Genomic DNA, 114,751 nt, shown 5'->3' with positions numbered 1-114,751 from the left:
ATCGTCAGCTGGACGACGCTCACCGACGCCACCAGCGCGAGCCTGCTGCCGTGGGCGCCGCGGCCGGTGCAGGACCTCGACGTGGGTGTCGTCGCCATGGTCGCCAACATTCTCGTACTCGCCGTCGTCAGCGCCGCCACCCGGCACCGCGCCGGACACCCGGAGGACGACGCCCGCCCGGCCACCACTGCCACCGTCCCGGAAGGAGCCGCCCTGTGACCACCACAGCCACCACAGCTACCACGGTTATCGAACCCCTCGTCCTCGGCGACCGGCCGCTCACCCTCGACGATCTCGTCGCCGTCGCCCGCCACCACCGCCCCGTCGCACTCGGCGCGGCGGCCGAGAAGGCCATGGCCCCGAGCGCCGCCTGGATCGCCCGGCTCACCGACGACATGGCCGAGGGCGAGGCCGCCCGCCCCGTCTACAGCGTCAACACCGGATTCGGCTCGCTCGCCGGACGGCAGGCCTTCGAGGCCCCCGAGGACGCCGTCGAACTGTCCCGCCGGCTCATCGTCTCCAACGCCTGCGGCGTCGGCCGGCACTGCGCCGAGGACGTCGTCCGCGCCACCATGCTCATCCGCGCCTCCAGCCTGGCGCGCGGCTACTCAGGCGTTCGCCCGGACGTCGTGCACACCCTGCTCGCCATGCTCAACTCCGGTGTCCACCCGGCGATCCCCGAGTACGGCTCCCTCGGCGCCAGCGGCGACCTCATCCCGCTCGCCCACCTCGCCCTCGCCCTCAGCCGCCCCGCCACTGGCACTGACCCGGACGAGGACAGCGGACTCGCCCACCACGACGGCGAGTTGGTGAGCGGTTGCGCCGCCATGGCCGCCGCGGGCATCGACCGGCTCGCCCTCGGCGCCAAGGAAGGCCTCGCCCTCACCAACGGCACCTCGTACTCCACCGCCATGTGCGCCCTCGCCCTCGCCGACGCGGAGAACCTCCTCGCCACCGCCGAGGTGACCGCCGCGATGAGCATCGAGGCACTGCTCGGCTTCGGCGACGCCTTCCTGCCGCAACTGCACGAGGCCCGCGGCCACCCCGGGCAGATCGCCACGGCGGCCCGGCTGCGCGAACTCCTCGACGGCAGCGCCTTCGTCGACGGCGCCGCCGACACCGATCCCGTACGCCAGCCACCCCAGGACGCGTACTCGCTGCGGTGTGTGCCCCAGGTGCTCGGACCGGTCCGCGACACCCTGGGCTTCGTCCACGGCATCGTCGAGACGGAACTCAATGCCGCCACCGACAACCCGCTCGTCGTGCCCGGCCTGCCGCGCGACCTCAAGGCCGTCTCCGGCGGCAACTTCCATGCCCAGTACCTGGCGTTCGCCTCGGACTTCCTGTCCATCGCGGTCACCGAGATCGGGTCGATCGCCGAGCGCCGCCTGTTCCGGCTCAACGACGGCACACTCAACCGCGGGCTGCCCGACATGCTCGTCGACGGCGAGAAGGTCGGCATGGACTGCGGCTACATGCTGCCGCAGTACCTGGCCGCCGCCCTGGTCTCGGACTGCAAGACCCTCGCGCACCCCGACAGCGTCGACTCCATCCCCACCTGCTCCAACCAGGAGGACCATGTCTCGATGGCGTCCAACGCGGGCCGCCACGCCCGCCAGGTCGTCGCCAACATCGAGGCGGTCGTCGCCACTGAGCTGCTGATGGCCGGGCAAGCGCTGGAGCTGCGCCTCGCCGAGCAGGGGCGGGAGGCGGAGGCCCTCGCCCCGGCCACCCGCGGCGCGCTCGACCGGCTCCGCGCCACGCCGGCCACCGACGGTCGGCCGATCGACCATCTGACCCGTGACGTCGTGATGTACCCGAGGGTGCACGCGGCGCTCGCCCTCGTCCGGTCCGGGGCGGTCGTGGAAGCGGCGGACGGGGCGCGGCAAGTGGTGTGATGCGCAAGGGAGTTTGTCATGCGCAAGGGAGTTGCAGGGCAGTTGCAGGGCTGCGCGACGAACCCGGGCAACTCCCGTCCCGCACTCACACGTCGAGCACCAGGCGGTCGCCCCGGCAGCGCGACACGCAGATCATCATGACGTCGCCCGCGGCCCGCTCCTCCTCGCTCAGGAGCTGGTCGCGGTGGTCGGGGGTGCCGCCGAGCACCGGTGTCTCGCACGTTCCGCACACCCCCTCCCGGCACGAGGTGAGCGTACGCACCCCGGCCTGTGTCAGGGCGTCGACGATGGACTGACCGGCGCCCACCTCGACCTCCTGCCCGTCGGCGGTCTCCACCGTGAACGGCCGCTCGTCGCCCTGCTGTTGGGCCTCCGGGTCGGCGGCGAAGCGTTCGAGTGTCAGGCGCGACCGCGGGTGTGCGGCGGCGTACTCCTGGACCGCCGCGAGCAGCCCGGCGGGGCCGCACGCGTACACATGGGATCGCGCCGCGCCCATGCGGTCGAGCTCTGCGGCGAGGTCCGCGACCCCCTCGCTGTCATCGCGGTGCAGGCGAACCCGGTCGCCGTACCGGGCGAGTTCCCCGGTGAACGCCATGCTCTCCGCGCCGCGCCCGAGGTACAGCAATTGCCAGTCCGCGCCCGCCTCTTCGGCCGCTGCGAGCATCGGCAGGATCGGCGTGATGCCGATGCCGCCGGCGACGAACACCGGCCGTGATGTCTCCAGATCCAGCGCGAAGTTGTTCCGGGGCGCGCTCACCAGCAGGGTGTCCCCCGCCTCGACCCGGTCGTGCAGATACGCCGAGCCGCCCCGGCCCTCGGGCTCGCGCAGCACGGCGATGCGCCAGCCGGCCCGCTCGTCGCACCCGGACGACAGCGAGTACTGCCGCACCAGGTCCCGGGACAGGACGACATCGATATGGGCTCCGGGCGTCCACGCCGGAAGCGACCCGCCTTCACGCGCGGTCAGCACCAGGGAGCGCACCCCCACGGCCTCGGAGCGCGTCTCCTTCACGGTCACGGTCAGGTGGTCCTGCGCAGGCATGCTTCCTCCATGTCGTCCTCCAACTCGCCTCAGCCGCATCGTCAAAAACCCGGCCGCACGCGGCAACAGCGGTTCTCAGCAGGTGATAACGCCCGTGTCCCGGCCACGGCCCGCCGGTCTACGGTGCGTGCCACCACCGAGTCGCATCAGGAGGCCAGATGTCCGCCCCGGCCGACACCCCCGTCGCACACCTCGCCGACGACCCCTACGACGACGCCCACCTCACCGACCCGTACCCGCTCTTCACACGGATGCGTGACGCGGGGCCCGCGGTGTGGCTGGAGCGCTACGGGGTGCACGCCTTCACGCGGTACGAGCAGTGCCGGGAGATCCTCACCGACCACGGGACGTTCCTCTCGGGCGCCGGGGTCGGGCCGCGCAACTACCACCAGGAACCCCCGTGGAAGGCGCCCGGCATCCTGGACTCCGACCCGCCCATGCACACGCCGCTGCGCAGTGCCATGTCCGGTGTCATCTCCCCGCGCAACGTGCGCGCACTGCGCCCCGCGTTCCGTGCCTACGCCGAGCGGCTCGTCGACGAACTCCTCGACAAGCGCGAGTTCGACGCGGTGACCGAGATGGCGGAGCTGTTCCCCATCGAGGTCTTCGGCAACGCCGTCGGCATCCCCCGCGAGGGCCGCGCCGAGAACCTGCTCCCGCACGGAGCCATGAACTTCTCCGCCTTCGGCCCCGAAGACGCCCGCTACGCCGCGTACTTCGCCGCCGGCGAGCACACCGTCGACTGGGTCATGGAGAACTGCGCCCGCGAGAACCTGACGCCCGACGGGCTCGGCGCGAAGATCTGGGAGTACGCCGAGCAAGGTGTCATCACCGGCGACGAGGCCACCCGCCTGGTACGCGCCCTGCTGTCGGCGGGCCTTGACACCACGGTGCTCACCCTCGGCAACACCATGAGGTGCCTGTCCGCCAACCCCGACCAGTGGGCACTGCTGCACGCCGACCCGAAGCTGACCCGGTTCGCGGTGGACGAGGCGCTGCGCCACGAGTCACCGTTCCAGTCCTTCTTCCGTACGACCGCGCGCGAGGTCGACTTCCACGGTGTCCGCATCCCCGAGGACACCAAGGTCGCCCTGTTCACCGGGGCCGCCAACCGCGACCCGCGCCGCTTCGGCGACGACGCGCACACCTACCGGATCGAGCGGGACGCCTCCGGGCACCTGGCATTCGGCTTCGGCATCCACCAGTGCGTGGGCCAGCCCATCTCGCGCCTGGAAGCGGAGGTCCTGATCGGCGAACTGGCCCGCCGGGTACGGACGGTGGAACCCGCCGGTGACCCGGTGCCGTTCCTGCACAACACGCTGCGCGGCTGGAAGCAGCTGCCGGTGCGGATCACTCCGGCGTGAGGGCGCCCGCCCCGTGCTCCAGGATCTGCGCGAGGCGCGCGCCCGCCGCTCTGAGCTGGGCGCGGGCCTGACGCCGCCAGGTCGGCCCGCACCGCGGTTCGGGCCCCGCCACGGTCAGCGCGCACACCACCTCGCCCATCGCGGTCACCGGCACCGCGACGGCGACGGCTCCCTCGTTCAGCTCGCCCTGCGAGATCAGGAACCCGCTCGTCCGGATGGTCTCCATCTCCCGTGCCAGACGGGCCCGGTCGGGCGTACGGTCCGTGATCGTACGCATCGGCCGGCCCAGCACCCGGCCGATCACCGGTGGCGGCGCGTGAGCCAGCAGGATCCGCTGCCCCGCCCCCGCGTACAGCGGCAGCAACTGATTGATCCGGAACGCCATCCGGATCGCGTGCGGCGACTGGGTCTGGCGCAGACACATCGCCTGCGACCCGACCCGCACGGTCAGCACGGCCGTCTCCCCGGTCGCGTCCGTCAGCTCCTGCAACAGCGGGTGCCCGAGCTCCACGAGCCTGGTGTGCGTCAGATGCTGCCCCGACAGCTCCAGCAGCCGCCAGCCGGGCGCGTACGTACCCGAACGCTCCTCCACCAGGTCCAACTCCCGCAGCGTGCGCAGGTACCGGTACACCGTGCTCACCGGGATCCCCGCGTCCGCCGCGATCTGCTCGACGCGGGTCTCCCCGGACTCGGCGACGCTGATCAGCACGCTCAGCCCACGCTGGAACGACACACCCGCGCCGGACACCGCGGGGCGCGCGGCGTCCGGCGGCGGCTCGTCGGAGTCGTGCGGGTGCGGGTGCGGGACGGCGCTGGACAATGTCTTCTCTTCTCGGACCGGTCTGCTGATCGGTGGGTCCGGTCGGCGGCGCGGCCAGAGTAGAACAGCGGACGCGGTTGTACGAGACCCGTCCGGAGCGAGAGACGGCGCGTGGCAGAGCCAACGGGTGCGACGCGGCCGTGCTGTCACGGCTCCAGGATCGGGTCCTTGACTCGGCGCGCTGCCGACCTTCGAGCACGCCGCGGTGGTCGGCGCCGTCGGTGGACGGAGAGGTGGAGCGGTTCGCCGAGACCATCGGCCACGTACGGGAGATCGCCTTCGACCGCATCCACGATGTACGGCACGACCTACCGCACCCTCGGCACACTGATCGACAGCGACCGCTTCAAGCGCGTCTTCAAGACCGACGACGGCGACCTGCTGACCGTGCACGGCCACCGCGTCCTGCACGGCCGGCTGCCCTTCGACCCCGAAAGCGGCGCCCGGCACCTCCAGGATGTGTACATGGAGTGGGACGATCTGATGGCCCACCGGCGCGTGCTGCGCGGCGAACACCTGCCCCTGCCCGCCACCGCCCCCGAGCTGGAGGCCACTTCATGACACCGACGGAGACAGTCCGCTTCACCCGCATGTCCGACGGCACGGCGGAGGAGTACGCCTTCCTCGGCCGCATCGAATCCGCCGAGCTGGAACGCTTCCCCGACCGCGTACTGGACTGGCTGCGTCAGATGGACGTGCCCAGTGGCTACCAGGTGACCCGGCTCGGCCACTGCCTCCAGGCCGCCACCCGCGCACACCGCGCGGGCGAGGACGAGGAGACCGTGGTGTGCGTGCTGCTGCACGACATCGGCGACATCCTCGCCCCCGCCAACCACTCCGAGGTCGCGGCCGCCCTGCTGCGCCCGTACGTCTCCGAACGCAACTACTGGATCGTCAAACACCACGGCGTCTTCCAGGGCGCCTACTACTTCCACCACATCGGCCAGGACCCCGCCGAACGCGAACAGTTCCGCGACCACCCCCTGTACCAGGCCACCGTGGACTTCTGCGCCCACTACGACCAGAACTCCTTCGACCCGAACTACCCCAGCGAACCACTGGAGTTCTTCGCCCCGATGGTCCGCCGCATCCTGTCCCCGACACGACTTCCCGAGCCGGGGGCGCGGCCGGTGGGGGAGGGGTAGCGGAGCACGGCAACCGGTCGAGTGACCGCCGCGCCCTGCCCCCTCAGACCAGCGCCTCGTACGACCACGGACGCGCCGACTCCACCGCCTTGCCGATGCGGAAGACCGTCGGGTCGTCGTAGGTGTGGCCGACGATCTGGATGCCGGTCGGGACGCCCCAGCTCGACATGCCCGAGGGGACGTTGAGGACGGGGCAGCGGTTGTTGATGTTGAAGGGGTTGGTCATGGCGCACCAGAGGGACTCGACGGTCTCCTCGCCGTCCACGACGACCTTCTCGTCCGCGAGGTCGTCGCCCGCGTGCCAGCCGGGGATCGCCGTCGTCGGGCACAGCAGGGCGTCGAACGGGGCCATGGCGGCGGCGAGTTGCTGCTGCAGGCGGTGCTCGGCGTCCAGGCTGTCGAGGTAGCTGACGCGTTCGCGGGCGCGTGCCATCGCGGCGACGAAATTGCGGGCGTACGGCGTCAGGTCGTCGGCCCGGGTCCGGGCGATCTCCGTGACCTGGGCGCCGAAGATCGTGGAGAAGTGGCCGGCGACCGAGGTCAGCAGGTCGGCACGGGTCCACGGGAGTTCGATCTCCTCGACGTGGGCGCCGGCCTCGGTGAGGGCCGCCGCGGTGGCCCGCAGGTTCGCCTCCACCTCGGGGTGCACGTCGTACTCGCCGAGGCGTACGCACAGCGCGATCCGCATCCCCGCCACGTCGTCGTACACCGCCGGCAGCGTCAACTTGGGGCGGATGGTGGCATGGTCGCGCGGGTCCGGGCCGCACAGCACGTTCTGGAAGGCGATGACGTCGTCGACGGTGCGCGCCATCGGGCCGTCGCCGCGATAGTGGTCGGCCGCCATCGGGCCGTACCCCGGATTGCGGCCGAACGGCGCCTTGAAGCCGACGGTGCCGGTGAACGCCGCCGGGATGCGGGTCGAGCCGCCGATGTCGGACGCGGACGCGAGCAGGGACGTACCCGCCGCGAGGGACGCACCCGAGCCGCCGGACGAACCGCCCGGCGTGAACTCGGTGTTCCACGGATTGCGGGTGACACCCCACAGGCGGGTGTGCGTGAACGTCGCGATGGAGAACTCGGGGGTCGCGGTCCGGGCGTGGATGATGCCGCCCGCGCCGAGGATCCGGTCGACGAACGGGTGGTTCTCGGTGGCGAGTTCGTCCTTGCGGGTCAGCGAGCCCTGAGTGAGGGAACGCCCGCGGATCCCGTGCTTCTCCTTGGCGGCCACCGGGATGCCCTCCAGCGGGCGCGGTTCGCGGCCGTTCCTGCCGAGGTACGTCTCCTCGGCCTGCCGCGCCTGCTCCAGGGCCTCGTCGAAGAGGTGCTCCGTGAAGGCGTTGATCTTCGGCTCGACCAGCTCGGTGCGGGCGATGACGGCGCGCATCAGCTCGACGGGGGACAGCTCCCGGGAGGCGAACAGGCGGCGGGCCTCGGTGGCGCTGAGGTAGGTGAGTTCGGTGGAAGTCATGCGGGTCACCTTCGGCGATGTGCCGCGGACGGGCGCGGGATTGCACGGATCCGCCAGATCTCCGGGGTGGCTGAGCCGAATTCGCCTACGTGACGCACGAGCCTACGTCGCGGACACCGGCTGCCACACATCCATCGGCACGCAGCCCACGCTCCGCCCCTCCCCGTCGAGCAGCCGCCCCATCCGCTTGATCCAGCGGAGCGTCACCGCCCGGTTCAGCACCCGCAGCGCCGGGAACTTCGCCCCCACCCGCGCCTCGTAGCGCGACAGGTCGTCCATGCCGTGCATCCACACCACGCCCACCAGATTGGCCTCCGAGGCCACGGACGCCGACAGCCGGGTGTCGCGCAGCTGTGTCAACTCCTCGGCCGCCGCCTCCAGTTCGGTCGGCGGCGCCGCCATCCACAGCGTCGCCGTGGTGCGCCACCCCGCGTGCAGGTGGGCCGCCTCGCAGCGCAGCACCGCCTTGCCGCCCCCGAGCACCCCGGCGAGCAGCCGCCGCACCGTCGACTCGGGCCGCCCGAGCAGTGCGGCGAGCGTCGCGACGGGGCGGCGGCCGTCCTCGGCGAGGGCCAGCATCAGGGCGCGTTCGTCGGGGGTGACGATGCGGTCGGCGCTGCCGGTGGTGTCGTGTTCGAGGCCCCGCTGCTGCTCCCGGCTGAGCGCGTCCAGGCGCCACTGGCTGCCCTCCTGGTGGAGCCGCTGCACCAGATGCGTGCGGGTGCCGGTGATGTCCGGGTCGCGCGCCAGCGACAGGACGTACTCGCTCATCATGCGGGTCGAGGCGGCGGCGACGGTCAGCAGCAGATCGCACGAACCCGCCACGAGTTCCACGCTCACCGCGTGCGGGTGCCCGGCCAGCCGGGCGGCGAGGCGTTCGCGGGCCTGCGGGGCGCAGTTCACCTCGACGAAGGCGAGCGAGCCGAACACCACCTGGCCGGCCGCCGAGTAGCAGGTCACCCAGGCGGCACCGCTGTCCCGCAGCCGTGACCAGCGGCGCGACAGGGTGGCGGCGTCGACGCCGAGCGGTCCCGCGAGCTGGGACCAAGGGGCGCGGGGTGCCAGTTGCAGGGCGTTGACGAGCGCCAGGTCGAGTTCATCGAGTGTTGTCGCGCCCTGGGTGGCACCGAGGGGCCTGTCGGCCTCCGGGCCGGGGTGTGCTGCGGTTTCGTGCATGAGATCCGCCTCCGGCTGCGGATTCTTGCAATTTCCCGGTGGGGCCGGAAGGGGGCGGTTCTGTAGCCCGCGTCACACTGCGTTCCGGCCAGACACCACTTGCCCTCGCCAGTCACCCTCAGCCAGCCAGTCCCTGGGAGTTCGACATGCACCGTACGCGGTTTCTGAGCGGCGCCATCGCGGTCGCCGCCACATCCCTGCTCGCCTCCGCGTGTACCACCAGCGGCTCGGACTCGTCCGGCTCGACGGGTGCGGGCGGTGCCGCGTCCGGCGGCACGGTCAAGGTCGGGGTCACCTCCGACGTGACGTCGTTCGACCCGGCGCGGGGGACGGCGGCCAGCGACTACATGGTCACGGGCCTCCTCTACCAGCCGCTGATCGGCCAGGACGACGGCGGAAAGTTCGTGCCCGGTCTCGCCGCCAAGTGGGAGCAGACCCCGACCAGCACCACCTTCACGCTGAAGGACGGCCTGACCTGCTCGGACGGCAAGGACCTCACGCCGGCCCAGGTCGCCGCCTCCCTGGAGCGCTACCGGGCCACGTCCGCGTCCGCCACCCTCACCTTCGGCGCCGCGAACACCGGCAAGAAGACGACGATCACCGGCGACGACAAGGCCGGCACCGTCACCATCAAGACCGCGACCCCGTGGGGCGAGGTCCTCAACGGCCTGTCCGGCACCGCCGCGGGCATCGTGTGCGAGCCCGGCATCAAGGCGGGCGACAAGAAGCTCGCCACCGGGGCGGTCAAGGGCGCGGCCACGGGTGCGTACGAGATGGTGAAGGCGGCGCGCGGCTCCTCGTACGAGCTGAAGCTGCGCAAGGGCTACGACGCGTTCGCGCAGTACGGCTCCCTGTCCACCACCGGCAGGCCCGCCGACGTGCTGAAGCTCCAGGTCGTCAAGAACGAGTCGACCATCGCCAACCAACTCTCCACCGGCGCCCTCGACTTCGCCTCCTTCACAGGACCGGACGCGGCGCGCTTCGCGAAGAACGACAAGTACGCGCTCACGCAGGCGCCGTTCATCCGCAACTTCATCGCCTTCAACCAGCGGTCCGGCCACCCGGGCGCCGACGCGAAGGTCCGCAAGGCGGTGGCGCAGGCGGTGGACGCGAAGGCGTTCAACAAGGTCTTCGGCGGCGCGGGCCAGGAGATGACCTCCTACGTCGACGCCAAGTCGGCCTGCGTGTCGACGGATGCCTCGCTGCTGACGAAGACCGACAAGGCGGCGGCCGCCAAGACCCTCAAGGGTGTGAAGATCAAGCTCGAAGGGTCGAACGCGGTCGCCCAGGGCGCCGGAAACACCTATGTGCAGGAGGCGTTGCGGGCGGCGGGCGCCGACGTGAAGCTGTCCAACGCCGACAACGCGACCTGGGGCACGGACATCCTCGGCAACCAGGGCGACTGGGACGTCACCGTCTTCCCGCTGATCTCCGGTTCGCTGGCGCGCGGCGGCACCTATTTCGTCGGTGACTCCCCGGCCAAGGGCCTCAACTTCGGCGGCGCGGACAACAAGAAGTTCCTCGCCTCGTACGTCGCCGCCACCACGGCCACCGACCAGAACACCAAGTGCTCGGCGTGGCAGAAGGCCCAGGAGGCGATCCTGAAGGCGAACGACGTGGTGCCGCTGGCGACGGTGAACCTCAACTACGTGGCGCGCAAGGGGATCGCGGTGACCGCCCCGGCGGGCGCCCTGTCGCTCTCCTCGCTCCGGGTGACGGGCTGATCCGCCGATGTTCCGGTTCTTCCTGCGCCGTCTGGCGGGCGTCGTCGCGGTCGCGGCGACGCTGGTCGCGGCGACGTTCCTGATGGTCCAGCTGATCCCCGGAGACCCGGCGCGGGTCGTCGCGGGCACGGACGCCTCGGCCGTCGACATCGAGCGGGTCCGCCGTGAACTCGGCCTGGACGGCAGCCTGTTGGCACAGTTCTGGAGTTACGTGTCCGGGCTCCTGCACGGCGACCTCGGCACCTCCTTCCAGACCAAGGAGCCGGTCGCGGACATCGTGGTGACACGGCTGCCGTTCACCGCGGAGATCGCGTTCCCCGCGGTGCTCGTGGTGCTGCTCCTCGCCGTCCCGATCGGCCTCGCGGTGGCGGCGCGCGGCAGCCGCCGCACCGACGGCGCGTTCACGTTCGGCACGGGCCTGGTCGGAGCGACACCCGAATACGTCATAGGCACACTGCTGGTGCTGATCTTCGCGATCAACCTGGGCTGGTTCCCGGCGGCGGGCGCGGAGACACTCCCGTCGCTCGTGCTGCCCATCGCCGCGATCGCGATCCCCGGCACCTGCGTGATGGCACGCATCGTGCGGCGCGAGGCGGCGGGCGTCCTCGCCCAGGACTACATGCGCACCGCGCGCGGCCGACGCCTTCCATGGCTGCGCCTGTACGCCCGGCACGCCCTGCCGAACCTGCTCACCGCCACCCTCACCCTCGGCGGACTGATCCTCGCGTCGCTGCTCGGCGGCACGGTGATCGTGGAATCCGTGTTCGCGTGGCCCGGCATGGGCCAGCGGGTGGTGGAGGCGATCCTCGTCCGCGACTACCCGGTGATCCAGGGGTGTGTGCTCGTCCTGGGGCTGCTCGCGGCGCTGCTCAATCTGATGGTGGACGTGGTGCTGGGGCTGCTCGACCCGCGTGCCCCGGCCGGAAAGGTGGCCCACTGATGCGCACCCGTATCCGCTGGAACCCGGCCCTGGTCGCGGCCCTCACCGGCCTCGCCCTGATCGCCGTACTGGGCATCCTGGCCCCGCTGTTGTGGAACACCCAGGCCACCGAACTCACCGGCACCGCCCGCGAGGGCATGAGCGGGTCGCACCTGCTGGGCACGGACGCCCTGGGCCGCGACGTCCTCGCCCGCACCCTGGTGGCGACCCGCCTCACCCTGGTCATGACGCTCGCCGCCACCGCGCTCGCGGCGCTCGTCGGAATCGTCCTCGGCACGGCGATCTGGGTCTCGGGCCCCCGGGTGCGCGAGCTCGGACTCCGCCTGATCGACGTGCTGGTCTCCTACCCGGCGCTGATCCTCGCCCTGGTCATCGCGGCCGTGGTCGGCGCGGGCCCCACCGCATCCGTGGTCGCGATCGGCCTCGGCGGCTGCCCGTCCTTCGCCCGCCTCACCGCGAACATGGCCGCGTCGGTGGCGCAGCGCGACTTCGTGACGACGGCGCGCCTGATGGGCGTACCGCCCCACCGGGTCCTCTCCCGCCATCTGCTGCCCAACATTTCGGGCCCCCTCCTGGTCCTGCTCTCGGTGGCGTTCGCGAACGTGCTGGTCGCGCTCTCCGGACTGTCCTTCCTGGGCCTGGGCGTCCAGTCCCCGCAGTACGACTGGGGCGCGCTGCTCAACTCCGGTCTGGAGGCGCTCTACACGAACCCCGCCGAGGCGATCGGCCCCGCCGTCGCCATCACCGTCACCGGCATCCTGGCGGGCTTCGTCGGCGACGGTCTGGCCGCGGCGCTCGACCCGCGCGACACACCGACGAAGCCGAAGCCGGTACGGGAGGGTACGCATCGCCGACCGACCGGAGCCACGGCGCCCACCGACGCCCTGGTGGCGGTGGACGGCCTGACGGTCGAACTCCCCGACGGCACCCGCCTGGTGGACCACGTCTCCTTCCACATCAGGCCCGGCGAGATCATCGGCCTGGTCGGCGAATCGGGCTCCGGCAAGTCGCTCACGGCGATGGCGGTGGCGCACCTGCTGCCGCAGGGACTGACCGCACACGCCGCCGAACTCCGCGTGGGCGAACTGGACCTGACGCGACCTCACACCCTGGACGCCGCCCGCCTGGCCACCGACATCGGCATCGTCTACCAGGACCCGTCCGCCTCCCTCAACCCGGCGCTGCGCCTGGGCGGCCAGCTCACGGAGACGCTCCGCGTGCACCAGGGAGTCGGCCGCACCGAGGCGAGGGAGCGTGCGCTCAAGGCCCTCGACCAGGTCCACATCAAGGACCCGGAACGGGTGGTGCGCCAGTACCCGCACGAACTCTCCGGCGGCATGCGCCAGCGCGCGATGATCGCCGCGGCCGTCCTGCCGGGCCCGAGACTCCTGGTCGCCGACGAACCCACCACGGCGCTCGACGTCACCGTCCAGGCCGAGGTCCTCCGCCTCCTCGCCGAGGTCAACGAGGCGAACGGCACCGGCATGCTGTTCATCTCGCACGACATCGGCGTCGTCGGCACCCTCTGCCACCGCGTCCTGGTGATGTACGCGGGCCGGATCGTGGAGGAGCTCGACGCCGCCGACCTGCGCGCGGGCCGGGCCCACCACCCGTACACCCAGGCCCTGTTGGCGGCGAGCCCGCGCCTGGAGGACGCCCAGGAGGTGAGTGGCCGTCCCCTCGCCACGATCCCGGGCCGCCCGCCCACACCGCGGGACCGCCCGGCCGGCTGCGCCTTCGCGGCCCGCTGCCATCTCGCGGCCGAGATCTGCGCCACCCGACTCCCGCCGCTCGTCGACAAAGTGGCCTGCCACGTGGTGAACGGGACCCCGGCCACCGCCGCACCGAAGGAGACGGCGACATGACGCCCATGAAACTCGCGGTCGAGAACCTCACCGTCGCCTTCGGGCGTGGCCGCCGCGCCCGCACCGTCCTGCACGGTGTCTCGCTCGGCGTGGCCCCGGGCCGCACCCTGGGCCTGGTCGGCGAGTCCGGCTCCGGGAAGTCCACCCTCGCCAAGGCGGTGGTCGGCATCAACCCGGTCGCGGCCGGACGCGTCACGCTCGACGGCCGGGACCTGGCCGGCCTCACCGGCCGCGCCCTGACCGCCGTACGCCGTCGGATCCAGCTCATCCCGCAGGATCCGTACGCCTCGCTCGATCCGCGCATGACGGTCGGCCGCACCATCGCCGAGGCCGTCGACCCCGCGGGCGCGGACGCGAAGGCGCACGCCGAGGAGGTGACGCACTGGCTGGAGACGGTCGCCCTGGACGGCTCCGCCGCCGACCGCTACCCGCACGAGTTCTCCGGCGGCCAACGCCAGCGCATCGCCGTGGCGCGGGCGCTCGCCGTGCGGCCCGAGGTGATCGTCGCCGACGAGATCACCTCGGCGCTCGACGCGTCGGTACAGGCCGAAGTCCTCAACCTGCTCGCCGAGTTGAGACGCGACCTCGACCTCACGATGGTCTTCATCTCGCACGACCTGGCGGTGGTACGACACGTCAGCGACGAGGTGGCGGTCCTCCGCCACGGCGAACTGGTGGAGCGGGGGCCGGTGGGGGAGGTCTACGGAGCGCCCCAACGTTCGTACACGCGGAAGCTGTTGGCGGCGGCGGGGTGAGTATCAGGAGACGGGCGTGGCGAACCGCGTCTCCGTGGACGGAGTACTGCTCCGACCACAGTCGGAAGTGTGGACGGACGACAGTGGACAGGTGTCACTTGCTGCTGAAACTGATAACTGTCGACACTGGAAGTGTCGTGGCGTCCCCCGCCACCGCCCCGCACCGCTGACCGTCGAAGGACACTCATGACCGCCGCAGCTCCCAGCAAGTCCACGCCCGTGTCCCCGGTTTCGCGGCCGGAGTGGCCCGTGCTCGCCGAGGTGTGGCGTGGTGACTTCGTCGAGTCCGTGCATCACGGATCGGTCGTGGTGCTCGACGCGGACGGCGCCGCCGTGCTCGCGGTCGGTCCTGTCGACAGCCCCATGTACCCGCGGTCCTCCAACAAGCCGCTCCAGGCCGTCGGCATGCTCCGCGCAGGACTCGACCTCGACGGTGAACTGCTCGCCCTCGCCTGCGCCAGCCACTCGGGCGAGGGCTTCCACCTCGACGGGGTGCGCCGGATCCTCGCGGGTGCGGGGCTCACCGAGGACGCGCTGCGGTGCACCGAGGCCCTGCCCATCGGGGCCGAGGCGCAGCCCGCGCACCTCGCCGCCGGTCTCGGCCCCAGCCGGATCACGATGAACTGCTCGGGCAAGCACGCGGCGATGCTCGCCACCTGCGTGGCGGCGGGATGGTCCGTCGACGACTACCTCGACCCCGGCCATCCCCTGCAGCTCGCCCTGCGCGACACGTTGGAGGACCTCGCGGGGGAGAAGTCGACGGCGGTCGGCGTCGACGGCTGCGGAGCCCCGCTGTTCGCGCTCACCCTCACCGGCCTGGCGCGCGCCTTCGCGAAGATCGCGACCGCGGCCGAAGGCACCCACGAGAAGCGGGTGGCCACCGCGATGAACACCCACCCCGAATACGTGGGCGGCACCGGCCGCGACGTCACCACCCTCATGCGGGCGCTCCCCGGCGTCGTGGCCAAGGACGGCGCGGAAGGCGTCTACGCCCTGGCCCGCCCGGACGGCTCCGCCGTCGCCCTCAAGATCGCCGACGGTGCGCAGCGGCCCCGCCCCGTGGTGATGACCGCCGCACTGCGCCACCTCGGCGTCGACGTCGATTCCGACCCGCGACTGGCGGCGCTGACCGAGGCCTCCGTCCTCGGGCACGGTGAACCGGTCGGGGCGGTGCGCCCGTCCGCGGCACTCGCCACGGAGGGGCGCCGGCCGGAGGCGGGGGTGTGAACGCCGGTCGGATCAGCGACCTCTGACCGCGCCGCGCGCCGGGCCCTGGAGGTGTCGCACCGACTCCACTCGTGGGCGGGCGCCGGTGTCGCACGCGGCCCGGCGTGTCACGCGACCTGTGCGTGCCAGTCGCTCCGTGCGCCGATGGCCGCGCGCCAGCGGCGCAGTGCCTTGGGCGGCATGCCGATGGCCAGCGCCCCGGTCAGGGCCGGACCGGTGCGGTAGGCGACGAGGAAGCGTCCCTCGGCGAGGGAGCCCTCGACGACGCGCGCCTCGTCGTGGCCCCGCAGATACCCGTACGCCTGGATCTTGAGTCCGTGCTGGTCCGACCAGAAGTAGGGGACCGGTGCGAACGGCCTCGGCTGCTCCGGGCGGAGCAGGTTGCGGGCGGCGGCCATGCCCTGTTCGGCGGCGTTGGTGCGGTGCTCGATGCGCATGCTCGTGCCGAACAGCGGGTTGTGCCAGCGGGCGACGTCGCCCGCCGCGTACACGCCGGGTGCGGCGGCCGTGTACTGGTCGCACACCACCCCGTCCGCCAGGCGCAGTCCGCTGTCGGCGAGCCATTCGGTGTTGGGTTCGGAGCCGATGGCCACGAGGACGTCGTCGGCCGGGACCAGCGTTCCGTCGGACAGGCGCACCCCGGTGACCCGGGCCGCTTCCGTCACGAACTCGTCGACCTTGGTGCCGGTGCGCAGGTTCACGCCGTGCTCGCGGTGCACCTGTGCCAGGTGGGCGCCGACGTCGTGGCCGACCGCATGGGCCAGGGGGAGCGGGGCGGGCTCGACGAGGGTGACCCGCGCGCCCAACGCGCGCGCGGACGAGGCCACTTCCGCGCCGAGGAACCCGGCGCCCACCACGACCAGGCGCCGTCCCGCGGCGAGCCGCTCCCGCAGGGCGACGGCGTCCTCCAGGTCGCGCAACACGTGCACGCCGGGCAGTGCGCACTGGGGCAGCTTCCGGGGACGTACGCCGGTGGCGATGACGAGGCCGTCGTAGTCGAGGGTGGCGCCGTCGGAGAGGGTGACGGTGCGGGCCTCGGTGGACAGTGCGGCGGCCGAAGTACCCAGCCGCAGATCCAGGTCGAGGGCGGCCAGGTCGGCGGCGGGTCGCAGCGTGGTCCGTTCGGCGTCCCAGTCGCCGGAGAGGACCTGCTTGGACAACGGCGGCCGGTCGTAGGGCTGGTGGGGCTCGCGTCCGACGAGGCCGATCGAGCCGTCGTAACCCTCGCGGCGCAGGGTCTCGGCGGCGGCGAGGCCGGCCGCCGAGGCTCCCGCGATCACGATCCGGCGCAGGGGTCGACCGGTTGTCACTTGTCCGCCAGGTGGATGGCCGCGGCCGGACAGACGGCGGCCGACTCCTTGACGTCGTCGTGGTGTGCGGCGTCAGGGGTGTCGGTGAGCAGCTCGACTATGCCGTCGTCGTCCTGGTCGAAGACGTCGGGGGCGAGCATGACGCACTGGCCGGAGGCGACGCATTTGGGCTGGTCCACGGTGACGCGCATGGTGGCTCTCGTTTCTCTGAGTGGGGGGGGCGGGTGCAGGAGGGGGCGTATGCAGGAGGCGGCGAGGCGCTACCAGGTGACCGGGAGTTCGTAGACGCCGTACACCAAGCCGTCGTGCTTGAACTCCAGTTGGTCGATTCCGGTGGCCAGGGCCAGGGTGGGGATGCGCCGGTAGAGGGTGCTGTAGACGACCTGGAGTTCCATGCGCGCCAGCGGCTGGCCCAGGCACTGGTGCACGCCGTAGCCGAAGGCGACGTGCCGGCGGGAGTCGCGGGTGATGTCGAGCTCGTCCGGGTCGCCGGCGAAGGCCCGCGGGTCCCGGTTGGCGACCTCGTTGGCGAAGACGATTCCCTCGCCCGCTCGAATGACCTGGCCGTCGATCTCGATGTCCTCCAAGGCCACGCGGCGGCGGCCCGAGTGTGTGATGTTGAGGTACCGGAGCAGTTCCTCGACCGCCGCGGAGACCGCCTTGGGGTCCTGCGTCTCGCGCAGCGCGGCCAGTTGGTCGGGGTGCTGAAGCAGGGCGAGGGTGCCCAGGGCGATCATGTTGGCGGTGGTCTCGTGTCCGGCGCCCAGCAGCAGGACACCCATGTGCGCCGCCTCGCGACGCGTCATCTCGCCGGTGGCCACCCGCTTGGTGGCCAGTTCGGACAGCAGGTCGTCCTCGGGGTGCGCCTCCTTGGCCGCCAGCAGTTCCTCCAGGTAGTCCGCGAGGGCCGTGGTGGCGGCGACGGTCTCCTCGGGTGTGGAGTCGCGTTTGACGATGACCCTGGTGTTGCGCTGGAACAGGTCGTGGTCCTCGTAGGGCACGCCGAGCAGTTCGCAGATGACGAGGCTCGGGACCGGCAGGGCGAACGCCTGGACCAGATCGACGGGGGCCGGCCCGGCGAGCATGTCGTCGATCAGGCCGTCGACGATCTTCTGGACCGGGGGTCGCATCGCCTCCATCTTCTTGATGGTGAAGGGCGCGGTCACCATGCGCCGTATCCGCGCGTGCTCGGGGTCGTCCATGGTCAGGAACGTTTGGCGGGCCTGGGCTCCGGCCCGCCGGCCCGCCGAAGTGTGCGGATATCCGGGCGCGTTGACGTCCGCGCTCACGCGCGGGTCGCCGAGCAGGGTGCGCAGCTGGTCGTAGCGGGTGACCAGCCACGGGCTGCTGCCGTCCCAGATCCGCACCCGGGACAGCGACGGTTCGGACTGCAGGGCGTGCAGGGCCGGCGGCGGGTCGAAGGGGCAGCCGGTCGCACGCGGGCTCGGGTGCTGGGGAAGGCCGACCGCCGTGTCGGTGGGGGTCTGGGTCATGGGGTGCCTCCGTGGGGAGAGGAGTTGCTTCCCCCACATGCCTAACAGTGTTAGGTGCCTTGGGCAACCATGTGATCAGGTGTGCCCGGTCGAAACGTCGTTATCCGGCCGACTCTCACCCAGCACGTTCTGGCGGCAGGGACTTCACGCCGCGTCGGGAAGCAGCCCGAGCAGGTCGTCCACCCTCGACAGCACCGACCGCCGGTCGGTGGGGAAGGGCAGCGCCACGGCCATGGACACGATGCCGTGCAGGGAAGCCCACAGCAGGACGGCCAACTGCTCGTCGCCCGGGGCCCCTTGACCGCGCCGCAGCGGCGACACCGCGTCGAGCCACACCTGGAGCACCTCGCGCATCGGACTCGGATCCGCTTCGTCCCGGGGCACCTCGATCCGCTCGATGCCGAACATCAGGTGGTACACGCGCGGGTTGTCCAGGGCGTAACAGCAGTAGTGACGCGCCATCGCCCGCAGCGCGGGATGTGGCTCCTTTTCCGCGGCGGCGTCCCTGGCCGAACGCAGCTCCACGGCCAGCCTCCGGTAGGCGCGCTGCGTGAGCGTGGCCACCAGCTCCGCCCGGTTCTTGAAGTGCAGATAGATACTGGGCGCAGAGATGCCGACCTCACGGGCCACCGCCCGCAGCGACAGGTCCCCTTCTCGGCCCGACTCCATCAGCATCCGCGCCGCGGTCCTCAGGATCTCGTCCTTGAGCGCCGCCCCCTCGCCCCGCTGGCTCTGCTCACGCCGCCTGAACCCCTCGCCCATCCCGCGCCCCCTCCACCGGTGGCGCCGACCGGACGGATCCCGTCGACGCCACCGCCTGCTGCCTGTCCCGACGCCTACGCGACGGTACGGATGAGCTTCTTGTTCACGAACTCCTCGATGCCGGGCCGGCCCAGCTCACGGCCGAAGCCGGAGCGCTTGACGCCGCCGAAGGAGAGCTCGGCCCCCTCGGCGCCGACGCCGTTGATGAAGACCATGCCGGCCTCGATGCGGCCCGCGACCCGCTGCGCCTGCGCGGCGTCGGTGGTGAAGACGTACGAACCGAGGCCGTACGGGGTGTCGTTGGCGATCCGCAGGGCGTCGTCCTCGTCGGCGGCCTTGAAGACCATGGCGACGGGGCCGAACAGCTCCTGGCGGGCCGTGGCGTGCTCGGTGGTCAGGCCGGTGAGGACGCCGGCCGGGTAGTGGGCGCCGTCGCGCTTGCCCTCGGAGTGCAGCGTGGCGCCCTCGGCGACGGCCGCCGCCACCTGGCGCTCCAGCGTGTCGGCCGCGGCCACGGAGGACAGCGGGGCACCGGACTGGCCCGCGAGGAGCTGGGCGGCGAACTTCTCCACGAACGCGTCGTACAGGTCGGAGACGACGACGAAGCGCTTGGCGGCGTTGCAGGCCTGGCCGGTGTTGTCGAGGCGGGCGGCGACCGCGGACTCCACGACCGCGTCGAGGTCGTCGGTGGACAGCACGACGAACGGGTCGGAGCCGCCCAGTTCGAGGACGACCTTCTTCAGGTTCCGTCCGGCGATCTCGGCGACCGCGGCCCCTGCCCGCTCCGAACCCGTGAGCGAGACACCCTGGACCCGCGGGTCGGCGATGACGTCGGCGATCTGCTCGTTGGTGGCGTAGACATTGACGTACGCGCCCGCGGGGAAGCCCGCCTCGCCGCACAGCTTCTCCAGGAGCGCCGCCGTGGCGGGACACTGCGGGGCGTGCTTGAGCACGATGGTGTTGCCGAGGGCGAGGTTCGGGGCGGCGAACCGGGCGACCTGGTAGGCCGGGAAGTTCCACGGCATGATGCCGAGGAGGACGCCCACCGGGCTGCGGCGGACGACCGCGCGGCCGGGTCCTGAGGTGACGTTCACCGCCTCGTCGGCGAGATACTCCTCGGCGTGGTCGGCGTAGTAGTGGTAGATGTCCACGCAGAAGTCGACCTCGCCCTCCGCCTCCTCGCGCGGCTTGCCCATCTCCCGCACGATGCTGTCCGTCAGCTCGGTGCGGTGCTCGGCGTGCAGGTCGCCGAGGCGGCGCATCAGCGCGGCGCGGTCGGCCACGGTGCTGGTGCGCCCCCACGCCGTGGCCTGGTGCGCGGCGTCCACGGCCGCGGCCACCTCGGCGTCGGTGGCGGTGGAGTAGGTCTCGACGATCTCGCCGGTGGCCGGGTCGGTGACTGCGTACATCGAATCTCCAGAAGTGTGCGAGGGAACAAGCAACGAGGTCGGCGTGCGGTCCTCACGTGCCGCGAGGCCGACTGGGAAGAACCCTACGGCTCCAGGACGGTGCGGACACCGGCGGCCGACCGGAGGTCCTCGCGGGCCACCGCCCGCAATCCGTCGATTCGGTTCCGGTCAGCGGTGCTGTGCAGGACACTGGCAGTCACGCGACAGGTCGGCCCGGCTGACGGGGACTCGGGGTAGAGGGGGGCTGCGGGATGGCGCAGTGGGAGCGGGACGAGTTACTCGCGCGGGCGTTCCTGGAGCTGACCGACACCCTCCGGGACGGCTTCCACCTGGTGGACTTCCTGCACGTACTGACCGACCACATGCGCGAGTTGCTGGATGTGACAGCGATCGGGGTCGTCATGGTCGACGCCCAGGACCGGCTGGTGGACGTGACCGCGTCCACGCACACCGCCCACCAGCTCGAAGAGGTACAGGTCGAGTTCGACGAGGGCCCGTGCAGGGACTGCTGCCTGGGCCGCGAGCAGATCGGCCCCGTGGACCTGACGCTGCCCGCCATCGCCGAGCGCTGGCCACGCTTCACCAAGGCCGCCCGCACGGCCGGATTCGAGACCGCGGCCGCGCTTCCGCTGCGGCTGCGCGAGGAAGTGATCGGCGCGGTCAACATGTTCCACGACCGTCCCGGCGCCCTCCACCCGGCGTCCCTGCGCCTGGGGCAGTCGCTGGCGGACGCGGCGACCATCGGCATCCTGCACCACCGCCTCTCCGAGGACCAGGCCGAACGGGTCGGGCAGTTGCAGACCGCGCTCAACAGCCGGATCGCCATCGAACAGGCCAAAGGCGCCCTCGGCGCACGCCTGAACATCACCCCCGACACCGCCTTCGAGTGTCTGCGGGCCTACGCCCGCGCCCAGCGGACCTCGCTCACCCAGCTGTGCCGGCGCGTCGTCGAGGGGCAGGTCCCGGCCGAGGAGTTGGCACCGCCCTCGGACAGAAAGCAGCGCCTCTGAGCGTCCCCGCCGTCAACGTCCTGCGGCTCAAGCCACCGGCGTCCCATCGTCCCCAGTCAAGGAGTGCCCACCCGGTGTCCGCAGACTGTTCCGACATCCCCGCCCTCCTGGCCGCGGCCACCAGCTCCGGTCACGGCCTGAGCGCGCTCGCGCCCGCCTCCTGCGCGCACGCGCTCGGCCTGGACAGCATCACGCTGTGCCTGCTCAACAAATCCGGCCTCGAACTGGTCTGGTACGACCCGTCCCACACGACGGCGGTCGCCTTCGAGGACCTGGAGTTCACCCTCGGCGAAGGACCCACCCAGGACGCCGTGCGCACCGGTGAGCCCGTGCTCGTCCCCGACCTGCACGCCGTACCCGAGGAGCGCTGGCCGGCCCTGCTGGCCGCCGCCCGCCCCGGGCCCCCGCGCGCCGTCCACGCCGTACCGCTGCATCTGGGGGCCACCCAGCTCGGCGCCCTCACCGGCCACCGTGCCACCCCCGGCCCGCTCACCCGCCCCCAGATGAGCCAGCTCCTCGCCCTCGCCGAAGGTGCCGTCACCATCCTCACCACTCCCGAGGGCATCCACGACATGCGGGCCGATCAGCCGCTGTCCCTGCACCGAGCCGTCGTCCACCAGGCGACCGGCGCGCTGGCCGTCCGCCTCGGCGTCCCCGTCGACCAGGCCCTCATCCGCCTGCGCGCCTACGCGTTCACCCACAACCGCCCGCTGCACGACGTCGCACACGACGTCGTCCACCACTACGCCACCCTGGACATGCCATCCTGCTGACACGTGCCGCCGGGCACCGCATTCGTCACGCATCGCAGGAGGACACATGAAACACCGGCTGCCCCAGATCTCCGAGCTGCGCCCCCTGTTGAAGTTCGACGGCTTCAACCCCGACAGGCGCGCCGCCCGGCTCGGGAAGGCCGCCGACGTATGGGACCTGCGCGCGATAGCCAGGCGCCGCACGCCCCGCCCCGCGTTCGACTACGTGGACGGTGCGGCGCAGCGCGAGCTGACGGTGCGTCGGGCGCGCAGGGCGTTCGATGACGTCGTGCTCCTGCCGCGCATCCTGCACGGCACCGAGAAGGTGGACCTGAGCACGGAGATCGCGGGGGCGTCGTCCGCGCTGCCGTTCGGGATCGCGCCCACCGGGTTCACCCGCTTCATGCACGCCGAGGGCGAGGACGCCGGAGCGACCGCCGCCGACGCGGCCGGCATCCCGTTCTCCCTGTCCACCATGGGCACCCGCTCGCTCGAACAGGTCGCCGCCACGGCACCGGACGGCCGCCGCTGGTTCCAGCTGTACCTCTGGAAGGACCGGCAGAAGTCGCTCGACCTCCTCCAGCGGGCCACCGCGAGCGGCTTCGACACACTCCTGGTCACCGTGGACACCCCGGTCGCGGGGCAGCGGCTGCGCGACGCCCGCAACGGCATGGTGATCCCGCCCAAGCTCACGCTCAAGACCGTCCTCGACGCCTCGTACCGGCCCGAGTGGTGGTTCAACTTCCTCACCACCGACCCGCTCAGCTTCGCCTCGCTGTCCGGCACGAGCCATGACCTGCCGACGATCATCAACTCGATGTTCGACCCGACCCTGTCGATCGAGGACCTGGAGTGGATCCGGTCCCAGTGGCCGGGGAAGCTGTTCGTCAAGGGCGTGCTGACCGCCGAGGACACGCGCCGCTCGCTCGACGCCGGGGCCGACGGGCTCGTCGTGTCCAACCACGGCGGACGCCAACTCGACCGCGCACCCGTCTCGTTCCACGCCCTGCCCGAGGTACGGGCCGAGGCGGGCGACGACGTGGAGATCATCCTCGACTCCGGCATCATGTCCGGCGCCGACATCGTCGCCGCCCTCTGCGCCGGCGCCGACTTCACCCTCATCGGACGCGCCTACCTGTACGGGCTGATGGCCGGCGGCCGCGAGGGGGTCACGCGAGCCGTCGAACTGCTCGCCAAGGAGATCGAGGTGACCATGCAGCTCATCGGGGCGGCGACCATCGCCGACCTCGGACCGCATCTCCTGCGCACGCGCCACACGGGCTGACGCGGGTGCCGCCGGCGGTGCCACCCGTGAGGTGTCACCGCCGGACGGGGCAGCCTCAGACAGCCGGCTTGGGCTGCGGCTCCGGCCGCGCGGTGAGGAGTGCGGTGATCTCCTCGGAGAGGTCCTTGCCGAGTTCGCCCCAGCCGTCCTTGTAGCCGTAGACGCTCGCCAGAGTGCGGGCCTCGTAGTCGCCGTTCATGATGTCGATGTCATCGGGCGTGATGAGCGAGGGGTGGGCGACGCCGACCGCTCCCGACACCTTCAGCAACTCCTTGCGCAGGGTGCGCAGGTACATCGCGGCGCGGGTGGCCTTCGAGGGCGCGTCGACGCCACGCACCAGCCACGGGTCCTGCGTGGCGATGCCGGTGGGGCACTTGTCGGTGTGGCACTTCTGCGCCTGGATGCACCCTATGGACAACATCGCCTCGCGGGCTACGTTGATCATGTCGACGCCCAGGGCGAAGGCGACCGCGGCGTTCTCGGGCAGGCCGAGCTTGCCGGAGCCGATGAACGTGAGCTGGTCGGTCAGGCCGCGCTCGGCGAACGTGCTGTAGACGCGCGAGAAGCCCATCCGGAACGGCAGCGACACCGAGTCGCTGAAGATCAGGGGAGCGGCGCCCGTGCCGCCCTCGCCGCCGTCGATGGTCACGAAGTCGACGCCGCGGTCACCGCGCGCCATCAGCGTGGCCAACTCCTCCCAGAAGCTCATCTCGCCGACCGCGCTCTTGATGCCGACCGGGAGCCCGGTCTCGGTGGCGAGGAGCTCCACGAAGTCCAGCAGCGAGTCGACGTCGTGGAACGCGGTGTGCCGCGAGGGCGAGGCGCAGTCCTTGCCGGCCGGGATGCCGCGGATCTCGGCGATCTCGGAGGTCACCTTCGCGCCCGGCAGCATCCCGCCGAGCCCCGGCTTGGCGCCCTGCGAGAGCTTGATCTCCAGTGCCTTGACGGGCGCGCTGTCGACCACGGCCTTGAGCTTGTCGAGGTTGAACGTGCCGTCGTCGTTGCGGCAGCCGAAGTACGACGTGCCGATCTGGAGGACGAGGTCACCGCCGCCGCGGTGGTACGAGGAGAGGCCGCCCTCGCCGGTGTTGTGCATCGTGCCGGCCAGCGCCGCGCCCTTGTTGAGCGCCGTGATCGCCGCGCCGGACAGCGAACCGAAGCTCATCGCCGAGATGTTCACGACGCTCGCGGGCCGGAACGCCTTGGCGCGCCCGCGCGGCCCGCCGAGCACCTTGGCCGAGGGCAGCGGGGCCTGCGGGTCGTGCAGATCGGGCAGTTCCCCGGCGAACGTGCGCTGCTTGACGTACGCGTGGCCCTGTACGTGCTCGACGTCGTTGTCGGTGCCGAACCCGAAGTAGTTGTTCTCTTCCTTCGCCGACGCGTAGATCCAACTGCGCTGGTCGCGGCTGAAGGGACGCTCCTCGTCGTTGGACGTCACGACGTACTGGCGCAGCTCCGGGCCGATCGTCTCCAGCAGGTACCGGGCGTGCCCGACCACGGGGAAGTTCCGCAGCAGTGCGTGCTTCTTCTGTACGAGGTCGCGGGCCGCGACCACCGCCAACGCGGTGGCGGCAACCGCACCGATGTTCCGAGCACGCATGACGTTCCTCTCCTCGACTGCTCGATACCCGACGTCACCGCTGTGCGGCGGACGACGCGGGCGCCCGACGTCGAACACGGCCCGGCAGGCTGGGCGTTCGACGGCGAAACGCCACCTGATCGTAGAGGTCGGGGGTCGGGGAGGGCGGGCCCGGGGTGAGCGGGCGACGCGGCTCCCACCAACGGAACCGGATGTATGTCACAGCTCTTGTATTGCTTGAACCTGCAACCTACTTTGAAGGCGCTCCGGTGATGTATCGCTTCACAGCATGAAGACGTGGTCCTCCTCGGCCGCCGCCTGCCAGGCGGCGAACCGGCTGTAGGAGGCCTTGCACTCGCTCAAGTGGACCTCGATGGAGAGGAACGCATGCGTTCACGTAATCACCCCACGAGCGGCCGGCGAAGACTGGCTGTCGGTGCCGCCGTCACCACCGTCGCCGCCCTCATCGCTCAACCGGGCACGCTCACCGCACCGGCCGACGCCCACGGGAAACCGTCCGCCGCGCCCCGTCTGGAATCACGCGACGTACCGATCCTGACCAAGGACGGCGTCCGCTTCCGCGACCTGAACCGCGACGGCCGCCTCACCCCCTACGAGGACTGGCGCCTGAGCGCCACCGCGCGCGCCCGCGACCTGCTGTCCCGGATGACCCTGGAGGAGAAGGCGGGACTCCTCGTCCACGGCACCCTCCCCACCTCCGGCGACGGCTACGACGCGGCCGCGACGGCCCAACTGGTCGGCGACCGCCACGTCACCACCGCCATCACCCGCCTGTCGAAGTCGCCGGAGAAGGTCGCCGCGGCCAACAACAGCGTGCAGGCGATCGCCGAGAAACAACGCCTCGGCATCCCCGCCGTGATCTCCACCGACCCGCGCAACGGGTTCTCCGTGGTCGAGGGCCAGACCGTCGCGGGCGCCGGCACGACGGCCATGCCCGACGCCATCGGCATCGCCGCCGCCCACGACACACGCCTCACCGAGCGGCTCGGTGACATCATCCGCCGCGAGTACCGGGCCGTCGGCATCACCGAAGGCCTGTCGCCGCAGGCCGACATCGCCACCGAACCCCGCTGGACTCGCATCAACGGCACCTTCGGCTCGGACCCCGACACCGCGGGCCGCCAAGTGAACGCCTACGTCAAGGGAATGCAGCACGGCGCCCACGGCCTCGGCCCGGACAGTACGGCCACCGTCACCAAACACTGGGTGGGCTACGGCGCCCAGACGAACGGCTACGACAGCCACTACCACTACGGCCGCTACGCCACGTTCCCCGGCAAGAACTTCGCCGACCACATCACGCCGTTCAAGGGCGCGTTCGCCGCGCACACCTCCGGCGTCATGCCCACGTACTCCATCCTCAAGGACCTCACGTACAAGGGCCACAAGCTGGACCAGGTGGGCGCGGGCTTCAACTCGTACCTCCTGAAGGACCTTCTGCGAGGCACCTACAAGTTCGACGGGGTCATCGTCTCGGACTGGGGCATCACCGGCGACTGCCCGCAGCAGTGCCGCGACACCCGGCCCCCGGCGTCCTTCGTCGGTCCGTGGGGCGTCGGCATGCCCTGGGGCGTGGAGGACCAGTCGGTCCTCCAGCGCACGGCGCTCACCCTGAACGCGGGCGTCGACCAGATCGGCGGCAGCGACCAACCCTCCTACGTCGTCCAGGCCGTACGGCAGAAGCTGGTCGGCGAGCAGCGGGTGAACGAGGCCGCCCGGCGCGTGCTGGAGCAGAAGTTCCGCCTCGGCCTGTTCGAGAACCCGTACGTGGACGAGGAAGTGGCCGGCCGCCTGGTCGGCAACGCCGGTTTCCAGGCAGTGGGCGACAAGGCGCAGTCCGACTCCCTGACCCTCCTGAAGAACAACGACCGCACCCTGCCCGCGCGCAGCGACCAGGTCCGCACCGTCTACCTGCACGGTGTCTCGGCCGACGAGGCCGAGGCGCGCGGCCTGAAGGTGGTGGACGACCCGGCCGACGCCGACCTGGCGGTGGTACGCCTCGCGGATCCGAGGGCCGGCTCCGACCTCACGGGCCTGGACTTCCCCGCCACCGACCCCGACTACCAGGCCCTGCGCAAGGCCTCGGCCTCCGGCACCCCGACGGTCGCCGTCCCCAAACTGGACCGCCCACTGGTCCTGACGGGCGTCACCCGCGCCGCCGACGCGGTCGTCGCCAACTTCGGCGTCTCCGACGCGGTACTCCTCGACACGGTCTTCGGCGAACGCACCCCGAAGGGCAGGCTCCCCTTCGAGCTGCCGTCGTCGATGAAGGAGGTGGAGACACAACAGGGCGACGTACCTGATGACACGACGCATCCGCTGTACGAGCGGGGGTTCGGCCTCACCTACCGGTGACTAGGCTCGCCCCATGGAGATTCGACCCGTGGAGATTCGTGGCATCGACCCCCGGGACACCACCTGGGAACAGGACCACGCGAACTACCGCGTCTACTTCTGGGACCGCTCGACCACCACCTCGTACGAGTACGAGCTCCTCGGTGACGTCGATGTCGATGAAGTCCTGGCCTGGGCCGAGGAGTACGCGACCGCGCGCGGATGGGCCCGCACCGTGTACGCCGTCACCATGGACGGCGACCGGCGCGGCCTCATCCGGCTCGCCGGAGTCCTCGGGGATCCGTTCGCCCAGTAGCTCGGCTCAGTGGTTCCGGCGCGAGTCGGCACTCAAGACCGGGTCGAGACCGCGCGCCGCGCCAGTGCCCGCGGTACCAGCTGCGCCCCCACCGTGGGGAAGGCCCCCAGGCGCAGCCGCCCCCGGTCGCCGCGGGCCAGGCTGCGCACCTCGGCCTCGAAGTCGTCGACCCGGGTCAGGAGGGACCCCGCCACCAGCCCCACCCGCTCGGCGGCATGTGTCGGCCGCAGGCTGCGCGGCCCACGCTCGAAGAGCCGCACGCCCAGGCCGCGTTCGAGGGCGGCCACCTGCTGTGACACCGCCGACGTGGTGTACCCGAGCCGCTTCCCCGCGGCGCTGAGCGATCCGGTCTCCAGCACGGCCTGGAAGGTCTGCAGATGTACGAGGTTGAGCATGCCGTCCTCCTTGCCGGGCGACGTGCGCGTGATGTGCGGGTGGTGTGCCGCCCGCACGCCGCGGTGCGCAACATCATGCACTGCGTGTTCCCGACGGGATCCGGGCCGGGGTGCGCCGACACGTACGGATCGGCGTACTGCCCGCATGTTCTAGGCTTTCGGCCTGGAGTGTCGTCGGAGCGAGGGGTCTTTCGTGCGTGAGCCGCGGTACGTGGTCATTGCGGATGACCTGATGTCCCGGGTGTCGGCGGGTGAGTGGCCGGTGGGCGAGCTGCTGCCGACGGAGCCGGAGCTGGCGGCGGCGTACAAGGTGTCGCGGGAGACACTGCGGCGGGCGTTGCAGCGCCTGGAGGCGCGCGGCCTGATCTCCCGTCACCCGGGGACGGGGACGCGAGTGGAGCGGGCGCGGCCCGCGGCCGCGTTCACGGCTCATCTGGGCAGCCTCCAGGAGCTGACCCAGTACGGCGAGTCTGCCGTGCGCAGTGTGCTGTCCGTCGACGCGGTCGCGGTCGAGGCGGAGCTGGCGGCGGCGACAGGGCTGCCGGAGGGCGCCGAGCGGGTGTGCGTCACCTCCGTGCGCCGCGACCCGGAGCACGGCGACCGGGTCATCTCATGGGCCCAGGTCTATCTGGAGTCCGCGGACGCGGAGGCGATCAAAGGGGACCTCGGCGAGGAGTCCCTGCTGATCTCCGATCTCGTCGAGGCGCGCGCGGGCCGGACGGTGGAGCGCGTGGTGCAGAAGATCCGTGCGGTGGGTGTTCCGCCCGAGGCGGCGCGGCAGTTGGGCGTGGTGCCGGGGAGCCCCGGCATGCAGTTCATCCGCCGCTACTACGACGCCGCGGGCCGGCTCTTCGAGGTCAGCGTCAGTACGCACGCACCCGACACCTTCGTCTACGAGACGACGTTGCAGCGCAGTTGATGCCGGACGGACGTCCGTTTCCGCGGCACGCCTGGGCCATTGCTGCTCACCATGCGCGATTCCACCACTCCATTCGGTAGTTGGTCACGACCATCCCTTGACAGGTGTGCGCTCGTGAGATTCCTTGTCTAGACACAACTCATGTCTAGACAAGGATGTATGCACATGAGGTCCACCGAAGACCTGCTCGCAGCCGAGCCCCCACCCGCGGCGGCACGACGGAAGCGCTGGTACCGAGGGATCGGGGCGCAGGTCGCCGTCGCCATGGTGCTGGGCGTGGTCGTCGGGTTCGCCTTCCCGGCCTTCGCCGTCGACCTGAAGATCGTGGGGGATCTGTTCCTGTCCCTGGTCAAGGCGGGTGTGGCCCCTCTCGTCTTTCTCACCGTGGTGATGGGGATCGCCTCGGCGGGGGACCTGAAGAAGGCCAGCCGCATCGGACTGCTCGCCCTTGTCTACTTCGAGGTCGTCTCGACGATCGCGCTGCTGCTCGGACTCGTCGCCGCGAACGTGCTCAGCGTGGGCGAGGGGGCCAGTACGCACGCGTCCGGCGCGGCCCAGGACATGCCCGCGGGCGAGAGCGAGCACGGTTTCACCGCGTTCCTGAAGGACATCGTCCCCGACAACTTCATCGGCGCGTTCTCCTCGGGCCAACTCCTCCAAGTCGTCGTGCTGGCCGTCCTGTTCGGCGCGGGCCTGATGATGCTCAAGCCGCACATGCAGGCGCAGGTGAACAAGGGGCTCGAGGTCATCTCGGAGACGTTCTTCGCGTTCGTCAACGTCATCATGAAGCTGGCGCCCATCGGCGCGTTCGGTGCCATCGCCTACTCGGTGGGGGCCAACGGCACCGGCATGCTCCTCGCCCTGGCCGAACTGGTCCTGCAGTACTGGGTGGTTGTCGCTCTCTTCATCGGTGGTGTGCTGGGCCTCGTCTGCCTCCTCGCCGGCTTCAACATCGTGCGCATCCTGCAGTACGTCCGCGTCGAGATGACGCTCGTCCTGGGCACCGCGTCCTCCGAGGCCGCCCTGCCGGGCCTGCTGAAGAAGCTCACCCGGATCGGCTGCTCCAAGCAGAGCGTCGGACTCGTCGTGCCGACCGGATACGCGTTCAATCTCGACGGCACCTCGATCTACATGGCCATTTGCAGCATGTTCGTCGCCAACGCGTACGGCATCGACATGAGCATCGGCCAGCAGGCCGGCCTCATGCTGATCATGCTGCTCACCTCCAAGGGCGCCGCAACCGTCTCCGGCGGCACCTTCGTGGTGTTCGCCTCCACCGTCGCGGCCACCGGCTATCTGCCCGTCGAGGGCGTGGCCGTCCTCTTCGGTGTCTACCGTCTGATGTCCATGGCCACGGCCTTCTGCAACACCTTCGGCAACGTCGTCGCCACCTTCGTCATCGCCAAGTGGTGCAAGGAGATGGACACCGACAAGGTCAACGCCGCACTGGCCGACCCCAAGGCGTTCCTCGCCCGCACCGAACCCGAACTCGACGACCTCCCCACCGACACACCCGCAACCGACCGGGTCGACGACGCCCCTTCGGACACCCCCGTTGTCTCCCCCTCCCTGACCAGCAGCACGAAGAAGTGAGAACCACCATGAGCTCCACCGTCTACGACTCCCTGCTCTTCCGGGACATGTTCGGCACCCCCGCCATGCGCGCCGTGTTCGCGGACACCGCCTACGTGCAGCGGATCATCGACACCGAGACCGCGCTGGCCCGTGTCCAGGCCAAGGTCGGAGTCATCCCCGACGCCGCCGCGCAGGACATCACCCGCAAGGCCAACTTCGAGGACCTGGACCTGGAACGGCTGCGCACCGAGACGGAGATCGTCGGCTATCCCGTGCTGCCGGTCGTCAAGCAGGTCGGCGACCAGTGCGGCGACGCCGGGCGCTACCTGCACTGGGGTGCCACCACGCAGGACATCATGGACACCGCCGTGATGCTCCAGTGCAAGGAGGGTGTCTCCCTCCTCCAGGAGCAACTCGACAGCGTACGCACCGCCCTTCGGGAACTCGCCGCCGAGCACGAGGACACGGTCACGGCAGGTCGCACCCACCTTCAGCACGCTCTCCCCGTCACCTTCGGTTTCCGCTGCGCAGTGTGGCTCTCCGCCCTCGACCGACACGCCGAGCGGCTCGAACAGGCCCGTGAGCGCGCCCTGATGGTGCAGTTCGGCGGTGCGGCCGGCACCCTCGCCTCCCTGGGCGACGGACCCGAGGGGCTACAGGTTCGCGCCGCCCTCGCGGCCGAGCTCGGTCTGAAGGACCCGTCCATCACCTGGCATGTGGCGCGGGACGGGCTCGTCGAGCTCGTGTCGCTGTTCGCGGCGGTCGGCGGCACGCTCGGCAAGATCGCGTGGGACGTCATGATGATGTGCTCCTCGGAGTTCGGGGAGCTCGCCGAGCCGTTCGTGCCCGGCCGCGGGGCCAGCTCGACCATGCCGCAGAAGCGCAACCCCATCTCCAGCGAGCTGATGTTCGCCGCGGCCAAGCTGCTGCGGGACAAGTCCTCGACCATGCTGGACGCGATGATGCAGGACTTCGAACGCGCCACCGGCCCCTGGCACCTGGAGTGGGCGACGGTCCCCGAGGCCTTCCTGCTGGTCGCGAGCTCCCTCCACCAGGCGCACTTCATGCTCACCGGCCTTGAGGTCAAGGCCGACAAGATGCTCCAGAACACCCACCTGACCGGCGGACTCATCGTCGCCGAGGCGGTCATGATGGACGTCGCCCCCGTCCTGGGCCGCAACCAGGCGCACGAGGTCGTCTACGACGCCTGCCGCACCGCGATCGAGCAGGGCACCACGCTCCAGTCCCAACTCCTCGCCAACGACGACCTCGTCGGCCACCTCGGCGCCGCCCGCATCGAGGAACTCTGCGACCCCGCCCGCTACCTCGGCAGTGCCCGGGCCATGACCCGCGACGTGGTGGCATCGAGCGGCTGACGGGGGGCCGGCCGGCCGGGAAGGCGGCCAACCGCAGATCAGCCCCCGACGACCATCCAGCCAAGCACCGGCGTCGACTGCAGATACACCAGCACACACGTCAGAAGCAGGAACCCGAGGCTCCAGCCGATGACGCGGCGGAGGATCTCGCCCTCCTTGCCGACCATGCCGATCGCGGCCGCGCCGACCGCGAGGTTCTGTGGCGAGATCATCTTGCCCATCACGCCACCGGCGGTGTTCGCCGCGCCGAGCAGGATGGGGGAGGTGTCGATCTGGGCCGCGGCGGTGGCCTGGAGCTGGCCGAACATCGCGTTCGCCCCGGCATCGGTGCCGGTGACGAACACACCGAACCAGCCGACGACCGGGGCGAGGAACGCGAACAGGCCGCCGGTCGCCGCGAGGGCCGTGCCGAGGGTGACGATCATGCCCGAGTAGTTCATGAGGAACGACAGCGCGAAGACGCACAGAATGGTGAAGATGGCCCATCCGAACTGCCGCAGCACGCCCCGGTAGGCCGCCACCGCGCGTACGGGGTGCACTCTGAGTACGGCCATGGTCAGCAGGCCCGAGATGAACAGCAACGTACCTGTGGCGCTCCCGTAGTTGAGCACGTAGTCGGTGACGACCGGCGCGCCCTGCGCGTTCACGACATCGAGTCCGGGCCAGGCGAACGTGACGGTAAGACCGTCGAGGAACTCCTTGGCCGCGGGTATCTGCGCGATCGAGAACAGCGCGACGACGATGAGGTACGGGGCGAAGGACCGCCAGCGCTCGCCCGTGGTGATGGCGAGGTCGGCCGCCGATGTGTCGCCGGGGCCTTCGCGGAAGGAGACGGGGTGCTTCGGGCGCCACACCCGGCTGAGCACCACGATGGCGAGGGTCGCGACGAGCGCGGCGAAGATGTCGGTCAGCTGGTACGCGAAGTGGTTCGACAGCAGGTACTGCGCGGCGCCGAACGACACACCTCCGGTCAGCGCGGCGGGCCACGCGCCCCGGATGCCGCGCCGTCCGTCGACGATGAGCAGCAGGACGAACGGAACGAGCAGCGACAGGATCGATGTCTGGCGCCCCGTCATCGCGGCGAACGCCTCCGGCGAGATCGTCCCGCCGCCCGGCAGTTGCACGGTGCGGGCCAGGATCGTGATCGGATTCCCCATGCCGCCGAACGCCACCGGGGCGGTGTCGGCGACCAGGGCCGCCGCGACCGCCTTGAGCGGGTTCAGGCCGAGCGAGATGAGCATGACCGCGCAGATCGCGACCGGAGCGCCCCCTCCCGCGAGGGCTTCCAGAAGGGCGCCGAAGGCGAACGCGATGATGATCGTCGCGATCCGCAGGTCGTCCGACAGACGGGCGAAGGTCTTGCGGAGTACCTCGAAGTGACCTGTGGTGACGGTCAAGTTGTGGATCCAGATGGCATTGAACGTCAGCCACAGGATCGACAGCACCGCCTGGGCCATGCCGTCGAGGCCCGCGGACATCGCCTGCACCGGCGGCATGCTCCAGACCAGCCAGGCCAGTGCGAATCCGACGACGAGGGTGGTCAGCGACGCCCAGTGTGCCTTCCAGCGCAGCCCGGCGAGCAGGACGAGCAGGACGATCAGAGGGGTGATCGCTACCAGGCTGGAGAGGAGCAGATTCCCTGCCGGTTCCAGTGGCTGGTGAAACATCTGGCGTTCTCCGATCACCGGGCGCATAGATCAAGTTCCGTCCGGCGGAACCTAGTTCCGCCCGTGAAGGATTGACAAGAGGTGCGTCACAACTCGCACTCCTGTCACTGCGCAGAGCACACGCAGAGCACACGCAGCGCACACGCAGCGCCCAAGTGCCATGATGTTGATCGAAGTTGGCGGGGGAGTTGATCGACGCAGGGGGTCGGATGGCGGGCGAGAACGCGACATCCGCGAGCGACAAGACGCTCGCCGTGCTGTCCGCCGCCCTGACGCATGCGCGGTTCACCGACGTGCTGGCCGCGACCGGCCTTCCGAAGGCCACCGTGCACCGGATCGCCGGCACCCTCGTCGCACACGGATACGTGACTCTGGGCGACGACGGCCGCTACCTGCCAGGACCCGCGGCGTTGCGGCTGGCCGGGGCGGCCCTCGAACGGGTCGACATCTCCACCGTGTCCGCGCCGACGATCACGCGGCTGGTCGAGGACACCGGATGCGCCGTGCACATCGGGGTCCTCAGCGGCGAAGAGGTCATCTACGTGGCCCGCCGGGAGTCCGACAAGCCCTACCGCATGCCGTCGCGCATCGGGAAGGCGATCCACCTGCACAGCACCGCCATCGGCAAGGCGATCCTCGCCGACCTGCCGACCGGAGCGCTCGAACGGCTCGTCGCCCGGACCGGGTTGGTGGCGAGGACCCCGAACACCATCACCGACCCGGTCGTGCTCGCGGATGAAGTCGCGGCGGTGCGGCGCGCCGGATACGCGATCGACGACGAGGAGAACGAACCGGGCATCCGCTGCGTCGGCGCCGCGATCCGCGACCACACCGGACTGGTCACCTACGGGATCAGCCTCTCGACGCTGGCGCTCGAACACACGAAGAGCCAGGTCGAGGCGATGGCCCCGCTGGCGATCGCCGCGGCGCGGGACATCTCGGCCGGCCTCGGACACCGGAACACCTGCCCGTAGCCCGCTTCCTGAACCGCTTCGCGCTTCCTCGGCGCGGTCGTGAGGTGCGTCCCAGGTGTCCCGGGACGCTCAAGGCCGGCAACTTCACGATGTGCACGACTCGTTGACGAATCCTGCTTCCTGGGCCACGCTTTTCGTTGCCGCATCGATCCGGCTCGCACGAATCCGTGCCTACTCGGCGCTTGAACGACGGAATGCACCGGTGCGCACGATCTGCGCAACGGTGGACGTCGCCTGATCCAACCGGTCCGCACGGACGCCTCGGCGACGTGCCCGTCGATGCCGCGACGTACAAGTTCTGAGAGGCACTTGATGTCTACAACAGCCCCCGTGACCGCCGCGACCTGGCTGCACGGACAGAACATCGGCTGGTCCTTCCAGCACCTGGAGGAGATCTTCCCGGTCGCCACCGTCTCCCGCGGCGGCGGAACGGTCGCCGACCTCCCCTGCGCCCCCGTCGACGTGGCCGATGTCGAGGTTCCGCTCGGTGACGGCGCGGCGAGCAGCGTCGCCGAAGTCATCGCGTCCACCGACACCGACGCGTGGCTGGTGCTGCACCAGGGGCGCATCGTCGCCGAGGAGTACACGGGCGCGATGGGGCCCGCCACCCGGCACCTGCTCATGTCGGTCAGCAAGTCCGTGGTGGCGACGGTCGTCGGCGCGCTCGTCGATCGTGGTGTGCTGGACCTCGCGTCGAGGGTCGGTGACCAGGTGCCCGAGCTGGCCTCAAGTGGGTACGCGGACGCGCGCGTTCGTGACCTGCTGGACATGCGCAGCGGCGTCGGGTTCAACGAGGACTACGTCGACCCGCGCTCCGACATCCGACAGCTCGACATCGCCGCCGGCTGGGCCCCGCGCCGCCACGAGGACGATGCCCGCACACTCAAGGCGTTTCTCGCGACGCTGCGTCAAGAGCGCCCGCACGGTGGGTCGTTCGCCTACCGGAGCGCCGAGACCGATGTACTGGGCTGGGTGTGCGAGGCCGCCGCAGGACGGTCGTTTCCCGAGCTGGCCTCCGAGCTGCTGTGGTCGCGCCTGGGCGCCGAACACGACGCCGTCATCGCGGTCGACGACGAAGGCACCGGGCTGTTCGACGGCGGCATCTGCGCCACGCCCCGCGACCTGGCGCGCTTCGGCGCGACCATCCTCGCGGGCGGAGTCACCCCCAGGGGCGAACGCGTCCTCTCCGAGGCCTGGGTCGAGGACGTGTTCAGGGGCGGGCAGGACAGCGCCGAGGCCTTCGCGTCCGGTGCCGACGACCGCGGAATGCCGGGCGGCCACTACCGGAGCAAGTTCTGGGTCCCCGGCACCACCTCCGGCCTCGCGCTGTGCCTGGGGATCCACGGCCAGTTCGTCTGGATCGACCGCGATCGCGACGTGGTCGGCGTCAAGCTGTCGAGCTGGCCCGACCCCCTCGATGAGACCAAGCACCACGCGACGACGCGGATGTTCGACGCCGTCGCGACCCACCTGTGCGACCGGGCCCGCCCTTGATGACCGCTGCCCGCGGCGCCCGTCGCCTCCCGGACCGGGGCAGCCGCCCCTGTTCCGCCGCCCGCCCATGAAGTCGGCCGCCGCACACCGGCCGTGCGAAGGGACTCGCCCGTGACCACTGATCAGCTCTACCTCAACGCCCGCGTCTTCACCGCCGACGACCGTCCGTGGGCCGACGCCCTGGTCGTCCGCGGAGAGCGACTGCTGTACGTCGGAGACACCCGGACCGCCGCGCGGCTGTCACCGCGGGCCGAGCGGATCGACCTGGACGGCCGGCTCGTCGTGCCCGGCTTCGTCGACGGGCACGCCCATGTCCTCATGACCGGCGAGGCACTTGAGCAGGTCGATCTGTGGGGCGCCGAGTCGGTCGAAGAGATTCAGGAACGGGTCTCCGCATGGCTCAGGGCCCATCCCGATGCCCCGCGCGTCCTCGCCACCGGGTGGCCTCACCAGGCGATACCCGGTGGTGTGCCCGACCGGAGCATGCTCGACGCCGTCGTCGTCGACCGCCCGGTCTACGCCACGGCCTACGACTACCACTCGGTGTGGCTGAACACCGCCGCGCTCGACGAGGTGGGCATCACCGCCGACACACCGAACCCCCTCGGCGGCACGATCGCCCGCGACGGCGAGGGGCAGGCCACCGGGTACGTCGACGAGACGGCCTTCCATTCGATCGTCGGTGTCTTCCTGGAGGGGCTGCGGGACGACGCCTCCCGCGACGCGAGCCTCGCCATCGTGCAGGAGGCGTACCGGGAGACGGGCGTGACCACCGCCTGCGACATGGGGTTCGACGAGCCCGACCTGGCGGCGTTCCGGCGCGCGGAGGAGGCCGACACGCTGACCAGCAGGCTGGTCGCCTACTGGCGGGTGAACAACACCGGTGACCGCGAGGCGAACCTCGCCCAGGTGCGCCGGGCGGCCGCGCTCGCCGCCGAGGCCGACTCCCCCTGGCTCCGCGTCGTCGGCATCAAGGTGATCATCGACGGGACCATCGACGGCTGCACCGCCACCCTCGGCGCCCCGTACGCCGACGGGTCGAGCGCCGCGCCGATCTGGCCGCTCACCGACCTCGCCCCCGTCGTCGAGGCCGCCGACGCCGCCGGGCTCAAGGTGGCGATGCACGCGATCGGTGACGAGGCGGTGCGGATCGCGATCGACGCCGTCGAGCACACCGTGGCCGCGAACGGTCCGTCCCGCCGCCGGCACCGCATCGAGCACCTCGAACTCGTCGACCGCGCCGACGTCGACCGGCTCGCCGCGCTCGGCATCACCGCGAGCATGCAGCCCGTCCACGCCGACCCGGCCATCGCGAAGAACTGGCGGGCCAAGCTCGGCGACGACCGGATCGAGCGCGGATTCCCCTGGCCGTGGATCACCGCGGCCGGGGCCACCCTCGCCTTCGGCACCGACTCGCCGACGTCCCCGCACGCCCCGCTGCCGAACATGTACGTCGCCGCGACGCGCCACTCGGCGCTCGACGCCCGCGCGGGAACGAACCTCGTCGACTTCGCGGTGCCGCTGGAGGACGCGCTCGTCCACGCCACCCGCGATGCCGCCTGGACCTGCGGCGCGGAGGACGAGATCGGACGCCTGGCCGCCGGGTGCTTCGCCGACTTCCTCGTCCTGGACACCGACGTACTCGCCGCGGATCCAAAGGAGTTGCTCACCGCGCGCGTCGACCGCACGGTGCTGAGCGGGCGCACCGTCCACCGAGCGGACGCCGACGCATGAGCACGCTCACGCCCCGCGACGGGCGCGACCCCGTGGAGGGGAGCGGGCCCGCGCCCGCGGTCGTGCGGGGTCCCGCACCGGCCGGCCAGGTCATCCGCTTCGTCGCGATGCGCCTCGGCGGACTGCTGCTGACGATGTTCGTCGCCTCCGTCGTGGTGTTCTCCGCGCTCCACCTGGCACCCGGCAGCGTCATCAGCTTCCTCACCAAGGGACGCTCCGTCTCCGACGAGGCCCTCGCCGAACTCAACGCCCAGTACCACCTCGACCAGCCGGTGATCGTGCAGTACGTCCTGTGGCTGCGCGACGCCGGCACCGGCGACCTCGGGCATTCGATCGTCTACAACCTGCCCGTCTCCTCGATCCTCGGCAGCAGGATCCCGGCCACCGTGACCCTGCTCGTGATGGCGGCCGTCCTCGTCCTCGTGATCGGCCTGGGCCTCGGGATCGTGGCCGGGCTGAAACCCAACGCGCTCACCCGGCTCGCGATGACCGGCGCGACGATCTCGATGGCCGTGCCCGTGTTCGTCGCCGCCGCGGTGCTCACCCTGGTCTTCGCCGTCGGCCTCGGCTGGTTCCCGGTCTTCGGCACCGGCACCGGATTCTGGGACACGCTCTATCACAACGTGCTCCCGGCGGTGTCGCTCGCGCTCGCCTCGATCGCCTTCGTCGGGCGGCTCTCGCAGACCGCGATCCGCACCGAACTCGCCTCCGACCACGTGAACACCGCCATCAGCCGCGGCCTTCCCCACCGCCTGGTGATGTCCCGCCACGTAGTGCGCAACGCGGCGATCCCGATGCTCACCGTCGCCGGACTCTCCATCGCCGGGCTGCTGGCAGGCAGCGTCATCGTCGAACAGGTCTTCCAGCTCAACGGGTTGGGCACCCTGCTGGTCAACGCCGTGCAGCAGAAGGACTTCCCGGTGGTCCAGGCCGTCAGCCTGGTCTACGTCGCCGCCTTCATCGTCCTCAACACCCTCATCGACGTCACCTACACCCTGCTCGATCCGCGGGTGTCCATGAACGGAGACCGGTCATGACGGCGACGACCCTCACCCCTGCCGCCCCGGCGCGCCGCCGCGGCATCCACCGCCGACTCGGGACCGGGGGCACCATCAGCGCGCTGATCCTCACCTTCGTGGTGCTCGTCGCCGTCCTCGGCCCGCTCCTGGTCGGCCCGCAGGCCAACCAGCTGAACCTGTCCGACGCCTACGCCGCACCGAGCTCGCAGTACTGGCTCGGCCAGGACTCCAGCGGCCGCGACATCTTCGGCCGCCTCGTCCTCGGGGCGCGGACCTCGCTGATCGGGCCGATCACCGTCGTCCTGATCGCCACCCTGCTCGGCACCGTCCTGGCGCTGACGGCGGTGTGGTTCCGCGGCTGGGTGGACGGCCTCATCGTCCGGGTGCTCGACGCGATCTTCGCCTTCCCCGGCCTGCTCCTCGCGATCCTCGCCACCGCGCTGTTCGGGGCCGGACTGAGCGCGGCCGTGGTCGCCCTGGCCATCGCCTACACGCCCTATATCGCCCGCATCATCCGCAGCGCCGCACTGCAGGAGAGGAACCTGCCCTACATCGCCGCCCTCCAGGTTCAAGGGGTGCGCGGGCTCTGGGTCTGCCTGCGCCACCTCCTGCCCAACATCTCCTCGCACATCCTCGCCAACGGCACGCTCGCCTTCGGCCTCGTGCTCATCGACCTCTCCGGACTCTCCTTCATCGGCCTCGGCGTCCAGCCGCCGACGCCGGACTGGGGCGCCATGGTCGGCGACGGCATGCCGGGGATCTTCCAGGCGTACCCGGCCGAGTCCCTCGCCGCGGGAGCCGCCATCGTCGTCACCGTCGCCGCGGCCAGCATCCTGGGCGATCGACTCATCGAGAGCGCGGAGGACGCCTCATGAGATCCCTGCTGGAGGTCGAGAACCTCACCGTGTCCCTCCCGGTGGAGGGCGCGTACCGGCGCGTGCTCACCGACGTCTCCTTCGAGCTGGCCGCCGGGCGCACCCTCGGCCTGGTCGGTGAGTCCGGCTCGGGCAAGTCGATGACCGTACGGGCCATCAACCGGCTGCTGCCGCCCGGCGCGCACACCAGCGGCCGGATCGGCTTCGACGGCGGCGACGTGCTCGACCTGCGGGCCGAGGCGCTGCGCCGCTACCGCGCCGACGACGTCGCGATGATCTTCCAGGACGCCCGTGCGGCCATCAACCCGGTGCGCCGCATCGGCGACTTCCTCACGGAGGCCCTCGTCCTCACCAAGGGCGCCTCCCGCGCCGCCGCCCGCGACACGGCCGCGGGACTGCTCGCCGCGGTCGGCATCCCCGACGCCGAGCGACGCATGCGCCAGTACCCCCACGAGCTCTCCGGCGGGCTGCTGCAACGGGTGATGATCGCCGCGGCCGTGGCGGGCCGGCCACGCCTCGTCCTCGCCGACGAACCCACCACCGCCCTCGACGTCACCACCCAGGCCGAGGTCATCGGCATCCTGCGCCGCATGCAGCAGGAGCACCGGATGGCCGTCCTGTTCATCACCCACGACCTCGAACTCGCCGCGGCGATCTGCGACGAGACCATCGTGCTCTACGCGGGCGAGGTCATGGAGCGCACCGCTTCGGCGAGCCTGCACACCCAGCCGCTGCACCCCTACACCGCCGCGCTGGTCGGCGCCCGCCCCGACGTCACCGCCAAGAAGGACCGGCTGCTCGCGGTACCGGGCCACCCGACGAGCGCCTACGAAGCACCGAGCGGATGTTCCTTCGCCCCGCGCTGCCGCTTCGCCGCCGCCGCATGCACGAACGAGCACCCGCCGCTGCGGCCCCGGGGAGACGGGCTCAGCCGGTGCCTGCGGATCGCCGAGATCGCGCCGGACCTCGCGGGACCGGGCGCCGCCCACGAGAGGGAGGCGGAACAACGATGAGCGAACCGATCGTCGAACTGTCCGCGCTGACCAAGGTCTTCGGGCGCGGCCGGCACGCCGCCACCGCCGTGGACGGGGTGTCCCTCACCCTCGGCCGCGGCGAATCCCTGGGCATCGTCGGGGAGTCGGGCTCGGGCAAGTCCACGACCGCCAAGATGGTGATCGGCCTGGAGCGGCCGAGCGCCGGACGGATCGTCGTCGAAGGACACGACTGGACCCGGCCCGCCCGCCGGGTCGCCGAACGGCGCCGACGGGGACGGACCGTACAGATCGTCTTCCAGGACCCCTACACCTCCCTGGACCGGCGACAGACCGTCGCGGACTGCCTTGCCGAGGTCGTCCGGCTGCACTTCGGCTCGACCCGCGCCGAGACCGCGCGCCGGGTGGGGGAGCTCGCCGACCTGGTCGGGCTCGACGCCAGGCAGCTCGCCGCGCGCCCCCGCGCCCTGTCCGGCGGGCAGCGCCAACGCGTCGCCATCGCCCGCGCGCTCGCCGCCGAACCCGGCGTCGTGATCCTCGACGAGGCGGTCTCCGCGCTCGACATGTCGATCCAGGCCCAGATCCTCAACCTGCTCGACGACATCCGCCGGGACTCCGGGGTGAGTTACCTGTTCATCACCCACGACCTCGCCGTGGTCCGGCAGGTCACCGACTCCGTCATCGTCATGCGGCACGGCCGGATCGTCGAACAGGGCGCGACCGCCGCGGTGCTCGACGCGCCCCGGGACCCGTACACCCGCCTGCTCCGCGACAGCGTGCCGCGTCCCGGCTGGGACCCGAGCGCCGTGCCCGCCCGAGGGGGAACCCAGTGACCACACCGACACACGCCCGACGGACGACGCCACGGTGGCGCGGGCGCACCGCAACCGCGCTGGTGGCGCTGCTGGTCGGCATGTTGGCGCTCGCCGGATGCGGCGGCGACGGCGCGCGCGATCTCGGCACCCTCGCTCAGCACAAGGTGGACTTCACGCCCGAGCCGACCGGCGCGCTCGACTCGATCGTGTGGAACGTCTTCCAGGGCGAACCGCAGACCATCGACCCGTTCCGCTCGGCCGACTACACGCCCAACATGATCAACTCGAATCTGTGCGAGAACCTTCTCGTCCAGCGCCCCGGGCAGGAGGAGATCGAACCCAACCTCGCCTCGCGCTTCTCCAACCCCGACCCGCGGACCTGGGTGTACACCCTCCGCAAGGACGTCACCTTCTGGGACGGGTCCCCGATGACCGCCGAGGACGTCGCCTTCAGCCTCCATCAGCAACTGACCGACGCGAAGAGCTTCAACCACTATCTCTTCGCGAGCGTCGACTCGGTCGAGATCACCGGGAAGCACGAGGTCACCGTCCACCTGAAGAAGCCGGACTACATGTTCAACTCCGAACTGGCGAACTTCGCCGGGGTGGTCGTGCAGAAAAAGTTCTACCAGGAGCACAAGAAGACCTTCGGTTCGGCGGACACCGGAGTGATGTGCACCGGGCCGTACAAATTCGTCGACTGGGAACAGGCCCAGAAGATCCGGGTCGAGCGGTACGACGGCTACTGGAACAAGCGCCTGCGGCCCAAGGTGCGCCGGATCGACTTCACCTTCCTCACCGACGAATCGTCGATCACGGCGGCGCTCATGTCGGGCGAGATCGACGGCACGTACCAGCCACCGGTATCGGCATTGGCGCAGCTCAACGCAGGCGACGCGGGCAAGTTGGCGATCGGCCCCGCGCCGGTCATGACGACGGCCGTGTACGCGGACCCGAAGGGCCCGATGTCCGACAAGGGCATGCGGCGGGCCCTGCAGCTCGCCATCGACTGGAAGGGGATCGGCAAGACCGTCTTCGCGACGACGGCCGAGCCGGGGAAGATCGCCATGCCGGAGGCCGTATGGGGGCTGGCCCACAAGGAGCTCTCGAAGTACACCGCGCCTCTGCCGAAGGTCGCGGAGCCGGACTACGCGGCAGCCAAGAAGATCCTGACCCAGGTGCCCGAACGGGTCCGCGATCAGGAGATCACCTTCGTGGTGCCGGACTCGCCCACCACCAAGAGCTTCGGACTCGCCTACAAGGACGCCGCCGACCGGATCGGGCTCAACTTCCATCTGCTCGTCGTGCCGACCACCGGGTACACGAACTATCTCTACGACCCCGAGACCAGGAAGGGGATCGACCTGCTCTACACCGAGTTCTGGCCCAACGTGAACGACCCGGTCGACTGGATCCAGACCACCGCGGTGACCGGGGCGCTGTTCAACCAGTACGGCTACGACGGGGTCGACAAGCTGTACGCCAAGGCCATCGGCAGCGCCGACAAGGCCGAACGGGCCAAGCTCGTCGTCGAGATGGAGAAGAAGATCCACGGTGGGCTCATGCCGATGATGCCCGGCGTCGAGGCCTCCACCGTCGTGTTCCAGAACAACCGCCTGACCGGCGCTCCGGCGGCATTCGGATACGTCTACTACCCGTGGGCGGCGCACCTCGGAGGGACGGGGGAGAAGTAGGCCGACGCACGCGGGCCGTCAGGTGGCCTTGTGCGGTGTCGAGGGTGTGCGCGGAGCGGAACGGCTCCCGAGGGGTTGCTCGTTCAGCTGGCACAGAACGAGGGCGAGGTCGTCGGTCAGCGGGCCGTCCGCGTGCGCCGTCACCCGGTCGTAGAGCGCGTCGAGGGCGTCGGAGGGAGCCGGCGCGGCCAGTGCGTCGCCGACCTGGTCGAGCAGCGGGAAGACGGTGCCGTTGGCGTCCCGGGCCTCGGTCAGGCCGTCCGTGTAGAACAGCAGCCGATCGCCGTTCTGCAGGAACACGCGGTGCGGCCGGGGCGTGGGGTGCAGGCCCAGGGGGAGCGCGCACTCGGGCGGTTCCAGCAGCCTGATCTGCTTTCCCAGCCGTACGGGGGCGGGGTGCCCGCAGTTGACGAGACGGACCTCACCGGGAGCGAACTCGGCGAAGATGGCGGTGACGAAGTCCTCCGGCCCCAGGTCCGGGGAGATGCGCGCGTCCAGCGCCTCGGCCAGGTCGCCGAGTGCGGGCGTGAGGTAGGCCAGATCCCGGAAGGCCCCGATGGTCGCCGCGGCGGTTCCCAGGGCGTCCAGGCCGTGGCCGCGCACGTCTCCGATGAGCAGACGTGCCCCGTACGGCGTGTGCACGATGTCGTACAGGTCCCCACCCGTTGATGAACCCGGTATGGGGCAGTGATGCCGGGTACGGACGGTGACTCCGCCGAACTGCACGGACACCGGCCGCAGAAGCGCCCTCTGGGACACGCGCGCCACCTCTGTGGTCCGCGCCAGCGCCAGCGCCACGGCCGTGTGCCGGGCGGCATTGCGGACGGCGAGCGCGCTGCCCGCCAGCAGGGCCAGGAACTGCGCCGCGAAGTCGGGTGGTGCGACGCGCTGGTGTGTGGCGGCCGCGCCGAGCGCGAGGACCAGCGACCAGGCGGCGACCGCCGCCGTGCGCCGCGTCCCCAGGTGGGCGCAGACGAGCAAGGGGCCGATGAGCAGAGCGACGGCTCCTGGTGTCCAGCCGTCGGCCATGGTGTCGAGCGCGGCGACAAGGGCGCTGCCCACCACCGCCGCGGTCAGCGCGAGTCGGTTCCCCGTGAGCCGACGGGACACCGCCACCCGCCACCCCCTGCTCATGGCCATGAACCGCTCCTTGCCTCCCCCGGACACCCACGACAGCGGACGGTAACTATTCCCCACCACGTCCCTGAACTGGGCTGATTGATCGAACCGCGGTGGAAGATGGCCGGGAGTGGCCAGGTGCTACGACCACGTGCACACCCCGGCGGAAGAACCGGTCAGCTCATGGCATCCCGGGTTCTGGACGGTGCCGACGGAGGAGACTCGGGTGCGATCGGTGATCGTCGGCGGGCGGTCCGGAACACCGGAGCAGCGGGTGGGGGAGGGGCTCTATGGAAAGCTCTCGTCAGGATGAGGCGGCGGGCAATCTGCCGCTCGAAACGACCGGATTCGTCGGGCGCGGAAGTGAACTGGACGCTCTGGCGCGGGTGTTGACAAGCGATCGGCTGGTGACGCTGACCGGGCCGGGCGGCGTGGGCAAGAGCCGTCTGGCGCGACGGGCCGGAGCCGAGGCACGGGCCGCGTTCCCCGACGGGGTGTGGCTCGTCGAGCTCTACCCCCTCACAGGGGCGGAGTCGCTCGCGCTCGCCGTGTATGAAGTGCTCCGGTTGGTCGACCAGTCCACCCGGCCCGCGGCCGAGGTGGTGACGGAATGGCTGGCCGACAAGCGGCTGCTGCTGATCCTCGACTGCTGCGAGCACCTCGCCGCCGGCTGCGCGGACTTCACGCAGACTCTGTTGGCGCGGGCCCCCGGGGTGCACGTGCTGGCCACCAGCAGGAGGCCCTTGCGGGCGCCGGGCGAGTGGGTGGTGCCCGTATCCCCGCTGTCGGTCACCGCGGCGGGAGAGCGCCCCGGTGCGGCGCCCGCCGACGCGGAGACGCTGTTCACGCAGCGCGCCACCGAAGCCGCTCCCGGGAAGCCCCTCGCCGAGCGGGACGGCACCGTGGTCGCCGAGATCTGCGCACGTCTGGACGGCATCCCCCTGGCCGTCGAGCTGGCCGCCGCCCGCCTGCCCGACATGCCCCTGGACGAACTCCGCCGCCGCCTGCACACCCGCTTCGAGGTGCTGACCAGACAGAACGACGCAGCGATCGCCGGGCGCGGGCAGGGGGACGCACGGCACCAGGCGCTGCGGACCACGGTCGGCTGGAGCCACGAGCTGTGCACGCCACTGGAGCGGCTGCTGTGGGCGCGCACTTCGGCGTTCGTCGGCGGCTTCGAGCCGGAGGCGGCGCAGTGGGTCTGCGCCGGAGGACCGCTCGGCAGCGGACAGGTGCCCGCGCTGCTCGACCGTCTCGTCGACCAGTCCGTCTTCCAGCGCACGGAAACGCCTCATGGGCCCCGCTATTCGATGCTGGACACGATCCGCGAGTACGGCCGGGACTGGCTGGCCCGGCTCGGAGAGGAGCAGCCGGTACGCGAACGCCATCGGGACCACTACCGCCGGCTCGCCAGGACTGGTGACCGCGAGTGGGTCGGCCCCGATCAGGTCGCCTGGTACGCGCGTCTCACCGCCGAACACGCCAACCTGCGGGCGGCGCTCGAAAGCTGCCTCGCCGACCCGGACCCGCTGCCGGCGCTGGAGATGGCGAGCGACCTGTGGTTCTTCTGGACCGGGTGCGGCTTCCTGCGTGAGGGGCGCGGCTATCTGGACCGGGCCCTCGCCGAGGAGCGCAAGCCACCCGAGGGGCCCGAGCTCTTCCGGGCGTTGTGGGCCTGCGGCCATGTGGCCAACATGCAGGGCGACTTCGAGGTCTCCGTCGAGCTGGAGAACCGGTCCGCACTGCTGGCGGACCGGCTCGCCGCCCCGGTGGCAGTGGATGCCCTGTGCTACATCCGGGGCATCCGATTGTTGATGACAGGCGACCCGGCCGGGACCCTGGACGTGTGCGCCTCATCGGTATCCCGCCCACCGGCCGGGGGCGGCGCCCTCGCCGTCTGGTTGCTGACGCGCGCCATCAGCTCGTACGCGCATCTCCAGTTGGGCGAGATCGAACAGGCAGTGTCCGCCGCCGACCTCATGTGTGAGGAGAGTGAGCGCCACGGCGACCGATGGGCGCGAGGCCACGCCCTCTACTTCCTCGCGGTGGCCGCGATGGCCAAGGGAGATCAGGCGGCGGCTCTTCGGTACGGCCGCGATTCACTGGACCTCAAGTGGCAATTGCGTGACACCTTCGGGGCCGCGGCCGGTCTCGACGTCCTGGCCACCATCCTCGTCGCGTCCGCCCCGGAGAGCGCCGCCGGGCTGCTCGGCACGGCCGACAGGGTCTGGCTCTCCATCGGACGGGACCGGGCCGGAGTGAAGGAGTTCCTCACAACCCGCCAGGCCTGCGAACACCGGCTCCGCGAGACCCTCGGCGACGCCCCGTACGAGACGGCCTATCGCACGGGAGCAGAGGCCGGCGCCGAGGACGGCATCGGCTACGCCCTGAGCCTGGAGTGAGCCGGCCACCGGACCGCTGGGTATGGGTTTGTCTCATGGAAGACCTGACGAACTCTGGGTAAGGGTTGTACGTTCGGTTGCGGCGGTCGCGGATGCGTCGCCACGGCCCCCTGTCCCCGGGCCCCTTTGTGCAGACCATGGGCCGCTGGGGCCGCATCGCCGACCTTGGGCGGCTCCAGCTCACGCCCTGTCACGCGCTGAGCGGAGCGGCCTCCCGCACTCTCCGCCCCGTGCAGGGCGTCTGCGTGGGGGAGGGAAGGGGAGCTTCCCTCCCCCACGCCCGGCGGCATCCGGCCGGATGGTTCTGCCCGGCGGCAGTCGCCACGGTTCCCATGCCCGAAATGTGTTCACGTACGCGCCCGCGTTGTCCGTGTGCGCCAAGGGACATGGCCGTACCCGTGAGCCGCGCGTCCGGGCGGCCCCGTACCTAGGATCCGAGCCTCCGCCCGCCGAACGCCCCCGCCCCGTCCGTCCGTTGCCACCAGGCGTCCAGGCCCGCCTGGTCGAGGGCCCGCCAGTCCGGGGTCTCCTGGACCAGGCCCCGGCCGAGCCGGCGGCCCAGGTCGACCATGACCCGGCCGGTGGGCGCGCGGTCGGCGTCGTACGCGGACAGGGCCTCGGGCCAGGTGGCGGCCGAGGTCAGCGCCGAGTGCAGGGCGGTGGCGTCCTGCAACGCCTTGACCGCGCCCGCGCCGGTGTGCGGACGGGCGACCGTGGCGGCGTCTCCCATCAGCAGTGCCCTGTCCACCGCGTAGCGAGGCGCCGTGAAGTCGTAGAGGGGTTGCAGGAACAGCTCGTCGTGGGTCGTCGCCCGCACCACGTCGCCCCAGTAGTCGGGCAGCAACTCGGCTGCTACGTAGGCGAGGTGGGCGCGGAGCCCGTCGCCCGCCGTGCCCGGGGGCACGGTCGTGGGTGTCCGCAGGCCCTGGTCGAGGCCGGGCGGTGGAGCCGTGTACAGGACCCAGTTGACCCGGTGACCGCCGGTGGCGCCGTCCGGGATGCGGTACGTGACCAGGTGTCCGCCCGGGAAGACGACGTACACGCACTCGTCCTCGGTCCACAGGCCGGGATCGCGCAGCCGCTCCGCCGGGTAGGCGCCGCGCCAGGCCAGATACCCGGCATACCCGGGCCGGACGTCGGGGTGCACGGCGGCGCGGACCGCCGACCGGTAGCCGTCCGCACCGACCACCACGTCGTAGCGGTCGGTGCGCCCGTCCGCGTGCACCGCGGCGCCCTCGGGCGTCACCTCGACCGCCTCGACGGCCGAGCCGTGCCGGAAGTCGGCCGCCGCGGGCACCCGACGGCGCAACTCCCGCCACAGCGGACCCCAGTTGTAGGTGCGGAACGGGAACGGCATCACCGCGAGCTCGCGCCCCAGCGGGCCGTTCGTCCCCGAGCCGTCGTCCCGCACGAACCAGCGACGGCGGGCGACCTGGTGCCACGGCATCGACGCGTCGACGAAACCGGCCGACTCCAGCTCCGCGTAACGGGCGTTGTGCATGGCGAGCCCGACGCCACGGTCGGCCAGCCGGTCCGCCGCGCGCTCGTACACGGTGACCTCGTCCGCACCGCCCCGCCGCAGCGCGAGCGCCGCCGCGCACCCCGCGATGCTTCCACCTACGACCGCGATCTTGCCGCCACGCATTCCATGCCCCCGTGGTCCGTCCTCTGCCTGCGTACGCCGCCGGTCCGGTGTGACGTACTGGCGTCATGATGTCAGCGCGGCGGGTGCGGGGGCTGGGACGCGCCGAGGCATGGGCCCCCGATCGGGGCTGCCGATGCCCCAACCGGCGTGACAGGTGGCGCCGTTGACACCCCGCGCCCCACGTGCTTGCATCGCGCCATGCCACCGCTGGAGCCCCTGACACGTCGCCGCACCGTGGACCTCGTCCGCGTCGCTGCCGCACTGTGTCGGTTTCCCGGCTGACCACTCGCCATCCCGGTTCAGCGCTCAACTGCCGTATACGCACGCCCTATTGGTTACGCAGACTCGGACGCTGGACGCCCCGCGCGCCTCCGCCCTCCCCGCTGATCACGAGGACCCGCCATGCCCGAATCCGCCGCGCCTTCGTTCCCCTCCGAGCCCCAGCCCGCACCCCGCCTCGACGAAACCGCCTACGACCGGCGCAGGCTGCGGCAGTGGCTGGCCGGGGACGCCCGCGCGGACGGGGTCAGCCGCAGGCAGCTGCTCACCCTGCTCGCCGCCACGGCCGCCGCCACCGCGCTCCCCGCGCCGCGAGCGGCCCACGCCGCGGACGCGCCCATCGTCAAGCCGCTGCCGCCCGAGTGGTTCATCCAACGCGGCACCAACGCCGAGACCCGCTGGGAGGCCCTGCGCGGTACCGGCCACCACACCCCCAACGAGCTGTTCTTCGTACGCAACCACACCGCCACCCCCGTCCTGGACGCACACGAGTGGCGGCTGCGGCTGTGGGGCAGCGGGCTGCGGGGCGCGCACGGCGAGGACAGGCCGGTGGAGTTCGGCTACGACGACCTGCGCGCCCTGCCCGCCGTCACCCGGACCGCGTTCGTCGAGTGCGCCGGGAACGGGCGCAGCTATTACACGTCCCAGCAGGGTGAGACGGTGACCGGCACCGCGTGGACGCTGGGCGCCGTCGGCGTCGCCCGATGGCGCGGGGTGCGCCTGGGTGACGTACTACGGAAGGCGGGGCTGACGTCGCACGCCGTCGACGTGCAGCCGCGCGGCCTTGACGCCGAGTACATCAGCGACGGGGAGAACCTCGGCCGGGTGCGCCGCCCGCTGCCGCTGGCCAAGGCGCTGGACGACGTCCTGCTCGCGTACGAGATGAACGGTGAGCCGCTGCCGTACGACCACGGTTATCCGGTGCGGGTGCTGGTGCCCTCGTGGGTGGGGATCGCGTCGATCAAGTGGGTCGGCGACATCGAGGTGTCCGCGCAGCCGCTGTTCTCACCGTGGAACACCACCTTCTACCGGCTGTTCGGCCCCGGCCACCCGCAGGAGGGCAGCGCGCCGCTGACCCGGCAGACGGTCAAGAGCGCCTTCGAGCTGGCGAGCGGCGCCCGGTTCCCCGTGGGGGAGGACCAGGTGCTGCACGGCCGGTCCTGGTCGGGCGCGGGCGCCGTCGCACGGGTCGACGTCAGTACCGACGGCGGGGCGAGCTGGCGACCGGCCCGGCTGCACGACCGGCCCCGCGCCGGCACGTGGACCCGCTGGTCCGTGCCCTGGAGGCCCGACACCTCCGGCGCCACCCATGTGCTGGCCCGTGCCACCGACACCGCGGGCCGCAGCCAGCCGGACGTCGCGGCGCCCAACACGCAGGGGTACTTCTTCGACGCGGTGGTGAGGCACCCGGTGACGGTGGTGTGACGGCGGCCAGGGGAGTGCCGACCGGTCCGTGCCGGGTTCAGCATGTGGAATCGGGTCCGTGCACTGTTGACCGGCCGGACTTCCCGCTGCTTTGATCGAAGACATGAAGCGACAGGACCTCACGCAGCGGCGCCACGTCGATCTCGCGCGTGTCTCCAGCTCCTGCTGTCGCTGTCGGGTCTGAGCGCACCCCAGCTGAACGCACACCAGCTGAACGCGCCCCAGCGGAGCACACCTCCGGCCGCTGTCCGTCCTGATCGCGGCCGGCCGCAGCCGCTCCCGCCCCTTCCCGGGAACGTCGCTCCCGTGCGCCCCAATGCGCGCACCAATGCGCGCCCCTGAACCTTTTTCCCTGATGCCGCACGTGCCCATTTCCGTGCGCACTTTCGCCAGGAGATCTCCATGTCCGTACCCCCGGGGACCGACCCCGTCCGCTTCGCCTACTGGGTCCCGAACGTGAGTGGCGGCCTCGTCACCAGCACCATCGAGCAGCGCACCGACTGGGGCTACGAGTACAACCGCGAACTGGCCGTGCTCGCCGAGAACAACGGCTTCGAGTACGCCCTCAGCCAGGTCCGCTACATGGCCAGTTACGGCGCCGAGTTCCAGCACGAGTCGACCAGCTTCAGCCTCGCCCTGCTGCTGGCCACCCAGCGGCTCAAGGTCATCGCCGCCGTTCACCCCGGCCTGTGGCACCCGGGCGTCCTCGCCAAACTCGGCGCCACCGCCGACCACTTGTCGAACGGCCGCTTCGCCGTCAACGTCGTGTCCGGTTGGTTCAAGGGCGAGTTCACCGCCCTGGGCGAACCCTGGCTGGAGCACGACGAGCGCTACCGCCGCGCGGAGGAGTTCATCCGCGCCCTGCGCGACATCTGGACCGAGGACCACGTTGAACTCGCCGGTGACTTCTACCGGGTGCGTGACTTCTCCCTCAAGCCCAAGCCGCTGAACACTCCCGAGCGACCGAACCCGGAGATCTTCCAGGGCGGCAACTCCACCGCCGCCCGCGCCATGGCGGGCCGTGTCTCCGACTGGTACTTCAGCAACGGTAAGGACTTCGACGGAGTCACCGAGCAGATCAACGACGTCCGCGCCTCCGCCGCTCAAGTCGGCCGCAGGCCACCGAAGTTCGGGCTCAACGGCTTCCTCATCGCCCGCGACACCGAGGCCGAGGCCCGCGAGACGCTCCGCGAGATCGTCGCCAACGCGGACACCGAGGCCGTCCACGGGTTCCGCGACGCCGTCCAGCAGGCCGGCCGCTCCAGCGCGGACGGCAAGGGCATGTGGCAGGACTCCAGCTTCGATGACCTCGTCCAGTACAACGACGGCTTCCGTACGGGACTGATCGGCACCCCCGAGCAGATCGCCGAGCGCATCGTCGCCTACAAGAGGCTCGGCGTCGACCTCCTCCTGCTCGGCTTCCTGCACTACAAGGAAGAGGTGGAGTATTTCGGCAAGCGCGTGTTGCCCCTCGTACGTGAGCTGGAGGCGCAGGCCGCCGACACGGACGCCGAGTCCGTCCCGGCCCGCGCCTGACCACCCGCCGTCCGCCCGTCCCTCGGCCCCGTCGCAGGCGTCCCGATCCCAGAAGGAAGGCCCCATGGCCACCGTCCTGTCCGTCTCCGGAAGTCCGTCCCCCACCTCCCGTACCGGCCGTCTCCTGCGTGAGCTGGACGCCCGGCTCACCGGCCAGGGGCACGAGGTGATCCCGCTCGATGTGCGCACGATCCCGGCCGAGGCCCTGCTCCACGCCGACTTCCGGCATCCCGCGATCGTCGAGGCCACCGCACTGTTCGAGCGGGCGGACGGAGTCGTGGTCGGCACGCCGGTGTACAAGGCCGCCTACTCCGGGCTGCTGAAGTCGCTCCTCGACCTGCTTCCGCAGTACGCGCTGGCCGGAAAGACGGTGCTCCCCCTGGCCACCGGCGGCTCCCACGCCCATGTGCTGGCGATCGACTACGCCCTGCGCCCGGTCCTCGCCTCCATGGGGCCGGCCCACATCACGCCCGGCTGGTTCACGCTCGACAAGGACATCACGGTGGGCGACGACGGCACGGTGACCGTCGCGCCCGGCTCGGCGGAGGCCCTGGCCCAGGTCACCGACCAGTTCTCCGCCGCGCTCGGTGGCCGCACGACGCTGCTGGCGGCCACCGGATGAGCGCCGCCGTGAGCGTGATCGCCGACGACGCCGCGGCCTTGGCCGTCGCCGCCGAACTCGCGGCGGACTTCCGTAAGGACGCCGCCGAGCGGGACACGTTGCGCAGGCTCCCGCGCGCGGAGCTGGAACGGCTGTCGGCCTCCGGGCTGCTCGGTGTGACGGTGCCCCGGGAGTTCGGCGGCGCGGACGTCCGCACCGAGACGCTCGCCGAGATCTTCCGGCTGCTTGCCGCCGCCGACGCCAGCCTGGCGCAGATCCCGCAGAGCCACTTCGTGTACATCAACGTGCTGCGCCGGCAGGGCACGCGGGAGCAGCAGGAGTTCTTCTTCGGCGAGGTGCTGCGCGGGAAGCGGTTCGGCAACGCCCAGTCCGAGGCGGGCACACTGCACGTGCAGGACATCCGCACCCGGCTCGCGCGACGGCCGGACGACACGTACGTCCTCGACGGCGTCAAGCACTACTCCACCGGCGCCCTGTTCGCCCACTGGATCCCCGTCCTCGCCCGCGCCGACGACGACACCCTGCACGTGGCGTACGTACCGCGGGACGCACCCGGTCTCACGGTGGTGGACGACTGGGACGGCATGGGGCAGCGCACCACCGCCAGCGGAACCGTCCGCCTGGAGTCGGTGTCCGTACCCGCCGACCGGGTCGTGCCGCACCATCTCACGTTCCAGGGACCCCAACTGCACGGCGCTGTCGCCCAGTTGCTGCACGCCGCCATCGACGCCGGGATCGCCTCCGGTGCGTTGGGGGAGGCGGTGGAATTCGTCCGCACCAAGAGCCGCCCCTGGTTCGAGAGCGTCGAGGAGGGACACGCGACCGCCGCCGAGGATCCGCTGCTGATCCAGCGATTCGGCGAACTGGCCATCCGGGTGCGGGCCGCCGACGCGCTGCTCGCCGCCGCTGCCCGGTCCGTGGACGCCGCCCGCGCCGACCTGACCGACGACACGGCGGCCGAGGCCTCGATCGCGGTGGCCGCGGCCAAGGTGACGGCGGCCGAGACCGCCGTGGATACCGCCGACGCCCTCTTCGAGGTCTCCGGCACCCGCTCGGCCCTCAACTCCCTCAATCTGCACCGACATTGGCGCGACGCCCGCACCCACACGCTGCACGATCCGGCCCGCTGGAAGGTCCAGCACATCGGCCGCTACGTACTGGCCGGCACCCGTCCGCCCCGGCACGGCCTGCTGTAACGGGCGACCCCGGCCGCGTTCCCCGACGAATTTCACGCGGCCGCAATGATCCATCCCTCAACTTCCTGCTACACATGGAGAGATGACCCCCGCAACGCTGTACCGCAGGTTGTACGTGGACCTGGCGCTCGTCGCCGCCTCCGCGTGTCGACGCTCCTGACGTCGCCCCGCACCAGAAGTGTGAGGCGGCTCTCCGCGCGTCATTCCCGTACGGCAGCACTGAGAGGGGACAGCCATGACCACCACCGTCACGAGCCATGAAATCCGGCGGGCAGGACCGCGGTTCGGCGCCGAGGTGACCGGCGTCGACCTGACCGCCGGAGTCGACGAGGAGACCGCCGAAGCGCTGCGGCGGGCGTTCCGGGAGCACAAGGTACTGGTCTTCCGCGGCCAGCACCTCACCCCGGAGCAGCACGTCGAAGCGGTACGCCTCTTCGCCGAGCCCTTCGACCACCCCACCGCGGTGCGGCACACCGACCATCCGCTGGTCTACCCGTACGACGTGCGGCACACCGGTAAGGCCAGCACCTGGCACATCGGCGGACTGTGGCGGCAGCCGGTCTTCGCGATCGAGTCACTGACCTATGAGTCCGTGCCCGCGCTCGGCGGCCACACCCTGTGGGCCGACCTCCAGGCGGCGTACGACGACCTGTCCGAACCGTTCAAGGCACTGCTCGAATCGGTCGCCGCGGTCTACGACGCCGACGCGGGGAACTACGCGCAGGGCAGCAAGCGCGAGCGGGTCGAGGACACCGTCGAGCACCCGGTCGTCCTGACCCACCCGGAGACGGGCCGCAAGGGCTTGTTCATCAGCACCTCCGCGCTGCGCCTGACCGGCGTCACCGCGCAGGAGGGGAAGGTGCTGCTCGACCACCTGCTCCGGCACGCCTCGTCGCCCGACTACACCATCCGCTTCGGCTGGAACCCCGGTGACTTCGTGCTCTGGGACAACCGGGCCACCTGGCACTACGCCGTGGACGACTACGGAGACGGCTCCCGCGTCTACCGCAAGGTCATCGGGGCGGAGCCGGTGCGGCAGCCCGCCGCCGAGCGGGTCGCCTCGTGAAGTTCCTCGCCATCACCCTGATCACCCACCGCCCTGACCCGGTCACCGGCATCCAGAAGTCGACCCACCACCGGTTCCGCGAGGTGCTCGACCACGCGGTGCTCGCCGAGGAGTTGGGGTTCGACGGGTTCGGTGTGGGGGAGCGGCACGAGCGGCCGTTCATCTCCTCCTCGCCGACCGTCGTGCTCAGCCACATCGCCGCGCTGACCAGACGCATCCGCCTCTTCACCGCGGTGACCACGCTCAGCCTCCTGGACCCCGTGCGCGCCTACGAGGACTACGCCACGCTCGACCACCTCTCCGACGGCCGCCTCGACCTCATCATCGGCAAGGGCAACGGGACCGCCCAGCGCGAGCTGTTCCAGGTCACGCCCGAGGACCAGTGGGACCGCAACGCCGAGAGCTACGAGGTGTTCCGCAAGCTCTGGAGGCAGGACAAGGTCACCGCGGCGACCCGCTTCCGCCCGCCGCTGACGGACGCCGAGGTGTGGCCGCGGCCCTACCAGCAACCCGTCCGGGTCTGGCACGGCAGCGCCACCAGCAAGGAGTCGGTGGACCTCGCCGCCCGCTACGGCGACCCGCTGTTCTCGGCGAACGTCACCAACCCGATCGAGCCGTACGCCGAGCTGATCCGCCACTACCGCGACCGCTGGGAGCACTACGGCCACGACCCGGCGAAGATCGCCGTCGGCGCCGGTACGGCCGGGCTGTTCGTGGCCCGCACCTCCCAGGAGGCACTCAAGATCTACCGGCCGATCTTCGAGTCGACGCTGGCGTTCCAGCGGCAGTTCGGCCTCCCGGTGGTCTTCGAGACCGTGGAGGACTTCGTCGAGCGCAGCTCCGCCCTGATCGGCAGCCCGCAACAGGTCATCGAGAAGGTGCACCGCTACCACGAGCAGTTCGGGCACTCGGTGCTGCACCTGCACGCGGACGGCAGCGGACTGACGGACACTCAGCACCGCTCCTCCCTCACCCTGTTCCAGTCCGAGGTCGCCTCGGTGCTGCGTCACGAACTCCCCGACCCCCCGTTCGCCTGGGAGCCCGTGCTCCCGGTGCCACCGGTCGTCGAGGAGCCCGAGGAGGCCGTGGAGTCCGTGCGCGTCTGACCCCGGTCGGTTCCCGCTAGGGCGCTCCCACGCCCGTACGCGAGAGGTCCGTGAGCGGCACCGCCGTCGGACGGGTGGCGCGGCTGGAGACCGTGACGGAGGCGCCGCTCGCCGCTGAGCCGAGCAGCGACTCCATGACATCAAGGACGTGGTACGCCAGCGTGCCCGACGCACGTGGCTCGTGCGTCGGGGGCGTGGCGGCCAGGTCGGCGATCCCGTAGCCGCGGCCGGAGTCGAGGTAACCGGCGGAGACCGGGAGGGTCTCCCATGCGTCGGCGCCGAGGCGGAAGAGACGGGTGTCGCCGTCGAAGTGGTTCGGGTCGGGAACGGACAGGGACCCCCGCGGCCCGTGGACCTCGATGTTCGAGGAGTGTGTCGCGACCGCGTCGAAGCTCACCACGAGCGTCGACAGCGCACCGGACTCGTGGACGAGGACCCCCGTGACATGGGTGTCGACCTCGACGGGAACCCGCTCGCCCGCCCGCGGGCCGCTGCCGATCTCCCGCTCGGAGCGGGGGTGGCTCGCGGCCCCGATCACCGAGGTGACCGGTCCGAGGAGGGTGATCAGGGCCGTGATGTAGTACGGGCCCATGTCGAGGAGCGGGCCGCCGCCCGGCGCGTAGTAGAAGTCCGGGTCGGGGTGCCAGCGTTCGTGGCCCGGTGTCACCATCGTCGCCGTCGCGGCGACGGGTCGGCCGATGAGGTCGTCGTCGATGGCCTTGCGCGCGGTCTGGATGCCGGTGCCGAGCACCGTGTCAGGGGCCCCTGCGACGCGCACGCCTGCCTGTCGTGCGGCCTCCAGCACCTGGCGGGCCGCGTCCGTGGTGGCCGCGAGGGGCTTCTCGCCGTACACGTGCTTGCCGGCCGCGATCGCCTTGAGGGCTATCTCGGCGTGCGCGGCGGGGATGGTCAGGTTGAGGACGAGGTCCACGTACTCCGCGGCGAGCAACTCGTCGACGCTGACCGCGCGTACGTCCCCGTCCCACTCCTTCGCGACGGCGCGCGCCCTGTCCGCGTCCAGGTCGGCCACGGCGACCAGCTCGACGTCCGCCAGCCTGCGCAGACTGGCCAGGTACTGGCCCACGATCGTCCCGCAGCCGACGATGCCGACGTTCAACGGCTTGCCCACAGCAGGCCCCTTTCGACGATGGTGCGCACGCTCGGGTGCTCGAGGTCCTCGACGTGGTGGCCCGGTGTGCACACGAAGATGCGGCCCTTGCCCCAGCTCCGCGTCCAGATCGCAGGCGAGGTGACCTCCCGGTGCCAGGGGTCCCAGGCGCGGATCTTCTGCGTGGTGGTGGCGAGCACGTCGATGTAGTCGTCCGCGAGGACCCAGTACTGCTCGGTGACGAGGTCGAAGTCCTCGATGCCCTCCGTGATGGGGTGTGCGGCCGCGGCCGGGAGCATGTTCACCGTGTACGGGACGTAGTTGTCCGCCTGCTCGCCCTTGCGCTCATCGGGGTGCTTGCCGGGGTGGCAGGCGAACTGGCCGCCGATGAGGTGCAGATAGTCCGCGGTGTTCCGGTAGGAGTCGGCGATCCCGCCGTGCCATCCGGCGAGCCCGGTCCCGTTCTCGACGGCCGCGCGCAGCCCCGCGAACTCCTCCCGCTCGATCGTGGACATCGTCATGCACTGCATCACCAGGTCCACCCCGGCCATGTACGCGGCGTCCGCGTAGACCTTGGGCGAGTCCTCGACGCGTACCTCGTAGCCGTTCTCCTTGAGGTGCGGGATGAACAGGTCGGTGGCTTGGACGGGTTGGTGCCCGTCCCAGCCGCCGCGTACGACGAGTGCCTTCTTGGCGGTGGTCACAGATCTCCTTGCTGTCCGAGGGGTACGTGTGTCACTTGCCGAAACCGGCCGTGAGGCCGCTGACGAGCTGCTTGCGTGCGATGACGTACACGACGAGCAGCGGCAGCGTCGCGAGGACGACGGAGGCGAGGACGGCGGGAACGTTGATGGTGAACTCGCCCTGGAAGGTCCACAGGGAGAGCGGGAGCACCCGGATCTCCGGGCTCTGGGTGAGGATCAGCGGGAACAGGAAGCCGTTCCAGACGGTGAGCGCGTCGTAGATGCCCACGGTGACGACGGCCGGGCGCACGAGGGGGAGCGCGAGGCGCCACATCATGGCCCATTCGGTGCAGCCGTCCAGGCGCATCGATTCGAAGAGTTCGCGGGGCACGTCGCGTAGGAACGTGGACAGGATGAGGACGGAGATGGGGATCGCGAAGGCGATGGACGGCAGGATCAGCGCGGCGAGGGTGTCGTACAGATGCGCCTTGGTGATCATCCAGTAGATCGGGATGATCGTCGCGTGCAGCGGGATCGCGAGGCCGAGCAGGAACAGGCGGTGGGTCAGGGTGAGGAACCGGGTCCGGCCGCGGACGATCGCGTAGGCCGCCATGAAGGCGACCACGAGGGTCGACAGAACGCTTCCCGCCGTGACGATCAGGCTGTTGGTGACGTAGCGGAAGAAGTCGCTCTCCAGGACGAGCGCGTAGTTGGAGAGGGTGGGCGAGCCCGGTGGGAGCAGCGGGTTGGAGGCGAAGTACGCGCCCTGCTTCTTCAGGCTGGTGATCACCACGTAGTAGACGGGAATGATGGTCACCGCGAGCCAGATCCAACCTCCGAGACCCGCAAGGAAGTTGGGGCGTGTGCGCTTGCGCGGAACGGCTTGCGCGGCCTGCCGTGAGGGCGCCGTCGTCGCCGGGGCCCGTGTCGTGGTGGCCATCAGACACCCTCCAGTTGGCTGGCCGAACGGTCCCTGCCGCCCAGGCGCTGGAGCAGCAGGGCCACCGCGAGTCCGACGGCGACGAGAATGACGCCCAGCGCGCTGGCCGCGCCCATGTCACTGGCCTGGAACCCGGTCAGGTACATGTGCAGCGGCAGGAGGCGGGTGGCCTCGCCGGGGCCGCCGCCGGTCAGCACGAAGATGAGGTCGAAGTACGCGAGGGAGCCCACGGCCATGAGCGTCGAGGACGTGATGATCGTGTACTTGAGCTGCGGCAGCGTGATGTTGAGGAACTGCCGCACGCGCCCGGCGCCGTCGATCTGGGCCGCCTCGTAGAGGGAGGCGGGGATCTGGCGCACGCCGCCCTGGTAGATGAGGGTGTGGAAGGGGATGAACTGCCAGGCGATGACGGCGACGACGACGAACAGGGCGAGGTCGGCGTCGCCGAGCCAGTTCCGGGCGAGCGCCGGGATGCCGACTCCCGCGCTGAACCCGAAACTTGGGTCCAGGAGGGCCTTGAACGCGATCGCGATGGCGGCGGAGGACAGCAGGAGCGGCAGGAAGTACAGGACGGCGAGCAGCGCCCGGTACCTCTGGCGGCCCGCGGTGAACACCCCGAGCAGCAGGCTGACGGGTGTCTGCACGAGGTATGAGAACACCATGACCTTGGCCGTCACCCACAGCGCGTTGGTGGTCGCCGGATCGGCGACGACGCGCCGCCAACTGCCCAGGCCGTCGAAGGTGATGGGGCCGAGGCCGTCCCAGCGGGTGAAGCTGAGGAACACGACGATGCCGAGCGGGACGAGCGCGAACGCCAGGAACATCACGAGGGCCGGGGCCGCCAGCCAGCCCGAGGGTCCTGGCTCGTGTGTGCGCCGCAGGGGAGTGCTGGTGTCGGCCATGGCTACTCCTCGATCGTCGCGTTCATGCGGGCCGTGAACTGGTGGGGGTCGATCTTCTTGAGGAAGATCTGGTCGAGGTTGACGAGGAGCGCGTCGGCCTGGGCCGGGCTGAGGGCCTGGTCCCAGGAGAGGGTGAAGTTCCTTGTGCGCTGCGTGAGTTCGTAGACGAACGTCAGGAAATCCTTGTCCTGCGACGCCTCCAGTCGCTTCTTGATGCCCTTGACGACGGGCACCGCGCCGGAGTCGATGAGTTCCTGGGTGTGGGCTTCGGAGAACATGCCGTTCTTGAGATAGCCCAGCGCGGCCTTGCGTTGGGAGGCGGTGGCCTTGGAGGAGAGCGACCAGTAGTTGGACGGGTTGCCGACGAGGTTCGCCGGGCTGCCCTTCCCTCCCTCGACCGTGGGGAAGGTGGTCCAGCCGATGGTGCGGTTCTCGATCGCCTCCGGGAGGGCCGACTTCATGTTCTGGTACAGCCAGCCGCCCTGGACGACCATGGCGGCCTTGCCCGTGTGGACGAGGGCCAGGTCGGCGCCGTTGTCCGCCGCGCTGGACGTGAAGCTGTCGGCGAAGCCGCCCGCGTCGACGAGCTGCTGGATCTTGGTGAGTGCCTCGGTGACGGCGGGGTGGGACCACGCGCCCGGCTTGTTCGCGACGATGTCCGCGAAGACCCGCGGTCCGCCGATCCGGTCGACGAGGTACTCCAGCCACATCAGGTCGGGCCACTTCGACTGCCCGCCGAGCGCGAACGGCGCGATTCCCATCTTCTTGAACTTCGGTACAAGCGCCATCAGTTGGGACCAGGTCCGCGGCGGCTCGGCCCCGGCCCTGGCGAAGACGTCCCGGTTGAAGTAGAGCAGGATGGGCTGGGCGCGGCCGTTCGGGATCGCGTACGTCTTCCCGCCCACGACGCCGTTGTCCAGCACCGAGGGCAGATAGCGGTCCCGGACCTCCGGGTTGCGGGCGAGGTACGGCGAGAGGTCGGCGGCCTGGCCGGCGTCGACGTACGACTTGAGGACACCGCCTCCCCACCCGTAGATGAAGGTCGGCCCCTTGCCGGCGCCGACGGCGGTGCGGACCTTGGTCTTGTAGGCGTCGTTCGCGAAGAAGTCGAGGCTGATGTCCTCGTCGGGGTGTGCCTTGTTCCAGGTGTCGACGGAATGCTTGAGCACGTCCTGGTCACCGCCGTTGAGCCCCCACATCGTGGCGGATCCGGTGCCCGCGCCGGGTCCTGCGGAGCCGCAGGCGGTGAGGGTGAGAGCGAGGGCGGTGGCGCTGAGCACCGAGGCGGCGGTTCGGGTGGTGCGTAGTCTGCGGAGCCTGCCGAGTCTGCGAGAGTCCATGTGTTTCCGTTCCTCAACGCTGAGAGACGGGACCGAAATATTTCGAAGATTGTTCGAGACCCCGGAACCGTAGAAGTGGCGACGGAGACGGTCAAGAGGCCGCGCAGCACAAAGATTTGGCACCCAGGGTTGACGCCAACGACACCGGGTCCCAAGCTTCGGTCACCGAAAATATTTCGAAACTCAGGAGGCCCTGTGCCGCTCCCGCCCTCCTCGGCCAAGCCGACCCTGGCCGCGATCGCGCGCGGCACCGGAGTCTCCACGGCCACGGTGTCCAAGGTCGTCAACGGGCGGGCGGACGTGGCCGACGAGACCCGCGCGAAGGTGCTGGCCGCATTGGAGGAGGCCGGATACCGCTCGCCGTCCCAGCGCCGCACCCCGACAGGACCCGACGTCGTGGAGGTCGCCTTCGACGCGATCGACAGTGCCTACCCGTCGGCCCTCCTCAACGGCATCCTCGACCACGCGGCGACCACCGGCGTCGAGGTCGTCGTCAGTACCACCGGACGTCAGCGCACCACCGAACTCGGCCTCGGACGCAAGGCGCAGCGCATCATCAACGAAGGCCGCGCCGGAGTCATCGTCGTGACCTCGGCCTACGGCGAGTCCGGCCTCGCCGCCTTCCTCCGCCGCCACATCCCCGTCGTCGTCATCGACTCCTACAACCCGCCGCCCGCCGACGTCGTCAGCGTCGGAGCCGCCAACTGGGCGGGCGGCAAAGCCGCGACCGAACACCTCCTGGACCTCGGCCACCGCCGCATCGCCTATCTCGGCGGCCCCGAGTCGATCGAGTGCAACCAGGCCCGCCTGCACGGCCACCTGTCCGCGCTCACCTCACGCGGCATCGAGGCCGACCCCGGCCTCGTCCGACACGGTCGCTTCCGCGCCGAGTACGGCATCGAGGGGCTGACGGCGCTGCTGTCCCGTCCGCACCCCCCGACCGCGATCTTCGCGGGCAACGACGCGATCGCCGTCGGCGTCCTGCGCGAGGCCCGCAGGCGCGGCATCCGGGTACCGGAGGACCTCAGCCTCGTCGGCTTCGACGGCACGGCCCTCGCCAGTGACTCCGTCCCGGCCCTGACCTCCGTCGCACAGCCCTTGCAGGAGATGGGCCGCGCGGCGTTGCGTGCGGTGCTGCGCCAGGCGCGGGGCGAGCAGCCGGACACGCATCGGGTGGAGTTGGCGACGCGGTTGGTGGTGCGGGAGTCGACGGCGGTGCTGGGGTGAGGGGGTGCCGCGGTCGCCAAGAGTTCCGGTGGTCCGCACGGCTCCGGGGCCGGTCGGGGCAGCCCATACGATGCAGCCATGCCCCCACGCTCCGCCACCACTTCGTTGAACCGTTCCGTCCGTGACCAGAACGCGGGGGCGCTGCTGCGGCTGCTGCTCCGCGAGCCGATGGGGCGCAAGGAGCTGGCCCGCCGCACAGGGATCAGCCTGACCACCATCACCCGGCTGACGGCTGCTCTGCTGGCGGCCGGGGTGCTGGAGGAACTGTCGGCGCGAGTCGTCGTCGGCCGCGGCAAGGGGCGCCCGGAGATCCCGTTGGGCATCGCGGCCGGCGGGCGCCTGGCCGTGGGCGTACAGATCCGGGGGAGCCGCGTCACCGCAGCCGCCTACGGGCTGTCCGGCATCCGGCTCGCCGCGGTCGAGGCCCCGCACGACGGCGGTGCACCGGAACGGGTGGTGGCCACCGCGATCGAACTGACTCGGCGCCTCATCGACGACGTCGGTCCCGCGCGCGTGGCCGGTGTGGGGGTCAGCACCGGAGGTGTGGTCGACTTCGAGTCCGGGACGCTGCTCTCCAGCCCCCAACTCGGCTGGAGGAACGTGCCGCTGAGGGGGCCGATGGCGAGGGCCGTCGGTCGGCCCGTGGTGGTCGACACCTCGGTGCGGTCGTTGGCCGTCAGCCGCTTGTGGACCGACCCGGCGGCACCGGACTCCATGCTGGTGGTGTTCGTGGCGGGCATCGTGGCCTCCGCCCTGGTGCTCGAACGGCGTCTGCAACGCGGTGCCCACGCCACCGCGGGCGCCCTCGCTCACACCCCCGTCGCGGGCGGCCCCCGGCGGCCGTGCCCCTGCGGCTCCGTCGACTGTCTCGGGCTGCTGGCCACCGATCGGGCGGTGCAACGTACCGCCATCGCGGAGGGGTGGCTGTCCACCGGGTCGTCCTGGGACGACATCTACGCGGGGGGCAGCCCATCGGCCCGGAACGGGCTGGCCGGGCTGCGCCGCGAGCGCGCCGGGATCCTGGGCCGTTCGGTGGGACGGCTCGCCGAGTTCCTCGACCCGTACGAGACGGTCGTCGCCGGCCGGATCGGTACGGACGAGGAGGTCCGGCTGTGCCTCGACGCCATCGGCGCGGAACGCGGCGCACGGCACTGGCCGGTGACCGACGAGGACTGGGATCGCGGGGCGGCGTCCCTGCTCGTCGACGACTACCTGACGTGCCCGACGCGGTACGAGCCCACTCTCAGCATTTAATCGAACCCTTGACACTAATTACCGACCGGGACACGATGCAGCCCTCTCCGCCGTCCATCAGGGAGAAGTCGTGCAACGCCGTCCGAACGTCCTGCTCATCCACTGCCACGACCTGGGTAGGCACCTGTCCTGTTACGGGGCGAAGACGGTCAACTCGCCACGTCTGGACAGGCTTTCCGCGCTCGGAGTGACCGCCGAGCGGATGTTCGCCTCCGCCCCGCAGTGCAGCCCCTCCCGGGCCAGTCTCTTCACGGGGCGCTGGCCGCACAGCAACGGCGTCATGGGCCTGACCCATGCGGACTTCGCCTGGGACCTCCACGAGGGCGAGCGACACCTGGCCACCCGCCTGCGGGACGTCGGCTACCGCACCGAACTCATCGGCGTGCACCACGAGTCCAGGGTCAAGGAGGACCACCTCATAGCCGAGGACCTGGGCTTCGACAGTGTCCGCACCGGCGGCGCGGCCCCCGAGGTCGCCGAGCGCACCAACGCCGCGCTCGACCGGCTGGCCGACAGCGAAGGGCCGTTCTACCTCCAGGTCGGCTTTCACGAGCCGCACCGCATCCCGGGCCGGCAGGACCCGCCCGGCATTCAGGGCTTCATCGGGGACCACATGGACCCGGACGACAGCCTCGGCGTCGACGTCCCTCCCTACCTGCGCCCCGATGCCTCCGCCCGGGAGGAGATCGCCGAACTGCAGGGCGCCATCCGATACATGGACGCCGGTGTGGGCCAGATCCTCGACCGCCTCGACGCCCTCGACCTCACCGACGACACCCTCACCATCTTCACCACCGACCACGGCCTGGCCCTGCCCCGCGCCAAGTGCTCCCTGTACGACCCGGGCCTGGAAGTGGCGTTCATCGCCCACTGGCCGGGCGGCGGCTGGACCGGCGGGCGCCGCCTCACCGATCTCCTCGGCAACGTCGACGTAGTGCCCACCCTGCTGGAGGCCCTAGGGATCGAGGTCGACGGCGCGCCGCAGTCGCACATCCAGGGCCGCAGCTTCCTGGGCCTGCTGGACGGCGAGGCGGGCGCCGGGGGACGCACCGAGATCTTCGGCGAGATGACCTACCACGACTACTACGACCCGCGACGCTGCGTGCGCACCGACCGGTACAAGCTGATCGCCAACTTCAGCTCCGCGCCCGGCTTCATGGACCCCAGCCAGTCCTGGCAGCACCGCTGCACCGCTGTGGACGAGGGGATCGGCCACGAGGACTACCACCCGGCCGTCGAACTGTACGACCTGCACGCCGACCCGGTGGAGCTGGACAACCTCGCCGACCGGCCCGAACTGGCCGCTGTACGCGCACAGTTGCTGGCCAGGCTGACCGCCTGGATGCAGGAGGGCGGGGATCCGCTGCTGCACGGCGCCGTCGCGGGACCGCTGCACCATCGCACCCTCGACGCATTGCGCGCCGCCCACGCCGTGGCCGGCGCGTGATCGCCCTGGCCGCAGGCACCGCGGACATCCTGCGCCTGCACCTCAACGTGGTCGACTACTTGCTGGTGGGCTTCTACTTCACCCTCGTCCTCGGTGTGGGGTTCGCCGCCAAGCGCTCCGTCAGCTCCAGCCTGGACTTCTTGCTGTCCGGCCGCTCGATGCCCGCGTGGATCACCGGCCTGGCCTTCATCTCGGCCAACATGGGCGCCATCGGAATCATCGGGCAGAGCGCCAACGGCCTGCAGTACGGCATCGCCCCGGTCCACTACTACTGGATCGGCGCGGTCCCGGCCATGGTCTTCCTCGGCCTGGTGATGATGCCGTTCTACTACGGCTCCGGGGTGCGCAGCATCGCCGAGTTCCTGCACAAACGCTTCAACCGGACCACCCAGCGCGTCCAGGCCGTGGTCTTCACGGTGGCCTCCGTCCTCATCGCCGGCATCAACCTGTTCTCGCTGGGACTGCTCCTGGAGGCGCTGCTCGGCTGGCCGTTGGAGGTCGGCATCCCGGTGTCCGCGGTCGTCGTCCTCGTCTACACCGCGGTCGGCGGGCTGTCCGCCGCGATCTACAACGAGGTCCTGCAGTTCTTCACCATCCTGGCGCTGCTGATCCCGGTGACCGTCGCCGGCCTCGCCCGCGTCGGCGGCTGGAACGGGCTGATGGACAAGGTCGCCCACGGCCCCGGCGGCGCAGGCGAGCTGTCCTCCTGGCCGGGCACGTCGCTGACCGGCATCTCCGACCCGCTGCTATCGGTGTTCGGCATCGTCTTCGGCCTGGGGTTCGTGCTGTCCTTCGGCTCCTGGACGACGAACTTCGCCGAAGTACAGCGCGCCATGTCGGCCAAGTCCATGTCGGCAGCCCGGCGGACGCCGCTGATCGGTGCCTTCCCCAAGGCGATGCTGCCCTTGGTCATCGTCGTCCCCGGCATGATCGCCGGTGTCCTCGTGCCGCAGCTGGCCAAGCTGAAGGCCGGCGGCGACGCGGGCGGCGTCACGTACAACAACGCGCTGTCGTTGCTGATGAAGGAGGTGCTGCCCAACGGCATGCTGGGCGTGGCCGTCGCCGGCCTGTTGGCGGCCTTCATGGCAGGCATGGCCTCCAATGTCAGCTCCTTCAACACCGTCTTCACCTACGACGTGTGGCAGGACTGGATCCGTCCGGGCCGCGACGACCGTCACTATCTGAAGGTCGGACGGATCGTCACCGTGGCCGGCTGTGCGGTCGCCATCGGCACCGCATTCCTCGCCGCGGGTGCCTCCAACCTGATGGACTACATCCAGATGCTGGGGTCGATCTTCAACGCCCCACTGTTCGCCACTTTCATCCTCGGCCTGTTCTGGAAACGTATGACAGGTACGGCCGCATGGACCGGCAACCTGAGCGGTGCCGCGGCGGCCGTCGTCGTCGACCAGCTTGTCCGCCACGGTGCGGTGGTCGTCTCTCCGCAGGCGGGCAGCTTCATCGGCGCGTCGGTCGCCTTCGTGGTGGTCGTCCTTGTCAGCGGGGTCGTCTCACTGGTGTCCCGCCCCAAGAGCGACGACGAACTGGTGGGTCTGGTCTGGAGCCTGACCCCGCGTCACATACGGCGCGGGAAGAGCGTCCTGGGTGACGACGCCTGGTACCGCTCGCCCGCTCTCCTCGGCGTCTCCGTTCTGGCCCTGGTCGTCGTCCTCTACACCCTCGTCGGCTGAACGCCGAGACAGGAGATCCGGTCGATGTCCCGCACCACCACCGTCGACGAGCCGACGACGAACGCCGACGGCAGCACCGCATCGCAGCGCCGCAGTGCCCTGTTCGACATCCGTGCCCTGATCGCCCTGCTGTTCGGCGTGTACGGAGTCGTCGTACTGCTCGTCGGCATCTTCGCCACCAGCCACGCGGAAATCGCCAAGTCCGGCGGCATCAACCTCAACGTATGGTGCGGCGCCGGCATGCTGCTGCTCTCCGGATTCTTCGCGGCATGGATCCGGCTCCGCCCGCCATCCGCCGGATGACCGACCCCAGACGACTCCCCAGACGACGCCCAGGAGGCGCCGGCACACCTGCTGCCGCAGGTATTGCCACTTCCCAGTTACGAATCTAACGTCAGATTCAGCTTTGTCGAACCGGCGTCTCGTCAAGGGGAGTTCACAGATGTGTGACCTGGGGGCGTCGAGACGGGCCATGCTCGGGTCGGCCGTCGTGCTGGGGGCCGGGCTGACCGCGCCCGTGGTCGGGGGCGCGACGGCGCGGGCCGCCACGCGGAGCGAGGGCAAGGGCAAGGGGGCCGGGGACGCCGAGGGTACCCGGTTGATTCTGCTCGGGACCGCCGGAGGCCCCGTGCCGGTTGCCGAGCGGTTCGGGATGTCCACTGTTCTCGTGGTCGGGGACCGGAACTACCTGTTCGACGCCGGGCGGGGGTCGGTGAGTCAGTACGTGCGGGCCGGCCTGACGCTCAAGTCGCTTCGCGGAATCTTCGTCACCCACCACCACGCCGACCACACCGCGGACCTCTTCCAGTATCTGCTGCTCGGGCTGATCAGCCCGGACGGGGACCAGCTCGTGCCATCCGTGCCGGTGTACGGGCCCGGGCGGGCGGGGGAGTTGCCGCCGCAGTGGGGGAAGCCGCGTCCCGCGCCGCTGGTGAACCCGGCGAACCCCACGCCCGGACTGAAGGACCTCTTCGCCGACGCGCTCAACGGGTGGGCGTACCAGTTCAATGAGCTGGGACGGGAGGCCACGATGCCCGCGCACCCGGACCGGATCATGGCGCTGCACGAGATCGACGTCGCCCACACAGGCGCCGACCCGCTGAAGACCCGGGCGCCCCGTATGCGGCCCTTCACCGTGTTCGAGGACGACCGGATCCGCGTGAGTGCCACCCTCGTGCCGCACGGGCTCGTGTTCCCCGCCTTCGGGTACCGCGTCGAGACCCCGGACGGTGTCATCGCGTTCTCGGGAGACACCGCGTACGACGAAAACGTCGTCGAACTGGCCCACGACGCCGACGTGTTGGTGCACGAGGCCGTGAGCGTCGACTACTACGCGGATCGGGATCCGGCCGACGGGTTCATCGAGCACCTCAAGACCGCGCACACCGACGTCGTGAACACCGGCGACGTCGCCCGCCGCGCCGGAGCCCGCAAGCTCGTGCTCAGCCACCTCGGGCCCGCACGCCCCGGCATGGTGCCCGATCGTGTCTGGCACGAGGGGGCCACTCGCCGCTACGCCGGGCCGGTGGTGGTCGGCAACGATCTGGACGTGGTGCGGCTGGGCCGGGCCAGGGGAGCGGCCGGGTGACGCGGACGCGGACGGAGGCGGGGGCGACGGTGGAACAGCCGGCGGGGCCCAAGGGTGGCCAGGGTGCGCGGGCCACCGTGCGGGGGCGGGCGACACTCGCGGCGATCGAGGCCGCGGCCCGTCGCGTCGTCGCGCGCAAGGGGTTCCTCACCATGACCGTCGCCGACATCACCCAGGAGGCCGGGAGGTCGCCCGCCTCGTTCTACAACTACTTCGACTCCAAGGAAGCCCTCCTGGAGTACTGGGCGCGGGACTTCGTCGAGGAGGTCAAGACCCGCGTGCGGCCCGCCTACCGGCACGGCGTCCCGGCGCAGGACCGCGTCCTGGAGTCCGCCCGCGGGCACTGGGACACCTACCGGGGTCGTCTGGCCGAAATGGTGGGAGTCTCCCAACTCGCCATGGTGAACGAGGACTTCGCACAGTACTGGGAGGACCTGTGCGAGGGGGCCGTCGTCGGGATCGCGGAGATGGTGACGCGGGCGCAGCGCGAGGGGTACTGCCCGGGCGCGGACCCGCGCCTCACCGCCTGCGCGCTGGTGGCGATGCTCAACCAGTTCTGCTACGACCGGCTGGCCAACGGCCGTGCCGAGCAAGGCGTGGACGACGACGCGTGCGTACGGACCCTCGCACAGGTCTGGTACCACGCGATCTACTGGAAGTAGGTGTCAGGTGCGGATGACGAATGGCACCCCGGTGGACGTCCCACCGGGCGCCCCACCGGACACCCTGCTGGACGCGTTGGTGCGGCTCGGTCTCGTCGGCGACGGCGACGGCGAAGCGGTCACCGGTCGGCCGCTGACCGGAGGGGTCTCCTGCGAGGTGTGGCGCATCGACCTTCCGGGCGGACGGGGCGCCGTCTGCGTAAAGCACCCGCTGGAACAGCTGCGGGTCGCAGGAGAGTGGCGGGTCTCCACGGAGCGGACGCACTGGGAGGCCCGCTGGCTGCGGCTCGCGGCCGACGTGCTGCCGGACGGTGCGGCCTGCCCGGTGCGCGGCTTCGACGAAACCGGGCCCGTGCTGGTGCTCGGCTGGCTGGATCCCGAGCAACACCCGCTCTGGAAAAGCCAGTTGATGGAAGGGCGTGTCGATGCGGGCACCGCGGCCGAGGTCGGCCGTCGGCTCGTCGCCGTGCATGGCGCCTCCGCCGCCCCGGCGTACGACCTCGGCGCGTGGGAGAAGGCCCGGCCGCTGTTCACGGCGCTGCGCGTGGACCCCTACCTGCGGGCGACGGCCCGTCACCACCCCGACCTGGCAGGCAGGTTGGAGGAACTCGCGGTCGGCCTGGAGCAGGCCGCGTACACCGTCGTGCACGGCGACGTCAGCCCGAAGAACATCGTGGTGGGTCCCGGCGGGCCGATCCTGCTCGACGCGGAGTGTGCCGCGCCCGGAGACCCCGCGTTCGACCTCGCGTTCTGCCTCAACCACCTGCTGCTGAAGGCCGTACGGCACCCGGAACACCGCGCTGGCCTCGCCCGCGCGGCGACCGCGCTGCGCACCGGATACCTGCACGGCGTCACCTGGGAGGACCCGGCGGACCTCGACCGCCGCGCCGCCGCCCTGCAGCCCGCCCTCGCGCTCGCCCGGGTGGACGGACTCTCCCCGGTCGAGTACCTCACCGAGGACCACGGACGCCCGCAGGTGCGCCGCGCGGCCGTGCCGCTCCTGCGCCTCCCGCCCGCCGACACCACCGAACTCGTCGACCGCTGGCTCAAGTCCACCGAACCCGAGGAGCACCCCGCGTGATCCACCCCTCCCCGCTGACCAGCATCTCCGCCGTGACGGGGCACCCCCGATGGGACTCGCGCGGCCGGCCCACCGTCGAAGTCGTCGTACGGACCGGCGACGGCTCGGTGGGCCGCGCCCTCGCGCCGGCCGGCGCCTCCACCGGCTCCGGAGAGGCCGTCGACCTGCGCGACGGCGGGCCCGCGCACGGCGGATACGGCGTGGACCGGGCCGTCGACCGGGTCAACGGCCCGATCGCCGCCGCCCTCAAGGGACTTGACGCCGCCGACCAGGCGGGCGCCGACGCCGCGCTCGAAGCGGCCGACGGCACCGCGGGCTTCGCCCACCTCGGCGGCAACGCGACCGTCGCCACCTCGCTCGCCGTCGCCCAGGCCGCGGCGGCCGCGTCAGGACTGCCGTTGTGGCGCGCCCTGAACCCGGCGGCCCGCCGCCTCCCACTCCCCGAGGTCCAGATCTTCGGCGGCGGCGCCCACGCGCACGGCCGCCTCGACGTGCAGGACCTCATGGTCGTCCCGTACGGCGCAGGATCCTTCGCCGAGGCCTACGCGTGGTGCAACGACGTCTACCGCGCCGCCGGGGAACTCCTCGACCGGCGGGGCGCCCGCGCCGGAGTCGCCGACGAGGGCGGCTGGTGGCCGGCCTTCGATTCCAACGAGGCGGCACTGTCGGCCCTCACCGAGGCCATCGAGGCCGCGGGCCGCGCCCCGGGCGACGAGATCGGCATCTCCCTCGACATCGCGGCCACCCAACTCGCCGACGGTGCGGGCGGATACCTGCTGCGCCGAGAGGAACGCCGCTTCGACCGCGACGGCTGGTGCGAGCTGCTGCTCGGCTGGCTGGACCGGTACCCCGTCGTCTCCATCGAGGACCCCTTCGCGGAGGACGACCCCGTGGGCATGGCCGCGCTCACCACCGCGGTGGCGGGCCGCGTCCAGGTCATCGGCGACGACTTCCTGGTCACCGACGCCGCCCGCGTGCACTCCGCGGCCGACACGGGCGCCTGCACGGCCGTCCTGGTCAAACCCAACCAGGCCGGCACCCTCACCCGGGCCCGCGCCGCCCTCGACGCGGCCCACGCACGCGGACTGACCGCCATCGTGTCGGCCCGCTCGGGCGAGACCGAGGACGTCGCCGTCGCACACCTCGCCGTAGGCTGGGGCAGCGGCGGCGTCAAGGTCGGCTCCGTGACCCGGGGCGAACGCACCGCCAAGTGGAACGAACTGCTGCGTATCGAGGAGGAGTTGGGCGTGGACGCACGTTTCGCGGGCCGGTCCGGACTCGGCCTGGACGGAGGCCCGGCGTGAGTGCGACGAGTGCGACGAGTGCGACCGAGGGTACGGCAGACACTCCGCTCCGGATCCTCGCCCACCTCGACCCACCGCCCGCCCTGCGCGCCCGGCTCGACCGCCACCTCGACGGGCTCGACGTGCGCTGGTGCGCCGAGGACGACGAGGCACGGCTCGCCGCGCTCCTGCCCGACACCGAGGTGCTGTGGCACGTCCTGCGCCCCGTCACCGCCGCCGACCTGGAGCGCGCGCCCCGGCTGCGGCTGATCCAGAAGCTCGGCTCCGGCGTCAACACGATCGACCTGGATCAGGCCCGCAAGCGGAGCGTCGCCGTGGCCAACATGCCGGGCGCCAACGCGCAGGCGGTCACCGAGGCCACCCTCGCGCTGATGCTCGCCGCGATGCGCCGCGTGATCCCGCTCGACGCGGACACCCGGGCGGGCCGCGGCTGGCCGCTGGAGACCGCGCAGGCCGAGCACCTGGGCGAACTCGGCGGCCGTACCGTCGGGTTGATCGGTTTCGGGCAGGTCGCCCGGCGCCTCGCCCCGGTACTCACCGCGCTCGGCGCACGGGTCCTGCGGCACGATCGCTCCGGAGGCGCCGCCGTGGAGGGGGACCCGGGGGACACACCCTGGCGTCCGCTGGAGACCCTGCTCGCCGAGTCCGACGTCGTCTCCCTCCACCTGCCGCTCACGGAACACACCGAAGGGCTGCTGGACGCCCGCCGCATCGGACTGATGAAACCGGGCGCCCTCCTCGTCAACACGGCCCGCGGCGGCCTCGTCGACGAGTCGGCGCTCACGGCCGCCCTGCGCGACGGGCGGCTCGGAGCGGCCGGGCTCGACGTGTTCGCCCAGGAACCGGTCGCCCCCGACAACCCCCTGCTCGCCCTGCCCAACGTGGTCGTGGCACCGCATCTCGCGTGGCTCACCGCCGAGACACTGGAGCGCTGCGTGGCCATCGCGGCGGACAACGCGCGACGGCTGGCCTCGGGTGCGGAGGTCGCGCACCGGGTGGAGTGAGAGGTCGCGCACCGGGTGGAGTGACCGGTACTCACCGTGGCCGAAGCGCTCGGCCGGCTGGCCCAACTACGGCTCCACGTGGCCCAGTTCGCGCGGCCAGCTTCCGTCCGGTGAGCGGAGCAGCTGGACGAAGGCGCGCTCCGCCGGGGAGAGGAGGCGGTCGCGGCGGCGGGCCAGGGAGACCGGCCGGGGGCCCGGTTCGGGGGACACGGGCAGGACGGTGAGGGCGCCGGAGCGTTCCACGTCGTCCACGATCGCGTGCTCGGAGATGAGGGCGACACCAAGACCGGCCCCGACACACTGCTTGACCGCCTCCGGGCCCCATACGTCGGACCGGGACACGGTCTCCGAGATGCCCCACGACTCCAGGACCCGCTCTTGCTCGGTGCGGGTGTGCGAGCCGGGTTCGCGCATCAGGAAGCACTCACCGGCGAGGAGCCGCGGCTCCAGCGCCCCGGTGTGCCCGGCGAGCGGATGGCCCGTGCGGGCCACTAGGACGAGACGTTCCTCCAGCACCGGCTCGACGAGGAGCTGGGCCGTCGCAGCCGGTCCGCCCGCCACCACCGCGATGCCGATGTCACCGGCCAGCAGGCGCTCGGCCACGGCCCGGTTGTTGCCGACGAACACATCGCACTCCACTCCGGGATACCGCTCCCGGAACCGGGCGAGCAGCGCCGGAAGGAGGTACGTACCGACCGTCGTCGAGCCACCCACCATCAGCCGGCCGTGCTCCAGGGACGACACCTGCTGCACCGCGGCCACCGCCTCGTCCGCCAGCAGGAAGACACGCTTGGCGTACGCGGCGAGCACCTCACCCTCCGCCGTCGGCCGGGCCCGCGCCCCCGAACGGTCCACCAGTGTCACCTTCAGCGTCTGCTCAAGGCGGCGTACCTGGTTCGAGACCGAGGGCTGGCTCATGTACAGCTCGTGCGCGGCGGCGGAGAACCCCTGGTGCTCCACCACCTTCAGGAAGATCCACAAACGGTGCAGGTTGAGCTCCATAGGGCCCCGAGCGTAGCCCACTCCTGATCGGCCGGACAGGCCCGCGGCACCCCACCGGCCGGGCCCGCCGGGCTATGGCGGCCATAGCGAACTTCGTGGTTCTGCACCCCGGAACGCCGGTGGTACCCATGGATCCGAGGGACGCACCACGGCTCCCGCACCTACGACCAACAGGGGTGGACGTACATGAATCCTGTCGCCGGCACCACATCGCAGACCTCCGCCGACGGCCGGCTCACCGTGAACGGGCGAGGCTACCCGCGCCCCGGCCGTCCGGTCGTGGTCGTCTGCATCGACGGCAGCGAGGACGCCTACCACGAACGCGCGATCGCGGACGGCCTGATGCCGTTCACCGAGTCCATGCTGGCGAGCGGCAGCGATCTGCGCGGCGCCTGCACGATGCCCTCCTTCACCAACCCCAACAACCTCTCCATCGCCACCGGTGTGCCGCCCGCCGTCCACGGCATCTGCGGCAACTACTTCTACGACGCCGAGGCCGGCGAGGAAGTCATGATGAACGCGCCCGAACTGCTGCGCGCGCCCACCCTCTTCGCCGCCTTCTCGCAGACGGGCGCCAAGGTCGCCGTCATCACCGCCAAGGACAAGCTGCGCCGCCTGCTGGGCAGCGGGCTCGCCGAAGGCGGCATCTGCTTCTCCGCCGAGAAGGCCGACCAGGTCACGCTCGCCGACAACGGCATCGAGAAGGTCCTGGAATCCACCGGCTTCGAACTGCCCTCCGTGTACAGCGCGGAGCTGAGCGAACTGGTGATGGCCGCGGGCTGCGATGTGCTGGAGCGCGACAGGCCCGACCTGATGTACCTGTCCCTGACCGACTACATCCAGCACAAGCACGCGCCCGGCTCCCCGGTCGCCAACCGCTTCTACGCCATGCTGGACCGCTACTTCGAGCGGATCGACGCGCTCGGCGCCGTCCTCGTCGTCACCGCCGACCACGGCATGAACGCCAAGTCCGACGCCGACGGCGAGGCGCGCGTCGTCTTCCTGTCCGACTGGTTCGACGCGGCGACCGGAGACGGCGCCAGCCGGGTCATCCTGCCGATCACCGACCCGTACACCGTGCACCACGGCGCTCTCGGCTCCTACGCGACCGTGCACCTGCCGGACGGCGCGGACCGGGACACGCTGCGCGAGCAACTCGCCGCGGTCGCAGGCGTCGACGCCGTGCTCACCCGTGAACAGGCCTGCGAGCGCTTCGAGTTGCCCGGTGACCGGATCGGCGAGCTCGTCGTCATCGCCGAGCGCAACACCGTGCTCGGCACGACCGCGGCCCGCCACGACATCTCCGGCTTCAAGGAGCCGCTGCGTTCGCACGGCGGACTGACCGAACAGCGCGTTCCGGTCCTGGTCAACCGGCCCGTCGAGCTTCCGGCCGGGCACCGGCTGCGCAATTTCGACGCCTACTGGATCGGCTGCCACGCGGCGGCGGGGGAGCCGCTCTCCGCCTGACGGAAGGAGGGGCAGTCGGTAGTTCAGCTCCGGCCCCGGCGCGCCGCCGAGGTGCGCGCCGGGGCCGTGCCATATCCGGATCCGCCGAGGATGGGACTCCCCATGGCCGAAACCGACCCACCTGTCACCGACCCACCAACCAACGACCCACCCGTCACCACCCGCGAGGCCCAACGCACCGTCCATCCGCAGCTGGTGAGCCCCCGACTGCGCTGGCAGATCTTCGCAGTCACCTGGATCGCGTACGCGGGCTTCTACTTCGTCCGGCAGGCGTTCTCCGTCGCCAAGCTGGGCATCCTGGACGACCCGGTCCTCTCCCACACACTCAACGAACGTGTCCTCGGTGTCATCGACGCGGTCTATCTCGCCGCGTACGCGCTCGGGCAGTTCGTGTGGGGAGCGTGGTCCGACCGGTTCGGCCCGCGCGTCGTCGTCATCACCGGCATGGTCGGCGCGATCGGCGCGGGGCTGCTGATGGGCGCCTCCAGCGCGCTGCTCGTCTTCGGCGGGGCCATGGTGCTCCAGGGTCTGGCGCAGTCGGCCGGCTGGGCGCCGCTGTGCAAGAACATGGGCTCGTTCTTCCCGGTCGCCGAGCGCGGCCGGGTGCTCGGGTTCTGGTCCACCAACTACGCGTTCGGCGGCCTGGCGGCACCCCCGTTCCTCGGCTGGCTGGCGTACTCCGTCTTCGACAGCTGGCACGCGGCGTTCTTCTGCGGTTCCGCGACGCTCGCGGTCGTCCTGGTGCTCTTCGTCCTGTTCCAGCGCAACGCGCCGGAGGAGAAGGGGAGTTCGGGCGAAAGGGCCGCCAAGAAGCAGCGCGGCGGCGGTCTCGCCCTGTACCGCAAGACCCTGCGCGACCCCATGGTGCTCACCCTGGGCGCCGCCTACTTCCTGCTCAAACCGGCCCGTTACGCGATCCTGCTGTGGGGCCCGGTGCTGGTCAGCCAGCGCCTGCCGGACGTCGGCAAGGTGGGGGCCACGGTCATCCCGATCGCCTTCGGCGCCGCCGGCGTGGTCGCGCCGATCGCCGTGGGCTGGGTGTCGGACAAGCTCTTCCAGTCCCGCCGGGTGCCCGCCTGCGTCCTGTCCCTCGCCCTGCTGACCGTGGTACTCGGCCTGTTCATCCCGCTCACCGCGACCGACAACGTCGGTGTCATGGTCGCGCTGCTCGCCGTGATCGGGCTCTCCGTGTACGCCGCCGACTCGATGATCTCGTGTGTCGCGGCGGTGGACTTCGGTACCGAGGACGCCGCCGGCACCACCGCGGGCCTGGTCAACGGCTGCGGCTCGATCGGCGCGATCCTCGGCGGCCTGCTCCCCGGCTTCCTCTCGGGCTCCGCCCTGTTCCTCATCTTCTCCATCGCCGCCGCGCTGGCCGGCGCGGTCATGATCCCGCACTGGAACCGCCGCCCGGGCCCGGCCGCCGCGCAGTGACACCAACTCCCGTTGAAAGGCAGGCACACATGAACCGTCAGCACGCGGACACCGTCGTCGTCGGAGCCGGAATCGTCGGGCTCGCCCACGCACTCGCCGCCGCACGCCGGGGCCGCAAGGTCGTCGTCTTCGAGCGCGACGACTTCGCGGTGGGCGCCTCGATCCGCAACTTCGGGATGATCTGGTCCGTCGGACAGCAGCGCGGCAAGGTGTACGAGCGGGCGCTGCGCAGCCGCGAGGTGTGGCTGGAGGTCGCCGCGAAGACCGGCCTGTGGGCGCCCGAGACCGGCTCGCTCCATCTGGCCACGCACCCCGACGAGATCGCGGTCCTGGAGGAGTTCCTTCAGCTCAGCGACGCGGCCCGGGACCGGGGCGCCCGGATGATCACCGCCGATGAGGCGGCGGAACGCTCCGGGTTCGTGCGCAGGGACGGCCTGCGCGCCGCGATGTGGAGTCCGACGGAGGTCAACGTCGACCCGCGCCGGGCGATCCCCGCAGTCGCCGAGTACCTCGCCGCCGAGCACGGCGTCGAATTCCGCTTCGGCACCCACGTACGCGGCGTATCGATGCCCACCGTCTCCACCACCGCGGGCGACTGGGACTGCGAGCAGGTCTTCGTCTGTTCCGGCAACGACTTCGCCTCGCTGTACCCGGAGGTGTTCGCCGCCAGCGGTCTGACCCGCTGCAAGCTCCAGATGATGCGCACCGCCCCGCTCGCCGGTGGCCGGGCGCTCGGCCCGATGCTCTGCGGCGGCCTCACCCTGCTCCACTACGCGGCGTTCGACGGCTGTCCCTCGCAGGCCGCGCTGGCCGAACGGATGGGCGGGGAGCGGCCGTTCCACCGCGAGCACGGCATCCACGTACTCGTCTCGCAGACCGCGGACGGACGCCTCACGCTCGGCGACTCGCACGCCTACGGATCCACGCTCGGCCCGTTCGCGGACGGCGCGGTGGACGACGCGGTCCTGGAGTACCTGGACACCTTCGCCGCGCTGCCGCCGGAGGCGGAGGTCACCGAGCGCTGGGTCGGCTTCTACCCGTCGCTGCGCGACGGCCGCACCGATCTGGTGGTCGACCCCGAGCCAGGTGTCACCGTCGTCAACGGGGTCGGCGGGGCGGGCATGACGCTCTCGTTCGGCCTGGCCGAGGAGATACTGGCGACGCGCTGACACACGTACGCACCACTGAAAGGGCCGGCTCCCCTCCGAGGGGAACCGGCCCTTTCAGTGCCTGGCGGGGGGGCTGCTCAGTACGAGATACAGGCCGAGTGCCACGCCGTGTAGAAGTCGAAGACCTCCGGCGAGCACTCCGGCGGACCGTACTGGCTGGCCTTGTCACCGACGTGCGGCAGATGCGCGTACGCGCCGACGCCGGGCCGGTTGACGTGCAGCATCCCGGCCTCGAAGCGGTCAAGTGCCTCGAAGGCGCGGGTCTGCGAGGCGGTGAACACGGTCCCGGACATGCCGTACTTCACCGAGTTCGCGATCCGCAGCGCGTCGTCGAAGTCCTCGGCGTCGACCACCGCGAGCACGGGACCGAACACCTCCTCCTGGGCCAGTTCCGCGTCCCACGGCACGTCCCGGATCACGGTCGGCTGCACATAACAGCCCTCCGCCAGATCCGGGCGCTCCTCGCGGCCGCCGCCGCACACCACCTTGCCGCCGTCGCGCTGCGCGCCCGCGATGGCGGCGAGCGCCGCGTCGAGCCGGGCGGGGTCCACCACCGGGCACAGCTCGGACCCCGCGTCGAAGCCGGGGCCCACCCGCAGATGCGCGACCCGGGCGACGAGCCGCTCCAGGAACTCCTCGCGCACCCGTACGTCGACGACGGCCCGGCTGGTCGCCGAACACCGCTGCCCGGCCTGGCCGAACGCCCCGTGCACGACGGCGTCGACGGCCTTGTCGAGATCGGCGTCGTCGCACACCACGACCGCGTTCTTGCCGCCGAGTTCGAGCTGGGTGCGCAGCAGCCGTCCGGCGCCGCCCGTGTGGATCGCCGTGCCGACGGGCAGCGAGCCGGTGAAACTGATCCCGGCGATGGCCGGATTGGCGACGAGCGCCTCACCGGCCGCCGCGTCGCCTTGCACCAGGTTGAGCACCCCGTCCGGGAGCCCCGCCTCGTGGAAGACGTCGACCAGCAGGGCCGAGGTGAGCGGGGTCAGCGGCGACGGCTTGAGGATGGCGGTGCAGCCGGCGAGCAGCGCGGGCGCCACCTTCCACATCGGGATGGCGAGGGGGAAGTTCCACGGCGATATCAGCCCCACCACGCCGATCGCCTTGCGGAAGGTGTACGCGAACGTACGCTCCTCCTCGGCCGGCGCGGTGACCCCGCCGAGCAGCCGCGCCTGCCCGGCGGTGAACTCCAGGACCGCCATGGCCCGTTGGACCTCACCGGTGGCCTCCTTGAGCAACTTCCCCTGCTCACGCGTGATCGCGTACGCCAGTTCCTGCGAGCGCCGTTCCAGGATGCGCAGCGCCTTCATCAGGTATGCCGCCCGCTTGATGGGCCCGATGCCGCGCCAGTGCTCCAGCGCCCTCCGCGCCTCCTCCACCGCGAGGTCCACGTCGGCCCCGCCGGACTCCGCGAACTCCCCCAGCACATCGGAGAAGTCGGCCGGATTCACATCGGGACGCCGCTGCCCCGACTGTGCCGCGACCCACTGCCCGCCGATGTGATTCTCCGTCAGGTACCCCGCCACTTCGAACCTGGTCTCGCCCGGTGCCACAGCCATGCCCCTGCTCCTTCGCAGCCGGTGGGATCGTCACGGCCACCTTCGCCCCGCCAACTGCGGGTGAACAACGGGTGATCTGCGAATACCGGGTATAGGGGGTTCCTATGTGCCTGCGGAGGCGGACGCTCCGGATCGTCGTGGCCGGTCCGCCGCTACAGGGCGCGCAAAAACTCGCGTATTCATATCTGTTGCACCTGTGCCAGTGGCGGACATGTAGGGGCAGGCGCTACGGAAGGATGCCATGCCAATCGACACCGAGGCTCAGTTCACGGACGTGTACCGGGCTCACTACGAGGACGTACTGCGGTTCGTGCGCAGACGTGCCCACCCGATGAACGTGGACGACATCGTAGGAGAGACGTTCCTGGCCGCGTGGCGCCGTCGGCGCGAGCTTCCCGCTGATCCCCGGCCTTGGCTGTTCGGCGCGGCACGCAACGTGATGCTGAACGCGGACCGCACCATGCGCCGGCAGGCCGCACTCGTGGTGCATATCCAGGCTGCGGAGGTCCGCGGCCACGAACGCGGGGTCGACGCGACGGCTGAGGTGGACAGCCGGATCGACCTCGTCGCAGCCTGGCAGTCACTCGCCCCTGCCGACCAGGAAGTGCTCGCGCTGCACCTCTGGGAGGGGCTGGGCGCTCGGGACGCGGCCACCGTCCTCAGCTGCACGCGCGCGGCCTACGCCATGCGCCTGACGCGCGCCAAGCGGCGCCTCACCGGCCGTATCGACCAGGCCGCCCCCTCCTCGCCCGCTCTCTCGCCCACGCACCGACCGGAGCCCCTTCATGAAGTCTGATCTCCACTCGCGCCTGGTCGAACTCGACGCCGCACCGCGCGCCAAACTCTCCACCGCCGAACTCGCCCGCAAAGAACAGCTGTTGGCGACTGTTCTGAGCGACACTGACCGGCCGGGCAACACCGTCACCACCGGATTCCGCCGCCCGCTCGTGCGACGCCTGGCGTACACGACGGCTGCCGGGCTCGCCGCGGGAGCAGCCCTCCTTGCGGTGACGCTGTCGGCCGAACCGCCCACGCCGGGCGGATCCGGGCCCCTGTCATCGGCCGAAGTGGCCACGTGGACCAGCACCGCCCACCGGCCGAACCGAGCGCTCAGCTCCTTCGGCTGGTGCTTCCACAAAGCGATGGAAGTCAACGGAGGAGTGAGAGGAACGGGGACGATCACCAACGCGGACCGGCGTGGAACCACCACCTCCATGATCGTGACGTCCCGCTACCACTCCGCGTACTGCCTGGCCGGCCCTGAAGGCCCCGGCGTGGCGGTACCCATCACTTCGGATACCGAGGGCGGGGTGTCCGCGAACGACGTCACACTGGACGCGCGGGGCGCGCTCGGGGACGGCCCCGCTCGATTCCGTTACATGGTCGGCCTGGTGGGCGAGGACGTGCAGGGGATCACCGTGCGCGACCAGGGGCGCACCATCCACGCCACGTTGCAGCAGGAGCCGTCGCTGCCCTACGGCAGGTGGACCGCCTGGTGGCCGGAGAGCGACTCCCGCGACGGACCGATCGGCACCGTCACGCTCACCCTCAAGGACGGCACGACCCGGACCGTCGAGGGACTGTGACGGGACACCTCTTTCAGGCGGAGGCCTCCGCCGCCACCCGCACCGGATGCTCCAAGATCTGGTTGTTGAGGTAGCCCAGCCGGTTCCACGGGACGTGTGACGGCTGGGTGCGGCCCGTGTCGTCCGTGGCGCGGATCGAGATGGTGTGGTCGCCCGGGGCGGGGTGCCAGTCGAAGTGCCAGCGGGTCCAGGCGCCCGCCTCCCGGGAGCCGGTGAGACGGGCCTCGTGCCAGGGGCCGCGGTCGATGCTGTAGGCCACGGAGGCGATGCGCTGCTCCCCGGCGAACGACCGGCCGCGTACGAGCTGGGGCTCCGGCTTCAGGTGGGCGGGCCAGTCGAGTTCCACCAGGCTGGTCACCGGGAGTTCGTTGATGGGTGTGCCCAGGACGGGCCCGTGTGCCGGGTGGTCGGGGCCGATGAGGACGTAGTCCTCGGTGTTCCAGGGGACGTGGATCGGGCGACGCGACACCTCGATGCGGCCCACCCACTTGATGCTGGCCGCACCCAGCCAGCCGGACACCACGACCCGGGCCGGGAAGCCGTGGTCGGGCGGCAGTGGCTCGCCGTTCATGGCCAGGGCGAGAAGCGTGTCGTCGGCCATCGCCTTGTCCAGCGGCATGGGGCGGCGGGCCCCGCACTCGTCGAGGGCCACCGGCATGACGTCGTGCGCGTCCGCGGTCACCCCCGCCGCCTCCAGCAGGTCACGGAGCCGTACGCCGGTCCACTCGGCGGTGCTGACCGCGCCCCGGCCCCACGGCGTACCGGCGATGCGCTGCCCGTGCTGCTGGCCGAACAGCACCCGGCGATTGCCCGCGCACTCGATCGTGCGCGTGACGGAGACCAGCGGAAACGCCCGCCACAGATCGTCGTAGCCGAACGTGACGGGCGACCCGACCGCATCGCCATCGATCCGAAGGGACCACTCCTCGGCGTCGATCCGGGGCGTGGGGGAGTGGCTGCGGACGAAGAAGCGGTCGTTGGGGGTCAGGTGGCCCGGCATCCGGTCCGCCCGGGTGCCGAAGTCGAGACCGGTACCGGTGTCCTCCATGACCTCCGCCGAGGTCGGCTTGACCACTCCGGGCAGTGCGCCGGCTGCTGCCGTGTCGGTTGTCGTCATGTCCTCAGCGTCGGCCCGTGGCGTGCGGGCCGGTAGCCGCTAGTTCCCTATGGGCCCATAAGTGCGGTCTATGTCCTCAAGGGGTTGGAGTGTTCCACGTCGCCCCCCTTTGCCAGCTGGCGCGCGATCACCCGCAGTGCCAGTACCTCGTCCGCGCCCTCGAAGATCGACAGGACGCGGGCGTCGACGAAGAGGCGGGACACCGCGTACTCCTCGGCGTAGCCATAGCCACCGTGCAGCTGCTGGGCCTCGCGGGTGACCCACTCCGCCGCCCGGCAGGCCAGCTGTTTGACCTGGGCGGCGGCCAGGGCGCCTTCGCCCGCCGTGATGGCCCGCGCCGCCGTGGCGGTGAAGGCGCGGCAGGCCGCGATGTGGGCGGCCATGCGGGCCAGCTTGGTCCGGGTGAGCTGGAAGGAGGTGAGGGGGTGGCCGAAGACGGGGCGTTGGCGTGCGTGGTCCACCGCCAGTTCCAGGGCCGACTGCATCACGCCGACCGCGCGGGCCGCGGTCTGCAGGCGGGCGTTGGCGAAGGCCTGCATCTGTAGGTAGAAGCCGCGGCCCAGGCCCTCGTCGAGGCCGATGAGGTTGTCCGCCGGGACCCGGAACCCGTCGAAGGTGACCTCGTACGAATGCATGCCGCGATAGCCGAGCGTGCGGATCGCGCGGCCGGACGCCGAGCCGCCGCCGTCCTGCGTGACCTCCCACTCGTGGCCGGGGAACGACGGCTTCTCGACGACGAACAGGGACAGGCCGCGGTGACCCGCCGCGCGGTCCGGGTGCGAACGGGCCAGGACCAGAAGGTAGTTGGCGCGTCCCGCGAACGTGCACCAGGTCTTGACGCCGTTCAGGACCCAGTCCTCGCCGTCGCGCACGGCGGTCGTGGTGATGCCGCCGACGTCCGAGCCGTGGTTGGGCTCGGTGACGGCGACGGCGCACAGCTTCTCGCCGGTCGCGATCAGAGGCAGCCACCGCCGTCGCTGCTCCTCTGTGCCGCCGCGCGTGATCGCCGTACCGATGATCTCGGGCCGGGTGATCAGCGAACCCGCGGCGCCCAGCGAGGCCCGTGACAGTTCTTCGGTCACCACGACCATGCTGAGCAACTCGTCCGCGCCGCCCTCGGCGAAGCCGCCGTACTCGGCGGGGATCGACAAGCCGAAGCAGCCCATCTCGGAGAGGCCGTCGACGATCGCGTCCGGGATGTCCGCGTCGCCCGCGTGGATGGCGTCGGCGACCGGCTTCACCTTCGCCTCGGCGAAGTCACGGAACGTGGAGCGCACCAGTTGCAGTTCGTCGGAGAGATGGCGCGGGGCCGCCTCTCCGCCGGCCGCGAGGACGCGCTCGGCGACGGTGTCAAGGAACGCGGGCGCGCGCCCGGCCGCGACGTGCTCGGCGACCGCGTCGAGCGCCGTCGTCGTCCCGTCCAAGCCCCACAGGGCCTCGCGGCCCGCCGTCCGCCCCGCCAGATCGGCCGCCGTGTCCGCGGCGAAGAGCAGCGCCAGGTCGGCCTCGGCCTCGCTGTGCGGGCCCAGATCGAGCAGGTGGCGGGCGGCGGCGACCGCCGATGACACCGAGGCGATGTCGTACGGAACGGTCTGGTCGTCGTCGCTCGCGGGGGCCACGGCGAGGCGGGCGGAGGCCTGACCCACCACCTCCTCCAGCGCCTCGACCAGCTCCGTCGCGCGCACAAGTGCGGTGGTCACGACGTCACCCGCTCGAAGACGGCCGCCAGGCCCTGCCCGCCGCCGATGCACATGGTCTCCAGGCCGTACCGGGCCTCGCGGCGGTCCAGTTCGCGCGACAGCGTGGCGAGCATGCGCACGCCCGTCGCGCCGACCGGGTGGCCCAGCGAGATGCCGGACCCGTGCACGTTGGTGCGCTCCAGGTCCTTCTCGCCGAACTCCCACTCGCGCATCACGGCGAGCGCCTGCGCGGCGAACGCCTCATTGAGCTCGATCAGGTCGATGTCCGAGAGGGTGAGCCCGGCCCGGTCGAGGGCGACGGCGCTCGCCGGGACGGGACCGATGCCCATCGTCTTCGGCGGCACACCCGCCACACCCCACGACACCAGCCGTACGAGCGGCCGCAGCCCCAACTGTTCGGCGCGCTCGGGGGTGGTGACGACGCACATGGCGGCCGCGTCGTTCTGTCCGCTCGCGTTGCCCGCGGTGACGGTGGCCTCCGGGTCGGAGTGGCGCAGGATCGGCTTCAGGCGGCCGAGAGACTCCAACGACGTGTCGGCGCGCGGGTGTTCGTCGGTGTCGACGACCGTGCCCTCGTCGCCGCGGCGCCGGCCGGGCACCGTCACCGGCACGATCTCCTCGGCGAGGACACCGTCCCCCTGCGCCCGCACGGCGCGCTGGTGGGAGGCGAGGGCGAGACGGTCCTGCTCCTCGCGGCCGATGGCGTACTCGCGGCGCAGATTCTCCGCCGTCTCCAACATGCCGCCGGGCACCGGGTAGTGGCGGCCCCCGGCGGTGGAGCGGGCGCGCGCGAGGCCGTCGTGCAGCTGGACGGCGGCGCCCTTCGCGCCCCAGCGCATCTCGGTGGAGTAGAACGCGGCGTTGCTCATGGACTCCGTGCCGCCCGCCACGACGACCTCGTGCGCGCCGGTCTGCACCTGCTGGGCGGCGTACAGCACGGCCTGGAGGCCGGAGCCGCAGCGGCGGTCGAGGTGGAGGCCGGGGACGGTGACGGGCAGGCCCGCGTCCAGGGCGACGACGCGGCCGATGGCGGGCGCCTCGCTGTTGCCGTTGCAGTGGCCGAGGATGACGTCCTCGATGGCCTCGGGGTTGATACCGGTGCGTTCGAGGAGGCCCTTGAGAGCGGCGACGCCGAGGTCCACGGCGGTCAGCGACGTGAACATGCCGCCGTAGCGGCCGATGGGGGTGCGGACGGGTTCGCAGACGACGGCTTCACGCATGGGTGCTCCTGGCCGGGTGAGGGGTGAGGGGTGAGGGGTGAGGGGTGAGGGGTGAGGGGTGAGGGGTGCGCGTACGGGGTGACGGTTCAACTCACATGAAACGGCCGCCCGTTACTTCGAGAACCGTTCCGGTCATGTACGAGGACAGGTCCGAGGCCAGGAACAGCGCGACGGATGCGACCTCCTCGACCTCGCCCGCGCGCCGCATCGGGATCTCGGCCAGCTTCTGGTCCCAGGCCTTCTCCGGCATCGCCTCGGTCATGGCGCTGCGGATCAGGCCCGGCTGGATGGCGTTGACGCGCACACCATGATGGGCCATCTCCTTGGCGGCGGCCTTCGACAGGCCGACGATGCCGGCCTTGGCGGCGGAGTAGTTGGTCTGCCCGACCATGCCGACCTTGCCGGAGAGCGAGGAGATGTTGACGATCGCGCCGTGCTTCTGTTCGCGCATCACGGCGGCGGCCTTGCGGGTGCCGTTCCACGTGCCCTTCAGATGCACGTCGATGACCTGGTCGAACTGGTCCTCGGTCATGGTGCGCATGGTGGCATCGCGGGTGATGCCGGCGTTGTTGACCATGATGTCAAGGGAGCCGAAGGTGTCGATCGCGGCCTGGATCAGGGCGTCCACCTGGGCGGCCTCGGTGATGTCGCACTGTACGGCGTGCGCGACGGAGGGCCCGCCGAGTTCCTTGGCGGCGGCCTCGGCGGCGTCCAGGTTGAGGTCGCCGAGCACGACCTTCGCGCCCTCGCGGACGTAGGCCCTGGCGATGGCGAGCCCGATGCCCTGGGCGCCGCCCGTGATGACTGCGGTCCTGTCGGCCAGTAGTGCCATGAGTCTCTTCAGCTTCCTGTGGTCGTGGTGAACGGTCGCCTGGCTCGGCGGGGGCGGATGACGCCCGCCTCACCAAGTTTCTCCAACTCGCTCTCGCCGAGACCGAGTTCGGTGCGTAGTACGTCGTCGGTGTGTTCGCCGACCGTGGGCGAGGGCGCGGGCGCGGACTGCGTGCGGTCCATGACGACGGGGGAGCCGGGCGCCCAGTGCGCGGGGATGCCGTCCTGGCCGACGCGGGCCATCAGCGGGTTCTCGCGCAGCAGTTGGGCGTCGTCGGCGGCCAGGTCGGCGAAGCTGCGGTACGTGGACCACAGCACGCGCGTGCCGGCGAGCGCCTCCTGTGCCTCGGCGAGGGAGTGTGCCGCGAACCAGCCCGCAAGCAGTTCGCCGAGGACCTTGCGGTGGGTGTAGCGCTCGAACTCGTCGGAGAGGTCGGCGCCGAGCGCGCGACCGACGGCCTCGACCGCCTCCGTGAGACCCGTCGCGGCGAGCAGGCCCTGCCAGTGCCGCGTGGTGAGGGCGACGACCATGAGGCGGCCGCCGTCGGCGGTGGCGAAGTCGCGGCCGAAGGTGCCGTAGACGTAGTTCCCGGCGCGGGCGCGCGGGGCGCGGTCGAGCTGGGCCTCCGCGAGGTAGCCGAGGTTTCCGGCCGTCGCCAGGGCCACGTCCTCAAGCGCGACGCGGACCTGCTGGCCCTCCCCGGTACGCAGCCGGTGGCGTTCGGCCGCGAGCAGGCCGACGGCGAGGTACAGCCCGGCGGCGACATCCCACGCGGGCATCAGGTGGTTGACCGGGTCGGGCGTGCTCTCCGGACCGGTGAGCTGAGGGAAACCCGTGGCGGCCTGGACGGTGTAGTCGACGGCGGCCGAGCCGTCCCGGCGGCCCGTGAGCAGCACATGGATCAGGTCGGGACGGCGGGCGGCCAGGGCCTCGTACGAAAGGTCCTGGTAGCGCTCGGAGTTCGCGATCACGATGCCGCCGCCTGGGCCGCCCCCGGTGGCCAGGCCGGCGACGAGCTCGCGCCCCTCCTCGCTGCGCAGGTCGACCTCAAGGGCGCGCTTTCCCTTGTTCAGGCCGGACCAGTACAGGCTCGTGCCGCTGTCGGCGAGCGGGTGCCGGGTGCGGTCCGGCGCGCCGTTCAGCGGCTCGACGCGGATGACGTCGGCGCCCAGCTGGGCCAGTGTCATCCCGCCGAGCGGGCTGGCCACGTAGCTGGAGAGCTCGACGATCCGCATGCCCTCAAGAGGGCGGGAGCGGGACGCCGTGGGGTGAGGCATGCGTTCTCCTCTCATTCCTTACGGGTACGTGGTGCCGGATCACGCGGGGAAGACCGGGCGGCGGCGTTCCAGGAACGCGGCCCGGCCCTCCACGAAGCCCTCGCCGCCGAGCAGTTCGACCTGCGCCTCGGCCTCCGCGTCGAGGACCGCGTCCAGGTCCTGCGCCTCCTGGGCGAAGATCCGCTTCGTGGCGGCGACCATCGCGGGGGAGGCGGCGGCGAGCCGCCCGGCCCGCTCCCGCGCCCGCTCGGCCACCTTCTCGCCCTCGACGATCTCGCTGACCAGGCCGATCCGCTCGGCCTCGGCGGCGGTCAAGTCCTCGGCGAAGAGGATGAGTTCCTTGGCGCGGGCCGGTCCGACGCGCTGGGCGAGGCTCCAGCTGAGGCCGGTGTCGGCGGTGAGCCCGATCTTGGCGAAGGAGGCCGCGAACCGGGCGTCCTCGGCGGCCACGACGTAGTCGCAGGCGGCGGCGAGCCCGAGGCCCAGGCCGTACGCGCCGCCGCGCACCGCGGCGACCACCGGTTTCGCCGAGCACACCAGGGCGCGGGCCACGTCGCCCACGACGGCGAGGCGTTCGCGGGCGACGCGCGGATCCTGCGACATGGAGCGGATGTCACCGCCCGCGCAGAACACCTCGCCCGCGCCGGTCAGCACGATCGCCCGGCACTCCGGGTCCCGCTCGGACTCCCGCAGCGCGGCGAGCAGTTCGCGCCGGTCGGCGAGGTCGAGGGCGTTGCGGCGGGCGGGCCGGTTCAGGGTGAGGGTGTGGACCGGTCCCTCGCACGTCACGTCCACGGCGGGTTCGATCATGACCGGGCCTGCCGCAGCAGCTGCTTGGCGATGATGACCTTCTGGATCTCGCTGGTGCCCTCGTAGATGCGGAACAGGCGGGCGTCGCGGAAGCAGCGCTCGACGACCGTGCCGCGCATGTAACCCATGCCGCCGTGGATCTGGACGGCCAGGTCGGCGGCCTTGGAGACCATCTCGGAGCAGAACAGCTTGGCGGCGGACGGCCGGATCCTCACGTCCTCACCGGAGTCGTACTTCTCGGCGGCGTCAAGGACCATGGCCCGCCCCGCGAGCACACCCGTCTGGATCTCGGCGAGCATGCCCTGCACGAGCTGGAACTCGCCGATGGGGCGGCCGCCCTGCTTGCTGGTCGCCGCGTGGGCGACGGACTCCTCCAGGATCCGCTCGGCCATCCCGACGCACAGCGCCGCGATGTGCACACGCCCGCGCACCAGGGACCGCATGGCCGTGCCGAACCCCGCGCCCTCCTCGCCGCCGACGAGCGCCGCCTTCTCGACACGTACGTCGTCGAAGGACACCTCGGCGGTCCAGGCGCCCGCCTGCCCGGTCTTGGCGTCCTTCGGGCCGACCGTGACGCCCGGCAGCCCCGCCTCGACGAGGAACACGGAGATGCCCTTCGTCCCGGAGGCCTCCTCGCCGGTGCGGGCGAAGACCACGAACAGGTCCGCGAGCGGGGCGTTGGTGATGAACCGCTTGCTTCCGTTGATGGCATAGCCGTCGCCCACGCGGACGGCGCGCGTGGTCAGGCCCGAAGGGTCGGAGCCCGCCTCCGCCTCCGTCAGCGCGAACGACGCGACGGCGCCCTCCGCGAGCCGGGGCAGCCAGTGCTTCTTCTGCTCCTCGGTGCCCGCGTTGTCGAGCACCTTGCCGGCGATGCCGTTGTTGGTGCCGAACATCGAGCGGAACGCGGGCGTCGTGTACCCGAACTCGAAGGCGAGCCGGACGTCCTCGGACAGGCTCGCCCCCAGGCCCCCGAACGCCTCCGGCAGCGTGTACCCGAACAGCCCCATGTCGACGGCCTTGCGGCGGACGTCCTCCGGGATGGCGTCCGTCTCCTCGATCTCGTCCTCGCGCGGGACGACGTCCTCCCGTACGAGGGTGTGGACGGCGGCGAGGACCGCCTCGAACTCCTCGGCTTCCATCGTCAATCTCCTTTCCAGGTAGGTCAGTTGAGAGGGGTGAGGTGCGCCAGCGCGTCCACCGCGAGGGCGCCCTCGCCCGCCGCGCCGAGCAGCAGCGGGTTGACGTCCAGCTCCGCGAGCTCGTCGGCGAGGTCGGCGGCCAGCCAGGACAGGCGGGCGATCGTGTCGGCGGCGGCCTCGACGTCGCGGGCCGGCTTGCCGCGCACCTCGCCGAACAGGCGGCTGCCGCGCAGCGAGAGCAGCATCCGGCGGGCGCCGACCGGGTCGACGGGGGCGACGGCGACCCGGCTGTCGGCGAGCGCCTCGACGAGGATGCCGCCGAGCCCGGTGACCACGACGGGGCCGAACACCGGGTCGTTCTTGACGCCGACGATCAGCTCGGTGCCGCCGCCATCGGCCATCCGCTGGACGAGCACGCGGGCGTCGTCCACGCCCGCCTCGCGGGCGATGCGCAGCACGTCGTCGGCGGCCTCGCGCACGGCGTCCGCGCCGTCGAGGCCGAGCCGGACGCCGCCGATGTCGCTCTTGTGCCCGATCCGCTCGGACAGCAGCTTCACGGCGACGGGCCCGCCCAACTCCTCAGCCACGGCGGCTGCTTCGTCCGGAGTCGTGGCCGGTCGCGAGGCGGCGGTACGCACCCCGTAGGCGGCGATGAGCTGCGTCGACTCGTACTCGTCGAGCTGGGTGCGACCCTCGGCGCGGGCGCGGGAGAGGACGGCGCGGGCGGCCTCGGTGTCGACGTCCGCGGGCCGTACGGGGGCGGGCAGCGCGGGGCGCAGGCTGAAGTCGGCCAGCAGGCCGAGGGCGCGGGCGGCCTGGGCGGGGTCGGTGTAGCAGGGGATGCCCAGCTCGCGCAGGCGGGTGCGGGGACGGCCGCTGCCACCCGTCCACACGACGACGAAGGGGCGGTCGGTCGAGCGGTACGCCTCGTCGAGGGCCTCGATGAGCGTGTCGGCGCAGTTGTCCGCGCACCCCAGGAGCACGGCGATCATGTCGGTGCCCGGGTGCTCGACGGCCACCTTCAACGAGCGCCGCAGGATGTCGGGTTCGGCGATGAGGCTGCCGGTGAGGTCGACGGGGTTGCGCGGGGACCCGTACACGGGGATGGCGGCGGCCATGGTGCGCTGCCACTCCTCGTCCCAGGCGCGGACCTCGATGCCGTGGGCGGCCGCCGAGTCCGCCATCAGCGCACCCGCGCCGCCGGAGACGGACAGCGAGGTGAGTCTGCGCCCCGCCGCGCGGCGGCCGGTGGAGAAGATCTGGGCGGCCTCCAGCATGGACTCGGGGCCGTCCACGCGCAGGATGCCGTACTGGCTGATCGCACCGTCGAAGACGGCGTCCTCACCGGCGAGCGAGGCCGTGTGGGACTGGGCGGCGCGGGCGCCCGCCTCGGAACGGCCGACCTTGACGGCGATGATCGGCTTGTCCCGCTCGTGCGCCTCCCGGGCGGCGTCCAGGAGGCGGCGGCCGCCGGTGACACCTTCGAGGTAGGCGAGGATCACCTCCGTATCGTCGCTGCGCACGAGACCGTCGACCAGCTCGGCGACCGAAAGGTCCACCTCGTTGCCGGTGTTGAGGTAGTGGGATATCCCGATGCGGAGGTTCTGGGCCGCGTTGAACACGAAGCCGCCGAAGGCGCCGCTCTGGCTGAGGAAGGCGATCGGGCCCTCGACCAGGTCGGCGTCCTCGTCGAGCGCGGAGGTGAAGGTGGGCAGCGCCCGCTCGTGGGAGGCGATCATGCCGAGGCAGTTGGGGCCGAGGACCCGCACCCCGCTCTCGGCGATCGCGGCCTTCAGGTCCTCCTGGAGCTCCACGCCCCGGCCGCCGACCTCGGCGAATCCCGAGGCGCCCAGGATGGCGGCGGGGATGCCGCGGCGGCCGCAGGCGCGGACGGCGTCGGCGGACTGCTCGGCCGACAGCATGATCATGGCGAGGTCGATGTCCCCGTCGATGTCGTCGACGCTGCGGTAGGCGGTGAGGCCCTGCACCTGGTCGCGCTTGGCGTTGACGGGAAGGATCCGGCCCGCGAACCCGAACCGCTTGAGGTAGTCGACGGGCCGCCCCGACAGCTTCGTCGGGGTGTCGGATGCGCCGAGGATCGCGATGGAGCGGGGGTGCAGGAGCGAGTTCAGGGCGTCGTCGGTGCGGGGGTGGGCTGCGTGCTGCTGCACGGTTTCTCCTCGGGACTGCGAGACATGAAGTACGAGTAGGGGGAGGTCAGTTGACGGCGGCGGGGGATGCCTCGGCCTGCCGCTCCTTGTCGATGGTCCTGGCCGACAGGGTGAGGAAGGCGCGGGCCGCGACGAGCGAGATGACTCCGAGGACGACCACGAACAGGACCGGGAGCACGATCGTTCCCGAGGCGGACAGCAGCGACTGGAGGATGACCGGTGCCAGGCCGCCGAGCACGCCCGCGAGCCCGTACGCCGTGGAGATGCCGGTGTAGCGGACCTTGGCGGGGAAGGCCTGGGCGAACATGCCCGCGATGATCGCGTAGTACATGACGTCCGGGATGGTCGCGAGGACCGCGCCGGTCACGGCGAGCGGGAAGCTGCCGGTGCCGATGAGGGCGAACATGACCGGGATCGTGGGGATCTGGCAGGCCAGGATGACGGTGACGGCCTTGCGGACGCCCCAGCGGGTGGCCAGCACGGCGCCGAGCGGCTGTACGAAGAACTGCACGATGCTGGCGATCAGGATGACGGTGAGGAAGTCCTGTCGGCCCATGCCGACTTCGCCGGTCGCCCAGGACAGGGCGAAGGTGTCACGGGCGTAGACGATGGCGAAGACGGTGAACGCGGCGCCGACACCGAGCAGCAGCAGCTTGGAGTGCTCCCGGAACAGGGTGACGACCGGGACCTTCACGGTCTGGTCGGCGGCCCGCAGGGACACCATCGCCGGGGACTCCTCCAGGCTGAGCCGGATCACCAGGCCGATGATCACCAGCAGGGCGGAGGCCAGGAACGGGATCCGCCAGGCCCACGCAAGGAGTGCGTCGTCGGAGAGCCGCCCGACGGCGAGGAAGGACAGCGTGGCCAGGATGCGGCCGGTGGGCGAGCCCTGCTGGGCGAAGGCCGCGAACATGAAGCCGCGTTCCTTCTTGGCGTGTTCGGTGGTGATCAGGACCGAACCGCCCCACTCACCGCCGAGCGCGATGCCCTGCACCGTACGGAACAGGGTGAGCAGGATCGGCGCGGCCACACCGATCTGCCCGTACGTCGGAAGACACCCGATGCCGACCGTGCTGACACCCATCAGCAGCAGCGTCGCGACCAGCGCCTTCTTGCGGCCGATGCGATCGCCGAGGTGGCCGAAGAGGATGGCGCCGAGCGGACGGGCCAGGAAGCCGACCCAGAAGGTGACGAAGGAGAGCAGCACGCCGATCGTCGGGGGTACGTCGGCGAAGAACAGCGGGGCGAACACCAGGGCGGAGGCGGTGCCGTAGACGTAGAAGTCGTACCACTCGATCGTCGAGCCGAGGTAGGAAGCCCAGCCCGCCTTGCGGGCCATCTTCTCCTCCGCGGGAAGCCGTCTGCTCGGCATCTCGTCCCGTCCTTCCGGTCGATGCAACGTGATCGCGCTCACAGGGAAGCTATGGCTGCCGAATGGTTTCGTCTAACACCAAAATTCCCTACCGTTGATTCGACTGCGCGACATAATCACTACTGACCTGCGAGGGAACGGGAGTTCACGTGGAACTGCGGCACCTGCGGTCGTTCGTGACGGTCGCGGAGGAGCTCAACTTCCGGCGCGCGGCCGAGCGGCTGCGGATGTCGCAGCCGCCGCTGTCCCAGCAGATCAAACGCCTTGAGCAGGAGGTCGGCGTCGCGCTGCTGCGCCGCACGACGCGGCAGGTGGCCCTCACGGCGGCGGGGGAGGCGTTCCTGACGGAGGCCCGGCGGGCGCTGCGGGCCGTACAGGAGGCGCCGCTCGCCGCCCGCCGTGCCGCGAGCGGACAGACCGGGGTGGTGCGGCTGGGGTTCAGCGGGCCCACCTCCCACGAGGTGCTGATCCTGATGACCCGGAAGTTCCGCGAGCACCGCCCGCGCGTCCGCCTGGAGATCCACGGCCCGGTGTACGGCGGCGAGTTGGTCACCCGGCTCACCGACGACGAGATCGACGCGGGGCTGATGCGGCTGCCGGTCGCGGGCAGCGGTATCCAGGCCCGCGAACTGACCCGGCACAACATCGTGGTGGCCCTCCCGGCGGGCCACCGACTCGCCACCCGCGAGGAGATCGCCATGGCCGACATCCAGCAGGAGCCCGTCGTCAGCCACCCCACCAACCGGGGCGCGGGCATCGTGGCGCTGATCCACAGCGCCTATCTGGCGCACGGGTCGAGCCCGCGCATCGTCCAGGAGGTGCCCGACACGCACACGATCCTGACGCTGGTCGGCGCCGGTGTGGGCATCGGCTTCGTGCCGTCCTCCGCCAGCCACCTCAAGGTCCCCGGCGTGGTCCTCATCCCGGCCCGCGACATCCCGCCCCTGCCACTGGCCCTGGCCTGGCGCGCGGGCGACCCGAACCCGGCGCTGCACGCGCTGATCGACCTGCTGGACGAGATCGCGGAGGACTGCGGTCCGGGGGCGGTGACCGCGTGAGGCGGCGGGCCGTGGGCGGTCAGCGGCGCTGGCGTACGTGGAGCAGCGGGGCGCCCGCCGGGTAGAGGTACTTGGCGGCGAACAGCGGGCGGCTGCCCCAGGACACGACCTGTGTGACGAGCGTCGCCGGGGTCTGCGCGGACCGCTCCATCGCCGCGCCGCGCTCCTCGCCGAGCAGGGTCGCGCCGACCGTGCCGCGGCCGGTGAGCGGGGCGTCGGTGGCGGCGAGGAGGACGGCGCCCATGCTGCGGTCGGACGCCCCGCCCCGGCCCGCGTCGGCCGTGCGGTCGAGGAGCGCGGGCCCGTCGGGGACGACCTCGGCGAGGGTGGCGTCGTCGGCGGCCCACTCGTGCGCGAAACACGCGGGCACGCCGTCCGCCGCCAGCAGGGTCTCCCAGAACCAGGTGCTGTCGCTGCCGGACAGCCGCAGGTGGTGGGCGGAGAAGTCGGTGGGCAGGTCCCGGCTGGCGGCGAGCCTGCGGCCGTGGACGTGGGGGGTGTCGAGCAGGTCCTCGACGGGTGAGAGGCGTTCGAGGCCGCGTGGCGGCAGCTGATGGCTGACCCGGCTGCCCACCCCGTGCTTGCGCGTGATCACCCCGTCCTCCTGGAGCAGGATCAGCACCTCGCGCAGCGCGGGCCGGCTCACCCCCAGCTCGCCGGCGAGCGCCGGCTCGGAGGGGAGCACGGAGCCGGGCGGGAAGGTGCCGTCGTGGATCGCGGCGACGATCCGCTCGTACAGCTCGACGCGGGGCGGTCGGCGGTGAGCCGCACGTGCGGTCATGGGGCGGGGCCTCTCGGTCATGTCCACCATTCTCCGGCCTTCAGTGGTCATACATCCACTGGGCCGGATACGGGGTCACGTAGAGCATGCACCAGAGCCAATACGCCGGTCAACACCGGAAATCAACCTCTTGTCAGCGGAGTGATCCGTACTTACGCTCCACCGCAGAACTTCAGTTGTCTGACAACTGGCTGCCACTGGATCGCATGTGGATCGCATGCGAACCCTCCCCCTCCGCGGAAAGGCCCCCGATGAACGCCCCCCTGCCCCTGCTCATGGACTGCGACACGGGCGTCGACGACGCCCTCGCCCTCCTCTACCTCGCCGGCACCCCCGGCGTGGACCTGCGCGGTGTCATCACCGTCGCGGGCAACACCAGCGCCGAACAGGCCGCGATCAACACCCTCCAGGTGCTCGAACTCGCGGGCCGCACCGACATCCCCGTCGCCGCCGGCGCCGCCACCCCGCTCACCGGCACCGACCCCGAGTACGCCACCCACGTGCACGGCGACAACGGCATCGGCGACATCCAGCTCCCGCCGCCCACCGCCGACCTCGACCGGCGCGACGCCGTGCAGCTCATCATCGACGCCGCGCACGCGGCCCCGGGCGCCCTGCACATCCTGGCCACCGCGCCCCTCACCAACCTCGCCCACGCCCTGGAGCGCGAGCCCCGGCTCCCCGAACTCGTCCGCCATGTCACCGTGATGGGCGGCGCCGTCCACCACCCCGGCAACATCGGCGCCCGCGCCGAGGCCAACATCGGCAACGACCCCGAGGCGGCGCAGCGCGTCCTCGCCGCCGGGTGGGAGCTCACGATCGTTCCCCTCGACGTGACCATGCGCGAGCGCCTCACCCCCGCCCACCAGGACCGGCTGCGCACCCACGGCACCCCGGCCTCCCGCTTCGCCGCCGACGCCCTCGACGTCTACCTCGACTTCCACGAGCGGATCGTGTTCCCGTTCCGCGCCTCCGCCTGCCACGACCCGCTGGCCGCCGCCATGGCCGCCGGTGACCTCACGCCGGTCCAGGCCCCCGTGCTGCACGTCACCGTCGACACCACGCAGGGCCCCGCGCGCGGCGAACTCGTCGCCGACACCCGGGGCATGTACCGCGGCTACCCCCGCACGCCGGAGGCCAACGCCCGCGTCCTCCTGGAGACCGACGGCACGTTCCCGGAGCGCCTCGTGGAGCGGATCGTCTCCCTCGACGTACCGACGCCGGGGACCACCCTGCCCGCCGCCGCACCCGAGGTCCTCTCGTGAGTCGCACGGTCCCCGCGCCGAGCGCCGAGGACGCGGGCCGCCGCGGGAGCTCGCACGGCCTGCTGCTCACCGCGCTCATCGTCGCGGTGATCGCGTTCCAGCTCGGCGCCTCCATGGTCACCCCCGCGCTCCCCGAGATCGCCAGGGAATTCGACGTCTCGGCCTCCCAAGTGGCGGGCGCCCAGGACCTGTTCTTCCTCGTCGGCGGCGTCGCGGGCGTCGTCCTCGGCCGGCTCAGCGACCGCGTGGGCCGCCGCCGCATCCTGCTGGCCGCGATGGTCACGATGTGCCTCGGCGCCCTGATCGCCGCCCTGGCCCCCAGCGTTCCCGTGCTCATCGCCGGACGCATCCTCCAGGGCGCTTCCGGAGCCACCTTCCCCGTCACGTACATGCTGCTGCGCGACACGATGAGCCCCGCCAGGTTCGGCCCGGCCCTCGGAATCGTCACCGCCATCAACGGCGGCGTCGGCGGGCTCGACGGTCTGGTCGGAGGCATCGTCGCGGACACCGTCGGCTTCCGCTGGATCTTCGGCGCCATCCTCGTCGTCGGCCTGACCGCGATCGTCCTGCTGCGGCGCTTCCTGCCCGAGGCGGCGCCCAAGGACGGGCGGCGGATGGACTGGTGGGGCGCCGCCGCGCTGTCCGCCGCGCTCGTCTGCGTCAACCTCGCGCTCAGCAAGGGCTCCGCGCACGGCTGGTCGGCGCCGCTGCCGCTCGCCCTGCTGCTCGCCGCCCTCGTCCTGCTCGTCGTCTTCTGGCAGACGGAGAAGCGACGCACGGCCCCGCTCATCGCCATCGAGCACCTGCGCTCGCGCCATGTGTGGCCACTGCTCGCGACGACCCTGCTGACCCTGATGGGCGTCTTCTCCGCGATCAACTTCACGTTCGTGCTGCTCAGCCAGGACGGCGAGTTCGGCTACGGGATGAGCGCGACGCTCTCCTCCCTGCTCTACCTCACCCCGCCCGCCGCCATCGGCCTGCTCTCCGCGCCGCTGACCGGGTGGCTCGCGCCACGCAAGGGCTGGCTCGTACTGCTGCGCACGGGCCTCGGGCTCAGCCTCCTCATCCTGCTCGGCACGGCCCTGCTGCCGGACAACCGATGGCTGCTGTTCGCCGCGGCCTGCGCCCTCGGCGTCGCGTACAACGGCCTGGCCATGACGCCCCTCAACGCCCTCGGCGTCGTCGTCTCCCCGAAGGACGCGCCCGGCGCGGTCCCCGGCATCAGCGCGGCCTGCTTCGGCATCGGCGCCTCGGTCGGCATCGCACTCGTCGCCCCCGCGGCCGGCTCCGGCACGCTAGGCGGCATCGAACAGGCGCTGTGGATCTCCGCGGGATTCACCTTCCTCGCGCTGCTCACGGCATGTGTCCTGCGCCTTCCGGCCAGCGAGGACGGCGACGAGGCCCAGGCGTGACCGGGCGGCCCGGCGACCTATAGTCGATCTCATGAGTCGTTGGCAGGAACTGACCGGTGGAAAGTCCGGGGGCGAGTACGCCGCCCGCTTCGAGGCGCTGGCGCGCAGCGGAAAGGACGTGCACGGAGAGGCGTCGTTCTGCGCCGCCCTCGTGCCTGCCGGGGCCCGGGTGCTCGACGCCGGGTGCGGTACCGGCCGGGTCATGATCCGCCTCGCCGAGCTCGGGTACGACGGCGTGGGGATCGACCTGGACGCCTCCATGCTCGACGTCGCGCGGGAGCGGGCGCCTCAACTGCCCTGGTTGCAGACCGACCTCGCCGAGTTCGACCCGGCCGCGCTCGGCATCGCCACGGACTTCGGCCTCGTCGTCGCCGCCGGCAACGTCCTGCCACTGCTCACCCCCGGCACCGAGGCCACCGTGGTCGAGCGCCTGGCCGCGGCCCTGCGCCCGGGCGGCCTGCTCGTCGCGGGCTTCGGCCTGGACGCGGCCCACCTGCCCGTGCCGCCCACCCTCACGCTGCCGGAGTACGACGCCTGCTGCGAGGCGGCCGGACTGACCCTCGTGGACCGGTTCTCGACGTGGGACGCCGCGCCGTACGACGGTGGCGGCTATGCGGTCAGCGTCCACCGCGCCGACGCCTGACCGGATACGCGGCCTGCCTTCGGCCATGGAACGCGTGTGTGCCGGGCAGGGATCCGCCCGGCACACGCGATAGGTGTCAGCGGCTCAACTCCGGGTGGACAGAAGGCAGTTGTGCGGGGGCGTCGTAGGAAGCACACCGCGCCTTCGGCGGCGCCGTGCGTGCCGACCGGATCGCGTCGGGCGAGAGGCCTTCCGCGTACAGGGACAGGGCCGCCAGACCCATCAACGGCTGGGCCGTTCCCATCAACCGGGCGCGCGGCAGCGGCGCCGTGCTGGGGACCTCGCCGGTCGCCTTGCCGTCGACGTAGAGGGTGATGGTGTGTCCGTCGCTGGTGAGGGCGATGTCACTCCAGCGGCCTGCGGGTACGCCGTGTCCGAAGGACGAGGTGGCACCGTCGTGGGTGACGGTGACATCGCCGGGGCCGAGTTCGATCGTGGTCGTGCGGTCGATGTCGCTGAGGAACGTGGCCTTGCCGTCCAGGCGGACGCGGGTGGTCAGGGTCCACGGTCCTGGCAGGCTCGCGGCGCCCAGCCAGTAGCCGCCGGCGTCCACCTGCTTGGTCCAGCCTTCCTGCGGGTCCCGGACGGTGGTGGTGCGGACGTTGAGCGGAGTCATGCCGCTGAGGCCGCACACGTCGCGCAGGCCCCGGCGGTTCGTCGCGGTGTGTGCGTCATAGGTACCGGGAGGGAACGCGGGGTCCATGGCGTAGTCGTGGACGGGGCGGCCGGTGTCGGTCGGGCGCGGGAGCAGCGTGCCCGTGTAGCCGGGGGCCTTGCCGGTCGCGGCGAGTCGGCTGCCGAACGTCGAGAACTCCTGCGCGCTGCGCGGCGAGGTGTTCCACTGCCGGTCGGCCACCGTCGCCCGGGGCCGCCAGGTCAGTGACTCCAGCCACTGTCCTTCCGCCCAGCCGAGGTCGTCGCCCCACACATGCATGCCCCAGCCGAGCACCTTGCCGGAGGTCGGCGGCTGCCACGTGCGCGCGATCTGCTCCTCCTTGGGCCGGATGCCCCGCGCGGGCACGGCGTAGAACAGCTTCGAATCGGCGACGATGAGGTCGTAATCGGCCAGGTGCGGGGCGGTGCCGTCGCCGGTCCAGTCCATGACGACGACATCGCGGTCGAGCTTGACCTGCTCGGTCGAGCCCTCGGACCCGTCGTAGACGATCGAACGTCGACCTGCCGCGTTGACCTGGGTGTCCAGGGTGTTCAGGAAGTCGATCGCGACATCGGACACGTTGGCGTACTCGGGGGATTGCTCGATGAAGCGCTGCAGGGCCGGGCACTTCGCCATGTCGGGCGGGAGCTCGTCGCCGCCGAGGTGCACCCAGGGTGAGGAGAACCAGGGAAGGAACTCGTCGAGGAGCTCCTTGGACATCTTGAGCGCCTTGTCGTTCATGAGGTTGAACGTGAAGTCGTCGTCGAGGTGCGAGTACGAGTAGCCGGTGCACGAGTTGTCGGGGGTGGCGCCGGTGTCGCGCTCGCCGAAGCCCGGCGCCACCTCGCGCGGACCGTCGGCCATGCCGACGTGGAAGTAGGCGGACTTGGGGGAGACATGCGCCGGGAACTCGAAGGACGGGACGAGGGAGACGTTGTTCTCGGCCGCGATCCGGTCCAGCTTCTCGATGGTCCTCCGGTCGTAGCTGTAGCCGCGCTCGGCGAGCCCCGGCCAGCGCGGGCTGTCGAGCCGGAAGCCCTCGGCGTCGTCGAGGTGCAGCACGAGGAAGTTCTGCTTCAGATAGCCCATCTGCCGGATGACGTCGGTGACTTCGCGCGGGCTCCAGTACTCGCGGGAGACGTCGATGGTGTTCATGCGCAGCTCGGTGTCGGGGGAGTCGACCAGCACACCGCGCGGCAGGGCGCGCCCGTCACCGGCCGCGCGCAGCAGCTGGATGAGGCTGCGGGTGCCGTAGTAGACACCACCCGCGGTGGTCGCGGTGATCCGTACGCTGCTGCCGATCTCCAGACGGTAGCCGTCGGGGCCGAGCTCGCCCACCAGGCCATGGTCCAGGGCGACTTGGACGCTCGCGGAGTGGCGACCGGGCGTGACGGTGACCGGCATCCGCAGCTTGGTGGCCGTCTCCACGTCCCGGGCGGCGTGCCGCGCGACGGTGGCCAGGGTGCGGTGGAACACGGCCGGGTCGCTCTCCCGGGTCATGCCCGGGACGACGGTCCAGTCACCGGCGGTGCGCGCGTCGACGTCCATCCGCGTGGTGCGGGGAAGCCGCGTCGTACCGTCGCCGGGTCTCCAGGAGCCCGGCTTGGGGACGACCGCCGTCAGCGGGTCGACGGCGGGCGGTGACTCGGCCTGGGCGGTCGCGGGCGGGCTGCCCACCCCGCCCGAGACGATCAGCATGAACGCGCACGCGAGGAGCGCGGCGACGGTGCGGGCACGGCGCTGTCGGGGCATGACGTCCTCCTACTCGTAGGTGCGGTCGAGGAGTTCGAAGAAGACGTCGCCGCGGACGATCTCGAACGGGTCGTCCAGCAGCTTCGCCACCTCCGCGATGTCGCCCGGCGTCCAGCTCCACGCGTTGATGGCCGCGGCGATGAACATCGGCTCGTCCGGGTCGCGGTCCTCGATGTGCTTCAGCAGCGCGTCCCGGAAGTCGGCGCCCTTGCCCTGCGGGTAGAAGTTGCCGATCACCGGGATCCCGGCCGGGCGGGACTGGAGATCGCCGGTCTCCCAGGACTGGATGACACCCCGCAGCGGCGTGTTCTTCTTGAAGGACGCCATGACACTGTCGTCGAACGGCACCCACCCGTCGTTGTCCGCGTTGCGCGGGTTGTACGCGTAGACGAGATCCATGCCGGTGCGTCGCAGATAGCGCCCGGTGAGCTCGGTGTACGCGTCGAGCGCCGCCTTCGGCCACGAGCCCGGGTAGGTGTAACCGGCGCCGGAGGGCCCGCAGATGAGCAGGTCGTTGTCGGTGGCCGTCCTCTGGTAGTAGGCGAGTTGGGCGGGGCCGATGTCGGCGAGCAGCGGGCTGACGGTCCAGTTGACCGGTACGTCGCCGCGCTCGGGGTCGTCCCAGATGTCGCGCATGCGGCGCTGGCAGTACTGGATGTTGTCGCCCTCGCCGACGGTGAACGTGACGTACACCCGGTTGCGCAGCTCGGCCTTGGGCCGCGCGGGTACGCGGCCGGAGATCTTCGCCGGGACGCCGGCGTGCACGGTGCCGTTCATGTAGAAGTCGGCGGCGACGACCGGCACACCGTGCTGCGAGGCGCGGTCCACTCCGCCCCACTCGCCGGCCACGTCGTTGGGGAACCACCCGGCGTACGGGGTGGTGGGTTCCACCTTGGTGAGCACCTCGTCGAGGAGTTTGCCGGTGTCGCCGGACGGCGGCAGCCACAGCACCATGGCCCGGCTCGCCACCACGTAGTCCCGGAAGTAGGGGAAGGGTTCGACGCGGGTGGGCGCGGTGGCGGTCGCGGTCACCAGGTACTGGTTCCACAGGTCGGCGTCGACGGTCAACTTCCCTGTCCCGGCAGGTGCCTTGAAGTGGTAGACGAAGTAGCCGCCGCCGTCGGCGAAGCGGTTCGCCTTGTCGCCGAGCGAGGAGTTCAGGCCGTCGAAGAGGTACGGCTTCTCGGCGTCGGTGCCGGGTGTGAAGGACGCGAGTTCCTTGCCGTCCGCCGTGACCTTGACGGTGCCGACCGAGGCACCCCAGCCGTCGTCCCCGAAGGAGTCCTGGAAGCGGAGGTAGACATCGTTGTCGCCGCCCAGTTCGGGGCTGAGGTCGAGCGTGCGCACCTTCCGGTTGGAGGTGTCCCGGATCCGCTCGGTCTCCCGTGCCACCTCCCGCCACTTGACGCCGCTCACGCTCACCGTCCGCGTCGGAGGCAGGCCGGACAGCAGGGCGTGGTCGCAGTGCGGGAAGAGCTTGTCGAGCTGCCAGCGGTAGGTGGCGAGGACGTCGTCCGGGTCGAAGCGGCCGCGCAGGTCCACCAGGGTCTTCAGGCCGTGGTCGCGCGCCTGTTCCGCGGTCGCGGCCACCCCGTTCTTGAGGCCCGCGAGCGTGGTGGCGACGTTCACGGAGTCCGGGACGTCGGGGTCGACCAGGATCGCGCCCCGCACCCGGTCGCGGTAACGGCCCACCAGATCAAGGGCGTTGTCGTGCTGGGTGACCGACGCGCCGGTACTGGACAGCCAGCGCCGGTCGGTCGCGCCGTCGTCGAAGGTGAAGTAGAGGCGGGGGCCGCCACGGTTCACGGTTCCCTGAAGGGTCGTCAACAGCAGCTGGTCGTAGCCGTTCAGGGCGCCGACGTGGGCGACGTCGAGACGGGTCGGGCGTCCGAAGGACGGCAACAGGCGGGCGGGGGCGGCGCGTTGAGAGGCGGCGGCTGCCGCCGCCGGATTCGGCAGGGAGATTCCGAAGGCCCCGGCGGCCAGGGCCGCTCCGCCGGTGCGCAGGACGGTTCTTCGAGTCACCATCGGCGATCACTGCTCCTCGATTGGGCAACGCTGACATCGTTGTCGACCGTCGGTGAACGTAACCAGAGGGTGGAGCGTTGTCCATGGGGCGCACACAGACTTCCGGTGCGACATCGATCTTTGGCCGGTCCCGGCCCGCCTTCGGCCGGTCCGCGATCGAGTCGCACCGGAGGGATGTGCGTGTCAACCGGAGGGATGTGCGCGTCAGCCGGGGGGATGCGCGCGCGTCAACTAGGGCTGCGCGTACGTCAGTCGAGGACCGCCGTCGCCTCGACCTCGACGAGCACGTCGGGTTCGAAGAGACAGTCGACCCCGATCAGCGAGGCCGGGGGAAGCCGGTCGCCCAGGCCCAACTCCCCGGCCACCTCCCCGACCCCGGCCATGAACGCGTCGATCTTCTCCGGCGTCCACCGCACGACGTAGAACGTCAGCCGCACCACGTCGTCGAAGGTCGCCCCGGCGCCCGCGAGTCCGGTCGCGGTGTTGCGCAGCGCGTGGGCGACCTGGCCGGCGAGGTCCCCCGGCGCGACCCGGTCCCCGTCCGGGGTGCGGGCGATCTGCCCGCTCACGTACACATGGCGCGTGCCGGTGGCGACGGCTACGTGGTGGTAGGGCGTGGGCTGCAGCATGCCGGCGGGGGTGAAGAGGTGAACGGGCATCGGGGGCTCCTCGTGTCTAGGTATACCTTTGCTACCTGGTACACGAAGGACACTTCAATGAGACCAGGTTTCGGCATGGATACCGCCCCCGCCCCGGACAGCGAACTGCGCGTCACCGCCCCGCACCGCGAGCTCCTCGACCAGGTGCTGGACAAGTGGTCGCTGAGCGTCCTCAATGAACTCTGCGAACGCCCCCGCCGGTTCAACGAACTGCGCCGCGCCATCCCCGCGGTGACACAGAAATCGCTCACCGCCACCCTCCGCCGACTGGAACGCAACGGCATCATCGAGCGCGAGCTGCTCAGCTCACGCCCGGTCGCCGTCGAGTACCGGATCACACCCCTCGGCAAGACACTCCGCCGCCCGGTCGACGTACTCCTGGACTGGGCCACGGACCACATGCCAGAGATCGAACGCGCACGCCGGACCTTCGACACGGAGTGAACCGGCAGGCGAGGTCATGGCTTCCGCCACGTGTCTGCACACCGCCTTCACGCAGGTGAGGGCTGTTACCCGGTTATGACACGGCGATCTTGACGGTAAGGGCCGATGGGCAAGTAGGTTCGTGATGCACCGATTTACCATGACGAACCGGCGGTCACCCGCCGGAAGGAGGGGGCGTTCCATGGGTTCCCATGCCCGACCCAACCGGCTGCACAAGACCGGAGCGAGATTCGCGACGGTCGCGCTCTTCGGGGCCGTCCTGCCGATCACCGCCGGTGGCATCGCCCAGGCGGCAACGCCGGCCGCCACGCACTCCGCCGAGCAGAACGAGGGCGCGCCGGCCGCGGATGCCCAGGACGTCCCCGACGTCGCGGCCGACCACGCCTACCTCCTGGACGCCCGTGACGGCAGCCAGGAGCGCGAGATGTGGGCCGGGGCCAAGGCCGACGAGAGTGTCTCGATGGCCAGCACGACGAAGATCATGACTGCCGTGGTCGTGCTCAAGCACCCGGAGTGGCTCGACCGGCAGATCACGGTCAAGCAGGAGTACCGCGACTACGTCCAGGAGAACGGCGCCAGCACCGCCGACCTCCAGACCGGCGACAAACTGACCGCCCGGCAGCTGCTGCACGCCATGCTGATCCCCTCCGGCGGCGACGCCGCGATGGCCCTCGCCGACAACTACGGCGCCGGGACCACCACGGAGGCGCGGATCGCCGACTTCGTGAACCAGATGAACGTCGAGGCGGCGCAACTCGGCATGACCGGCACCCACTTCGACTCGTTCGACGGCATCTCGCACGGCGACAACCGCAGCACCGCCCGCGACCTGGCCAAGCTCGGCCAGCGCGCCATGCTCCAGCCGATCTTCGCCGACGTCGTGAAGCAGAAGAAGTACGAGGCCGACGCCCCGGCCGCCAACGGCAACACCCGGTACTACACCTGGGAAACCACCAACGACCTGCTGAGCAGCTACGACGGCGCCCTCGGCGTCAAGACCGGCAGCGGCGAAGAGGCCGGCTACTCCCTGGTCTTCGCCGCGAAGCGGGACAACCGCACCCTGGTCGGCGCGATCGTCGGTGCCGACAAGGAGGTCTTCGGGGACGCCACGAAGATGCTCGACTGGGGCTTCGCGCACTGACGGGACCGCCCGCCACGCCGTACGAAGCCGTCGAAGGCCCGCCGAACCCTCCGCGGTTCGGCGGGCCTTCGATGTCTCTCGCGAAGCCGCTCAGCCCTCCGGCGGAGGCGGCGGCACCGGGGCGCCCGCCGGGGGCGTGATCTTCGAGTACGTGCGGGAGACCGGGGTCTCGCCGCCCGCCGTCTCGTCGTGCTGCTCCGGGCGGTCCTCCGGCGGCAGCAGCGCGGCGCGCTTGGCGCCCGGGTCCCAGCCGGTCTCCACGACGCGCTTCTGCCACGTGATGGCCGCGGCCAGGATCAGCAGGCCGACCACGAGCATGAGGATCACGCCCGCGACGTCACCGGCCTTGGCGACGTTGCCGAGGATCAGGCCGAGCCAGCCGAAGTCGGCGTCGCCGAACGTGGTGTTGGCCGAGCCGAACGAGCCGAGGACGCCCAGCAGGAACGCGGGCAGGAACGTGATCAGCACGCCGTTGAGGAAGGATCCGAGCGCGGCGCCGCGGCGCCCGCCCGTCGCGTTTCCGAAGACACCCGCCGCGCCGCCGGTGAAGAAGTGCGGGACGAGGCCCGGCAGCACGAGGGCCGTGCCGAACGCGGGCTTGAAGACACCGACGAGCAGCCCGAGGCTGACCAGGCCGCCGACGAACGAGCAGATGAAGCCGACGAGCACGGCGTTCTGGGCGTACGGGAAGACGATCGGGGCGTCGAGGGCGGGGATCGCGCCGGGCACGACCTTCTGGGCGATGCCCTGGAAGGCGGGGACCAGCTCGCCGAGGATCGTGCGGACACCGAAGAGGATGACCGCGACGGCGATGCCGAACTGGAGGCCCTGGTTGACCGATTGCATGAGGTAGTTGCCGACACCCGTGGCGCCCGCGCCACCGTCCGTGGCGAACGCCTTGAACGCCTCGGTCTTGCCGACCTTCGCGAGGAAGATGATGGCCATGATCATGTAGATGAGCAGCATCGACAGGGCGGTGGCCACCATCGAGTCACGCAGGAAGCGCAGGCCCTCGGGAAGGTTCATCTCCTCCGTCGAGCGGCTCTTCTTGCCGACGACCTGCCCGGTGGCACCGGAGACGATGTACCCGGCCGTTCCGAAGTGCCCGATGGCGACGGTGTTGTTGCCTGTGACGCGTTTGGTCCAGGGATGCGCGAAGGCGGGCATCGCGACGAGCATGATGCCGAGCAGCACCGCGCCGACGACGACCACGATCCACGAGGTGACACCGGCGGTGGCCATCACCATCGTCAACAGCGTTGCCATGAACAACATGTGATGGCCGGTCAGGAAGACGTACGAGAGCGGGGTGAAGCGGGCGAGGAGCAGGCTGACGAGGAAGCCGAGGATCATCAGCCACGCCACGCGCGAGCCGTACTCGGCCTGCGCGATGCCGACGATCGCCTCGTTGGTGGGGATCACACCGTGCGAACCGGTGGCGCCCGTGATCATCGTGCCGAGCGGGGCGAGCGAGTTGGTGACCAGGGTCGCGCCCGCGCCGATCAGCAGAAAGCCGAGGGTCGCCTTGATGGCTCCGCCGATGACCTGACCGGCGCTCTTCTTCAGGGCGATGAGGCCGACGGCCGTGATGAGGCCGATGAGGTAGGCGGGGACGCTGAGGATCTCGTTGACGATGAATTTCGCGATGTCGACGAGGGTGTTCATGAGGACTCCTGGGGAGGGGAGCGGTGGGGGCGGGGGATCAGACGTCGTAGAGGTCGCGCATCGCCGCGTCCACCTCCTTGGTGCTGGTGAAGTCCTCGATCACCCGCACCGGAATCCCCACGTCGCCGAGCGTCCGCGCGATCTCCCGCGAGGTCATGATGGCCACCGCCTCGGACGCCTTGCCCTTCGCGGAGATGGTGTCGGTCGCCTCGGTGGTGATGTACCGGCCCCACTTCCAGCGGTCGAGCACCTTGTCCAGCGTCGACTTGAGGAACAGGCTCGTGCCGACCCCGTTGCCGCACACGGTCAGGATCTTGTGCATGCCGTGTCCTGAGCCCTTGGAGGCGGGCCGTGCGGTTGTGGCGTCGGACGGTTCCGGCTCCGGTGCCGTGTCTGTCGGGTCCGCCGGGTCCCCCACGAGGATCTGCCGCAAGGCCTCGGGCGTCGGCGCGCGGTCGAGGGCCGCGGAGGTGTCCGGGTCGGCGAGCAGGCGGGCGAGGGCGCCCATCGCCTGGGTGTGTGCCCCGGCGTCCTCGGCGGCGAGGGCGACGACGAGGTGGACCGGGTCGTTCGTCTCGTGCCCGAAGCTCACCGGCGTCGAGAGCCGGACCCATGACATGCCCGTACGCCGGACGGCGGGGGAGGGCCGGGCGTGCGCGAAGGCGAAGCCGGGCGCGATGACGATATAGGGGCCGTTCTCCTCGACGTTGCGGAGCATCTCCTCGGTGTACGTGTCCGTGCTGACGTCCGTGGAGACGAGCAGGTCACCGGCGGTGCGCACGGCGGCCTGCCAGTCGGGGGCGGCCACGTCGAGGCGGATGGCCTCGACGGGGATCAGATCGCTCAGTTCACTCATACGAGCAGTGGTCCCGAGCGGCGGGCCCGTGTCAGCACGACACGCCGGGTGAACACACCTTCGTTATGAGGTTCCTCCGTGCGCCCGTCGGGGCCGGGCACACGCGGAGGCGGCCCCGCCGGAGCGGGACCGCCTGAGTCATGCGTCATGCATCACGCGCAGGGCCTGAGCCCCCCGGGTGACCTCAGCGACCGGCGTAGTCGATCCACCGGTGGTGGTGCTTCCAGGCGCCGACGTTGTGGTGGGCGGCAGCCGAGTTAGAGACGGTGACCCCGTTGCTGCCACCCACGTTGACGAACTCCTGGCCGGCGACCCCGGCGTTGTCCCACACGTGGCCGACGTCGTGACGGCTGTCGTCGACGTCGGCGACTGCGGGACCCGCGGCCAGGAACCCGGCCACCGCGGCGACGGCGGCAGCGGCTGCGATGCGACGCACCATGAACTTCTCCTTCTGAGAGGGATCAAGTGATCACTTAAAACATCAGCAGACCGCGGCTCGAAGCGCACCTCGGGCCGCCTCAAGACACCCGCGTGCAGCAACGTGTTCCCCTGGTCGGCCCCATGACCGGCGGGTCGGGTCGACCGGGAGTCCCTTTCTCGTCAGCGGGTCACCAGCAGCCCCCGCCCCCGCAGCACCCGGCGCTCCAGCGGGCTGAAGATCAGCAGGTCGATGGCGATCCCGACGAGAAGGATCAGGAGGATGGCCAGGAACACCTGCGACATGCTGCTGTTGTTGCGGCCGTTCTCCAGCAACTGGCCGAGGCCGACGCCGAGGTCGGGCGACGAGGCGATGATCTCGGCGGCCATCAGCGAGCGCCACGAGAAGGCCCAGCCCTGCTTCAGACCGGCGAGATACCCGGGCAGCGCGCCCGGCATCACGATGTGCCAGGCCCCGCGCAGCCCGGTCGCGCCCAGGGTCTGTCCGGCGCGCAGGTACAGCGGCGGGATCTGATCGACGCCCGCGACGAGGCCGTTCGCGATCGAGGGGACCGCGCCGAGCAGGATCACGGCGTACATCATCGAGTCGTTGAGGCCCAGCCAGATCACGGCGGGCGGCACCCACGCCACCGACGGCAGGGACTGCAGACCCGACAGGATCGGGCCGATGGCCGAGCGCACGAACCGTACCCGGGCCACCAGCAGGCCGAGTGGTGTGCCGATGGCGAGGGCGAGCAGGAAGCCGAACAGGCCGCGTGACACGGACGTCCAGATGGAGTCGAGGAGCGTGCCCTGGAGCCAGGCCGTGCGCACCTCGTCCCACACATCGGACGGCGAGGGCAGCTTGTAGTCGGGGACGACCCCCGCCCACACCAGCACCTGCCAGACCACCAGCACCACCGCGACCGCGGTGAGGGGCGGCAGCACCTTGCGGCGCAGTGTCTCGCGCAGCGGCGTACGGACGGTCTGGACCGAGTCCAGTGCGTCGAGCCCGGCCTCCAGACCCGCCAGATCGCTCGGGCGCCGGGGCTCGCCGGGCGCCGGGGAGCCGTCCTTCGTCACCTCTGCGTCGAGGGTGGCGGCATTGTCAGTGGCGGCCATGGCGGCGGATCTCCCCACGCAGTTCTTCGGTGATCTCGGTCGACAGTTCGGCGACCGCGGTGTCCTCCAGGCGCCGGGGCCGCGGCAGGTCGACGGTCCACTCCCGGGCGACGCGGCCGGGGCGGGACGACATCAGGACGACGCGCTCGGCCAGGCGCACCGCCTCGCGCACGTTGTGCGTCACGAACAGCACCGACACACCCGTCTCCTGCCAGATGCGGGTGAGCTCGTCGTGCAGCACGTCGCGGGTGATCGCGTCGAGTGCGGCGAACGGCTCGTCCATCAGCAGCAGCCGGCTGTCCTGGGCCAGCGCACGGGCGAGTGCCACGCGCTGGCGCATCCCGCCGGACAGTTCGTGCACCCGCTTGCCGTGCGCGCCGCTCAGGCGCACGAGGTCGAGCAGCCGCTCCGCCTCGGCGCGCCGCTCCTGCGCCGCGACGCCGCGCAGCTTCAGCGCCAGCTCGATGTTCTTGCCCGCGGTCAGCCACGGGAACAGCGCGTGCTCCTGGAACATCAGGGCGGGCCTGCCGTCCGTGGCGATGGAGCCCGCGGACGGCAGGTCGAGGCCGGCGGCCAGATTGAGCAGGGTGGACTTGCCGCAGCCCGAGGCCCCCAGGAGGGTGACGAACTCACCCGGCGCGACATCGAGTGTGATGTCGTCCAGGACGAGCTGCTGTCCGCCGGGCGTGCCCGGTGCGGGGAAGGACTTCGAGACATGCTCGATACGCGCTGCGTGTGTCACCGTCTCGACGGCCTCGGCCGACTTGGGTGTCGTGGTGGCCATGGGCGTCACCTCCTGAGGGCTCGTCGACGCGTCGGATCGTCGACTCGCCCGGTTCGATGGGGCGTTACTTCGTGCCGAGGCCGGCGTCGTCGACCCCGTCCTCGCCCTCGGCCTTGAGGACCTTGTTGAGCGGCTTGAGGTCGTAGATGCCCTTGAGGTCCGGCTGCTCGAGGAGCCCGGACTTCACCGCGTGCTTCGCTTCGCTGTCGAGGGTCGAGGCCAGCGGGTCGTCGAGGAAGTCGATGGACTTCCAGGCCGGGTCGATGACCTTGGCGGGCAGCGCCTTGCCCGACAGCTTCTGGAGCGCCGCGTTGGCGGAGGCCTTGGCCTTCTCCGGGTTGGCGTTGATCCACTTGTTGGTCTTCACCGAGCCGCGCAGCACGGCCTCGACGACGTCCGGGTGCTCCTTGAGGAACTTCTGCGACACGATGATGTTCGTGATCACGAACTTCTTGTCGGGCCACAGGTCGGCCTCGTCGAGGATGACCTTGCCGCCTTCGGAGACGAGCTTGGACGCGGTCGGTTCGGGCACCCAGGCGCCGTCGATGGAGCCGGACTTGTAGGCGTCCGGCGTGATCTTGTTGTCCGAACGGACGACGGAGACATCGCCCTTGCCGCTCTGGGCGTCGACCTTCCAGCCCTTCTCCGCGATCCAGTTGAGGAACGCGACGTCCTGCGTGTTGCCGAACTGGGGCGTGGCGATCTTCTTGCCCTTGAGGTCGTCCAGGGACTTGATCTTCTTCGGGTTGACGACCAGCTTCACGCCGCCGGAGGCTGAACCGCCGATGATCCGCAGGGACTTGCCCTGGGACTTGGTGTAGCCGTTGATGGCGGGGGAGGGGCCGATCCAGCCGATGTCGATGGACCCGGCGTTGAGCGCCTCGATCTCGGAGGGGCCGGCGTTGAAGGTCGACGGCTTGATCTGGGTGCCGCCGAGCTCCTTCTGCAGCAGGCCCTTCTGGACGCCCACCAGGGCGGTGCCGTGCGTCAGGTTGGGGAAGTAGCCGATCTTCACCGAGTCGGCGGAGAGCTTCTTGGCGCCCGACGCGGCCTTGGCCTGGCCGCCGTCGTCGTTCGACTCGGACCCGTAGCCGCACGCGGTCAGCAGGAGGGGGAGTGCTGCTACGGCGGCGAGGGTGCGCAGGGTGGTGCGAGGGCGTGCGGCAGACACGGAGGTGTCCTCTCGGGAAATGGGTGATTCAGGGGAGGCGCGCGGGGCGCCGTGGGACCGGAGGCCGGTTTGCGGCCGGCCGCGGGCCGTCGCCACGCGGGCGGCCTCGGGCGGCCCGGCGGACGGAGACGGCTCAGGCGGCCCGACAGATGGCGCTGGACGTGCGGCCGAGGTCGATGTGGCGGCGCGAGGTCAGCAGGAGGCGCGACAGGTCCGCGCGGCTGAGCGTTCGCATGGCCACCCCCTGACTTCCCCAGTTTTCCTACCTGACAGATAGGGATCGTGGCAGAAGGAAGCGCTCACCCCAAGAGGGTGTTCATTATATGGACATACCCGTCTCGTATTTCGAGAACGGAGTGAAAACCCTCAGGCGGGAAGGGCGAACGGAGGCTGCGCACCATTGAGGAAGTAGTCGCCGATGTCGCGGAGTTGGTGCCCCAGCGGCTCGTACAGGGTGTGGGTGCGGGCGTTGCGCCAGAAGCGGTCGAAGCCGAGGCGTGCGGAGGCGGCGCGTGGGCCGACGATGTCCAGGGCCCGGGTGGTGGACTCCTGGGCGGCCCTTGAGGCGGCGGTCTCCGCCATGGTCACGAGGGCGGCGACCTCCGCGTACTCGTCGTAGGCGAGCTCGTCGCCGAGTGCCAGCGCGGCCTGTACGGCTCCCAGCGCCTGGTCGGCGAGCGCCGACGCGGAGCGGGTGAGGACGGTGAGCTCCCCGTAGGTGGTCAGCACCTGAGGGTCGTGCGGGCTGCCGACCGGCCAGGCCGGATGCAGGGGTGTCTGGCCCGTCCTGCTGTACTCGCGGGCCTCTGCAAGGGTTCCCTCGGCCGTGCCGAGCAGGACCTGGACGGAGACGAGGTGGGCGACCGGCGACGCCAGGGCGGTGCGGGGCGGCAGGAAGTCCTCGTCCGCGGAGAGCGGGCCGAGCACCTCGTCGGCGGCGACCGCCACGTCGTCGAACTCCACGCTGCCGCCGGCCGCGAGTCGCCGGCCGAAGGTGTCCGCCGCGGCGTCGATCACGACACCGGGGCGGTCGGCGTCCACCACGACGGCGAGCGGCGCGCCCGTGTCCGCCCGCACGGCCCGCACGGCGATCCGGTCGGCGGCCAGGACCCCGGTCGTGTAGTCCTGCCGACCGTTCAGCACCAGCCCGCCGGAGCTCCTGGTCAGCGTCAGCGCGGGCTCCTGGCGGGCGAATCCGCCGCCCCAGCACCACTGCTCGGCCGCGGACCGCTCCTCGATCTGCGCGGCGAGCGCGGGCCCGGCGAAGAACCGGGAACTGCCTGCCAAGAAGTAGTGGCAGCCGAGGAGTTGGCCGATCGCACCGTCCGCCGCGGCGATCTCGCGGACGACGGCGAGGGCGGCGGCCCAGTCCCAGCCGCCTCCGTCGGTCTCGGCCGCCGCCGGCGGTGTCAGCAGACCCGCCTCGCGCAGCCGGGACACCTCGTCGACGGGGGCCTTGCCCGCCTGCTCCCTGGCGACCGCGTCGGTGGCGAGATCGTCCGCCACCTCGCGGGCCACCCGCAGCCAGTACGGACGGTCGGACCCGGTCCGGTCGTGGGCCGAGGTGGGGCGGGGCGACGCGGTGGCAGGGCCCATGGTGGTGATCTCCTCAGGGTCGGTGGCAGGGGGTGGAGTCCGGGCTCTCCTGCCCGTCGGGTCGCCGCTCGGGGACGTACTTGTAGCCCACGCGTCGCACGGTGACGATCCGTTGGCGGTGGGCCCTGCCCAGCTTGCGCCGCAGCCGGGCGATGTGGACGTCCACGGTGCGGCCGTCACCGACGTGGTCGTAGCCCCAGACGGCGGTCACCAGCAACTCGCGCGTCAGCACGTGGTGGGGGCGCTTCACGAGGTGGGCGAGGAGCGCGAACTCCAGGTAGGTGAGGTCGAGTTCACGACCCTCCAGCTCGGCCACGTGCCGCACCGGGTCGATGCGGATGACGTCGTCCACCGCCGCCGGCTGTGCGGCGGCCGGCAGGGCCGGGATCGGGTCCGCGGGGTCGACCGGCCGGATCTCGGGCCGGGGCCTGCCCTCGGCGAAGAGCTCGGCGGGGTCGGTGCCCTCCGGGACGAGCAGCAGATATCCGACCATCGGGACGGAGGAGAGCTGACCGCCGGCGTGCCGCGGGGCGTCGCGGACGAGGCTGAGGTGGCGGGCGTCGGAGGGTGGCGCGGTGGCGTGGGTGGTCCGGGTCTGCGGTGCCGTGGTCATGGCGGTTGTCCCTCGGTGGTGTGTCGGGTCACCGGGCGCGGTGGGTGAACCTGCCCTGGTGACCTGGGAATTGGCGCGCGGAGCGGCACGGGTGGGCCTGTGGGCCGGGTGCCTTACGCGCGACAGCACGCGGCGCTGGCGACGTGACCAAAGTCGACATGCCGACGACGAACGAGTCGCTGCTGCGTACGGGACATGTGCCTCATCCTGTGCGCCCGTGCCGGGCCGGTCAAGTATTTCCTAGTAATTCGATAGGGAACGTGGGGAACGTCTCGCATGGTGAGAGGCGGACGGCCTCCCAGGCCCGTCGTGGCGAGGGTGCGGCTCACCGGCCGCGGCCGGTCTTGGGGTGCGCGTCGGCCGCGGTCACCCGGCTCAACCGGGCGCGAACGACGTCGAATCGGCCGCGCAGTCGCCGAAGCGGGGTGGGTGGCAACGTCCGCGAGTCGCCCCGCGCGTAGTGCCGCTCGACGTAGTACTGCCCCACGCTGAGCACGCTGGTGACCGCGATGTACCAGAGCGTGGCGACCATGAGCAGGGGAATGACCTGGTATGTCTGGTTGTAGATGAGCTGCGCCGAGTACAGCAGGTCGTGCACGGCGAGCACGCTGACGATGCTCGTGCCCTTCAGGGTGCCGATCAGCATGTTCCCCGCGGTCGGCACGATCGAGCGCATCGCCTGCGGGACGACGATCCGGCGCAGCGTGCGGCGCCTGCTGAGGCCGAGCGCCTGGGCGGCCAGGGTCTGTCCGGAGTCCACGGAGAGGATGCCGCCGCGTACCACCTCGGCGGCGTACGCGGTCTCGTGCAGCGTCAGGCCGATCAGGGCGGTGAGGGTCGGACCGAACAGGTTCACCGTCTTGACCGTGATGAACTCCGGGCCGAACGGGATGCCGATCCCGAGCGTGGGATACAGGGTTCCGATGTTGAACCAGAACAGCAGCTGCACCAGGAGCGGCGTGGACCGGAAGATCCACACATAGCCCCAACTCAACGTGCGCAGCACCGGGTTGGCCGACAGTCGCATCGTCGCGAGGACGGTGCCGAGCAGGAACCCGAGCACCATCACCGCCGCGGTCAGCCACACCGTCAGGAGCAGCCCGTCGAGCACGGCGGAGGTGGTGAAGTAGTGGCCCACCACCGCCCACTGGAAGGCGTCGTTGCGGACCACGGAGTTCAGCACCATCGCGAAGACGAGCAGCGCGACGGCGGCGGACGCCCAGCGGCCGAGGTGCCGGCGCGGCACGATCCTGGGACGGTCGGGGGCGCTCGTCGACTCCTCGGGCGGTGCGGCGGGGGAGGGTTCTACGTAGGACGACGTGGTCATCGGGGGTTCTCCGGAGAGGGATCGCGGGCATGGGTGCTCAAGGCGTAGGTGAGAACGCCCGGCGGCACTCGCGGGTACGGAGTGGGGCCGGGGCTCGGCGTCGTCACATGCGCCGCGTCCCTCAACGCGACCGGAGCGGCCGCCGCGCACGGCGGGGCCGGTCCGCCGTCGATCGTATGTGCCCGCCACGCGGATGTGTCAACAGCGCCCGGACGCCGCCGAGTCGAGGGCATCCGGCATCCGGACACCGGCCGTCCGCGGCTTGACGAACAGCTGGATGTACTGCTCAATTGTCCGCATGACTGCCCAGCGCCTGGTCTCGCGTGACCACATCGACTTCGGTCGGGTGTGGTCCGCGGCGTGTTGCGCCTGAAGCGGCAGCGGGCCCTCTGACCGGCCCTTCCCTCCCTCGGTGACCCCGTCGCGGGCCGAGCTCTCTTCCTGACGCGCGCTGCCGCGAGTCCTCATGTCACGACCTCTCGTGACACCTCACGATGCTCGACGTCGTCACACCTGTCCCGGCCCGTCGCCCTCCTTGCCGACGGGCCGTCATTCGACATGCCTGCGGTGCCCCGCGCACTGTTCGCACACCTGAAAGGCTCCCGACCCGTGAACCTGTCCGGGACCAGAACCCGACCGCGCCTCGCCGCCCTCGTCCTGCTGCCGCTCCTCGCGCTGACCGCCTGCGGCTCGGGCGACACCGACACCGACGGCGCGGCCGGGGCGGGCGCGCAGGCCGCCGCCGCGCCGACCGGCAATCCCGTCGCCGCCGTCCGCAAGGTGGACTCCGCCGCCAAGCTGCTGCCCGCGGACGTCCGCAAGAAGGGCACGCTACGCATCGGCAGCTCGACCGGAGGCCCGCCCGCCGCGTACTACCCGAACGGCACCGGCAAGAAGCCCGTGGGCGAGGACATCGACCTCGCCGACGCGGCGGCCAAGGTGCTCGGCATTCAACTCCGGCGCCAGGACGCCTCGTTCGAGACGATCCTCCCGGCCCTGGAGAGCGGCAAGTACGACCTCGGCACCGGCAACTTCGGTGTCACCGCGGAGCGTCTGAAGACCATCGACTTCGTCACCTACATCAACGACGGCCAGGGCTTCGCGGTCAAGACGGGTGACACCTCGTTCGGCAAGAAGATCACCGACCTCAAGCAGCTCTGCGGCCGGAACATCGGCGTCGGCGCGGGCACCACGTTCGAAGCGACCCTCGACGCGCAGAAGGCACGCTGCACCAAGGCGGGCAAGAAGCCCTACGACGTGCAGGTCTTCTCCGACAACGGCGCCACCCTCACCGCGATCCAGCAGGGCCGCATCGACGTGATCATGTCGACCATCAACGGCCTGCGCCACCAGGCGAGCAAGACCGCATCGGGGACCACCTTCCTCGGCGAGTTCCACCGGCTCGACGTCGGCTTCGCCTTCAAGAAGGACTCCCGGCTCACCAAGGCGTTCCAGGCCGCCGTCAACGAGCTGATCAAGGACGGGACGTACGAGCGGATCCTGAAGAAGTGGGGTACGTCCGAGTCCGCGATCGAGACATCACGGATCAACCCGCCCGAGCACACCTGAGCGGGTACGGGGACCCGGCAATGGCTCCCCGCACCCGCCCTGTTCACGGCACCGCGCCTACTTGGTGATCACCTCGCTCAC

General features: G+C 71.1%; 101 protein-coding genes (2 of these 101 cut by a window edge). 56 read left to right on the top strand and 45 right to left on the bottom strand.

The features are described 5' to 3' along the window. Positions 1–219, top strand: partial view of a sodium:solute symporter family protein gene (locus OKJ99_RS25140; protein WP_326019730.1) — the 3' portion only. It extends 1,278 nt beyond the left edge of the window; the window shows 219 of its 1,497 coding nt (coding positions 1,279–1,497); its start codon lies off the left edge, out of view; its stop codon occupies positions 217–219. Beyond that, a complete protein-coding gene (locus OKJ99_RS25135; protein WP_326019728.1) occupies positions 216–1,898 on the top strand; it encodes an HAL/PAL/TAL family ammonia-lyase in 1,683 nt (560 codons plus the stop codon). Before OKJ99_RS25140 ends, OKJ99_RS25135 begins: the two co-directional genes overlap by 4 nt. A gap of 85 nt (positions 1,899–1,983) precedes the next feature. On the opposite strand, the gene OKJ99_RS25130 is transcribed toward OKJ99_RS25135, so the two are convergent. Then, positions 1,984–2,940, bottom strand: coding sequence for a PDR/VanB family oxidoreductase (locus OKJ99_RS25130; RefSeq protein WP_326019726.1), 957 nt, complete (start codon positions 2,938–2,940; stop codon positions 1,984–1,986). Between the two features lie 158 nt (positions 2,941–3,098). On the opposite strand from OKJ99_RS25130, the gene OKJ99_RS25125 reads away from it, so the two are divergent. Then, positions 3,099–4,304, top strand: a complete 1,206-nt coding sequence (locus tag OKJ99_RS25125; protein WP_326019724.1) for a cytochrome P450 — start codon at positions 3,099–3,101, stop codon at positions 4,302–4,304. On the opposite strand, the gene OKJ99_RS25120 is transcribed toward OKJ99_RS25125, so the two are convergent. Further along, complete coding sequence (locus OKJ99_RS25120) at positions 4,291–5,124, bottom strand: IclR family transcriptional regulator (protein WP_326019722.1); 834 nt, start codon at positions 5,122–5,124, stop codon at positions 4,291–4,293. The two genes, OKJ99_RS25125 and OKJ99_RS25120, sit on opposite strands and share 14 nt — an antisense overlap. Positions 5,125–5,418: 294 nt before the next feature. On the opposite strand from OKJ99_RS25120, the gene OKJ99_RS25115 reads away from it, so the two are divergent. Then, on the top strand, positions 5,419–5,685 hold the full coding sequence (locus OKJ99_RS25115) for a TauD/TfdA family dioxygenase (RefSeq protein ID WP_326019720.1): 267 nt from the start codon (positions 5,419–5,421) through the stop codon (positions 5,683–5,685). Continuing rightward, positions 5,682–6,269 carry an HD domain-containing protein gene (locus OKJ99_RS25110; RefSeq protein WP_326019718.1) on the top strand — a complete coding sequence of 196 codons (588 nt, stop codon included), beginning with the start codon at positions 5,682–5,684 and terminating at the stop codon, positions 6,267–6,269. Before OKJ99_RS25115 ends, OKJ99_RS25110 begins: the two co-directional genes overlap by 4 nt. Before the next feature lie 43 nt (positions 6,270–6,312). Here the strand turns inward: OKJ99_RS25110 and OKJ99_RS25105 are convergent, their stop codons facing one another. Further along, a complete protein-coding gene (locus OKJ99_RS25105) occupies positions 6,313–7,737 on the bottom strand; it encodes an amidase (protein ID WP_326019716.1) in 1,425 nt (474 codons plus the stop codon). A 102-nt stretch (positions 7,738–7,839) separates the two neighbouring features. Then, positions 7,840–8,913, bottom strand: a complete 1,074-nt coding sequence (locus OKJ99_RS25100; RefSeq protein ID WP_326019715.1) for an Lrp/AsnC family transcriptional regulator — start codon at positions 8,911–8,913, stop codon at positions 7,840–7,842. 146 nt (positions 8,914–9,059) lie between these two features. Here OKJ99_RS25100 and OKJ99_RS25095 point away from each other — a divergent pair, with 146 nt between their 5' ends. The 5 genes from OKJ99_RS25095 to OKJ99_RS25075 all read left to right on the top strand — a co-directional run bounded on the left by OKJ99_RS25095 (position 9,060) and on the right by OKJ99_RS25075 (position 15,424). Continuing rightward, positions 9,060–10,637 carry an ABC transporter substrate-binding protein gene (locus OKJ99_RS25095; protein WP_326019713.1) on the top strand — a complete coding sequence of 526 codons (1,578 nt, stop codon included), beginning with the start codon at positions 9,060–9,062 and terminating at the stop codon, positions 10,635–10,637. 7 nt (positions 10,638–10,644) lie between these two features. Beyond that, complete coding sequence (locus OKJ99_RS25090; RefSeq protein WP_326019711.1) at positions 10,645–11,577, top strand: ABC transporter permease; 933 nt, start codon at positions 10,645–10,647, stop codon at positions 11,575–11,577. Beyond that, positions 11,577–13,442: a dipeptide/oligopeptide/nickel ABC transporter permease/ATP-binding protein gene (locus OKJ99_RS25085; RefSeq protein ID WP_326019709.1), complete on the top strand. Its 1,866-nt coding sequence runs from the start codon at positions 11,577–11,579 to the stop codon at positions 13,440–13,442. The genes OKJ99_RS25090 and OKJ99_RS25085 overlap by 1 nt, the downstream gene beginning before the upstream one ends. Then, entirely contained in the window at positions 13,439–14,197 is a 759-nt protein-coding gene (locus OKJ99_RS25080; protein ID WP_326019707.1) for a dipeptide/oligopeptide/nickel ABC transporter ATP-binding protein, read from the top strand. The genes OKJ99_RS25085 and OKJ99_RS25080 overlap by 4 nt, the downstream gene beginning before the upstream one ends. Positions 14,198–14,383: 186 nt before the next feature. Beyond that, the gene (locus tag OKJ99_RS25075) at positions 14,384–15,424 is read left to right on the top strand and encodes an asparaginase (RefSeq protein ID WP_326019705.1); all 1,041 of its coding nucleotides are present in this window, start codon (positions 14,384–14,386) and stop codon (positions 15,422–15,424) included. 107 nt (positions 15,425–15,531) lie between these two features. On the opposite strand, the gene OKJ99_RS25070 is transcribed toward OKJ99_RS25075, so the two are convergent. The 5 genes from OKJ99_RS25070 to OKJ99_RS25050 form a co-directional block, all read right to left on the bottom strand. Next, entirely contained in the window at positions 15,532–16,716 is a 1,185-nt protein-coding gene (locus OKJ99_RS25070; protein ID WP_326019833.1) for an NAD(P)/FAD-dependent oxidoreductase, read from the bottom strand. 14 nt (positions 16,717–16,730) lie between these two features. Next, positions 16,731–16,925 carry a ferredoxin gene (locus OKJ99_RS25065; RefSeq protein ID WP_326019703.1) on the bottom strand — a complete coding sequence of 65 codons (195 nt, stop codon included), beginning with the start codon at positions 16,923–16,925 and terminating at the stop codon, positions 16,731–16,733. Positions 16,926–16,994: 69 nt separating this feature from the next. Further along, positions 16,995–18,227, bottom strand: coding sequence for a cytochrome P450 (locus OKJ99_RS25060; RefSeq protein ID WP_326019702.1), 1,233 nt, complete (start codon positions 18,225–18,227; stop codon positions 16,995–16,997). A gap of 144 nt (positions 18,228–18,371) precedes the next feature. Beyond that, on the bottom strand, positions 18,372–18,989 hold the full coding sequence (locus OKJ99_RS25055; protein WP_326019700.1) for a TetR/AcrR family transcriptional regulator: 618 nt from the start codon (positions 18,987–18,989) through the stop codon (positions 18,372–18,374). Between the two features lie 74 nt (positions 18,990–19,063). Beyond that, the gene (locus OKJ99_RS25050; RefSeq protein ID WP_326019698.1) at positions 19,064–20,398 is read right to left on the bottom strand and encodes an NAD-dependent succinate-semialdehyde dehydrogenase; all 1,335 of its coding nucleotides are present in this window, start codon (positions 20,396–20,398) and stop codon (positions 19,064–19,066) included. Between the two features lie 251 nt (positions 20,399–20,649). On the opposite strand from OKJ99_RS25050, the gene OKJ99_RS25045 reads away from it, so the two are divergent. The 3 genes from OKJ99_RS25045 (at position 20,650) to OKJ99_RS25035 (ending at position 23,445) form a co-directional block, all read left to right on the top strand. After that, on the top strand, positions 20,650–21,408 hold the full coding sequence (locus OKJ99_RS25045) for a GAF and ANTAR domain-containing protein (RefSeq protein WP_326019696.1): 759 nt from the start codon (positions 20,650–20,652) through the stop codon (positions 21,406–21,408). 74 nt (positions 21,409–21,482) lie between these two features. Beyond that, positions 21,483–22,181, top strand: a complete 699-nt coding sequence (locus tag OKJ99_RS25040) for a GAF and ANTAR domain-containing protein (protein ID WP_326019694.1) — start codon at positions 21,483–21,485, stop codon at positions 22,179–22,181. 46 nt (positions 22,182–22,227) lie between these two features. Next, positions 22,228–23,445: an alpha-hydroxy acid oxidase gene (locus OKJ99_RS25035; protein ID WP_326019693.1), complete on the top strand. Its 1,218-nt coding sequence runs from the start codon at positions 22,228–22,230 to the stop codon at positions 23,443–23,445. A gap of 55 nt (positions 23,446–23,500) precedes the next feature. Here the strand turns inward: OKJ99_RS25035 and OKJ99_RS25030 are convergent, their stop codons facing one another. Further along, positions 23,501–25,045: an FMN-binding glutamate synthase family protein gene (locus tag OKJ99_RS25030; RefSeq protein ID WP_326019692.1), complete on the bottom strand. Its 1,545-nt coding sequence runs from the start codon at positions 25,043–25,045 to the stop codon at positions 23,501–23,503. 366 nt (positions 25,046–25,411) lie between these two features. Here OKJ99_RS25030 and OKJ99_RS25025 point away from each other — a divergent pair, with 366 nt between their 5' ends. Both OKJ99_RS25025 and OKJ99_RS25020 read left to right on the top strand, forming a co-directional pair. Further along, positions 25,412–27,400: a glycoside hydrolase family 3 protein gene (locus tag OKJ99_RS25025; protein WP_326019690.1), complete on the top strand. Its 1,989-nt coding sequence runs from the start codon at positions 25,412–25,414 to the stop codon at positions 27,398–27,400. A gap of 13 nt (positions 27,401–27,413) precedes the next feature. Further along, positions 27,414–27,695, top strand: coding sequence for a hypothetical protein (locus tag OKJ99_RS25020; protein ID WP_326019688.1), 282 nt, complete (start codon positions 27,414–27,416; stop codon positions 27,693–27,695). Positions 27,696–27,727: 32 nt separating this feature from the next. Here the strand turns inward: OKJ99_RS25020 and OKJ99_RS25015 are convergent, their stop codons facing one another. Next, entirely contained in the window at positions 27,728–28,090 is a 363-nt protein-coding gene (locus tag OKJ99_RS25015; RefSeq protein WP_326019686.1) for a LysR family transcriptional regulator, read from the bottom strand. A gap of 193 nt (positions 28,091–28,283) precedes the next feature. Between OKJ99_RS25015 and OKJ99_RS25010 the strand changes: the two genes are divergently transcribed. The 3 genes from OKJ99_RS25010 (at position 28,284) to OKJ99_RS25000 (ending at position 31,960) form a co-directional block, all read left to right on the top strand. Then, positions 28,284–29,009, top strand: a complete 726-nt coding sequence (locus tag OKJ99_RS25010) for a GntR family transcriptional regulator (protein WP_326019684.1) — start codon at positions 28,284–28,286, stop codon at positions 29,007–29,009. A gap of 165 nt (positions 29,010–29,174) precedes the next feature. Further along, positions 29,175–30,602, top strand: coding sequence for a cation:dicarboxylate symporter family transporter (locus tag OKJ99_RS25005; RefSeq protein ID WP_326019682.1), 1,428 nt, complete (start codon positions 29,175–29,177; stop codon positions 30,600–30,602). An 8-nt stretch (positions 30,603–30,610) separates the two neighbouring features. Then, positions 30,611–31,960 (top strand): class-II fumarase/aspartase family protein, encoded by a 1,350-nt coding sequence (locus tag OKJ99_RS25000; RefSeq protein ID WP_326019680.1) that lies wholly within the window; start codon positions 30,611–30,613, stop codon positions 31,958–31,960. Positions 31,961–31,998: 38 nt separating this feature from the next. Here OKJ99_RS25000 and OKJ99_RS24995 read toward each other — a convergent pair whose 3' ends face one another. Next, positions 31,999–33,627, bottom strand: a complete 1,629-nt coding sequence (locus OKJ99_RS24995) for an L-lactate permease (RefSeq protein ID WP_326019678.1) — start codon at positions 33,625–33,627, stop codon at positions 31,999–32,001. A 209-nt stretch (positions 33,628–33,836) separates the two neighbouring features. Between OKJ99_RS24995 and OKJ99_RS24990 the strand changes: the two genes are divergently transcribed. The 8 genes from OKJ99_RS24990 to OKJ99_RS24955 all read left to right on the top strand — a co-directional run bounded on the left by OKJ99_RS24990 (position 33,837) and on the right by OKJ99_RS24955 (position 43,224). Continuing rightward, positions 33,837–34,601, top strand: coding sequence for an IclR family transcriptional regulator (locus tag OKJ99_RS24990; protein ID WP_326019676.1), 765 nt, complete (start codon positions 33,837–33,839; stop codon positions 34,599–34,601). Positions 34,602–34,931: 330 nt separating this feature from the next. Beyond that, positions 34,932–36,095 carry a serine hydrolase domain-containing protein gene (locus OKJ99_RS24985; RefSeq protein ID WP_326019674.1) on the top strand — a complete coding sequence of 388 codons (1,164 nt, stop codon included), beginning with the start codon at positions 34,932–34,934 and terminating at the stop codon, positions 36,093–36,095. 111 nt (positions 36,096–36,206) lie between these two features. Beyond that, positions 36,207–37,829: an amidohydrolase gene (locus tag OKJ99_RS24980; RefSeq protein ID WP_326019672.1), complete on the top strand. Its 1,623-nt coding sequence runs from the start codon at positions 36,207–36,209 to the stop codon at positions 37,827–37,829. Then, a complete protein-coding gene (locus OKJ99_RS24975; protein WP_326019670.1) occupies positions 37,826–38,866 on the top strand; it encodes an ABC transporter permease in 1,041 nt (346 codons plus the stop codon). The genes OKJ99_RS24980 and OKJ99_RS24975 overlap by 4 nt, the downstream gene beginning before the upstream one ends. Continuing rightward, the gene (locus OKJ99_RS24970; RefSeq protein WP_326019668.1) at positions 38,863–39,723 is read left to right on the top strand and encodes an ABC transporter permease; all 861 of its coding nucleotides are present in this window, start codon (positions 38,863–38,865) and stop codon (positions 39,721–39,723) included. Before OKJ99_RS24975 ends, OKJ99_RS24970 begins: the two co-directional genes overlap by 4 nt. Next, complete coding sequence (locus tag OKJ99_RS24965; protein WP_326019666.1) at positions 39,720–40,736, top strand: ABC transporter ATP-binding protein; 1,017 nt, start codon at positions 39,720–39,722, stop codon at positions 40,734–40,736. The genes OKJ99_RS24970 and OKJ99_RS24965 overlap by 4 nt, the downstream gene beginning before the upstream one ends. Beyond that, positions 40,733–41,548 (top strand): ABC transporter ATP-binding protein, encoded by an 816-nt coding sequence (locus OKJ99_RS24960; RefSeq protein ID WP_326019664.1) that lies wholly within the window; start codon positions 40,733–40,735, stop codon positions 41,546–41,548. Before OKJ99_RS24965 ends, OKJ99_RS24960 begins: the two co-directional genes overlap by 4 nt. Continuing rightward, positions 41,545–43,224, top strand: a complete 1,680-nt coding sequence (locus OKJ99_RS24955; RefSeq protein ID WP_326019662.1) for an ABC transporter substrate-binding protein — start codon at positions 41,545–41,547, stop codon at positions 43,222–43,224. Before OKJ99_RS24960 ends, OKJ99_RS24955 begins: the two co-directional genes overlap by 4 nt. Positions 43,225–43,242: 18 nt before the next feature. Here the strand turns inward: OKJ99_RS24955 and OKJ99_RS24950 are convergent, their stop codons facing one another. Then, positions 43,243–44,364, bottom strand: a complete 1,122-nt coding sequence (locus tag OKJ99_RS24950) for a PP2C family protein-serine/threonine phosphatase (RefSeq protein ID WP_326019660.1) — start codon at positions 44,362–44,364, stop codon at positions 43,243–43,245. Between the two features lie 269 nt (positions 44,365–44,633). Between OKJ99_RS24950 and OKJ99_RS24945 the strand changes: the two genes are divergently transcribed. Next, the gene (locus OKJ99_RS24945; RefSeq protein WP_326019658.1) at positions 44,634–46,745 is read left to right on the top strand and encodes an ATP-binding protein; all 2,112 of its coding nucleotides are present in this window, start codon (positions 44,634–44,636) and stop codon (positions 46,743–46,745) included. Between the two features lie 427 nt (positions 46,746–47,172). On the opposite strand, the gene OKJ99_RS24940 is transcribed toward OKJ99_RS24945, so the two are convergent. Next, positions 47,173–48,390 (bottom strand): FAD-dependent monooxygenase, encoded by a 1,218-nt coding sequence (locus OKJ99_RS24940; protein WP_326019657.1) that lies wholly within the window; start codon positions 48,388–48,390, stop codon positions 47,173–47,175. A 402-nt stretch (positions 48,391–48,792) separates the two neighbouring features. On the opposite strand from OKJ99_RS24940, the gene OKJ99_RS24935 reads away from it, so the two are divergent. The 7 genes from OKJ99_RS24935 to OKJ99_RS24910 all read left to right on the top strand — a co-directional run bounded on the left by OKJ99_RS24935 (position 48,793) and on the right by OKJ99_RS24910 (position 55,620). Beyond that, entirely contained in the window at positions 48,793–50,094 is a 1,302-nt protein-coding gene (locus OKJ99_RS24935) for a sulfite oxidase (RefSeq protein WP_326019655.1), read from the top strand. Between the two features lie 103 nt (positions 50,095–50,197). After that, positions 50,198–50,278: a putative leader peptide gene (locus OKJ99_RS43790; RefSeq protein ID WP_407700759.1), complete on the top strand. Its 81-nt coding sequence runs from the start codon at positions 50,198–50,200 to the stop codon at positions 50,276–50,278. Between the two features lie 218 nt (positions 50,279–50,496). Continuing rightward, a complete protein-coding gene (gene sfnG, locus OKJ99_RS24930) occupies positions 50,497–51,630 on the top strand; it encodes a dimethylsulfone monooxygenase SfnG (protein ID WP_326019653.1) in 1,134 nt (377 codons plus the stop codon). A gap of 64 nt (positions 51,631–51,694) precedes the next feature. Then, a complete protein-coding gene (ssuE, locus tag OKJ99_RS24925; RefSeq protein ID WP_326019652.1) occupies positions 51,695–52,252 on the top strand; it encodes an NADPH-dependent FMN reductase in 558 nt (185 codons plus the stop codon). Next, complete coding sequence (locus tag OKJ99_RS24920; RefSeq protein WP_326019651.1) at positions 52,249–53,448, top strand: SfnB family sulfur acquisition oxidoreductase; 1,200 nt, start codon at positions 52,249–52,251, stop codon at positions 53,446–53,448. Before ssuE ends, OKJ99_RS24920 begins: the two co-directional genes overlap by 4 nt. 235 nt (positions 53,449–53,683) lie before the next feature. Continuing rightward, a complete protein-coding gene (locus OKJ99_RS24915; RefSeq protein WP_326019650.1) occupies positions 53,684–54,514 on the top strand; it encodes a TauD/TfdA dioxygenase family protein in 831 nt (276 codons plus the stop codon). Then, positions 54,511–55,620 (top strand): LLM class flavin-dependent oxidoreductase, encoded by a 1,110-nt coding sequence (locus tag OKJ99_RS24910; RefSeq protein WP_326019649.1) that lies wholly within the window; start codon positions 54,511–54,513, stop codon positions 55,618–55,620. The genes OKJ99_RS24915 and OKJ99_RS24910 overlap by 4 nt, the downstream gene beginning before the upstream one ends. A 16-nt stretch (positions 55,621–55,636) precedes the next feature. Here the strand turns inward: OKJ99_RS24910 and OKJ99_RS24905 are convergent, their stop codons facing one another. The 5 genes from OKJ99_RS24905 to OKJ99_RS24885 are packed head-to-tail and all read right to left on the bottom strand — an operon-like array spanning position 55,637 to position 60,593. Beyond that, positions 55,637–56,749 (bottom strand): Gfo/Idh/MocA family protein, encoded by a 1,113-nt coding sequence (locus OKJ99_RS24905; RefSeq protein WP_326019647.1) that lies wholly within the window; start codon positions 56,747–56,749, stop codon positions 55,637–55,639. Continuing rightward, positions 56,734–57,432 (bottom strand): ThuA domain-containing protein, encoded by a 699-nt coding sequence (locus OKJ99_RS24900; RefSeq protein WP_326019645.1) that lies wholly within the window; start codon positions 57,430–57,432, stop codon positions 56,734–56,736. Before OKJ99_RS24900 ends, OKJ99_RS24905 begins: the two co-directional genes overlap by 16 nt. A 31-nt stretch (positions 57,433–57,463) precedes the next feature. Next, the gene (locus tag OKJ99_RS24895; RefSeq protein WP_326019644.1) at positions 57,464–58,351 is read right to left on the bottom strand and encodes a carbohydrate ABC transporter permease; all 888 of its coding nucleotides are present in this window, start codon (positions 58,349–58,351) and stop codon (positions 57,464–57,466) included. Further along, positions 58,351–59,253: a carbohydrate ABC transporter permease gene (locus tag OKJ99_RS24890; protein WP_326019642.1), complete on the bottom strand. Its 903-nt coding sequence runs from the start codon at positions 59,251–59,253 to the stop codon at positions 58,351–58,353. Before OKJ99_RS24890 ends, OKJ99_RS24895 begins: the two co-directional genes overlap by 1 nt. A gap of 2 nt (positions 59,254–59,255) precedes the next feature. Beyond that, on the bottom strand, positions 59,256–60,593 hold the full coding sequence (locus tag OKJ99_RS24885) for an extracellular solute-binding protein (RefSeq protein WP_326019640.1): 1,338 nt from the start codon (positions 60,591–60,593) through the stop codon (positions 59,256–59,258). A gap of 195 nt (positions 60,594–60,788) precedes the next feature. Here OKJ99_RS24885 and OKJ99_RS24880 point away from each other — a divergent pair, with 195 nt between their 5' ends. The 10 genes from OKJ99_RS24880 to OKJ99_RS24835 all read left to right on the top strand — a co-directional run bounded on the left by OKJ99_RS24880 (position 60,789) and on the right by OKJ99_RS24835 (position 71,851). After that, positions 60,789–61,820: a LacI family DNA-binding transcriptional regulator gene (locus OKJ99_RS24880; RefSeq protein ID WP_326019638.1), complete on the top strand. Its 1,032-nt coding sequence runs from the start codon at positions 60,789–60,791 to the stop codon at positions 61,818–61,820. A gap of 78 nt (positions 61,821–61,898) precedes the next feature. Then, the gene (locus tag OKJ99_RS24875) at positions 61,899–63,074 is read left to right on the top strand and encodes an ROK family protein (RefSeq protein WP_326019637.1); all 1,176 of its coding nucleotides are present in this window, start codon (positions 61,899–61,901) and stop codon (positions 63,072–63,074) included. A 70-nt stretch (positions 63,075–63,144) separates the two neighbouring features. Next, positions 63,145–64,521 (top strand): sulfatase family protein, encoded by a 1,377-nt coding sequence (locus tag OKJ99_RS24870; RefSeq protein ID WP_326019635.1) that lies wholly within the window; start codon positions 63,145–63,147, stop codon positions 64,519–64,521. Next, positions 64,518–66,212, top strand: a complete 1,695-nt coding sequence (locus tag OKJ99_RS24865; protein ID WP_326019634.1) for a sodium:solute symporter family protein — start codon at positions 64,518–64,520, stop codon at positions 66,210–66,212. Before OKJ99_RS24870 ends, OKJ99_RS24865 begins: the two co-directional genes overlap by 4 nt. 24 nt (positions 66,213–66,236) lie before the next feature. After that, positions 66,237–66,515, top strand: a complete 279-nt coding sequence (locus OKJ99_RS24860; RefSeq protein WP_326019632.1) for a hypothetical protein — start codon at positions 66,237–66,239, stop codon at positions 66,513–66,515. Between the two features lie 139 nt (positions 66,516–66,654). Continuing rightward, positions 66,655–67,800 carry an MBL fold metallo-hydrolase gene (locus OKJ99_RS24855; protein WP_326019631.1) on the top strand — a complete coding sequence of 382 codons (1,146 nt, stop codon included), beginning with the start codon at positions 66,655–66,657 and terminating at the stop codon, positions 67,798–67,800. Then, positions 67,797–68,462, top strand: a complete 666-nt coding sequence (locus tag OKJ99_RS24850; RefSeq protein ID WP_326019630.1) for a TetR/AcrR family transcriptional regulator — start codon at positions 67,797–67,799, stop codon at positions 68,460–68,462. Before OKJ99_RS24855 ends, OKJ99_RS24850 begins: the two co-directional genes overlap by 4 nt. A 13-nt stretch (positions 68,463–68,475) precedes the next feature. Further along, complete coding sequence (locus tag OKJ99_RS24845; RefSeq protein ID WP_326019629.1) at positions 68,476–69,543, top strand: phosphotransferase family protein; 1,068 nt, start codon at positions 68,476–68,478, stop codon at positions 69,541–69,543. After that, positions 69,540–70,847 carry a phosphopyruvate hydratase gene (gene eno / locus OKJ99_RS24840; RefSeq protein ID WP_326019627.1) on the top strand — a complete coding sequence of 436 codons (1,308 nt, stop codon included), beginning with the start codon at positions 69,540–69,542 and terminating at the stop codon, positions 70,845–70,847. Before OKJ99_RS24845 ends, eno begins: the two co-directional genes overlap by 4 nt. Further along, positions 70,844–71,851 carry a 2-hydroxyacid dehydrogenase gene (locus OKJ99_RS24835; protein ID WP_326019625.1) on the top strand — a complete coding sequence of 336 codons (1,008 nt, stop codon included), beginning with the start codon at positions 70,844–70,846 and terminating at the stop codon, positions 71,849–71,851. Before eno ends, OKJ99_RS24835 begins: the two co-directional genes overlap by 4 nt. A gap of 66 nt (positions 71,852–71,917) precedes the next feature. On the opposite strand, the gene OKJ99_RS24830 is transcribed toward OKJ99_RS24835, so the two are convergent. Beyond that, on the bottom strand, positions 71,918–72,853 hold the full coding sequence (locus OKJ99_RS24830; RefSeq protein WP_326019624.1) for a LysR family transcriptional regulator: 936 nt from the start codon (positions 72,851–72,853) through the stop codon (positions 71,918–71,920). A gap of 186 nt (positions 72,854–73,039) precedes the next feature. Between OKJ99_RS24830 and phnA the strand changes: the two genes are divergently transcribed. The 3 genes from phnA (at position 73,040) to OKJ99_RS24815 (ending at position 76,923) form a co-directional block, all read left to right on the top strand. Continuing rightward, positions 73,040–74,320, top strand: coding sequence for a phosphonoacetate hydrolase (phnA, locus tag OKJ99_RS24825; protein WP_326019622.1), 1,281 nt, complete (start codon positions 73,040–73,042; stop codon positions 74,318–74,320). Positions 74,321–74,422: 102 nt separating this feature from the next. After that, a complete protein-coding gene (locus OKJ99_RS24820; RefSeq protein WP_326019621.1) occupies positions 74,423–75,754 on the top strand; it encodes an MFS transporter in 1,332 nt (443 codons plus the stop codon). A gap of 29 nt (positions 75,755–75,783) precedes the next feature. Further along, positions 75,784–76,923: a TIGR03364 family FAD-dependent oxidoreductase gene (locus OKJ99_RS24815; protein ID WP_326019620.1), complete on the top strand. Its 1,140-nt coding sequence runs from the start codon at positions 75,784–75,786 to the stop codon at positions 76,921–76,923. Between the two features lie 77 nt (positions 76,924–77,000). Here OKJ99_RS24815 and OKJ99_RS24810 read toward each other — a convergent pair whose 3' ends face one another. Next, on the bottom strand, positions 77,001–78,485 hold the full coding sequence (locus OKJ99_RS24810; RefSeq protein WP_326019618.1) for an aldehyde dehydrogenase family protein: 1,485 nt from the start codon (positions 78,483–78,485) through the stop codon (positions 77,001–77,003). Between the two features lie 241 nt (positions 78,486–78,726). Between OKJ99_RS24810 and OKJ99_RS24805 the strand changes: the two genes are divergently transcribed. Together OKJ99_RS24805 and OKJ99_RS24800 are read left to right on the top strand one after the other, a co-directional pair. Beyond that, positions 78,727–79,281, top strand: a complete 555-nt coding sequence (locus OKJ99_RS24805) for an RNA polymerase sigma factor (protein ID WP_326019616.1) — start codon at positions 78,727–78,729, stop codon at positions 79,279–79,281. Next, entirely contained in the window at positions 79,271–80,071 is an 801-nt protein-coding gene (locus OKJ99_RS24800; RefSeq protein ID WP_326019614.1) for a hypothetical protein, read from the top strand. Before OKJ99_RS24805 ends, OKJ99_RS24800 begins: the two co-directional genes overlap by 11 nt. Before the next feature lie 13 nt (positions 80,072–80,084). Here OKJ99_RS24800 and OKJ99_RS24795 read toward each other — a convergent pair whose 3' ends face one another. From OKJ99_RS24795 to OKJ99_RS24755, 9 genes are all read right to left on the bottom strand, one after another. Next, a complete protein-coding gene (locus OKJ99_RS24795) occupies positions 80,085–81,188 on the bottom strand; it encodes a sulfite oxidase (RefSeq protein ID WP_326019612.1) in 1,104 nt (367 codons plus the stop codon). 68 nt (positions 81,189–81,256) lie between these two features. Beyond that, entirely contained in the window at positions 81,257–82,888 is a 1,632-nt protein-coding gene (locus tag OKJ99_RS24790; protein WP_326019611.1) for an acyl-CoA dehydrogenase family protein, read from the bottom strand. Further along, complete coding sequence (locus OKJ99_RS24785) at positions 82,885–84,108, bottom strand: acetyl-CoA C-acetyltransferase (RefSeq protein WP_326019610.1); 1,224 nt, start codon at positions 84,106–84,108, stop codon at positions 82,885–82,887. The genes OKJ99_RS24790 and OKJ99_RS24785 overlap by 4 nt, the downstream gene beginning before the upstream one ends. Positions 84,109–84,199: 91 nt before the next feature. Next, positions 84,200–84,940, bottom strand: a complete 741-nt coding sequence (gene fabG, locus OKJ99_RS24780; protein WP_326019609.1) for a 3-oxoacyl-ACP reductase FabG — start codon at positions 84,938–84,940, stop codon at positions 84,200–84,202. An 8-nt stretch (positions 84,941–84,948) separates the two neighbouring features. After that, positions 84,949–86,217 carry a CoA transferase gene (locus OKJ99_RS24775; protein WP_326019608.1) on the bottom strand — a complete coding sequence of 423 codons (1,269 nt, stop codon included), beginning with the start codon at positions 86,215–86,217 and terminating at the stop codon, positions 84,949–84,951. 39 nt (positions 86,218–86,256) lie between these two features. Beyond that, positions 86,257–87,027: an enoyl-CoA hydratase/isomerase family protein gene (locus OKJ99_RS24770; RefSeq protein ID WP_326019607.1), complete on the bottom strand. Its 771-nt coding sequence runs from the start codon at positions 87,025–87,027 to the stop codon at positions 86,257–86,259. Continuing rightward, complete coding sequence (locus OKJ99_RS24765; RefSeq protein ID WP_326019606.1) at positions 87,024–88,169, bottom strand: acyl-CoA dehydrogenase family protein; 1,146 nt, start codon at positions 88,167–88,169, stop codon at positions 87,024–87,026. Before OKJ99_RS24765 ends, OKJ99_RS24770 begins: the two co-directional genes overlap by 4 nt. Before the next feature lie 23 nt (positions 88,170–88,192). Further along, entirely contained in the window at positions 88,193–90,340 is a 2,148-nt protein-coding gene (locus OKJ99_RS24760) for an acetate--CoA ligase family protein (RefSeq protein ID WP_326019604.1), read from the bottom strand. A 46-nt stretch (positions 90,341–90,386) separates the two neighbouring features. After that, positions 90,387–91,712 (bottom strand): MFS transporter, encoded by a 1,326-nt coding sequence (locus OKJ99_RS24755; protein WP_326019602.1) that lies wholly within the window; start codon positions 91,710–91,712, stop codon positions 90,387–90,389. Between the two features lie 149 nt (positions 91,713–91,861). Between OKJ99_RS24755 and OKJ99_RS24750 the strand changes: the two genes are divergently transcribed. Beyond that, a complete protein-coding gene (locus OKJ99_RS24750; protein WP_326019600.1) occupies positions 91,862–92,770 on the top strand; it encodes a LysR substrate-binding domain-containing protein in 909 nt (302 codons plus the stop codon). Between the two features lie 19 nt (positions 92,771–92,789). On the opposite strand, the gene OKJ99_RS24745 is transcribed toward OKJ99_RS24750, so the two are convergent. After that, a complete protein-coding gene (locus tag OKJ99_RS24745) occupies positions 92,790–93,572 on the bottom strand; it encodes a GntR family transcriptional regulator (protein WP_326019599.1) in 783 nt (260 codons plus the stop codon). Positions 93,573–93,802: 230 nt separating this feature from the next. Here OKJ99_RS24745 and OKJ99_RS24740 point away from each other — a divergent pair, with 230 nt between their 5' ends. The 3 genes from OKJ99_RS24740 to OKJ99_RS24730 are packed head-to-tail and all read left to right on the top strand — an operon-like array spanning position 93,803 to position 96,871. Then, positions 93,803–94,816, top strand: coding sequence for a nucleoside hydrolase (locus OKJ99_RS24740; protein ID WP_326019598.1), 1,014 nt, complete (start codon positions 93,803–93,805; stop codon positions 94,814–94,816). Continuing rightward, the gene (locus OKJ99_RS24735) at positions 94,813–96,228 is read left to right on the top strand and encodes an MFS transporter (protein WP_326019596.1); all 1,416 of its coding nucleotides are present in this window, start codon (positions 94,813–94,815) and stop codon (positions 96,226–96,228) included. Before OKJ99_RS24740 ends, OKJ99_RS24735 begins: the two co-directional genes overlap by 4 nt. A 31-nt stretch (positions 96,229–96,259) precedes the next feature. Then, positions 96,260–96,871: a class I SAM-dependent methyltransferase gene (locus OKJ99_RS24730; RefSeq protein WP_326019595.1), complete on the top strand. Its 612-nt coding sequence runs from the start codon at positions 96,260–96,262 to the stop codon at positions 96,869–96,871. Positions 96,872–96,947: 76 nt separating this feature from the next. Here OKJ99_RS24730 and OKJ99_RS24725 read toward each other — a convergent pair whose 3' ends face one another. The 3 genes from OKJ99_RS24725 to OKJ99_RS24715 all read right to left on the bottom strand — a co-directional run bounded on the left by OKJ99_RS24725 (position 96,948) and on the right by OKJ99_RS24715 (position 101,965). Continuing rightward, the gene (locus OKJ99_RS24725) at positions 96,948–99,278 is read right to left on the bottom strand and encodes a family 20 glycosylhydrolase (RefSeq protein WP_326019593.1); all 2,331 of its coding nucleotides are present in this window, start codon (positions 99,276–99,278) and stop codon (positions 96,948–96,950) included. A gap of 9 nt (positions 99,279–99,287) precedes the next feature. Beyond that, a complete protein-coding gene (locus OKJ99_RS24720) occupies positions 99,288–101,306 on the bottom strand; it encodes a GxGYxYP domain-containing protein (protein ID WP_326019592.1) in 2,019 nt (672 codons plus the stop codon). Between the two features lie 248 nt (positions 101,307–101,554). Then, the gene (locus tag OKJ99_RS24715) at positions 101,555–101,965 is read right to left on the bottom strand and encodes a RidA family protein (protein ID WP_326019591.1); all 411 of its coding nucleotides are present in this window, start codon (positions 101,963–101,965) and stop codon (positions 101,555–101,557) included. Between the two features lie 75 nt (positions 101,966–102,040). Between OKJ99_RS24715 and OKJ99_RS24710 the strand changes: the two genes are divergently transcribed. Both OKJ99_RS24710 and OKJ99_RS24705 read left to right on the top strand, forming a co-directional pair. Then, positions 102,041–102,409: a winged helix-turn-helix transcriptional regulator gene (locus OKJ99_RS24710; protein ID WP_326019589.1), complete on the top strand. Its 369-nt coding sequence runs from the start codon at positions 102,041–102,043 to the stop codon at positions 102,407–102,409. A 181-nt stretch (positions 102,410–102,590) separates the two neighbouring features. Continuing rightward, entirely contained in the window at positions 102,591–103,550 is a 960-nt protein-coding gene (locus OKJ99_RS24705; RefSeq protein ID WP_326019587.1) for a D-alanyl-D-alanine carboxypeptidase family protein, read from the top strand. Between the two features lie 90 nt (positions 103,551–103,640). On the opposite strand, the gene OKJ99_RS24700 is transcribed toward OKJ99_RS24705, so the two are convergent. From OKJ99_RS24700 to OKJ99_RS24655, 10 genes are all read right to left on the bottom strand, one after another. Beyond that, a complete protein-coding gene (locus OKJ99_RS24700) occupies positions 103,641–105,215 on the bottom strand; it encodes a PTS ascorbate transporter subunit IIC (protein ID WP_326019585.1) in 1,575 nt (524 codons plus the stop codon). A gap of 37 nt (positions 105,216–105,252) precedes the next feature. Beyond that, positions 105,253–106,071: a PTS sugar transporter subunit IIA gene (locus OKJ99_RS24695; protein WP_326019584.1), complete on the bottom strand. Its 819-nt coding sequence runs from the start codon at positions 106,069–106,071 to the stop codon at positions 105,253–105,255. A 184-nt stretch (positions 106,072–106,255) separates the two neighbouring features. Next, a complete protein-coding gene (locus tag OKJ99_RS24690; protein ID WP_326019582.1) occupies positions 106,256–106,510 on the bottom strand; it encodes a hypothetical protein in 255 nt (84 codons plus the stop codon). 161 nt (positions 106,511–106,671) lie between these two features. After that, positions 106,672–107,610, bottom strand: a complete 939-nt coding sequence (locus OKJ99_RS24685; protein WP_326019580.1) for an ABC transporter permease — start codon at positions 107,608–107,610, stop codon at positions 106,672–106,674. After that, complete coding sequence (locus OKJ99_RS24680; RefSeq protein ID WP_326019579.1) at positions 107,597–108,394, bottom strand: ABC transporter ATP-binding protein; 798 nt, start codon at positions 108,392–108,394, stop codon at positions 107,597–107,599. Before OKJ99_RS24680 ends, OKJ99_RS24685 begins: the two co-directional genes overlap by 14 nt. 64 nt (positions 108,395–108,458) lie before the next feature. Then, positions 108,459–109,565, bottom strand: coding sequence for an aliphatic sulfonate ABC transporter substrate-binding protein (locus tag OKJ99_RS24675; RefSeq protein WP_326019577.1), 1,107 nt, complete (start codon positions 109,563–109,565; stop codon positions 108,459–108,461). Between the two features lie 133 nt (positions 109,566–109,698). Beyond that, complete coding sequence (locus OKJ99_RS24670) at positions 109,699–109,800, bottom strand: putative leader peptide (protein WP_323179740.1); 102 nt, start codon at positions 109,798–109,800, stop codon at positions 109,699–109,701. A gap of 131 nt (positions 109,801–109,931) precedes the next feature. Next, a complete protein-coding gene (locus tag OKJ99_RS24665; RefSeq protein WP_326019574.1) occupies positions 109,932–111,161 on the bottom strand; it encodes an acyl-CoA dehydrogenase family protein in 1,230 nt (409 codons plus the stop codon). Between the two features lie 13 nt (positions 111,162–111,174). Next, positions 111,175–111,774: a winged helix-turn-helix domain-containing protein gene (locus tag OKJ99_RS24660; protein ID WP_326019572.1), complete on the bottom strand. Its 600-nt coding sequence runs from the start codon at positions 111,772–111,774 to the stop codon at positions 111,175–111,177. 325 nt (positions 111,775–112,099) lie between these two features. Further along, positions 112,100–113,101 carry an amino acid ABC transporter permease gene (locus tag OKJ99_RS24655; protein WP_326019570.1) on the bottom strand — a complete coding sequence of 334 codons (1,002 nt, stop codon included), beginning with the start codon at positions 113,099–113,101 and terminating at the stop codon, positions 112,100–112,102. Between the two features lie 609 nt (positions 113,102–113,710). Between OKJ99_RS24655 and OKJ99_RS24650 the strand changes: the two genes are divergently transcribed. Beyond that, positions 113,711–114,670: an ABC transporter substrate-binding protein gene (locus OKJ99_RS24650; RefSeq protein ID WP_326019569.1), complete on the top strand. Its 960-nt coding sequence runs from the start codon at positions 113,711–113,713 to the stop codon at positions 114,668–114,670. A gap of 57 nt (positions 114,671–114,727) precedes the next feature. On the opposite strand, the gene OKJ99_RS24645 is transcribed toward OKJ99_RS24650, so the two are convergent. Continuing rightward, positions 114,728–114,751: the final stretch of a beta-N-acetylglucosaminidase domain-containing protein gene (locus OKJ99_RS24645; RefSeq protein ID WP_326019567.1), read on the bottom strand. Its footprint extends 2,688 nt past the window's final position; only the last 24 of its 2,712 coding nucleotides appear in the window; the start codon falls outside the window, past its right edge — the gene reads right to left on this strand; its stop codon occupies positions 114,728–114,730.

Origin of the sequence: Streptomyces endophyticus, assembly GCF_035798155.1 — a bacterium.
Classification (GTDB): Bacteria; Actinomycetota; Actinomycetes; order Streptomycetales; family Streptomycetaceae; genus Streptomyces; species Streptomyces endophyticus.
The sequence above is the reverse complement of the archived record's forward strand: the minus strand, read 5'-3'. Positions and strand labels throughout refer to the sequence as shown.

Bases quoted from the DNA above. Each gene is read 5' to 3' on its own strand.
- OKJ99_RS24800 (WP_326019614.1), top strand. From the start codon at position 79,271: ATGAAGTCTGATCTCCACTCGCGCCTGGTCGAACTCGACGCCGCACCG.
- OKJ99_RS24730 (WP_326019595.1), top strand. From the start codon at position 96,260: ATGAGTCGTTGGCAGGAACTGACCGGTGGAAAGTCCGGGGGCGAGTAC.
- OKJ99_RS24970 (WP_326019668.1), top strand. From the start codon at position 38,863: ATGACGGCGACGACCCTCACCCCTGCCGCCCCGGCGCGCCGCCGCGGC.
- OKJ99_RS25100 (WP_326019715.1), bottom strand. From the start codon at position 8,913: ATGCACGAAACCGCAGCACACCCCGGCCCGGAGGCCGACAGGCCCCTC.
- OKJ99_RS24940 (WP_326019657.1), bottom strand. From the start codon at position 48,390: ATGCGTGGCGGCAAGATCGCGGTCGTAGGTGGAAGCATCGCGGGGTGC.
- OKJ99_RS24770 (WP_326019607.1), bottom strand. From the start codon at position 87,027: ATGATCGAACCCGCCGTGGACGTGACGTGCGAGGGACCGGTCCACACC.
- OKJ99_RS24715 (WP_326019591.1), bottom strand. From the start codon at position 101,965: ATGCCCGTTCACCTCTTCACCCCCGCCGGCATGCTGCAGCCCACGCCC.
- OKJ99_RS25045 (WP_326019696.1), top strand. From the start codon at position 20,650: ATGGCGCAGTGGGAGCGGGACGAGTTACTCGCGCGGGCGTTCCTGGAG.
- OKJ99_RS25060 (WP_326019702.1), bottom strand. From the start codon at position 18,227: ATGACCCAGACCCCCACCGACACGGCGGTCGGCCTTCCCCAGCACCCG.
- OKJ99_RS24995 (WP_326019678.1), bottom strand. From the start codon at position 33,627: ATGTTTCACCAGCCACTGGAACCGGCAGGGAATCTGCTCCTCTCCAGC.
- OKJ99_RS24975 (WP_326019670.1), top strand. From the start codon at position 37,826: ATGAGCACGCTCACGCCCCGCGACGGGCGCGACCCCGTGGAGGGGAGC.
- sfnG (WP_326019653.1), top strand. From the start codon at position 50,497: ATGTCCGTACCCCCGGGGACCGACCCCGTCCGCTTCGCCTACTGGGTC.
- OKJ99_RS24695 (WP_326019584.1), bottom strand. From the start codon at position 106,071: ATGAGTGAACTGAGCGATCTGATCCCCGTCGAGGCCATCCGCCTCGAC.
- OKJ99_RS24755 (WP_326019602.1), bottom strand. From the start codon at position 91,712: ATGCCGAGCAGACGGCTTCCCGCGGAGGAGAAGATGGCCCGCAAGGCG.
- OKJ99_RS24890 (WP_326019642.1), bottom strand. From the start codon at position 59,253: ATGGCCGACACCAGCACTCCCCTGCGGCGCACACACGAGCCAGGACCC.
- OKJ99_RS24665 (WP_326019574.1), bottom strand. From the start codon at position 111,161: ATGGGCCCTGCCACCGCGTCGCCCCGCCCCACCTCGGCCCACGACCGG.
- OKJ99_RS24855 (WP_326019631.1), top strand. From the start codon at position 66,655: ATGTGTGACCTGGGGGCGTCGAGACGGGCCATGCTCGGGTCGGCCGTC.
- OKJ99_RS25125 (WP_326019724.1), top strand. From the start codon at position 3,099: ATGTCCGCCCCGGCCGACACCCCCGTCGCACACCTCGCCGACGACCCC.
- OKJ99_RS24950 (WP_326019660.1), bottom strand. From the start codon at position 44,364: ATGGCCATGAGCAGGGGGTGGCGGGTGGCGGTGTCCCGTCGGCTCACG.
- OKJ99_RS25055 (WP_326019700.1), bottom strand. From the start codon at position 18,989: ATGGGCGAGGGGTTCAGGCGGCGTGAGCAGAGCCAGCGGGGCGAGGGG.
- OKJ99_RS24690 (WP_326019582.1), bottom strand. From the start codon at position 106,510: ATGGTGCGTCGCATCGCAGCCGCTGCCGCCGTCGCCGCGGTGGCCGGG.
- OKJ99_RS24885 (WP_326019640.1), bottom strand. From the start codon at position 60,593: ATGGACTCTCGCAGACTCGGCAGGCTCCGCAGACTACGCACCACCCGA.
- OKJ99_RS25095 (WP_326019713.1), top strand. From the start codon at position 9,060: ATGCACCGTACGCGGTTTCTGAGCGGCGCCATCGCGGTCGCCGCCACA.
- OKJ99_RS24860 (WP_326019632.1), top strand. From the start codon at position 66,237: ATGTCCCGCACCACCACCGTCGACGAGCCGACGACGAACGCCGACGGC.
- OKJ99_RS24740 (WP_326019598.1), top strand. From the start codon at position 93,803: ATGAACGCCCCCCTGCCCCTGCTCATGGACTGCGACACGGGCGTCGAC.
- OKJ99_RS25115 (WP_326019720.1), top strand. From the start codon at position 5,419: ATGTACGGCACGACCTACCGCACCCTCGGCACACTGATCGACAGCGAC.
- OKJ99_RS24945 (WP_326019658.1), top strand. From the start codon at position 44,634: ATGGAAAGCTCTCGTCAGGATGAGGCGGCGGGCAATCTGCCGCTCGAA.
- OKJ99_RS25005 (WP_326019682.1), top strand. From the start codon at position 29,175: ATGAGGTCCACCGAAGACCTGCTCGCAGCCGAGCCCCCACCCGCGGCG.
- OKJ99_RS24990 (WP_326019676.1), top strand. From the start codon at position 33,837: ATGGCGGGCGAGAACGCGACATCCGCGAGCGACAAGACGCTCGCCGTG.
- OKJ99_RS25075 (WP_326019705.1), top strand. From the start codon at position 14,384: ATGACCGCCGCAGCTCCCAGCAAGTCCACGCCCGTGTCCCCGGTTTCG.
- OKJ99_RS24845 (WP_326019629.1), top strand. From the start codon at position 68,476: ATGACGAATGGCACCCCGGTGGACGTCCCACCGGGCGCCCCACCGGAC.
- OKJ99_RS24895 (WP_326019644.1), bottom strand. From the start codon at position 58,351: ATGGCCACCACGACACGGGCCCCGGCGACGACGGCGCCCTCACGGCAG.
- OKJ99_RS24810 (WP_326019618.1), bottom strand. From the start codon at position 78,485: ATGGCTGTGGCACCGGGCGAGACCAGGTTCGAAGTGGCGGGGTACCTG.
- OKJ99_RS25030 (WP_326019692.1), bottom strand. From the start codon at position 25,045: ATGCGTGCTCGGAACATCGGTGCGGTTGCCGCCACCGCGTTGGCGGTG.
- OKJ99_RS24765 (WP_326019606.1), bottom strand. From the start codon at position 88,169: ATGGAAGCCGAGGAGTTCGAGGCGGTCCTCGCCGCCGTCCACACCCTC.
- OKJ99_RS25090 (WP_326019711.1), top strand. From the start codon at position 10,645: ATGTTCCGGTTCTTCCTGCGCCGTCTGGCGGGCGTCGTCGCGGTCGCG.
- OKJ99_RS24705 (WP_326019587.1), top strand. From the start codon at position 102,591: ATGGGTTCCCATGCCCGACCCAACCGGCTGCACAAGACCGGAGCGAGA.
- OKJ99_RS24920 (WP_326019651.1), top strand. From the start codon at position 52,249: ATGAGCGCCGCCGTGAGCGTGATCGCCGACGACGCCGCGGCCTTGGCC.
- OKJ99_RS25105 (WP_326019716.1), bottom strand. From the start codon at position 7,737: ATGACTTCCACCGAACTCACCTACCTCAGCGCCACCGAGGCCCGCCGC.
- ssuE (WP_326019652.1), top strand. From the start codon at position 51,695: ATGGCCACCGTCCTGTCCGTCTCCGGAAGTCCGTCCCCCACCTCCCGT.
- OKJ99_RS24670 (WP_323179740.1), bottom strand. From the start codon at position 109,800: ATGCGAACGCTCAGCCGCGCGGACCTGTCGCGCCTCCTGCTGACCTCG.
- OKJ99_RS24820 (WP_326019621.1), top strand. From the start codon at position 74,423: ATGGCCGAAACCGACCCACCTGTCACCGACCCACCAACCAACGACCCA.
- OKJ99_RS25025 (WP_326019690.1), top strand. From the start codon at position 25,412: ATGCGTTCACGTAATCACCCCACGAGCGGCCGGCGAAGACTGGCTGTC.
- OKJ99_RS25020 (WP_326019688.1), top strand. From the start codon at position 27,414: ATGGAGATTCGACCCGTGGAGATTCGTGGCATCGACCCCCGGGACACC.
- OKJ99_RS25035 (WP_326019693.1), top strand. From the start codon at position 22,228: ATGAAACACCGGCTGCCCCAGATCTCCGAGCTGCGCCCCCTGTTGAAG.
- OKJ99_RS24935 (WP_326019655.1), top strand. From the start codon at position 48,793: ATGCCCGAATCCGCCGCGCCTTCGTTCCCCTCCGAGCCCCAGCCCGCA.
- OKJ99_RS25110 (WP_326019718.1), top strand. From the start codon at position 5,682: ATGACACCGACGGAGACAGTCCGCTTCACCCGCATGTCCGACGGCACG.
- OKJ99_RS24830 (WP_326019624.1), bottom strand. From the start codon at position 72,853: ATGGAGCTCAACCTGCACCGTTTGTGGATCTTCCTGAAGGTGGTGGAG.
- OKJ99_RS25050 (WP_326019698.1), bottom strand. From the start codon at position 20,398: ATGTACGCAGTCACCGACCCGGCCACCGGCGAGATCGTCGAGACCTAC.
- OKJ99_RS24815 (WP_326019620.1), top strand. From the start codon at position 75,784: ATGAACCGTCAGCACGCGGACACCGTCGTCGTCGGAGCCGGAATCGTC.
- OKJ99_RS25015 (WP_326019686.1), bottom strand. From the start codon at position 28,090: ATGCTCAACCTCGTACATCTGCAGACCTTCCAGGCCGTGCTGGAGACC.
- OKJ99_RS24960 (WP_326019664.1), top strand. From the start codon at position 40,733: ATGAGCGAACCGATCGTCGAACTGTCCGCGCTGACCAAGGTCTTCGGG.
- OKJ99_RS24655 (WP_326019570.1), bottom strand. From the start codon at position 113,101: ATGACCACGTCGTCCTACGTAGAACCCTCCCCCGCCGCACCGCCCGAG.
- OKJ99_RS24710 (WP_326019589.1), top strand. From the start codon at position 102,041: ATGGATACCGCCCCCGCCCCGGACAGCGAACTGCGCGTCACCGCCCCG.
- OKJ99_RS24685 (WP_326019580.1), bottom strand. From the start codon at position 107,610: ATGGCCGCCACTGACAATGCCGCCACCCTCGACGCAGAGGTGACGAAG.
- OKJ99_RS24700 (WP_326019585.1), bottom strand. From the start codon at position 105,215: ATGAACACCCTCGTCGACATCGCGAAATTCATCGTCAACGAGATCCTC.
- OKJ99_RS24680 (WP_326019579.1), bottom strand. From the start codon at position 108,394: ATGGCCACCACGACACCCAAGTCGGCCGAGGCCGTCGAGACGGTGACA.
- OKJ99_RS24660 (WP_326019572.1), bottom strand. From the start codon at position 111,774: ATGACCACGGCACCGCAGACCCGGACCACCCACGCCACCGCGCCACCC.
- OKJ99_RS43790 (WP_407700759.1), top strand. From the start codon at position 50,198: ATGAAGCGACAGGACCTCACGCAGCGGCGCCACGTCGATCTCGCGCGT.
- OKJ99_RS24720 (WP_326019592.1), bottom strand. From the start codon at position 101,306: ATGGTGACTCGAAGAACCGTCCTGCGCACCGGCGGAGCGGCCCTGGCC.
- OKJ99_RS25000 (WP_326019680.1), top strand. From the start codon at position 30,611: ATGAGCTCCACCGTCTACGACTCCCTGCTCTTCCGGGACATGTTCGGC.
- OKJ99_RS24725 (WP_326019593.1), bottom strand. From the start codon at position 99,278: ATGCCCCGACAGCGCCGTGCCCGCACCGTCGCCGCGCTCCTCGCGTGC.
- OKJ99_RS25085 (WP_326019709.1), top strand. From the start codon at position 11,577: ATGCGCACCCGTATCCGCTGGAACCCGGCCCTGGTCGCGGCCCTCACC.
- OKJ99_RS24805 (WP_326019616.1), top strand. From the start codon at position 78,727: ATGCCAATCGACACCGAGGCTCAGTTCACGGACGTGTACCGGGCTCAC.
- OKJ99_RS24875 (WP_326019637.1), top strand. From the start codon at position 61,899: ATGCCCCCACGCTCCGCCACCACTTCGTTGAACCGTTCCGTCCGTGAC.
- phnA (WP_326019622.1), top strand. From the start codon at position 73,040: ATGAATCCTGTCGCCGGCACCACATCGCAGACCTCCGCCGACGGCCGG.
- OKJ99_RS25130 (WP_326019726.1), bottom strand. From the start codon at position 2,940: ATGCCTGCGCAGGACCACCTGACCGTGACCGTGAAGGAGACGCGCTCC.
- OKJ99_RS24785 (WP_326019610.1), bottom strand. From the start codon at position 84,108: ATGCGTGAAGCCGTCGTCTGCGAACCCGTCCGCACCCCCATCGGCCGC.
- OKJ99_RS24745 (WP_326019599.1), bottom strand. From the start codon at position 93,572: ATGACCGAGAGGCCCCGCCCCATGACCGCACGTGCGGCTCACCGCCGA.
- OKJ99_RS24795 (WP_326019612.1), bottom strand. From the start codon at position 81,188: ATGACGACAACCGACACGGCAGCAGCCGGCGCACTGCCCGGAGTGGTC.
- OKJ99_RS24775 (WP_326019608.1), bottom strand. From the start codon at position 86,217: ATGCCTCACCCCACGGCGTCCCGCTCCCGCCCTCTTGAGGGCATGCGG.
- OKJ99_RS24965 (WP_326019666.1), top strand. From the start codon at position 39,720: ATGAGATCCCTGCTGGAGGTCGAGAACCTCACCGTGTCCCTCCCGGTG.
- OKJ99_RS25065 (WP_326019703.1), bottom strand. From the start codon at position 16,925: ATGCGCGTCACCGTGGACCAGCCCAAATGCGTCGCCTCCGGCCAGTGC.
- fabG (WP_326019609.1), bottom strand. From the start codon at position 84,940: ATGGCACTACTGGCCGACAGGACCGCAGTCATCACGGGCGGCGCCCAG.
- OKJ99_RS24915 (WP_326019650.1), top strand. From the start codon at position 53,684: ATGACCACCACCGTCACGAGCCATGAAATCCGGCGGGCAGGACCGCGG.
- OKJ99_RS25080 (WP_326019707.1), top strand. From the start codon at position 13,439: ATGACGCCCATGAAACTCGCGGTCGAGAACCTCACCGTCGCCTTCGGG.